This window comes from Mesorhizobium sp. B2-4-17, assembly GCF_006441275.1.
Classification (GTDB): Bacteria; Pseudomonadota; Alphaproteobacteria; order Rhizobiales; family Rhizobiaceae; genus Mesorhizobium.
Window position 1 is genome coordinate 1 of sequence record NZ_VFUX01000019.1, and the last position, 114,667, is coordinate 114,667.

At 60.8% G+C, this 114,667-nt stretch carries 106 protein-coding genes, 1 tRNA gene, 4 pseudogenes and 1 riboswitch (1 of these 112 cut by a window edge); of the genes and pseudogenes, 59 read left to right on the forward strand and 52 right to left on the reverse strand.

Annotated elements, in window-relative coordinates:
* Window positions 1-1,268: pseudogene (locus FJ548_RS16230) on the reverse strand (hypothetical protein); the annotation flags it as partial.
* Window positions 1,269-1,591: 323 nt separating this feature from the next.
* Here FJ548_RS16230 and FJ548_RS16235 point away from each other — a divergent pair.
* Window positions 1,592-2,572, forward strand: coding sequence for a transglutaminase-like cysteine peptidase (locus FJ548_RS16235; RefSeq protein WP_140778394.1), 981 nt, complete (start codon window positions 1,592-1,594; stop codon window positions 2,570-2,572).
* Between the two features lie 36 nt (window positions 2,573-2,608).
* Here the strand turns inward: FJ548_RS16235 and FJ548_RS16240 are convergent, their stop codons facing one another.
* The 4 genes from FJ548_RS16240 to FJ548_RS16255 are packed head-to-tail and all read right to left on the reverse strand — an operon-like array spanning window position 2,609 to window position 8,191.
* Entirely contained in the window at window positions 2,609-3,253 is a 645-nt protein-coding gene (locus FJ548_RS16240; RefSeq protein WP_140613016.1) for a ribbon-helix-helix domain-containing protein, read from the reverse strand.
* A complete protein-coding gene (locus tag FJ548_RS16245; protein ID WP_140613017.1) occupies window positions 3,243-4,532 on the reverse strand; it encodes an HlyD family type I secretion periplasmic adaptor subunit in 1,290 nt (429 codons plus the stop codon). The genes FJ548_RS16240 and FJ548_RS16245 overlap by 11 nt, the downstream gene beginning before the upstream one ends.
* Window positions 4,533-4,580: 48 nt before the next feature.
* Window positions 4,581-6,713 carry a type I secretion system permease/ATPase gene (locus FJ548_RS16250; RefSeq protein ID WP_140778395.1) on the reverse strand — a complete coding sequence of 711 codons (2,133 nt, stop codon included), beginning with the start codon at window positions 6,711-6,713 and terminating at the stop codon, window positions 4,581-4,583.
* Window positions 6,714-6,742: 29 nt separating this feature from the next.
* Window positions 6,743-8,191, reverse strand: a complete 1,449-nt coding sequence (locus FJ548_RS16255) for a TolC family protein (protein WP_140778396.1) — start codon at window positions 8,189-8,191, stop codon at window positions 6,743-6,745.
* Window positions 8,192-8,577: 386 nt separating this feature from the next.
* On the opposite strand from FJ548_RS16255, the gene FJ548_RS16260 reads away from it, so the two are divergent.
* Complete coding sequence (locus FJ548_RS16260) at window positions 8,578-9,114, forward strand: hypothetical protein (RefSeq protein WP_140778397.1); 537 nt, start codon at window positions 8,578-8,580, stop codon at window positions 9,112-9,114.
* 147 nt (window positions 9,115-9,261) lie between these two features.
* Here FJ548_RS16260 and FJ548_RS16265 read toward each other — a convergent pair whose 3' ends face one another.
* The 13 genes from FJ548_RS16265 to FJ548_RS16325 all read right to left on the reverse strand — a co-directional run bounded on the left by FJ548_RS16265 (window position 9,262) and on the right by FJ548_RS16325 (window position 18,280).
* Window positions 9,262-9,831, reverse strand: a complete 570-nt coding sequence (locus FJ548_RS16265) for a hypothetical protein (protein ID WP_140761109.1) — start codon at window positions 9,829-9,831, stop codon at window positions 9,262-9,264.
* Window positions 9,828-10,400, reverse strand: a complete 573-nt coding sequence (locus tag FJ548_RS16270) for a L,D-transpeptidase (RefSeq protein WP_140778398.1) — start codon at window positions 10,398-10,400, stop codon at window positions 9,828-9,830. Before FJ548_RS16270 ends, FJ548_RS16265 begins: the two co-directional genes overlap by 4 nt.
* Window positions 10,387-11,550, reverse strand: a complete 1,164-nt coding sequence (locus FJ548_RS16275; protein WP_140778399.1) for an AAA family ATPase — start codon at window positions 11,548-11,550, stop codon at window positions 10,387-10,389. The genes FJ548_RS16270 and FJ548_RS16275 overlap by 14 nt, the downstream gene beginning before the upstream one ends.
* A complete protein-coding gene (locus FJ548_RS16280; protein ID WP_246671627.1) occupies window positions 11,547-12,182 on the reverse strand; it encodes a TadE/TadG family type IV pilus assembly protein in 636 nt (211 codons plus the stop codon). The genes FJ548_RS16275 and FJ548_RS16280 overlap by 4 nt, the downstream gene beginning before the upstream one ends.
* Entirely contained in the window at window positions 12,176-12,670 is a 495-nt protein-coding gene (locus tag FJ548_RS16285; RefSeq protein WP_140613024.1) for a TadE/TadG family type IV pilus assembly protein, read from the reverse strand. Before FJ548_RS16285 ends, FJ548_RS16280 begins: the two co-directional genes overlap by 7 nt.
* Window positions 12,671-12,674: 4 nt before the next feature.
* Window positions 12,675-12,932, reverse strand: a complete 258-nt coding sequence (locus FJ548_RS16290; protein WP_140613025.1) for a hypothetical protein — start codon at window positions 12,930-12,932, stop codon at window positions 12,675-12,677.
* Window positions 12,933-13,091: 159 nt separating this feature from the next.
* The gene (locus tag FJ548_RS16295) at window positions 13,092-14,546 is read right to left on the reverse strand and encodes a TadE/TadG family type IV pilus assembly protein (RefSeq protein WP_140613026.1); all 1,455 of its coding nucleotides are present in this window, start codon (window positions 14,544-14,546) and stop codon (window positions 13,092-13,094) included.
* A 70-nt stretch (window positions 14,547-14,616) separates the two neighbouring features.
* Window positions 14,617-14,892, reverse strand: coding sequence for a hypothetical protein (locus FJ548_RS16300; protein WP_226890433.1), 276 nt, complete (start codon window positions 14,890-14,892; stop codon window positions 14,617-14,619).
* Window positions 14,893-14,896: 4 nt separating this feature from the next.
* Entirely contained in the window at window positions 14,897-16,339 is a 1,443-nt protein-coding gene (locus tag FJ548_RS16305; RefSeq protein WP_140613028.1) for a type II and III secretion system protein family protein, read from the reverse strand.
* A gap of 55 nt (window positions 16,340-16,394) precedes the next feature.
* On the reverse strand, window positions 16,395-17,435 hold the full coding sequence (cpaB, locus tag FJ548_RS16310; RefSeq protein WP_140613029.1) for a Flp pilus assembly protein CpaB: 1,041 nt from the start codon (window positions 17,433-17,435) through the stop codon (window positions 16,395-16,397).
* Window positions 17,436-17,529: 94 nt separating this feature from the next.
* Entirely contained in the window at window positions 17,530-17,745 is a 216-nt protein-coding gene (locus FJ548_RS16315; protein ID WP_140613030.1) for a Flp family type IVb pilin, read from the reverse strand.
* Window positions 17,746-17,793: 48 nt separating this feature from the next.
* Window positions 17,794-18,021 carry a Flp family type IVb pilin gene (locus FJ548_RS16320; RefSeq protein WP_140778400.1) on the reverse strand — a complete coding sequence of 76 codons (228 nt, stop codon included), beginning with the start codon at window positions 18,019-18,021 and terminating at the stop codon, window positions 17,794-17,796.
* A gap of 46 nt (window positions 18,022-18,067) precedes the next feature.
* Entirely contained in the window at window positions 18,068-18,280 is a 213-nt protein-coding gene (locus FJ548_RS16325) for a Flp family type IVb pilin (protein ID WP_140761091.1), read from the reverse strand.
* Window positions 18,281-18,834: 554 nt separating this feature from the next.
* On the opposite strand from FJ548_RS16325, the gene FJ548_RS16330 reads away from it, so the two are divergent.
* The 8 genes from FJ548_RS16330 (at window position 18,835) to FJ548_RS16365 (ending at window position 26,528) form a co-directional block, all read left to right on the forward strand.
* Complete coding sequence (locus FJ548_RS16330; protein ID WP_140778401.1) at window positions 18,835-19,962, forward strand: phosphatase PAP2 family protein; 1,128 nt, start codon at window positions 18,835-18,837, stop codon at window positions 19,960-19,962.
* Window positions 19,963-20,071: 109 nt separating this feature from the next.
* Window positions 20,072-21,463 (forward strand): CpaF family protein, encoded by a 1,392-nt coding sequence (locus FJ548_RS16335; RefSeq protein WP_140613033.1) that lies wholly within the window; start codon window positions 20,072-20,074, stop codon window positions 21,461-21,463.
* Window positions 21,463-22,434 (forward strand): type II secretion system F family protein, encoded by a 972-nt coding sequence (locus FJ548_RS16340; protein ID WP_140761084.1) that lies wholly within the window; start codon window positions 21,463-21,465, stop codon window positions 22,432-22,434. The genes FJ548_RS16335 and FJ548_RS16340 overlap by 1 nt, the downstream gene beginning before the upstream one ends.
* Window positions 22,435-22,452: 18 nt before the next feature.
* The gene (locus tag FJ548_RS16345; RefSeq protein WP_140613035.1) at window positions 22,453-23,403 is read left to right on the forward strand and encodes a type II secretion system F family protein; all 951 of its coding nucleotides are present in this window, start codon (window positions 22,453-22,455) and stop codon (window positions 23,401-23,403) included.
* Window positions 23,404-23,468: 65 nt separating this feature from the next.
* On the forward strand, window positions 23,469-24,008 hold the full coding sequence (locus FJ548_RS16350; RefSeq protein WP_140613036.1) for a tetratricopeptide repeat protein: 540 nt from the start codon (window positions 23,469-23,471) through the stop codon (window positions 24,006-24,008).
* A 1-nt stretch (window position 24,009) separates the two neighbouring features.
* On the forward strand, window positions 24,010-24,549 hold the full coding sequence (locus tag FJ548_RS16355; protein WP_140761082.1) for a prepilin peptidase: 540 nt from the start codon (window positions 24,010-24,012) through the stop codon (window positions 24,547-24,549).
* A 293-nt stretch (window positions 24,550-24,842) separates the two neighbouring features.
* Entirely contained in the window at window positions 24,843-25,511 is a 669-nt protein-coding gene (locus FJ548_RS16360) for an isoprenylcysteine carboxylmethyltransferase family protein (RefSeq protein WP_246678682.1), read from the forward strand.
* A gap of 15 nt (window positions 25,512-25,526) precedes the next feature.
* Window positions 25,527-26,528, forward strand: coding sequence for an acyltransferase (locus FJ548_RS16365; RefSeq protein ID WP_140699026.1), 1,002 nt, complete (start codon window positions 25,527-25,529; stop codon window positions 26,526-26,528).
* 390 nt (window positions 26,529-26,918) lie between these two features.
* On the opposite strand, the gene FJ548_RS16370 is transcribed toward FJ548_RS16365, so the two are convergent.
* A tRNA-Ser gene (locus tag FJ548_RS16370) sits at window positions 26,919-27,008 on the reverse strand.
* Window positions 27,009-27,445: 437 nt separating this feature from the next.
* On the opposite strand from FJ548_RS16370, the gene FJ548_RS16375 reads away from it, so the two are divergent.
* The 3 genes from FJ548_RS16375 to FJ548_RS16385 all read left to right on the forward strand — a co-directional run bounded on the left by FJ548_RS16375 (window position 27,446) and on the right by FJ548_RS16385 (window position 29,174).
* Window positions 27,446-28,099, forward strand: coding sequence for a 50S ribosomal protein L21 (locus tag FJ548_RS16375; RefSeq protein ID WP_140778402.1), 654 nt, complete (start codon window positions 27,446-27,448; stop codon window positions 28,097-28,099).
* Between the two features lie 97 nt (window positions 28,100-28,196).
* A complete protein-coding gene (gene rpmA / locus FJ548_RS16380; RefSeq protein ID WP_140613041.1) occupies window positions 28,197-28,466 on the forward strand; it encodes a 50S ribosomal protein L27 in 270 nt (89 codons plus the stop codon).
* Window positions 28,467-28,586: 120 nt separating this feature from the next.
* On the forward strand, window positions 28,587-29,174 hold the full coding sequence (locus FJ548_RS16385) for a GNAT family protein (protein WP_181168813.1): 588 nt from the start codon (window positions 28,587-28,589) through the stop codon (window positions 29,172-29,174).
* A 168-nt stretch (window positions 29,175-29,342) separates the two neighbouring features.
* Here FJ548_RS16385 and FJ548_RS16390 read toward each other — a convergent pair whose 3' ends face one another.
* The gene (locus FJ548_RS16390; RefSeq protein ID WP_140778404.1) at window positions 29,343-30,209 is read right to left on the reverse strand and encodes an endonuclease/exonuclease/phosphatase family protein; all 867 of its coding nucleotides are present in this window, start codon (window positions 30,207-30,209) and stop codon (window positions 29,343-29,345) included.
* Window positions 30,210-30,340: 131 nt separating this feature from the next.
* On the opposite strand from FJ548_RS16390, the gene obgE reads away from it, so the two are divergent.
* The 5 genes from obgE (at window position 30,341) to FJ548_RS16415 (ending at window position 35,953) form a co-directional block, all read left to right on the forward strand.
* Window positions 30,341-31,372 (forward strand): GTPase ObgE, encoded by a 1,032-nt coding sequence (obgE, locus tag FJ548_RS16395; RefSeq protein ID WP_140697418.1) that lies wholly within the window; start codon window positions 30,341-30,343, stop codon window positions 31,370-31,372.
* 4 nt (window positions 31,373-31,376) lie between these two features.
* The gene (proB, locus tag FJ548_RS16400) at window positions 31,377-32,513 is read left to right on the forward strand and encodes a glutamate 5-kinase (RefSeq protein ID WP_140778405.1); all 1,137 of its coding nucleotides are present in this window, start codon (window positions 31,377-31,379) and stop codon (window positions 32,511-32,513) included.
* Window positions 32,514-32,516: 3 nt separating this feature from the next.
* Entirely contained in the window at window positions 32,517-33,803 is a 1,287-nt protein-coding gene (locus tag FJ548_RS16405) for a glutamate-5-semialdehyde dehydrogenase (RefSeq protein ID WP_140778406.1), read from the forward strand.
* Window positions 33,804-33,966: 163 nt separating this feature from the next.
* On the forward strand, window positions 33,967-34,554 hold the full coding sequence (locus tag FJ548_RS16410; RefSeq protein WP_140778407.1) for a nicotinate-nucleotide adenylyltransferase: 588 nt from the start codon (window positions 33,967-33,969) through the stop codon (window positions 34,552-34,554).
* A gap of 106 nt (window positions 34,555-34,660) precedes the next feature.
* Complete coding sequence (locus tag FJ548_RS16415; protein ID WP_140778408.1) at window positions 34,661-35,953, forward strand: MFS transporter; 1,293 nt, start codon at window positions 34,661-34,663, stop codon at window positions 35,951-35,953.
* 4 nt (window positions 35,954-35,957) lie between these two features.
* On the opposite strand, the gene FJ548_RS16420 is transcribed toward FJ548_RS16415, so the two are convergent.
* Window positions 35,958-36,809: a mechanosensitive ion channel domain-containing protein gene (locus FJ548_RS16420; RefSeq protein ID WP_140613377.1), complete on the reverse strand. Its 852-nt coding sequence runs from the start codon at window positions 36,807-36,809 to the stop codon at window positions 35,958-35,960.
* A 242-nt stretch (window positions 36,810-37,051) separates the two neighbouring features.
* Between FJ548_RS16420 and rsfS the strand changes: the two genes are divergently transcribed.
* From rsfS to FJ548_RS16470, 10 genes are all read left to right on the forward strand, one after another.
* Window positions 37,052-37,429: a ribosome silencing factor gene (rsfS, locus tag FJ548_RS16425; RefSeq protein WP_135902362.1), complete on the forward strand. Its 378-nt coding sequence runs from the start codon at window positions 37,052-37,054 to the stop codon at window positions 37,427-37,429.
* Window positions 37,430-37,486: 57 nt separating this feature from the next.
* On the forward strand, window positions 37,487-37,969 hold the full coding sequence (gene rlmH, locus FJ548_RS16430) for a 23S rRNA (pseudouridine(1915)-N(3))-methyltransferase RlmH (RefSeq protein WP_140778409.1): 483 nt from the start codon (window positions 37,487-37,489) through the stop codon (window positions 37,967-37,969).
* A 169-nt stretch (window positions 37,970-38,138) separates the two neighbouring features.
* Window positions 38,139-39,497 (forward strand): murein hydrolase activator EnvC, encoded by a 1,359-nt coding sequence (locus FJ548_RS16435; RefSeq protein ID WP_140697432.1) that lies wholly within the window; start codon window positions 38,139-38,141, stop codon window positions 39,495-39,497.
* 1 nt (window position 39,498) lies between these two features.
* Window positions 39,499-40,830, forward strand: a complete 1,332-nt coding sequence (locus FJ548_RS16440) for a S41 family peptidase (protein ID WP_181165786.1) — start codon at window positions 39,499-39,501, stop codon at window positions 40,828-40,830.
* Between the two features lie 183 nt (window positions 40,831-41,013).
* Window positions 41,014-42,195 carry a divergent polysaccharide deacetylase family protein gene (locus tag FJ548_RS16445; protein WP_140778410.1) on the forward strand — a complete coding sequence of 394 codons (1,182 nt, stop codon included), beginning with the start codon at window positions 41,014-41,016 and terminating at the stop codon, window positions 42,193-42,195.
* Window positions 42,196-42,319: 124 nt separating this feature from the next.
* Window positions 42,320-42,835 (forward strand): RNA pyrophosphohydrolase, encoded by a 516-nt coding sequence (locus FJ548_RS16450; RefSeq protein WP_140613381.1) that lies wholly within the window; start codon window positions 42,320-42,322, stop codon window positions 42,833-42,835.
* Window positions 42,836-42,928: 93 nt separating this feature from the next.
* Complete coding sequence (gene alr / locus FJ548_RS16455) at window positions 42,929-44,068, forward strand: alanine racemase (RefSeq protein ID WP_140613382.1); 1,140 nt, start codon at window positions 42,929-42,931, stop codon at window positions 44,066-44,068.
* 274 nt (window positions 44,069-44,342) lie between these two features.
* Window positions 44,343-44,759 carry a nucleoside diphosphate kinase regulator gene (rnk, locus tag FJ548_RS16460; protein ID WP_140613383.1) on the forward strand — a complete coding sequence of 139 codons (417 nt, stop codon included), beginning with the start codon at window positions 44,343-44,345 and terminating at the stop codon, window positions 44,757-44,759.
* A 23-nt stretch (window positions 44,760-44,782) separates the two neighbouring features.
* Window positions 44,783-45,316: a nucleoside-diphosphate kinase gene (locus FJ548_RS16465; RefSeq protein ID WP_246678683.1), complete on the forward strand. Its 534-nt coding sequence runs from the start codon at window positions 44,783-44,785 to the stop codon at window positions 45,314-45,316.
* Between the two features lie 111 nt (window positions 45,317-45,427).
* Entirely contained in the window at window positions 45,428-46,684 is a 1,257-nt protein-coding gene (locus FJ548_RS16470; RefSeq protein ID WP_140778411.1) for a D-amino acid dehydrogenase, read from the forward strand.
* A 35-nt stretch (window positions 46,685-46,719) separates the two neighbouring features.
* Here FJ548_RS16470 and FJ548_RS16475 read toward each other — a convergent pair whose 3' ends face one another.
* Both FJ548_RS16475 and FJ548_RS16480 read right to left on the reverse strand, forming a co-directional pair.
* On the reverse strand, window positions 46,720-48,876 hold the full coding sequence (locus tag FJ548_RS16475) for a phosphatidylserine/phosphatidylglycerophosphate/cardiolipin synthase family protein (RefSeq protein WP_140778412.1): 2,157 nt from the start codon (window positions 48,874-48,876) through the stop codon (window positions 46,720-46,722).
* Window positions 48,873-49,316 (reverse strand): hypothetical protein, encoded by a 444-nt coding sequence (locus FJ548_RS16480; RefSeq protein WP_140778413.1) that lies wholly within the window; start codon window positions 49,314-49,316, stop codon window positions 48,873-48,875. Before FJ548_RS16480 ends, FJ548_RS16475 begins: the two co-directional genes overlap by 4 nt.
* Between FJ548_RS16480 and FJ548_RS16485 the strand changes: the two genes are divergently transcribed.
* Window positions 49,315-50,088, forward strand: a complete 774-nt coding sequence (locus FJ548_RS16485; protein WP_246678684.1) for a hypothetical protein — start codon at window positions 49,315-49,317, stop codon at window positions 50,086-50,088. The two genes, FJ548_RS16480 and FJ548_RS16485, sit on opposite strands and share 2 nt — an antisense overlap.
* 29 nt (window positions 50,089-50,117) lie before the next feature.
* On the opposite strand, the gene FJ548_RS16490 is transcribed toward FJ548_RS16485, so the two are convergent.
* Complete coding sequence (locus tag FJ548_RS16490) at window positions 50,118-50,999, reverse strand: LysR family transcriptional regulator (protein WP_140613388.1); 882 nt, start codon at window positions 50,997-50,999, stop codon at window positions 50,118-50,120.
* 378 nt (window positions 51,000-51,377) lie between these two features.
* On the opposite strand from FJ548_RS16490, the gene FJ548_RS16500 reads away from it, so the two are divergent.
* From FJ548_RS16500 to FJ548_RS30470, 3 genes are all read left to right on the forward strand, one after another.
* Window positions 51,378-52,874 carry a CoA-acylating methylmalonate-semialdehyde dehydrogenase gene (locus FJ548_RS16500; RefSeq protein WP_140778414.1) on the forward strand — a complete coding sequence of 499 codons (1,497 nt, stop codon included), beginning with the start codon at window positions 51,378-51,380 and terminating at the stop codon, window positions 52,872-52,874.
* A 275-nt stretch (window positions 52,875-53,149) separates the two neighbouring features.
* Window positions 53,150-53,452 (forward strand): hypothetical protein, encoded by a 303-nt coding sequence (locus FJ548_RS16505; RefSeq protein ID WP_140608398.1) that lies wholly within the window; start codon window positions 53,150-53,152, stop codon window positions 53,450-53,452.
* A gap of 41 nt (window positions 53,453-53,493) precedes the next feature.
* Complete coding sequence (locus FJ548_RS30470; RefSeq protein ID WP_246678685.1) at window positions 53,494-53,646, forward strand: hypothetical protein; 153 nt, start codon at window positions 53,494-53,496, stop codon at window positions 53,644-53,646.
* 130 nt (window positions 53,647-53,776) lie between these two features.
* Here FJ548_RS30470 and FJ548_RS16515 read toward each other — a convergent pair whose 3' ends face one another.
* The gene (locus tag FJ548_RS16515; RefSeq protein WP_181168814.1) at window positions 53,777-54,469 is read right to left on the reverse strand and encodes a GntR family transcriptional regulator; all 693 of its coding nucleotides are present in this window, start codon (window positions 54,467-54,469) and stop codon (window positions 53,777-53,779) included.
* A gap of 69 nt (window positions 54,470-54,538) precedes the next feature.
* Here FJ548_RS16515 and FJ548_RS16520 point away from each other — a divergent pair, with 69 nt between their 5' ends.
* The 9 genes from FJ548_RS16520 (at window position 54,539) to FJ548_RS16560 (ending at window position 64,531) form a co-directional block, all read left to right on the forward strand.
* A complete protein-coding gene (locus tag FJ548_RS16520) occupies window positions 54,539-55,432 on the forward strand; it encodes a dihydrodipicolinate synthase family protein (RefSeq protein ID WP_140608395.1) in 894 nt (297 codons plus the stop codon).
* A 65-nt stretch (window positions 55,433-55,497) separates the two neighbouring features.
* Window positions 55,498-56,817, forward strand: a complete 1,320-nt coding sequence (locus FJ548_RS16525; protein WP_140778415.1) for an FAD-binding oxidoreductase — start codon at window positions 55,498-55,500, stop codon at window positions 56,815-56,817.
* 15 nt (window positions 56,818-56,832) lie between these two features.
* Window positions 56,833-57,834, forward strand: coding sequence for a 4-hydroxyproline epimerase (locus FJ548_RS16530; protein WP_140778416.1), 1,002 nt, complete (start codon window positions 56,833-56,835; stop codon window positions 57,832-57,834).
* A gap of 331 nt (window positions 57,835-58,165) precedes the next feature.
* The gene (locus FJ548_RS16535; protein WP_140608388.1) at window positions 58,166-59,068 is read left to right on the forward strand and encodes a branched-chain amino acid ABC transporter permease LivH; all 903 of its coding nucleotides are present in this window, start codon (window positions 58,166-58,168) and stop codon (window positions 59,066-59,068) included.
* Between the two features lie 4 nt (window positions 59,069-59,072).
* Window positions 59,073-60,668, forward strand: coding sequence for a high-affinity branched-chain amino acid ABC transporter permease LivM (livM, locus tag FJ548_RS16540; protein ID WP_140608386.1), 1,596 nt, complete (start codon window positions 59,073-59,075; stop codon window positions 60,666-60,668).
* Window positions 60,668-62,185 carry an ATP-binding cassette domain-containing protein gene (locus FJ548_RS16545; RefSeq protein WP_140778417.1) on the forward strand — a complete coding sequence of 506 codons (1,518 nt, stop codon included), beginning with the start codon at window positions 60,668-60,670 and terminating at the stop codon, window positions 62,183-62,185. The genes livM and FJ548_RS16545 overlap by 1 nt, the downstream gene beginning before the upstream one ends.
* Complete coding sequence (locus tag FJ548_RS16550) at window positions 62,185-62,913, forward strand: ABC transporter ATP-binding protein (RefSeq protein WP_140608382.1); 729 nt, start codon at window positions 62,185-62,187, stop codon at window positions 62,911-62,913. The genes FJ548_RS16545 and FJ548_RS16550 overlap by 1 nt, the downstream gene beginning before the upstream one ends.
* A gap of 17 nt (window positions 62,914-62,930) precedes the next feature.
* Complete coding sequence (locus FJ548_RS16555; RefSeq protein WP_140778418.1) at window positions 62,931-63,278, forward strand: DUF6867 family protein; 348 nt, start codon at window positions 62,931-62,933, stop codon at window positions 63,276-63,278.
* Window positions 63,279-63,415: 137 nt separating this feature from the next.
* Window positions 63,416-64,531 (forward strand): branched-chain amino acid ABC transporter substrate-binding protein, encoded by a 1,116-nt coding sequence (locus tag FJ548_RS16560; protein ID WP_140697459.1) that lies wholly within the window; start codon window positions 63,416-63,418, stop codon window positions 64,529-64,531.
* Window positions 64,532-64,536: 5 nt separating this feature from the next.
* On the opposite strand, the gene FJ548_RS29860 is transcribed toward FJ548_RS16560, so the two are convergent.
* Window positions 64,537-64,674, reverse strand: a complete 138-nt coding sequence (locus tag FJ548_RS29860; protein WP_181168815.1) for a hypothetical protein — start codon at window positions 64,672-64,674, stop codon at window positions 64,537-64,539.
* 151 nt (window positions 64,675-64,825) lie between these two features.
* Between FJ548_RS29860 and pyc the strand changes: the two genes are divergently transcribed.
* The 4 genes and pseudogenes from pyc to FJ548_RS30475 all read left to right on the forward strand — a co-directional run.
* Window positions 64,826-68,284 (forward strand): pyruvate carboxylase, encoded by a 3,459-nt coding sequence (pyc, locus tag FJ548_RS16565; RefSeq protein WP_140778419.1) that lies wholly within the window; start codon window positions 64,826-64,828, stop codon window positions 68,282-68,284.
* A 161-nt stretch (window positions 68,285-68,445) separates the two neighbouring features.
* Window positions 68,446-68,601: pseudogene (locus FJ548_RS16570) on the forward strand (GapR family DNA-binding domain-containing protein); the annotation flags it as partial.
* A 97-nt stretch (window positions 68,602-68,698) separates the two neighbouring features.
* Window positions 68,699-68,959, forward strand: coding sequence for a DUF2312 domain-containing protein (locus FJ548_RS16575; protein ID WP_140697465.1), 261 nt, complete (start codon window positions 68,699-68,701; stop codon window positions 68,957-68,959).
* Window positions 68,960-69,066: 107 nt separating this feature from the next.
* Window positions 69,067-69,261 (forward strand): annotated as a pseudogene (locus FJ548_RS30475) (IS630 family transposase); the annotation flags it as partial.
* Between the two features lie 237 nt (window positions 69,262-69,498).
* Here the strand turns inward: FJ548_RS30475 and FJ548_RS16580 are convergent.
* Window positions 69,499-69,810, reverse strand: coding sequence for a helix-turn-helix transcriptional regulator (locus tag FJ548_RS16580; protein ID WP_246678686.1), 312 nt, complete (start codon window positions 69,808-69,810; stop codon window positions 69,499-69,501).
* A gap of 174 nt (window positions 69,811-69,984) precedes the next feature.
* On the opposite strand from FJ548_RS16580, the gene FJ548_RS16585 reads away from it, so the two are divergent.
* From FJ548_RS16585 to FJ548_RS16610, 6 genes are all read left to right on the forward strand, one after another.
* Entirely contained in the window at window positions 69,985-70,314 is a 330-nt protein-coding gene (locus tag FJ548_RS16585; protein ID WP_140778420.1) for a DUF6634 family protein, read from the forward strand.
* Window positions 70,315-70,497: 183 nt separating this feature from the next.
* Window positions 70,498-71,334 carry a metallophosphoesterase gene (locus FJ548_RS16590; protein ID WP_140778421.1) on the forward strand — a complete coding sequence of 279 codons (837 nt, stop codon included), beginning with the start codon at window positions 70,498-70,500 and terminating at the stop codon, window positions 71,332-71,334.
* Entirely contained in the window at window positions 71,331-73,532 is a 2,202-nt protein-coding gene (locus FJ548_RS16595; RefSeq protein WP_140778422.1) for an AAA family ATPase, read from the forward strand. Before FJ548_RS16590 ends, FJ548_RS16595 begins: the two co-directional genes overlap by 4 nt.
* Window positions 73,533-73,670: 138 nt before the next feature.
* Entirely contained in the window at window positions 73,671-74,435 is a 765-nt protein-coding gene (locus FJ548_RS16600) for a metallophosphoesterase (RefSeq protein ID WP_140778423.1), read from the forward strand.
* A 256-nt stretch (window positions 74,436-74,691) separates the two neighbouring features.
* On the forward strand, window positions 74,692-75,360 hold the full coding sequence (locus tag FJ548_RS16605) for a hypothetical protein (protein WP_140778424.1): 669 nt from the start codon (window positions 74,692-74,694) through the stop codon (window positions 75,358-75,360).
* 188 nt (window positions 75,361-75,548) lie between these two features.
* Complete coding sequence (locus FJ548_RS16610; protein WP_140778425.1) at window positions 75,549-76,316, forward strand: hypothetical protein; 768 nt, start codon at window positions 75,549-75,551, stop codon at window positions 76,314-76,316.
* Window positions 76,317-76,680: 364 nt separating this feature from the next.
* On the opposite strand, the gene FJ548_RS16615 is transcribed toward FJ548_RS16610, so the two are convergent.
* From FJ548_RS16615 to dcm, 4 genes are all read right to left on the reverse strand, one after another.
* Window positions 76,681-77,061, reverse strand: a complete 381-nt coding sequence (locus tag FJ548_RS16615) for a type II toxin-antitoxin system RelE/ParE family toxin (protein WP_181168816.1) — start codon at window positions 77,059-77,061, stop codon at window positions 76,681-76,683.
* Window positions 77,054-77,362: a type II toxin-antitoxin system ParD family antitoxin gene (locus FJ548_RS16620; protein ID WP_140778427.1), complete on the reverse strand. Its 309-nt coding sequence runs from the start codon at window positions 77,360-77,362 to the stop codon at window positions 77,054-77,056. The genes FJ548_RS16615 and FJ548_RS16620 overlap by 8 nt, the downstream gene beginning before the upstream one ends.
* 137 nt (window positions 77,363-77,499) lie before the next feature.
* The gene (locus FJ548_RS16625; protein ID WP_140778428.1) at window positions 77,500-77,898 is read right to left on the reverse strand and encodes a transposase; all 399 of its coding nucleotides are present in this window, start codon (window positions 77,896-77,898) and stop codon (window positions 77,500-77,502) included.
* A gap of 561 nt (window positions 77,899-78,459) precedes the next feature.
* Complete coding sequence (dcm, locus tag FJ548_RS16630) at window positions 78,460-79,872, reverse strand: DNA (cytosine-5-)-methyltransferase (protein WP_181168817.1); 1,413 nt, start codon at window positions 79,870-79,872, stop codon at window positions 78,460-78,462.
* Between the two features lie 254 nt (window positions 79,873-80,126).
* Between dcm and FJ548_RS16635 the strand changes: the two genes are divergently transcribed.
* The 3 genes from FJ548_RS16635 to FJ548_RS16645 are packed head-to-tail and all read left to right on the forward strand — an operon-like array spanning window position 80,127 to window position 85,852.
* On the forward strand, window positions 80,127-81,590 hold the full coding sequence (locus tag FJ548_RS16635) for a phage integrase family protein (protein WP_140778430.1): 1,464 nt from the start codon (window positions 80,127-80,129) through the stop codon (window positions 81,588-81,590).
* 45 nt (window positions 81,591-81,635) lie between these two features.
* A complete protein-coding gene (locus FJ548_RS16640) occupies window positions 81,636-85,067 on the forward strand; it encodes a VPA1269 family protein (RefSeq protein ID WP_140778431.1) in 3,432 nt (1,143 codons plus the stop codon).
* Entirely contained in the window at window positions 85,064-85,852 is a 789-nt protein-coding gene (locus tag FJ548_RS16645; protein WP_140778432.1) for a hypothetical protein, read from the forward strand. Before FJ548_RS16640 ends, FJ548_RS16645 begins: the two co-directional genes overlap by 4 nt.
* Before the next feature lie 1,229 nt (window positions 85,853-87,081).
* Here FJ548_RS16645 and FJ548_RS16655 read toward each other — a convergent pair.
* The 6 genes from FJ548_RS16655 to FJ548_RS16680 form a co-directional block, all read right to left on the reverse strand.
* Entirely contained in the window at window positions 87,082-87,279 is a 198-nt protein-coding gene (locus FJ548_RS16655) for a tautomerase family protein (RefSeq protein WP_140778433.1), read from the reverse strand.
* Between the two features lie 47 nt (window positions 87,280-87,326).
* Window positions 87,327-88,682, reverse strand: a complete 1,356-nt coding sequence (locus tag FJ548_RS16660; protein WP_140698079.1) for a Glu/Leu/Phe/Val dehydrogenase — start codon at window positions 88,680-88,682, stop codon at window positions 87,327-87,329.
* 234 nt (window positions 88,683-88,916) lie between these two features.
* Window positions 88,917-89,099, reverse strand: coding sequence for a hypothetical protein (locus tag FJ548_RS16665; RefSeq protein WP_140697996.1), 183 nt, complete (start codon window positions 89,097-89,099; stop codon window positions 88,917-88,919).
* A 31-nt stretch (window positions 89,100-89,130) separates the two neighbouring features.
* Window positions 89,131-90,252: a tyramine oxidase subunit B gene (locus tag FJ548_RS16670; RefSeq protein WP_140778434.1), complete on the reverse strand. Its 1,122-nt coding sequence runs from the start codon at window positions 90,250-90,252 to the stop codon at window positions 89,131-89,133.
* 48 nt (window positions 90,253-90,300) lie between these two features.
* A complete protein-coding gene (locus tag FJ548_RS16675) occupies window positions 90,301-91,575 on the reverse strand; it encodes an enolase C-terminal domain-like protein (protein ID WP_140778435.1) in 1,275 nt (424 codons plus the stop codon).
* A gap of 1 nt (window position 91,576) precedes the next feature.
* A complete protein-coding gene (locus FJ548_RS16680) occupies window positions 91,577-92,995 on the reverse strand; it encodes a DUF4147 domain-containing protein (protein WP_140778436.1) in 1,419 nt (472 codons plus the stop codon).
* 196 nt (window positions 92,996-93,191) lie between these two features.
* Between FJ548_RS16680 and FJ548_RS16685 the strand changes: the two genes are divergently transcribed.
* Complete coding sequence (locus FJ548_RS16685; protein WP_140698008.1) at window positions 93,192-93,857, forward strand: GntR family transcriptional regulator; 666 nt, start codon at window positions 93,192-93,194, stop codon at window positions 93,855-93,857.
* A gap of 205 nt (window positions 93,858-94,062) precedes the next feature.
* On the opposite strand, the gene FJ548_RS16690 is transcribed toward FJ548_RS16685, so the two are convergent.
* The 9 genes from FJ548_RS16690 to FJ548_RS16730 form a co-directional block, all read right to left on the reverse strand.
* A complete protein-coding gene (locus FJ548_RS16690) occupies window positions 94,063-95,790 on the reverse strand; it encodes a dihydroxy-acid dehydratase (protein WP_246678687.1) in 1,728 nt (575 codons plus the stop codon).
* 118 nt (window positions 95,791-95,908) lie between these two features.
* Window positions 95,909-96,736 carry a transporter substrate-binding domain-containing protein gene (locus FJ548_RS16695; RefSeq protein WP_140698082.1) on the reverse strand — a complete coding sequence of 276 codons (828 nt, stop codon included), beginning with the start codon at window positions 96,734-96,736 and terminating at the stop codon, window positions 95,909-95,911.
* A gap of 280 nt (window positions 96,737-97,016) precedes the next feature.
* A complete protein-coding gene (locus FJ548_RS16700; protein ID WP_246673481.1) occupies window positions 97,017-97,847 on the reverse strand; it encodes an SDR family oxidoreductase in 831 nt (276 codons plus the stop codon).
* A gap of 77 nt (window positions 97,848-97,924) precedes the next feature.
* Window positions 97,925-98,593 (reverse strand): amino acid ABC transporter permease, encoded by a 669-nt coding sequence (locus FJ548_RS16705; RefSeq protein ID WP_140698014.1) that lies wholly within the window; start codon window positions 98,591-98,593, stop codon window positions 97,925-97,927.
* A gap of 4 nt (window positions 98,594-98,597) precedes the next feature.
* On the reverse strand, window positions 98,598-99,266 hold the full coding sequence (locus tag FJ548_RS16710) for an amino acid ABC transporter permease (protein ID WP_140778438.1): 669 nt from the start codon (window positions 99,264-99,266) through the stop codon (window positions 98,598-98,600).
* Between the two features lie 15 nt (window positions 99,267-99,281).
* Window positions 99,282-100,049 (reverse strand): amino acid ABC transporter ATP-binding protein, encoded by a 768-nt coding sequence (locus FJ548_RS16715; RefSeq protein ID WP_140778439.1) that lies wholly within the window; start codon window positions 100,047-100,049, stop codon window positions 99,282-99,284.
* A 169-nt stretch (window positions 100,050-100,218) separates the two neighbouring features.
* A complete protein-coding gene (locus FJ548_RS16720) occupies window positions 100,219-101,058 on the reverse strand; it encodes a sugar phosphate isomerase/epimerase family protein (protein ID WP_140698025.1) in 840 nt (279 codons plus the stop codon).
* Entirely contained in the window at window positions 101,055-102,845 is a 1,791-nt protein-coding gene (locus FJ548_RS16725) for a hydantoinase B/oxoprolinase family protein (protein WP_348640941.1), read from the reverse strand. Before FJ548_RS16725 ends, FJ548_RS16720 begins: the two co-directional genes overlap by 4 nt.
* A complete protein-coding gene (locus tag FJ548_RS16730; protein ID WP_140698031.1) occupies window positions 102,811-104,883 on the reverse strand; it encodes a hydantoinase/oxoprolinase family protein in 2,073 nt (690 codons plus the stop codon). Before FJ548_RS16730 ends, FJ548_RS16725 begins: the two co-directional genes overlap by 35 nt.
* Before the next feature lie 417 nt (window positions 104,884-105,300).
* Here FJ548_RS16730 and FJ548_RS16735 point away from each other — a divergent pair, with 417 nt between their 5' ends.
* A complete protein-coding gene (locus FJ548_RS16735; protein WP_140698034.1) occupies window positions 105,301-105,951 on the forward strand; it encodes a TetR/AcrR family transcriptional regulator in 651 nt (216 codons plus the stop codon).
* Between the two features lie 257 nt (window positions 105,952-106,208).
* On the opposite strand, the gene FJ548_RS16740 is transcribed toward FJ548_RS16735, so the two are convergent.
* From FJ548_RS16740 to FJ548_RS16755, 4 genes are all read right to left on the reverse strand, one after another.
* Entirely contained in the window at window positions 106,209-106,997 is a 789-nt protein-coding gene (locus FJ548_RS16740) for a class I SAM-dependent methyltransferase (protein WP_140778441.1), read from the reverse strand.
* A 538-nt stretch (window positions 106,998-107,535) separates the two neighbouring features.
* Window positions 107,536-108,276, reverse strand: a complete 741-nt coding sequence (locus FJ548_RS16745; protein ID WP_140778442.1) for an SDR family oxidoreductase — start codon at window positions 108,274-108,276, stop codon at window positions 107,536-107,538.
* Window positions 108,277-108,350: 74 nt separating this feature from the next.
* Window positions 108,351-108,551, reverse strand: a complete 201-nt coding sequence (locus tag FJ548_RS30480) for a Rid family hydrolase (RefSeq protein ID WP_246678688.1) — start codon at window positions 108,549-108,551, stop codon at window positions 108,351-108,353.
* A gap of 356 nt (window positions 108,552-108,907) precedes the next feature.
* A complete protein-coding gene (locus FJ548_RS16755; RefSeq protein ID WP_140698047.1) occupies window positions 108,908-109,813 on the reverse strand; it encodes a LysR family transcriptional regulator in 906 nt (301 codons plus the stop codon).
* Between the two features lie 129 nt (window positions 109,814-109,942).
* On the opposite strand from FJ548_RS16755, the gene FJ548_RS16760 reads away from it, so the two are divergent.
* From FJ548_RS16760 to FJ548_RS16770, 3 genes and pseudogenes are all read left to right on the forward strand, one after another.
* Entirely contained in the window at window positions 109,943-111,106 is a 1,164-nt protein-coding gene (locus FJ548_RS16760) for a mandelate racemase/muconate lactonizing enzyme family protein (protein ID WP_140778443.1), read from the forward strand.
* Window positions 111,107-111,260: 154 nt separating this feature from the next.
* Window positions 111,261-111,366, forward strand: a riboswitch (glycine riboswitch).
* Window positions 111,367-111,411: 45 nt separating this feature from the next.
* Entirely contained in the window at window positions 111,412-112,662 is a 1,251-nt protein-coding gene (locus tag FJ548_RS16765) for a D-amino acid dehydrogenase (protein ID WP_140778444.1), read from the forward strand.
* A 119-nt stretch (window positions 112,663-112,781) separates the two neighbouring features.
* A pseudogene (locus FJ548_RS16770) lies at window positions 112,782-113,191 on the forward strand (heme-binding protein); the annotation flags it as partial.
* A gap of 71 nt (window positions 113,192-113,262) precedes the next feature.
* Here the strand turns inward: FJ548_RS16770 and FJ548_RS16775 are convergent.
* A complete protein-coding gene (locus tag FJ548_RS16775; protein ID WP_140778445.1) occupies window positions 113,263-114,465 on the reverse strand; it encodes a bifunctional 3,4-dihydroxy-2-butanone-4-phosphate synthase/GTP cyclohydrolase II in 1,203 nt (400 codons plus the stop codon).
* 144 nt (window positions 114,466-114,609) lie between these two features.
* Window positions 114,610-114,667: the end of a D-2-hydroxyacid dehydrogenase gene (locus tag FJ548_RS16780; protein ID WP_140778446.1), read on the reverse strand. The gene runs 929 nt beyond the window's last position; only the last 58 of its 987 coding nucleotides appear in the window; its start codon lies beyond the right edge, outside the window; the stop codon is at window positions 114,610-114,612.

Below are 114,667 nucleotides of genomic sequence, written 5' to 3' on the forward strand. Positions count from 1 at the left end.
CCGTCCGCGTGCAGCAGCAGCGTGCCGTACTGGCCCGCGACCGACACGCCGCCGGCCGTCACGGCCTGCGCCGAGCCTGCGCCGTCCTTGCCATAGGCCGAGGTGACGCTGGCGCCGTCGGCGCCCTGCACGTCGGCCCCAGCGGCCGGGCTGTCCTCGCCGGCGCCGGTGATGACGTTGCCGCCATGGCCGGCAAAGTCCGCCGCCGCGATCGTCAGCGCGTCGGCATGCGCGACCGGCGCGTCGTCGACGATGGTGATGGTCAGGTTGCCGGGAGGCGCCGCATCGCCGTCGGCGTCCGTCACGCCAACCACGAAAGTGACGCTCGTGTTGTCGCCAGAGGTGTTGTTGGCAAGTGTATAGGAGTAATTGATCGTGCCGATACCGGTGGCGGCATCGAAGGCATAGCTCGCCGTCAGCGAACCCGTGGCGTCGGTGAAGGTCTGCGGCACCGTAGTCAGGGCATGGCCGCCGAGCGTGACCTGCGATACGCCGTCGGGCGACGTGAAGCCGATAGTCCCGGAGGTCATCTCCGAATTGGAACCAAAGGCCGAACCGGCGGGTTCGCCATTGTGTGCAGGCAGGCCAGCTTCGGAGACGGTCGCCTCCCCGACGAGCCCGATCGACGGTATGGAATTTGGCCTGACAAGGCCCGTGAAGAGCTCGCGGTTATCCGGCTGCCCGAACTGGAGGTCGGTTGGCGGCAGCAATGCCGACAGTCCAAATCCGTCGCCGATGCCGCCGGCAGGCTGTTCGAAATTTCCACCAGCGCTGCTTTGCGAGCCATTTCCGCCAGCCGAGATCGACCCGTCCGCGCCGAAGGCGACATCGATGTGGCTTGCCTCAAGCGCCGCGATCAAGGCAACGCGCGGCACCTCGACGTCACCGATGACGAAGGTCGGCACATTCAAGGCGCCGTCCTTGATGACGATGACGGAGCCGTCCGCCTGTTCAAGCAAGAGGTTGTGACCGTCGACCTTGATGTTGTCGATCGAAACATTGGCCGGGAGTTTGACGATGTTGCTCGCGTCGGCGGCGTATTCATGCGGGATATTTGCCGCCGGTGGAGCATTCACGGGCGCGCCGCCACCGACATCGACCGGCACGGGTTCGGCCGCGGCCGGTGCGGTTTGAGCCGGCGCCGCTGCCTGGTCCGCCGGGGCGGCTTGAGCAATCTGCACCTGCGCTGTCAGATCATGATGATCGCCGGAGACGTGATGCTCGTCCCACGAACCCGAAACGTTGTCCAACTCAATACTGGTCGCCATAGCTAAAACCCCTCCGGCATTTCCCGGAAAGAGACAGGCGATGCGTCGTTTTTGCAACGGTCCGTCAATCTATTCTATATATTTGGATATGCCTTCGATAAGCTTTTTTACGCTTGGTAAATGGCCTACATATAATGAGTTATATCTCACCTGAGAGGATGAGTTCGGTAGTCGGTACCGGTGGGGTGTTTTGGTAAACAGAAGTATAAATGTGAATAAAATTTTACACAAAATAGCTGATGCATATTTTTGGAAAGTTACCCACCTTCCTTTCCAGTAATTTGAGACAGGGTTGGTAGCGTCCACAGTCAAAGGTGGGCGTTATGAAAAAACAAAAAAATGTTCCGGGAACAACCCGAATCAAACTGCTCCTGCTGGCGGCTGGCCTCGCGGGCCTGGTGCAGCCGGCCCTTGCCGGCCAGGTTTTCAAGGGTTCCCTTCCCTGGAAGCCGGCCCTGGAGACGGTTCAGGCGCCGCCTTGTCTCGGCGGCATCTCCCTGCAGCGGTATCAATCCTGGCAGCCCGCCGCGTCTTATCAGATCAGCATTGGCCAGCTCAGCATTGGCCAGATCGGCATTGCTTTGAACGGCTACGGTCGCGTTCCCGCGGATAGTGGAATCGGCACGTCGACGGCGCAGGACAACCCCGGTATCGACCCCATGCAGACGGCGACGATCATCCCGGGTGTGTTCGGGTCGGTTGCCCTGTCCATGCATAATTTTCCCGTTTCGGCGCGCTGGGCACCCGTCTACCAGGCCATATCCAGTTGCACGCCGGACAGCGATTGCGGACGCAAGAGCCAGATTTTCGCCAACATCGTCTCGATCGCCCGGGGCAAGCCCTTCAGCGAAAAACTGTCGTTCGTCAACAGCAGCATCAATCACTTCATCGCCTACAAAAGCGACATCGACGTATACGGCAAGCTTGATTATTGGGCGAAACCTTCGGAGGTTCTTGCAAATCGCGCTGGCGACTGCGAGGATTTTGCCATTCTCAAGATGACGGCGTTGCTGCAGGCGGGTATTCCGGCGCAAAGCATGTCGCTGGTGGTGCTCCAGGATCGCAAGCGCAGGTTCTTTCATGCCGTGCTTGCGGTGAGCACCGCAAGCGGCGCGTTCATTCTGGACAGCCTTGGCAACAAGGTCCTCAGGGATAGCGACCTCCCGGACTATCAGCCGCTGTATTCGTTCAGCACCGACCGGGCCTGGATTCACGGGACGAAAGCCGGTGCCGCGCAAGTGGCCGACCTCAAGGGTAACTTCCAGTCGGTCGCACCCGGCGAGGGTTTGACGGATGGTCAGTGACAGCCAGGGCGGACGCCTCCAATCCGCATTGAGCAGTCAGCCGTTGAAGACAAACGCCATCAACAATTCGGGCTCCAGCACAGGCGCGCGCACCGCGTTCAACTGGCCTCGATAGCGACGTTCGCCGGCGCCAATGACGAAGCCGCTTGTCACCGGGGTTTCGCCGTTGGCGTCGAGGCGCGCGAATATGTCGGCGACACCGATGTCCAATGCCAGCTTGAGGTCTTGGCGCGCGTCATCGTTCGGCGTCATGGGCAGCTGACGCTTGACCAATTGCTGGAAAGCCGCATTGAACGTCAGGATCTTCTTCGACGATGCAAGAGCGAAGGCGGGCGAGGGACAAGCGACCAGAATGGCGTTGACTGTTTTGATCGATGCCAGCTTGCGCAAAGTCAGGTTTTCGTTCGCAAGTGCGCGTATGCAAGCCACCCGGATTGCCGACGTCAGGTTTCCCGTCTCGGAGTGATTGCCAGCGATTTCGTCAATCAGCATACCGATCGTGCATCGCCTGTTCTCCGCCATCTGCTTGAGCGAAATCCAGAAAGCCCGCTCCAGCCGTATGCCGCGCCGTACGCCACCGCGCGTTACAACCCGGAATTCCAGCCCAAAATCCTCTGTTGCGAGGGGCAGGAGCGGCCGGGCACCTTGGGGTGGAGGGGAGGAGGCGACGCTATCGTTCACTCATTGCCTCCTCTCGCGCCTTGTTGATCGGTTTCAAAAGGTAGGTCAGGATTGTCTTGCGTCCGGTCTTGATGTCGACCGAACAGATCATGCCGGGGATGATCGAATAGGCCTTTCCATCTCTCTCAAGCGTCGACTTTTCGGTGGCAACACGAACCTGGTAGTACGGCTCTCCGGTTTTCTGGTCGACAAGGCTGTCCGCGGTGATGTTGGAGACTTTGCCTTCGATGCCGCCGAAGATCGAGAAATCGTAGGCGGTGACCTTTATCAGGGCATCCTGATCCGGGCGGATAAAGGCGACGTCGCGTGGTGAAACACGCGCTTCGACCAGCAATGTCTCGGAAGTGGGCACGATTCCGGCAACGATGGCCCCTGGCTGCACGAAGGCGCCAACCGTGTTCAGCTCCAGCGTGTTGACGATGCCGTCCACGGGAGAGCGGATGTCGGTGCGTGCGACCTTGTCGGTTGCACCGCGGATGGTCTCATCCACCACCGAAAGATCAGCGAGCGCCTGTGTCAGATCACCCAGCGCTTCCTGCTTCAACTGCAGGCCCAGCTCATCGACCTGGAGCTGGGCTTCGGTGATCGCCGACTTGGCTTTCCTTATCGTCTCGCCGGCCAAATTCAACTGGCCGTTGAGTTCGGTTTGCTGCTGCTCGGCCTTCAGCTGCTCGGTTCTGGCCATCAAGCCTTTCTTTGCCATCGACTCGACCAGCTTCGTCTGCTGGTCGCTTACCGCCAGGTTCTTGATCAGGCGCTCGGAATTGGCGTTCGCCTCGTCCAGTTCCCTTTGGCGCTGGTCGAGGCGCGACTTGAGTACTGACAGCTTGTTGTCAAAGTTCTCGCGCCGGGCGACGAGCAGGTTTTGCTCATTGTCGCAAATCTGCGGAGCAACCGACTGTATGTCCTGGGGGCAAGGGAACGAGCCCGCGAGATTGCCGGTCTGTTCGTATTTGAGCCTGGCGATGCGCGCTTCAAGCGCACGCGCCTTCGCCTGCTGTTCACCGAGACTGGAGGTATTCAACGTGTTGTCGAGGCGTATGATAAGATCGTTCTTTTTGACGATTTGGCCGATCTGCACCGCTATTTCCTGAACGACACCCGGCTCGCTGGCTTGAATGATCTGGGTCTTCGAGGCCGGTATGACCTTGCCGTCACCGCGCGCGATTTCGTCCACCTCGGCAAAGGACGCCCAAGCAATAAATGCGACAAAGAGCGCCGCTATGATGAATATGGACGCCGTCGCAAAAAGCGGCGGGCGGTCTTCCCTTGCAAGCATTTCCCATGCCCCATTACGTCGAGACCGGGCTCGACATGGTTCTCTTCTTCAGGCGCTGTTTTTCTGCAGCGCTTGAATGACTTGTTCTTTCGGTCCATCGGCAACGATCCGGCCTTGATCGATGACAATTAGCCGTTCGGCCAACTCGAGCATGCTGAAGCGGTGGGTTGAGACGATCAGCGTCGTATCCCGGTCAAAAGCCGATTTGAGCTGCTTTATCAGCTGCCGCTCCGAGGCCAGATCCATCGAGCCCGACGGCTCGTCCAAGAAGACAATTTTCGGTTTGGTCAGCAGCAGTCGTGCAATCGCCACGGTCTGTCTCTGACCTCCGGAGAGATTGGTGCCTCGCTCGCCGACATTCATGTCGTAGCCGCGCGGGTGGCGAGAGACAAATTCATCGACGCCGGCGGCCTTGGCGGCTTCGATGATCTGCTCGTCGGTTGCTTCCGGATGTGCCATCAGGAGGTTTTCCTTGATGGTGCCCGAAAACAGATCGCCCGCCTGCGCGACAATGCCTACGGCGCGGCGCACCTCCGAAGGGTGATACTGGCGGATATCGATGCCATCCAGCAAAAGCTCTCCAGAGGTCGGCAGGAAAAGCCTGCCGATCAGCCGCCCCATCGTCGTCTTGCCCGATCCTATACGGCCGATGATGCCGATCCGCTCTCCCGGTTTCACCGGGAAATTCAGGCCGGACAACACCTCGTTTTCCGAACCGGGATAGACGAACCCGACATTCTTGAACACCATCGCGCCGTTGCGGATGGGGCGGTTGACGAAGCCAACCGTGTCCGGCCGGTCCTCCGGCTGAGCCATGATCGAGTTCACCATCCTCAACGAGAGCATGGCCTGGCGAAACCTGGACAGGGTGATTGCGATCTGGCCGAGCGGAGCCACGGCACGGCTCGCCAGCATCACCGTTCCTATGATCGCTCCTGTCGAGACGTGCCCTTCGGAAAAGGCATAGGCGCCAGCCACGACCAGAGCGACGGTCACCAGCTGCTGAATGGCTTGGGTGATGTTTCCCGCGGCCGCCGAAAGCTGCTTGATCTTCTCGGATGTGTTGGCGGCGTTCTTCGAGTGCTCGCCCCATTTCCTCAAGAGATACGCTTCGGCGCGCAGCGACTTGATTGTTTCCAGTGTGGAAATGGACTCGACCAGCAGGGCCTGGCGTTGCGAAGCCTCGTTCATCGAGGCGGCCACCCGCTTGCCGATGCGCCGCTGCGTGACAAGGCCGACTATGACGGATGCGACGAAGGCCAGCGCCGGTATGATTACCAGCCATCCGCCGATCGCGTAGATGACGAGCAGAAAGACGAAGACGAAGGCCGTATCGATGAAGACGCTGATGGTGTTCGAGGTAAAGAACTCTCGCACGAACTCATATTGAGTGACCCGATTTGCGTATTCGCCGGTCGAGCCGGGGCGCGCCGACAGCGACGAGTTGAGCACCTTTTCGAACAAAAGATACGATATCCGGAGATCCGCCTTTCGTCCGGCATAGTCGATCAGCGAAGCCCGCGCCGTCTTCAGAAGCAGGTCAAACAGGATGACGGCGCCGATCCCGATCGCCAGCACCCAGAGCGTGGATATCGCCTTGTTGGGCAATATCCTGTCATAGACGTTCATGGTGAAGATCGGGGAGGCAATGGCCAGAAGATTGATGAATATCGCCGACAGGACGACCTTCGAATAGGTGCGCCAGAAAGCGCCCATCGTACCCGTCAGCCAATGGCGCCGTTCGATTTTCTGCGCCGAACCGACGTTCATTGCCTCGGTGGCGTTGGCGTAGGTGATCGAGAAGGACGCGCCGCCGCTGATGTAACTCGCGGCCAGTTCAGACCTGCCGATGGTCGTGCGCCCGTCTTCCTGCGGGGCGGTGAGATAGTCTCCACCGTCGATTTCCGACAGCAGGGCGATGGGCAATTGACTGGCACGGAAGAGAATCGCCGGAAGATCGACACGACCGCTCAGGAAGTCGCGGTGATTGAACTCCTTGACCTCGAGGCCGATGCGCTCGGCAAGATGCCTGATCTCGGCGATCTCGATACGCGTCTCTGAAACAGGCACCCCGGCAAAAAGCACGGTTTCCGCGCTCGGCCGGCCGAGATACGCGGCAACCGCCGAAAAGCAGGCCTTGAAGGCCTCTTTAGGGGTCAGGATATTTGGCTGCTTGTTCACGACCCGTCCGCCAGGACTTCAGTCAAACCTCATTTCTTCCTTACCGGGGCAAGAATGTCGAAAGGCAGATCGTTCTTCTGCTCCGACGGCGTCCGTGCATAGGTTTCGGTGTCCGCTGTCGGCGGAACGGCAAACTCTGTCTGCGCATAGGCCGTGGCCTGTTTGGCCGGCTGAATATCCATCGTCTTCAGAAGCTGTCCCGTCGCTGCCAGCAGGCGATATTGGGCGAACAGCGAGGCATAGGAGGCGGTATCGGCCAGCGTCGCCGTGTTGAAACGCGTATTCTGCGCGTCAAGCACGTCGAGCAGCGAGCGCTGCCCAACCTTGAACTGTTCGCGATACGACGCGACCAGCCTCTCATTGGTGGCGGCCTGCAGCTTCAGGGTCTTTGCCAGATCGGCTTGCCGGAAGCGGCGATCCCACGAAGTGCGGACAGCCTCCTCGATTTCGCGCAGGACCTGATGCAGGGCAAGCCGCTGTTCGCTGGTGCGACGGATCTGCTCCTGCTCATTGGCCTTGTCTATCCCGCCCCGGTAGAGGTTCCAGCGCAACACCAGGCGCGCCTGAAGGTCGGATGTGTCGCCATTGTCGCCGTCGATATCGTATCCGGCCCGTGCAGTGCCTTCGGCGACAATCGAGGGGCCGTACTTGGCCCGGGCCGCGTCGACCAGCGAGGCCGCAGCGTCGATATCGCTGTTGGCCATGTGGACGCGCGGGTTGTTCTGCCGCGCCAGGCCCAGCGCATCATCCAGCGACTTCGGCAGCGCAACGGAAACATCGCCTGGCCTCGACGCATTGGTCAGCGGCTTCCCGACAGTCTTGAAGAACCGTATCCTCGAAGCCTCCAGCTCTTCCGAGGCTTCCTGCATGCGGGCCTTGGCCGCAAACAGCCGCTCCTCGGCCTGTTGCCGATCGGCTTCGTTCAATCCGCCGCCCGCAATGCCTTCCTTGATGTCGTGGAGAATTGCTTGATGGAACCCCAGGTTCTTCTTCGCTTCGGTGACGATTGAAGCCTGCAGCATATATTCAAGATAGTCCTGGACAACCGAGAGCCCGATGAATTCGGACCGCTCCAGCACGCGGAACGAAGCGCCATCGACCCGCGAGGCTTGACGGTTCATCTCGGCCCGCCTTGCGCCGCTGTCATAGACCGTCTGCGAAACCACGAGATCGGCCTCGGATGGATACAGGCTGTCCTTGTCAATGGAAAGCGCGCGGCGGGACGAGTTGTCCAGGCGGCGAGCCCCGGCGGATGCCTCCACGTCCACACTGGGAAGATAGAGCCCTTTCGCCTGACGCAATTCGAATTCGATCGCCTCGCGGTTTTCGATGGCCTGGCCGATCTCGGGATTGGACTCCACGGCGACCGCCATGGCCTCCTTCAGCGTCAGGGCATCGGCACTGCCGCAAGCCAGAAGCGATACCGTTACCAAAAGACCAAGGCGCTTGCCAATGGTCGAAGAACCTGTCGTCTTCATTTTCCCACCCACGTTTTCCCGCGCCTTTTTTGAAGAGCGCTGCAACCCAAACTACCCCAGCTGGCTTTGCTCAATATCCGGCAAAATCGCATATTGCGTTAGTATTTACTGATTTAGTTATACTAGGAGGGGCGATTCCGAGCATAAGTTTGGGGAATGTAGCAAAAATGGCACATACCCCGGACCCGCTGAGGTTGTGAGTGAAGGCCGCCGGCGTGAACAAGGGCGCTGCAAGAAAGCGCGAAGTTCTTGGCAGCAGATTCCCGGTGGTACGCGGAGGGGATCTTCGCCCGCACTTGCCGACGGTTGCCGATACAAATGCAAAACGTCCCGTTAAGTCTCGCGCAACCCATGTGGCGTAATCTGCCGCCAGATTGGGAGGCATCATGAAGCGCAAACCACTCTTACTTTTCGCCTTTCCGGCTTTTGTCCTGCTGATCCTGGCGACAGAGCGAACAGCCACGGTCCTGCTCGGAACCTATCCAGCAAGCGCCAATATGTGGAGGATCTGGCTTGCCTTGCACCCGTCGTCCGGCATGTTCTGGCAACAGGTCGATTTCTATCTGGCGGGGTCGATGGGCCTGGACTTTGCCTTGCTGGGCGCCGTCCTGGGAGTCTGCTGGGTGGCATGTCGGGCCAGAAGCTCGGCGGCTTTCTTTCTTGCCAACCATGGCACCTTGATCGTCGCGGCATCGATGATTTTCATCGGCGGCCACTCGCAGACCGCAAGCACCATTGCCGCGTTTACGGCGCCGAGCGGTTTTCAATTCTCACTGGTGATGGACTTCACTTGGCTGAACGGCCTGCTGTCGGTCATGGGAGTGGCGACGTGCGCCTATTGTCACTTTGCCTATCTGGGTGAGCTCAGGATGCGCGTTGAATCGCGGCGTGTCCGGGTTCTGGCACTGCAGAGAGATTTCTAGTCGGGCGCCGGCCGTTCGCCGCGCTGTACCGCCTGTGCAGACCCTAAACCGCGTCGCGCCGAAACGGCTTCAGACGACGCGCTCCAGTTTTTTGTTTCCATGCATGCCGTTGTCCCAAAACCGAGATCACTTTTGGGCGGCAATGCATCAGTTTATCTTGTGATAGGTGACCTTGCCCTCGGGGGATACGATCCGCTGGTAGTTGGAGCTTGGCGCCGGAGGCACCGCCGGAGCCGGCCTCCTTCGAGGCGCCCGCGGCAGGTCCTCGACGGCAGGCTGGGCGTCCGGTTCGGAGGCACTGGCAACTGCCGCCGGCGCTTCGACGGGCGGGGAAAGCTCCACGACGCGCGGCTCGTCGCCACCGTGATTTCCCGACATTTCCGGTGCCTGCCGGGCGATGTTGGCGTTGACCTCGCCGAAGCTCGCCCGCAGCCGATCATCCAACGCCTCGAACCGGCTTTGAAATCCGTTGTTGACCGTATCCAGCCGCGCGCTCATTCGCTGCTCGAACTGGCCGAGGTCCTCCAGCCGCGCCTCAAGCGCGCGCAGGTCGTTGATGCCACGATAGAGATAGACGGCCGCGGTGGCGTTCAGAAGAGCAAACAGCGTCAGGCCGACACAAACGGCAACGGCAAGTCTGGACCGGCTCTTCTCCTTGTCGAGCAATAACGGTTCTACCGCTGCCACCAGTTCGTCCGGATCGCTGATCGTCGTCATTGGACCACCACCTTGGTGCCGACCGGCACGCGCCTGAAAAGATCGATGACATCGGTATTGGTCAGGCGAAAACAGCCCGACGTCCCGTCGAAACCCACGCCGGAAGGGTCGTTGGTGCCATGGATGCGATACAGCGTGTCGCGACCATCCCGTAGCAGGTAGAGCGCCCTGGCGCCGAGCGGATTGTACGGCCCCGCGGGAACCATCTCCGGCAACTCCGGCTGCCGCGCACGCATTTCCCGGGGCGGCCGCCATTCGGGCCATTCCGTCTTTGCACCCACCTGGACCGTACCCGTCCAGCCAAATCCATCCCGTCCGACACTGATCTGGTAGCGCAGCGCCTTGCCCTGGCCGGTCACCAGGTAGAGCGCTTTTTCCTGCTTGCGGATGATGATGGTTCCAACGTTCTCGGCGGTGGGAAACGCCACCATCTTGCGCAGGCTGGGACCCATGGCCGGCAATGGCGGGCGGCTGCCCGCCGACGCGATCTGTGCGGCGGCAAGCACCAGCGCCAGGCCGACAAGCCAGCAGGCCGTCAGCCGAAAGCGGGGATGGCTAGCGGGCCGCATCGCCGAGCCGCTCCCGGAACATCTTCTTCAGATCCTTGTTGAAGCGCGCCCGCCCATCCACTTCCGACGGCAGCATCGCGCGGTTCAAGGCGTCGGCCAGCAGCGCATTGTCGAGGGCGACCGACTTGATGTGCGGCGCCTTGAAGATCTTCTCCAGCTCACTGCGCGAGAAGTGGTTGCCGAACCATTTGCGCTTGTGCTTGTTGGCCACCAGGGTGATGTTGACGGCATTGCCGCGCAGCTCACGGATCTTCTTGTAGAGCCGTTTGCCTTGCCGCAGCGAAGCGACATTGAGTTCGAAGACGATGAAGATCTCGTCGCTCGTCGACAGAACGGAATCGTGCCAGGGCGTTTCGAGGTTGGGCAGGTCGATGACGATGTCGTCGAACCGGTAGGCGACGAGGTCCAGCAGCCGGAAGACGAAATCGCTGCCCTGCGCCTCGAAAGGCAGTTGCGGCCGCTCGAAGGCATAGAGGGTAAGGCCGGACGGTCGCGACAGCTTGATGACGTCCATGAGTTCGACATCGAGCCGATCCGGCTGGCCGATTATGCCAGCAAGATCGAACTGGTTGAACAGGTTGAGATAGGCGCCGCAATTGGCGCTCTGGAAATCGAGATCGACCAGGCAGGTCGAAGCCGCGCGTTCGGCCGATTTCGAGGCCAGGAACTCCGCCGCCGAGAGCGCAAGCGTCGTGGCACCCGCGCCGCCGCTGGCGCTGATGAAGGTGATGATGCGGCTCTTCGCTCCCTGGCTGCCAGTGTCGTGGAAGGTGACGGCGTTGAGCAGTTCCTTGCCGTCGAGCGGCTTGTGCAGCCAGTCGGAGGCGTTCATGCGCACCAGCACGCGCGTCTGCTCCGACGTCAGCTCATTGGAAACCGCAATCAGCGGCACGGTCGCCCACAGCGCGCGCGCCTCGACGATGCCAGGGCTGGCGAGCAATTCGCCATCGCCGAGATCGAGGATGACGATGCCCGGGCGCGTATCGGCGGGCGGCCCCTTGAGGAAATCACCGGTCTCCGAGATCCGCACGTCATAGATCGCCAGCGCATCGAGCCGCGTTGTGACATCCCGCTTGAAATTCGGATCCGACGAAAACAGCGCGACCTGCTTTCGCTTGGTCGGCAGGACCTTGGTGTTGATGGCATTCATGGATACGTGCTCTTCATGTCTTCGCCCGTGACCGTGCTCAGCATCGAGGGCATGGTGATGGTTCCGAATCCGCGAAACCCGGCCAGAAAGAAGAACTGGAAGGGATGATTGACAACGCTGACGGTGATCGTCGGTACCGCTCCGTTGGGGCGCGTCCAGTAACCGAGGCCCGAAGCCTGGTACTGAATCTGGACCTCGGATTTCAGAAGAGTTGGCAGGAATGTCAGCATTCCCGGCCGTGTGCTGCTGCCACTAAAAATAAAATCGAAAGCGGCTTGGCTCACATTGAGGTTCTGGCATGTAGCGCCTGTTCCACAGGTGCAGGATACAACTCCGGCGGCATTGGCCGTACAGATGTAGCTGTAGGTGTTGGCTGGAACCGCTTTTCCCACATCCAGTGAGTCGCTGGGTGTTTTTGCCTCGAGCAGAAGTCCGCTGGCGATCGGAGCGGAAATCTGCGCCAGCCTGGCGCCGGCCTGCACCGCTTTGTTGCCGGCGTTCCACTGGTAGAAGGCGTAGCCGAAGTCGACGAAGCCGAGGAGAAGCGTCAGCAGCAGCGGCATTGCAATGGCCATCTCGACCATTGTCGCGCCGGATTGGTTTCTCCAGAACGTGTCGTGCGACATCACCATCCGAAGACACGCTCCTGATGGAGTACCGAAAGCGTGAGGGCGCCGAAGCCAAGATAGGACCAGAGGCCCAGAGTAGGGTACGGATATGCGGTGCTGACCTGCACGACATCGACGGTGCCGGTGCTGCTGAGATAAAGCTGGGTACCGGTCGCGGCATCGATCGCCGCGGTCGATGTCTTGCTGATGGTGACTTGACTCGTGGTCCACCCGGTAACCCTCGCGCTACCATTCGTGATGGCCCCATTCACTGCCAGATTTTTTGCCAATCCCGAACAAGTGTTCCAGTCACTGCTGCAGCGCGCCATATAGCGAGAGGCATCCTCTACGCCGGCTTCGAGAAGCAGGCGCGTGTTGAAGATGTTCGAGAACTCGAAGACACCGGCCGACAGCAGCAATACGAATGGCGTAACGATCGCCACCTCGACCAGGGCAGCGCCTTGTTCGTCGTGGTGGAACAGCCGGAGGAATTGTCTGAGTGCGATGAACATGGCGCTACCGGTACAATTGCGCTTCGTTACGCTGCAGCTTCTTCAGCGTGTTTTGGCCGGCGACAGTGCTGATATCCTCGATCTCGCCATAGATGTCGGCGTTGGGTGGCCCCCCGGCCGGCTCCGTCAAGAACACACTCGCAAATGCCTGCACGGGCAAGGTCTGTCCGCCGCCGTGAACATTGTTGGCCGTGCAGTCGACGATCGCGACATACGGTAGCCGCCTGTCGGCGGCATTTGCCTTGGGGCTTTCAGTCGTCACCTGCATGACCTCGTGAAATTGCAGTTCCGGCAATGACCGCGATCGGCTGCTTAAGCTGCGATGCAGCGGCGGCGGCTGAAACACCTAGAGCGTTACAGCCGGCATCCGACGTCTGGGCCATCGCCGGCGAGGATAGCAGGACGAATAGGACAGTGAGCTTCATCGGTAAAGCTGCGCCTCGTCTCTTTGGAACTTGGTCAGGGTGCCTGTGCCCCACTGAGACGAGATGTCGACGATCTCGCCGTAGACGTTGGCATTAGGCGGACTGTCCGCCGGTTGTGTCAGGAAGAAACTGGCAAAGGCATCGACAGGGTACGGGCCACCATTGCCCTGCACGCTGACCCCACCATTGGTCGTGTCGCAATTCAGTATCGCCACATAGACAAGCCGGCGAGCCGGGTCCGTCGAAGAGGTATTACAAGCCGGGGTAACGGGTTCTGCGCCGTGGTTGGCAAGGTTCTGCAGTTCCCATTGATAGACCTCATAGCGGCTCGCATTAGCGTCTAGTCCAGTGCCGGCAGGCGGCCATGAAGTGATTGCCGGGGTATGGTTGACGTTCCAGTACCCCTTGCGGTCCCAGTCGCCGTCACCCAACCGGTCCGGCTGCGGTGACGTGCAGTTCGGAAGGCAAGTATCCTGCGGAAGGGCTTTGTAGCTCGACAGCTGGGTGCCGCTCGGGGCGACGTAACCGCAATTCTTGCCCTTCACGTCGGTCACCATGCCCTTGATTGTGTTTGGTGCGGGCGGATCGGTAACAGGATCGACGCCGCTGCCGTTCCCATTGGGGTAGATGTCAAATCGTGTGTTGAAGCCGTCATTGATCGGCGGTCTGTTGCCTGGGCCGGTACGGACGCCGTTCTGGCTATAACATGCCTTCGGGCTTACGGCCGCGACCATTTGTGTGATTTCCGTGGTGCCAGTGCCGCCGTCAGGTGTCTGTAGAAACCCGTAGTTACCGGGTCCAAACTGCGCGCCGGGGCCTTGCTGCTTGAGGACCATCATCGACCGCTTGTGCCCTTGAATTGCCGAGGCAAGATTGGCCAGGTTCGTATAGGGGTTGCAGATGAACATCGGCGTGAAGTCGCAAACCGCACGATTGAAGCCAGCTACAGCAACGGCGCCGATATTGAACGAACCGCTTCCGCCGCCAACGATCGACACCGGGAATATCGCGGAGAACCCGACCGGAGTAGCGGTGACCTCGACGAACCGGGCCGAACTGGCACCGGCAACCTCATCCGTGATGACGTCCGCAGCTCCTATTGCCGTCTCGTCACTGGCGGGGATGGAACGAAGATAGCGTCTCGTCACGCCGGCTCGTAGTAGAGCTTGGGGGCCGCCGGCGGCATCGGAGGAAAAGTAGGTGTTGCCGAGCACCAGAGTGGCTAGGGCGCGGTCGGCGCGCACGATGGCGTCCGTCTTGCCGTCGAGCTCTCCAGCGCCAGCGAGCGCCATCGCATCGGCACCCTTCTGCAGGTCATTATGAAGCCCGTTGAGCCGGCTCACATCAATCGCCAGCACCGCAAAGCCGATAAGCACCGGGATCATGATGGCGACGAGGATCATCGCGATGCCGCGTTGATCGTTCCAGAAGGCACGAATGGTCCTCAACATGACCGTTCTCTCTGCTCTCTTGCGCAAGGGCCCTCGCATGCCCGGCGCCCTCCGCATCCTTTCGTTCAGTTCACTGCTTTGTCACGCCCGACCCGCCGACATTGACCGTGATGGCTGGTGGCGGCGGCGGTGGCGGCGGGAATTTGTAATTTTGGGCAACGGCGGCAGCGCGCGTGCCGTCGCCTTCGATATGCGTGTTCCTGGAGGCCGGATTGAGCGGATCGACCGTCTGCAGCATCGAGTTGAACTTCTGCGTGTCGCCGGCGGCCAAGGTCACGGTGTCGTAATGGTTCAGATAGTCCGCGGCGCAGCCCGAAAGCGACCCGGCACACAGAATGAGGATCAAGGCGCTATTTCTTGACATAAAGCATCTTGTCCTTCGATTTGAAGTCGAGCATATGGCCATAGGGGCCGGTGACGCCGTCGCCCGTCTCGTATTTCCGTATCATGTCCTTGTTGACTTCGAGCTGGCCGAGCACGAAGAATTCGGGATCGTTGGCGGGCCGGGTCTTGTCGAGCGGCGTCGCCAGTTGCTCGCCGGGCTTCACCGGCCGCACGAGATGCGGCGTGACGATGACAACCAGTTCGGTTTCTTCCTTCTGGTTGCTGGAATTGCGGAACAGCGTCCCGATGACGGGTACCTGGCCGAGCCATGGCACCTGGTTCTGCAGCTTGGTGGTCTTGCTGGACAGAAGCCCGCCGACCGCGAAGCTCTGGCCATCGCGCAGTTCGACGACGGTTTCCAGCTTGCGGTTGGTGAAGATCGGATCGCCGGCGGTGGTGAAGCCGGTCAGGTCGCTGACCTCCGGTGCCAGCTTGATGTGGATCTTGTCGTCAGCGAGCACGATCGGCGTGAAATTCAGATTGACGCCGAACTGCTTGTACTCGATCTGGACCTGGCCATTGGCGTCGACGCTGCGGATGGGGACCTGGCCGCCGGCGTTGAAGCTGGCCGCCTCGCCGGAGAGCGTGGTCAGGTTCGGCTCTGCCAGCGTGCGCACCACGCCCTTGGCCTCAAGGGCTTCAATGATCAGATCGACCTTGATGTTGCTGTCGATGACGCGCGTGATCAAGGCTGCGAAGGGATTGCTGTTCGAAAGCAGACCGCTGACAAGGTCGCCTGCCCCGAGCTCCGCCCCGTCCTTGTCCACGGTGGCAATACCAGTTCCGACCCGGGTCGTGCCCCGACTGTTGGTGCTCTTGATCGACACACCGAGGTCGCGTCCGGCATTGCGCTTCGCCTCGAGCACGCGCACTTCGAGGTTGACCTGCTGGCTGTCGTCCACCGTGACGGCGTTGATGATGGCGTCTGGACCGTATTGCTGGGCTACCTCCATGATTGCCGCAAGCGTGGCGCCGTCCTTGACATGACCGCCAAGCCGCACCCGGCCGTTGACCGAGCCGATCTCGATACGCGACCTTGGCGAAACCTGGCGGATCGCCGCCGCCATATCGCTGACATCGACGCCGACCTCGATCTGGATGACGCCGAGCGAACGTTTGTCCGTGGAGAAGAGATTGACCGTGGTGGTGCCGGCGCCCTTGCCGATGACATAGAGCGTGCGGTCGGTCATCGGCTGCGCATCGGCGATCTTCTCGTCGCCGACGACTATGTCGCCGAGGTTGGCATTCACCTGGATCGTCACCGATTGCGACATCGGCAGGAAAACACGATGGACGCTGGGGTTCGACACGTCGATGAAGCGGTCGGCCGCATCGGCCGTGAGGCTCGATAGCAACAGCGTCGCCACACAAGACAACGCGGCCGCCGCTATCCTCCAGAAATCTTGCATCCCCGTCTCCCCGATCGCTGCCGGCGGCAGCCCCATTTCGTTCGCCGCGCCTTTGTTATGGTTGTCGCGGCACGTCATATGTCTCGAGCTTCACGCCCCGGAAAACGCCCACTGTCACCTGTGCCGGCGGAGCGGGCTGAACATATTTGACCACTTCCTTGACGACCTCGTGCACCTCGGGCGCCGACGCCACAACAGGCACCGGCTTTACCTTGCTCAACTGGTCGAGCTTGTTTCCGACCCGGTCCACGGCCTGGGCCAACCCCGCGATCTTGTCGTCGGCGCGTTTGCGCTCCTCGGCGGCCACGGCTTCGGCCGCTGCCTTCTTGTCGAGTTCGGCCTGCCGCTTCGCAACATCGTCCGGCGTTTCGCCAGTCAGGTCCGCGAGCGTGACACGTTCGGTCGTCTCGCCCTTGCTGGCGGCGGCCTGGCGAAGCGCCAGCGACAATTGGCCGGCGCCGGCGGCGAGGGTCAGCTTCTGGGCATCCTTGGTGCTGGCCTCGAGCGTCACCGATTTGACGACTGTCGGGCTGTCCTTGCTCACATCGGCAACCTGGTCGACCGCGAGTACCTTCATGCTCTGCAGCAGCACATCGACAAAACTCTTGTCGGCGCCGTCGTCGCCACGCACCGTGCGGGTCAGCAGCACGTCGACGCGATCGCCAGGGAAGACGAATCCAGCCACGCCAAGCACATCATTGACCCGGATGGAAACGGCTTTCATCCCTTCGCCGAGCACCGCCGAAAGCGTGGCGCGCTGGCCCGGGCCAGTGATCTTGGTGGCGAGGATAGGTTCGTTGGCGCTGATCGTCTGAAGCGCCTGCCGCGTGCCGTCGCCTGCCAGGGCCTCCTTGGTCGTCTTGAAAGCGCCGGTCGGAACCGCGCCCGCAGGCCACGCGATTTCGCGCAACTTGTCGTCGGTCAGCGTGTCACCGAATTTCAAAGCTACGGCCGCCACCACGACCGTGTCGCGCGGGACCTCATCCGTCCGCGCCATGGCATTGCGCTGGCTGGCCAGCCAGATATTGGCGAGCACCACCGCCAGCACGCCGAACACGCCGGCGAGGACAATCATGATAAGCGTATTAGCGCGCATCTTCCCACCCCACCATCGCCCGCCGGGCGAATGTCCGCCCCTTCAAAGCGCAGAATCCTGGGCCGAAATCAAGCGATTCCGGCCCAGAAAGTTTTTAGCAAGTGCCGGTGCCAGTGCCAGCAGAGCCGATACCCGTGCCGCTCAGCTTCGTGCAAAGGCCGGTGAACTGACTGCCGACCCATCCGCCGATGGCGATGATCGCAACGATCGACGCCGCGGCAATGATGCCGATCAGGATTGAGTATTCCACCATGGCAGCGCCGTTCTCATCGTCGTGGAACTGCCTGGCTACGCGGATAAGCGACTTCATGTCTTAATCTCTCCTTCCCTGGCCGATTCCGGCCCAGGGCGTTTCCGATCAACCAGCCGTGCTGCAAGCGCCGGTGCCAGTGCCAGCAGAGCCGATACCCGTGCCGCTCAGCTTCGCGCAAAGGCCGGTGAACTGGCTGCCCACCCATCCGCCGATGGCGATGATCGCAACGATGGATGCCGCAGCAATGATGCCGATCAGGATGGAGTATTCGACCATGGCAGCGCCGTTTTCGTCGTCGCGGAACTGCCTGGCTACGTGGATAAGCGACTTCATGTCTATCCCTCCTTTTTTGGCCGATTCCGGCCCAGGGCGTTTCTAATCAACCAGCTGGATTGCAACTGCTCCCGGCAGCACCATTAGTGCCAAGCTTCGTGCAAAGGCCGGTGAACTGGCTGCCGACCCATCCGCCGATGGCGATGATCGCAACGATGGATGCCGCTGCAATGATGCCGATCAGGATGGAGTATTCGACCATGGCAGCGCCGTTTTCGTCGTCGCGGAACTGCCGGGTCATCGTCATGAGCTTGTTCATGTCAATGTCTCCCTTTGGAGGTTTGAACCCGACGAGACAGAGCCAGGATGAACTCCATACCCAAGCATCCCCCGTCACCGCGATCCTAGGTCCCGAGAAATTGTGGAGTCAAACGGGATTAACGGTTCCTTAACTTTCCAATACATGAACTTTCGAGTTGAGCGCGGCTTTAAATTTCAGCAAGATCTTGATTCGCCTAGTTTTTCAAGCGTCCTTAACCATTCGTTCACAATTATGCCTGGCAGCTAATAAAGCGGCAGTTACTTTAGGCCTATTGCATACTCCTTTATATCTGGGGGGTTATAACCAGATATTGAGTGGTCGCCGATGTCGGAGCACCCAAGGGGCACAGGGGCCTCCAAAGCCTGGTGTGCCACTCATATTTGGCGGCGTGGGGACCAGAAATAAAAACGATATTTTCTCCACCCGCATCTTAACTATCTTGCAAGTATTGGTTCTTCCCGAACCCGAGGGCGCTTGTCCCGCATGTGGTTAACCGTTAGTTTATGGATTGCAAATTTAGGGAAGCCTAACGCGGCGGGACGGGATGGCCGATGCTTAGACGGATGGAACGCGAAAGGCGGGCATTCCTGCACCCGTCGCTTTCGGCGGCCGATTCGGCCTTCGATCCGATGGCGGCCATATCAATTGGCCGCCGGGCGTATGGATGGACCGGAATGGCGAAATCCGAGAAAAATGGGCTTGTTGCCTTTATTTCAGCCTTGCTTGCCGGAGCTGTGGTGACAAATCTGATCTGGTTGCCGTTCTCGACCGTGAACCTCAATAAATCTATCTGGTTCGATGTGGCGATGACGATGCCCATGGCCTTGCTGTGGGTGCTCCTTGGAGCGATGCGCCTTCAACTTCGCAAAACGCCTTTTCGCCATCGCGACATGGTAAGTGAGTTCGCTGGCAGGATACAGGCGCTGGCCATGGCGTTGACCGCTATGACCCTGTTTTCCCTAGTGCTTCTGCTCGTTACCTATTTGGCTACCGCGACAAGCCGTCCACTGCTGGACAGCTATCTGGCCGCGGGCGACGCAGGCTTGGGCTTCGACTGGGTCTCCTATGTGAGATTGCTCAACGACTATCCATCAATCGATCATGTGCTTTCGATCGCCTACAACAGTTTGAGCGTACAGTTGTTGCTGCTGCCGGCCATCCTCGCGTTGACCGCTCGGTCGGACCGGCTGGAGGAATTTGTCGCGCATTACGGGGTGGCCGGTTGCTTGATGTGCCTGGTCACGATGGCAGTGCCGGCGGCAGGGGCCTTTGAGTTTTACCATCCGTCGCCGGAGATTTTGAGTTCCTTTGGTCCCGGCGCCTCGACGCGGCACCTTGAGCAGCTTCATGCCTTGCGGACACTGAAACCATTCCTGCTGGAGCATCCCGAAGGTCTTGTCTCGTTCCCTTCCTTCCACTCCACCCTGGCCGGGATCTTCGCCTATTCAATGCGTGGCATCCGCTATATCTCGCTTCCCGTCTATGCCCTGAACGCGATGCTGATCCTCGCCACATTTCCCGAGGGCGGGCACTATCTGGTCGACGTGCTGGCGGGATTGGCAGTCGCGGCCGTTGCAATTCAATTTGTCCGCTGGATTGCCCAAGTCCGGCCGCCCCTGCAATCAGATTCGGAAGTCGTTCAACGCTTGTCCAGCCGACAACAGGTGCCTCTGTCATGACCGTCGCCAACCAAGCAGTCATGTTTCGACACGATCCGCCGGACCTCGGTTCGCGCACTTCTGGGTCGAGCAGTGATTTCCTATCAAATGAATTTCGGACCTGCGCGAGATGTTAGGCCGCTTCATCAAAGGGCCGGCTGAACAGCCAAAGCCGCTCGATCAGCCGATCACGGGCGTGCTGCTCCCCGCTGTAACGCCAATTCCGGCAACTGTGGATCTGGCGCCGCAAGGCGAGGACTTCCTGACGCTGAAAGTCGAACTGCATCGCCATTTGATTGACCGGTTCAATTTAACCGCGCTCGAAACGGCATCCAAGGACGAGATACTGAACGAGATCCGCCCGATCGTGCGCGAGTTCGTGCGCACCCACAGCGTGCCGCTGAACGCACGCGAACTTGACCAAATTACCAGTGAAACCGCCGACGAGATGCTGGGACTCGGCCCGATCGAACCGTTGCTCAAGGATGACACGATCACCGATATCCTGATCAACACCCACAAACGTGTTTTCATCGAACGGCGTGGCCTGGTTGAAGAGACGGCCATCCGATTTCGTGACGAGGCGCATCTGCTGCGGGTCATCAACAAGATCGTGTCGGCCATTGGCCGGCGCGTCGATGAATCCGCGCCGATGGTCGATGCCCGCCTGGAGGACGGTTCCCGCGTCAACATCGCGGTGCGGCCGATCTCGGTCGACGGCCCGCTGGTGTCGATCCGGAAATTCTCCAAAAATCCATATTCACTCGAACGCCTGGTGGCGCTCAATTCGATCCGCCCGCCAATGGTCGATCTGCTGCGGATCGCCGTACAGGCGCGCAAATCGATCCTCGTTTCGGGAGGGACGGGCAGCGGCAAGACGACCTTGCTCAATGCGCTGTCGAGCTACATCCCGTCCAGGGAGCGCCTGATCACCATCGAAGATGCGGCGGAACTTCAGCTGCAGCAACCTCACGTCGGCCGGCTGGAGACACGTCCGCCCAGTGTCGAAGGAAAGGGAGAGGTTCGCCAGCGCGAACTGGTCAAGAACGCGTTGCGCATGCGTCCCGACCGTATCATCGTCGGCGAGGTGCGCGGCGAGGAAGCCTTCGACATGCTGCAGGCCATGAACACCGGCCATGAAGGCTCGATGACCACCATCCATGCCAACACGCCGCGTGATGCGATATCTCGCTTGGAGCAGATGGTGGGCATGGCAGGAATGCCGATGACGCATGAATCCATCAGAGCGCAGATTGCTTCCGCCATCGACGTCATCGTGCAGACACAGCGCCTCTCCGACGGCCGCCGGCGCGTGACATCGATATCGGAGATTACCGGTATGGAAGGAAACGTCGTCCAGATGCAGGAAATCTACACCTTCGTACGTCGCGAGGTGACGGCTGACGGTCAGATCGTCGGGGAGTTTCGCGCCACCGGTGTTCGTCCACGTTTTGCGCCAGAAGCGGCGACGCTTGGACACCATTTCGCCAAGGACGCCTTCAATCCTCAGGTTGCGCTCTGATGCCCACCGGCCAGACCTTGCTGTATTTTATTTACACGCTCGCGGCCGCGGCCGTCATTCTCGCCGGCGAGGCGCTGTATCTTTCCTTCGCCGATCGCCGGACCCGTGCCGGCACGATCAATCGGCGGCTGAAGCGATTGTCCGATGAGGTTCCGGCCGAGAAGACCCTGCAAGGATTGCTGCGCGAGCGCGGCCTGACGGACACGGGTGACTTTCTTTTCGGCATGGTCGGTCTGAACAGGCTTTATACCCAATCCGGCGTTACCGGAAACCCGCTGACTTTCGCCGCGATGTTCCTGCTCTCCGCTATCGCACTCGCGCTTGTGTTCTCGTTCCTCCTCAATTTTTCCTTATTGCCTTCCATCCTGATTTTTCTGGTGACCGGATTTGCCTTGCCGCTTCTCGTTCTGCGTCGTGCGCGCAATAAACGGATCCAGAAATTCGCGAAACAGCTCCCGAACGCACTCGACATGATCGTGCGTTCACTGCGGGCAGGGCACCCGGCATCGGTGGCGGTAGGTCTGGTCGCGCGCGAAATGCCCGATCCGCTCGGCACCGAATTCGGCATCGTCTCCGACGAAATCACCTTCGGACTGAGCATCGAACAGGCGGTGCGGAAGCTTTCGCAGCGCGTAGGTTTCGAAGGCCTCCACCTGCTGTCGGTGTCGCTGTCGATCCAATCGAAAACGGGCGGCAACCTGACCGAGATCCTGGCCAATCTTTCGTCGGTTCTGCGCGAACGTCAGAAACTCAGAATGAAAATCAGGGCGCTTTCATCAGAGGGCCGGGTGTCCGCGTGGATCATCTCGCTCTTTCCGCTGGTAATGTTCCTGATTCTCCAGCTCGCCGCTCCGGCATATTACGGCCAAATATGGCACGACCCTCTGGTCATGCCGGTGTTCTTGATCTTCGGAACGTGGGCGCTGCTAGGTGACTTCATCATGTATCGCATGGTCAATTTCGATTTCTGACAGGAGCGAGCCATAAACCTGTTATCGAACATTCAGGGACTGAGTTTCCTGGTTTCCACCGCGGTGTTCGTGGCGGCTGTGTCGCTGTTCCTGTTCGGCGCGCTAGTCTTCTTGCCGGCGTTGCAGACACGCAAGCTGGTTGCCCAGAGCCTGACGTCGGAAGGCATCGCCGACCGCCGCTCGCTCGCGGGTCAGGAACAATTGCTCAAAATCTCGGCGCAACGTCCGGTTGATGCCTACTTTCGATCGATGGAGAAGGAACGCAACGAGCCGAATGCGCTCGAGGCGAAGCTTTTTCGCGCCGGGTTTTATCAACCCAGCGCTCCGCTCATCTACACCTTGTCGCGACTGGGCGCGGTCTGTATCGGCTTTTTGGTTGCCTATGCGCTCCTTGTACGAGTGCTCCCGCCCCACCTGCCTGCTTTCATGGCCTTTGCCGGTTCCGCGTTGTTCGGACTCGCATGCATCGTGATTCCAGCTATCCTGCTCGATCGCTTCGAAAATACGCAAAAACAGATCTATCGTCGCGGGTTTCCCGATTTTATGGACATGATGATCACCTGTGCCGACGCCGGCATGAGCCTGGAGGCGGCGGTAGAGCGTGTCGGCGCCGAACTGGCCGGCACCCACAAATGGCTGGGCATCCAGCTTGCGATCATGAACCTGCAATTGCGCGCCGGCAAACCGTTGCGGGAGGCGCTGCGTGAACTCGCGGACCGCATCGGGCTGGAAGAGGCGCGCTCCCTGGCCGTGCTGTTCCGGCAGTCGGAAGAGCTCGGCACCAGCCTGACGGAAGCGCTGCGCGTCTATAGCGACGAGATGCGCGGACAAAGAATTCTTCATGCTGAAGAACGTGCCAATGCCCTGCCTGTCAAAATGATGATTCCATTGGGGCTGTGCATCTTTCCCGTTGTGCTCATGGTCATCATGTTGCCAGTGATCATTCGCATGAAGGGCATTTTCTTCTAAATGGTTATATGCTTTGATTCTAAAAAAGGGTCGGTCGACTCTTGGGGGACAAAATGACAGGGCCAATGCGCCTCGCAGCCGTAGCCAGTCTGTTGTTGGCGCTTGCCGGCTGCCAGACAAATGGTGCGGACACCACAGGCGGTGTCGTGCGCACCAATGAACCCTCGAAAGGCGATGTCACGTCCTTTGGCGATGCGTTCGACGGATTGAAGACGGTCAGTAACGTCGAATACTACGCCTCGGATCAGGCCGTGGCCGAAGCCAAGAACCAGTTCCGCGCGGAAAACTACGGCAATGCCGGCGCGCTGTTCTTCAAGGCGACGCAACTGGCGCCCAATGATGGCGGCGCCTGGATGGGATTGGCCGCATCGTGCGACCGGATCCACCGTTTCGACCTTGCCGACCGGGCCTACAGCAGGGCCTTCCGGCTGGTTGGCGCCTCGCCCGAATACTACAACAATGTCGGCTATTCCTATCTGCTGCGTGGCAAACTGCAGGACGCCCGTTCGAATTTTCTCAAGGCTTATGAGCTGGCACCCAACGATCCGACCGTGGCCAACAATCTGAAGCTGCTGTCGTCGAGCGTGCAGAACATCGAGCGCTAGTATGCTGCTTGTCGAGGCACTGCTGCTGAAGGCCCTCGCCATCCCTCTGCTCGCCAGGATTGCGTGGCTCGACTTCACGACGCAGAGGATTGCCAATCGCGATGTGCTGCTACTGCTCTGCCTGGGGGTGGGATCGCTGTTGTTGTTGATGCTCCGATCCGGGTCGTGGTGGGACATGGGCTTGAGCGCGTCTGCCGGCCTCGTGCTGTTTCTTGCCTTGTTCCCGTTCTGGGTCTTCCGCAAGATCGGAGCCGGCGACGTCAAGCTGATAGCGGTCGTCCCTTTTCTGACCGGCGGCGAAGACCTCGCCGTTTTTTCCGCGCTGCTACTGGTTTTCGCCCTCGTCACTGCAGGGATCATGAAAAATCCGCTCCTGCTGCCCGCAGGCGCCTTCCGCCTCTACGTTCAGCATCTCGACCGCAAAGGCGTTGTGCCGTTCGGCGTGCCAATCTCGGTCGCGGCGATCTGCACGACAGCCCTCCTGATCTACGAAAGTGTGGTGTTGGCGAGCAGTTCTGGAATCCTGAATCAGCTTAACTGAACGGCGGCAGCCCGCTCTGCTGTGCGAAGCGCGGGCCATCCAGCCGCATTCACAGGCAACGTCAACCAAAACGCAAACGTTGCGCTGTGCGGGCTGAGTGCGATCGCCATTACGGCTGAAATTGCAATCGAGATCGGCGCCAGGACACGAAGCACGGGAAGAAGGTTTGGCATTTGGCCACGATAAGTCGGACAGATTAACCAAAAGTTGAGACGGCATGACCGTTAACTCTTTGGAAACCATTTTCTTGTCGGGGCGCGGAAGTGATGTTTCAATGACTGCTTAAGGAGGGGATGAAAATGTTGAACGAGGATTTTTTCGGCCGCATTGCCATCATCTTTGCGATGACGGTTTTGGCGACTTCCAGCGCGATGCCTCTGCTCCTCTATTTCCGTCAGGATACCTCAGCAAGTTCGCTGGCAATCGTTACTCAACTGGCGTCAACCGTGTTTCTGTCGTTGCAGCTTGTGATGACAATCGTCCGCCTTCCGCCAAAGGGAACTGCGCAGGGAATTGAGCCGAGAGTAACCTCGGTAGCTGGAACATTTTTGATCCTGCTCGCATTGAACCTGACGCCGGCATTGCAAAATGAGGCGGCTCAAGTGACGGCTCTCTGCTTGGTCTTCATCGGTACGGCCAGTTCGATTTTCTGTCTCTATTGGCTGGGCCGTTCCTTCTCTCTCATGGCGACGGCTCGACGCTTGGTTACCACTGGCCCGTATTCGATTGTCCGGCATCCGCTTTACATCTGCGAGGGGGTATTCGTCCTCGGGATGATCCTCTCGCATTTTTCAATGCTGATGGTGGCCTTGGGTGCGGTTCAGTTCTTTTTGCAGTATAGACGCGCGAGAAATGAAGAATCCATTCTTCAGCAAACCTTCCCAGAGTACGACGATTACACGCGGCGCGTCCCCATGCTCTTGCCGCGGTTCCTTGGTGGCGCCATACCAAGCGGCCAATAATCAGGACTCGCCCTGTTGATCTGGTCTTTGCAAGTGCTTCGCTTCGTTGCCGCGCTGATGGTCGTATATGTCCACGCAGCGCAGACTGCCGTTAAGGCCACCGGATCCAATGGCCTGTTACCTCACGATTTGCAGGTGGTCGGCTTCGCGGGCGTAGACATCTTCTTCGTCATATCAGGGGTGATTATTGCTAAGACGGCACCTGGTCTGACTTGGCGATCTTTCGCTTGGAGACGATTCCGGCGCATTGTTCCGCTCTACCTGCTGATCAGCATCCCCTATGCGATCGTCGCCTATAAAACCGGCTTCGGCTGGCGGGACGCGGCGGCGACGCTCTTGCTATGGCCGGCTACCGATCAAATGACCGCGCCAGCACTGCCTGCGGCCTGGACACTGTGCTTCGAAATGCTGTTTTACGCTGCCGCGACAATCGTTCTGGTCGACCGGCGACTGCTGTCGGGACTCCTCGGTATCTTCGGCCTCGCAATGATGTTTCGTTCGGTGGGTCCGGTGCTGCAGTTTCTTGGCAACCCGCTGATCATCGAGTTCGGTTTCGGCGTCGTTCTCGCCTATGCGCCTAGGTGGAAACCGGCGGTGTGGTGCCTGCCGATCGGCGCCGCGGCTATGATAGCCGTCGGATTCATTGGGATAGCGCCGCAAGGGGGAACGATGGAGTTCCTCGCCGGCGATAACGGCTTCCAGCGCGTGCTGGTCTACGGCCTCCCTGCGGCGATGATCGTCTTCGGCACGATGCAGATCGACGCGAAGCCGAGCGTCTGGACGGTTTTCGGTGATGCCTCCTATATGCTCTATCTGATCCACACTCTGCCGATAACGCTGCTTCTGATGGTGTGGACCGCTTTTCCGATTCCTCCGGACCTTATCATCGTGATCGGCACTGCCACATCAGTTCTTTTCGCTTGGCGGATGTACATTCGGTTCGAGTTGCCGCTGCGCAAATTCCTTCGTCGGTATGATCCCCATCTGAAGACTGGCCGCCATCCTCAATCGGCTTAACTTGAAGGCGGCCCGGCTGCTGGAGCTTGGGGTGGGGGGCAGCAGCCGGGCCTTGCCGGCTTTGAAGTCCGGCATATTAGCGTGATCTAATGTTGCGAAATACGCAATAGCGGCCCCTCGATTATCCCGCTCAATTATCAGAGGTCGGACGCATCGACATCGAGCGCTTCATGCCGGGTCGCCCGCGGCAAAACGGGCCGAACACGGTTTTGAGAAAATCCACCAAACCTCTCACGTCTTGAGTGAAAATCCTTGGTGTGACCGTGTGCCAACCATCAGGCTGAAATTCGACCATTTGCATCCCACGAATGTACGAGGGCCAAGAAGCCATAATGGAGTGACAGGCCGCTCTCGGAAAGCTCGGCGCACCCTGGCGCTGAATCGGTGGGATGGCGGAGAGGGAGGGATTCGAACCCCCGATGGGCTTGCACCCATGCCGCATTTCGAGTGCGGTGCATTCGACCACTCTGCCACCTCTCCGCGGTCATGGTCGGCCGTTGCCGGCGCGGCGCACTAGATAACGGCTGATCGGGCAGGTTACAAGGCCAAATCCACCAGTTATTTGGCTTGCCGGACAGGCATGGGCTCAAGGTGGTGTCGGCCGCTCATCGGCTGATGCGGCACAGGCGGTCCTGGCCGCCATCGCCGTCGTCACCGGTTTCTCCGGAGGCGCGTCGTGGCCTCGCCGGTGTTTTCGCCGGGGAAGCTTGCCACGGCGGCATGGCGGCGACGGCCAATAGCGGTCCGGCAGCGGCTGTTTGCCTTGACTCCCACGCAACCTTCGGTTAGGGACGGCGCGCAATCGGCGTGGAGGGTTCTTCCGCGCCGCTTGTTTTTTGAACCCGCAGACTGACAAAAAGACGGCCGAACCGCCAGACGCGGTTCATCGAGGCCGACCGAACAGCGAAAGGCAAAAAATGTTCGCAGTCATCAAAACGGGCGGCAAGCAGTATCGCGTCGCCGCCAACGATCTCCTGAAGATCGAAAAAGTCGAAGCCAATGTCGGCGATATCGTCGAGATCGGTCACGTGCTCGCGCATGGCGAGGGCGAGAATGTCACGTTCGGCGCGCCGTTCGTCGATGGCGCCCTGGTTACCGCCGAAGTCGTCGAGCAGGGCAAGAACCGCACCGTCATCGCTTTCAAGAAGCGCCGCCGCCAGAATTCGCGCCGCAAGATCGGCCACCGCCAGCTTTTGACCACCGTGCGGATCTCCGAGATCCTGCTGGGCGGCGCCAAGCCGGCCAAGAAGGCCACCGCCAAGGCGGAAGCCAAGGCTGAGGTCGCCGCCGAAGCGAAGGCCGAGGCCGCGCCGAAGAAGGAAGCCAAGGCCGCCGAGACCGCGGCAGCGCCGCTGTTCAAGGCGCCGAAGGGCGAGCCGGACGACCTGACCGTGATCAAGGGCATCGGCCCGGTCGCCGCCAAGGATCTCGCCGAGCAGGGCATCATCACTTTCGCGCAGCTGGCCAAGCTGTCCGACAAGGATGTCGCCAAGATCGACGAGCACATGCCGTTCAGCGCCGACCAGATCAAGGACTGGCGCGAGCAGGCCAAGGAACTGGCGAAGAAGTAATTTTCCGGCCAAACATCAGCCGGATCGGACTTGAAACGGAACGCGAACGCGTTCATAAGGCCTTTTAGGCGCCTTGCGGCGCAACGGAGTTAGTTAGATGGCACACAAGAAAGCTGGCGGCTCGTCGCGCAACGGTCGCGACTCGCATTCCAAGCGTCTGGGCGTGAAGAAGTTCGGCGGCGAAGCCGTCATCCCGGGCAACATCATCATTCGTCAACGCGGCACCACCTGGCATGCGGGCGTCAATGTCGGCATGGGCACGGACCACACCCTTTTCGCGCTCGAAGCCGGCGCCGTGATGTTCAACAAAAAAGCCAACGGCCGAACCTACGTATCGGTCAACCCGATTACCAAAGCCGCGGAGTAGCCGGTTCCGCACTAGAACACCGGCGCCCATCTCGGGAACCGGTGTCTGGCAAGGCCAGGAAAAGGATCAGGGGAGATGGGTTTCCATCTCCCCTTTTCTTGTGCCTGGAGGAACGTTCAAATGGTTGCCGAAGCGGAAGACTCAGAAGACGAAAGTTACGCGATAGACTGCCCCGTTCTGGCCACCGAGCGGCTGGTGATGCGGGCGCCGCGTGAAGAAGATGTCGCGCAACTGGCCGAACTTGCCGACAACCGTCACGTCGCCGAAATGCTGGCGCGCATGCCGCATCCCTATGGCGAGGCCGAGGCGCGCGCCTTCCTGGCCATGACGAGATCACGCTGCGCCGGCATCGCTTATGCGCTGACGCTCGCCGGCACCGACACCTTTGTCGGCTGCGCGGGCTTGAACACCACCGATCGCGGGCTGGAGCTCGGCTATTGGATCGGCGAGCCCTATTGGAAGCGTGGCTATGCAACCGAAGCAGCCCACGCGCTGGTCGACCTCGCCTTCCAGAAGACCTCGATCCAGGTGCTGCATGCCTCGACGCGGGTCATCAATCCGGCCTCGCGCCGGGTGATTCACAAATGCGGCTTCCAGTATGCCGGCCAGGGCATGCTGAATTCGATCGTTGCCGGCCAGGTGCCGGTGGAGCGCTACCGGCTCGACAGGAAGACGTGGGTCAGCCTGCGCAACTGGGTCCACTTTTGATGCGTGCTGATATTCAGGTGAGGCCGGCCTGCGAACGGCGGCTTTCTGCGCTTCCGGTGCTCACGTACTTTAAGTACGCTCCGCTCCGGTTCTCACAAGCCACCATCCTCGGCTCGGCTGACCTGAATCTCGACAGGCCTCGGCGCCTTATGCCGAACCAATTGGGGCTCAGCCCAGTTCGGCCCATACCGGCCGGTGGTCCGAACCGTTGGCTTGCCGGTCGACCCACAGGCGCTTCAGTGATCGGGCAAGCGACGCGCTGGTGAAGACATAGTCGATGCGCTTGTGGCGGCTGGTGTTGGTCGGGTCCTTGGGATCGACCCAGCTGACGAGGTCGTCGCCGGTGTCGAGGCGCACGGCGGCATCGACGGCGAAATCGGCGGTCAGCGGCATGCCGAATTCGTGGTCCGGCCGGCCGGCGAGTTCGACATATTCGGGCGAGCCGGCCAGCATGTTGAAATCACCCATGCCGACAAAGGCTTCGGGATGCGGCAATTCCGGCAGGCCGATCTCGGCGACGCCGGACAGTGCTCCGCCTTCAAGCGCATAGTTCAACAGGCGCTGGCGCAGGAACTGGATCTGGCTGGCGCGCTCGACCGGGCTGCGGTGATCGAGATGGATGGAATAGAAGCGGATAAAACCGAGCGGCGTCTCGATCAGCGCTTCCAGCGCGCCGCGCTGGAAGTTCATCATCTCGAAGCTGCGGCTGCGCGGCAAAAGCAGGTTGCGCGACAGATGAATGGGCGTTTTCGACAGCACCATGTTGCCGAGCTGGAAGGTCGTGGTGATGGCGCGGCCGTTCTCGATACGCGAGCCGATATTGGCCTCGAAATTGCTGCCGTAGACGGCGAAATAGTCGGGCAGCGCCTCGCCGATCTCGGCGACCATATCGCGGCCGCCGTTCCGGGGATTGTTGCGGGTGACCTCCTGCAGCGCGATCACATCGGCGCCGCGCACGGCATCGGCGATACGCGCGATATCGTATCGTCCATCAAGGCCGATGCCGTATTGGATGTTGTAGGTTACAAGCTTCATCCCGCCATCTCTCCGGCCAACCCCATGCGGCCATTGTCATAAAACGGCCTCGCCCTTCGCCGCGCCTTGGTTTAGAGCAAGGCCCAAGGTTTAGAGCAATGCCGCAAGGCCAATAAAGAAACTGCGATCCGATGAAATTTCTCGATCAAGCCAAGGTCTATGTCCGCTCCGGTGACGGGGGCGCCGGTTCGGTTTCGTTCCGGCGTGAAAAATTCATCGAGTTCGGCGGACCGGATGGCGGCGACGGCGGCCGCGGCGGTGATGTCTGGCTGGAAGCGGTCGACGGGCTGAACACGCTGATCGACTACCGCTACCAGCAGCATTTCAAGGCCAAGACCGGCGTCCACGGCATGGGCCGCAATATGACCGGCGCCAAGGGCGCCGACGTCACGCTGAAAGTACCGGCCGGGACCCAGGTGTTCGAGGAGGACAATGAGACGCTGATCTGCGACCTGACCGTGGTCGGCCAGCGCTTCCTGCTCGCCAAGGGCGGCAATGGCGGCTTCGGCAACCAGCATTTCAAGACCTCGACCAATCAGGCGCCGCGCCGCGCCAATCCGGGCCTGCCGGGCGAGGAGCTCAACATCTGGCTGAGGCTGAAGCTGATCGCCGATGCCGGGCTGGTCGGACTGCCCAATGCCGGCAAGTCGACATTCCTGGCGGCGGTCACCGCGGCCAAGCCGAAGATCGCCGACTACCCGTTCACGACGCTGCATCCCGGCCTCGGAGTCGCCCGTGTCGATGCGCGCGAATTCGTCATCGCCGACATCCCCGGGCTGATCGAGGGGGCGCATGAGGGCGTCGGCATCGGCGACCGCTTTCTCGGCCATGTCGAGCGCACGCGCGTGCTGCTGCACCTGGTTTCGGCGCAGGAGGAAAATCCGGGCAAGGCCTACAAGACGGTGCGGGCCGAGCTCGAAGCCTACGGCCACGGCCTGACCGACAAGGTCGAGATCCTGGCGCTGAGCCAGGTCGACATATTGGATGCTGACGAGCGCAAGAAAAAGGTGGCCTCGTTGAAGCGGGCCGCCGGGCGGGCGCCGATGCTGTTGTCCGCTGTCACCGGCGAAGGTGTCGAGGCGGTGCTGCGTGCGCTGATGGCGGTGATCGAGGAAGCGCGGGCGCAGATCGCCGCCCCGGTCGAGACGCGCTGGGAAAAGTAGGGCCATGCAGTCGCTCAGGAAATACCGGCGCATCACCGTCAAGATCGGCTCGGCGCTGCTCGTCGACCGCGCGAGCGGTCTGAAGCGCGACTGGCTGGATTCGCTTGCCGACGATATCGCCGTACTCGCCCAGGGTGGGGCTGAAATCCTCGTCGTATCCTCCGGCGCCATCGCGCTTGGCCGCACCATCCTCGGCCTCGGCAAGCGCGCGCTGAAGCTCGAGGAGAGCCAGGCGGCGGCCGCCGTCGGCCAGATCGCGCTCGCCGGTGCCTGGTCGGACGCGCTCGGCAAGGGCGGCCTGAAATCGGGCCAGATCCTGCTGACGCTCGGCGACACGGAGGAGCGCCGGCGCTATCTCAATGCGCGGGCGACGATCTCGACGCTGCTCAAGATGAAGGCGGTGCCGGTCATCAACGAGAACGACACCGTGGCTACCTCCGAAATCCGCTACGGCGACAACGACCGGCTGGCCGCACGGGTCGCGACGATGATGGGCGCCGACCTGCTGGTCCTTTTGTCCGACATCGACGGGCTCTATACCGCGCCGCCGGCGCGCGAACCCGATGCCAAATTCATTGCGGTGGTCGAACGCATCACGCCTGATATCGAGGCGATGGCGGGAGCCGCCGCGTCCGAGCTGTCGCGCGGCGGGATGCGCACAAAGCTCGATGCCGGCAAGATCGCCAACGCCGCCGGCACGGCGATGATCATCACTTCGGGCACGCGGCTGTCGCCGCTGATGGCGATCGAGCGCGGGGAGCGCGCGACCTTCTTCCGGCCGAGCGCCAATCCGGTCAAGGGCTACAAGACCTGGATCGCCGGCCAGCTCGAACCGGCAGGGCGGCTCACCGTCGATGACGGCGCCGTCGGTGCGCTCAAGTCGGGCAAGTCGCTGCTGCCGGCTGGCGTCAAGCTGGTCAGCGGCAATTTCTCGCGTGGCGACACGGTGGCGATCCTGTCACCCGAGGGCCGCGAGATCGCGCGCGGCCTGGTTGCCTACGATGCCGCCGATGCCGTAAGGATCGCTGGCCTGAAGACGACCGAGATCGAAACCGTGCTCGGTTACGAGGCGCGTTCGGCGATGATCCACCGCGACGACCTTGTGGTGAGTCAGGCCGGAGGCGACACAAGCGGAGGATGAGCCATGCTGAAGCTGCATGAAAAATCCGGGGATGACATGGTGGCAACGGTGGCCGATCTCGGCCGCCGCGCCCGCGCTGCCGCCCGACCGCTGGCCATCGCCACCACCGCAGCCAAGAACGCCGCCCTCGTTGCCATGGCAGAGGCGATCATCGCCCGTGAACGGGAGATTCTCGACGCCAACGCCATCGATGTCTCGAATGGCCACGAATCGGGCTTATCCGCATCCTTCATGGACCGGCTGAAACTCGACCCGGCGCGTATCCGCGCCATGGCCGACGGCATCCGCGAGATCGCTGGACTCAGCGATCCGGTCGGCGACGTGATCGCTGCGTGGGAGCGGCCGAACGGCTTGCATATCGAGCGCGTGCGCACGCCGCTCGGCGTCGTCGGCGTCATCTATGAAAGCCGGCCGAATGTGACGGCGGACGCAGGCGCGCTCTGCCTCAAGGCCGGCAATCCGGTGATCCTGCGCGGCGGCTCGGATTCGCTCAACTCGTCAGCCGCCATCCATGCCTGCCTGGTGGAGGGGCTGAAGGCCGCTGGCCTGCCGCAGGATGCGATCCAGCTGGTGCCAACAACCGACCGCGCCGCCGTCGGCGAGATGCTGAAGGGCCTGGGCGGCACGCTCGACGTGATCATACCGCGCGGCGGGAAAAGCCTTGTCGGACGCGTGCAGAACGAGGCGCGGGTGCCGGTCTTCGCCCATCTCGAAGGCATCTGCCACCTCTACATCGACCGCTCCGCCGATCTCGACATGGCGGTGAAGATCGCCGTCAACGCCAAGATGCGGCGCACCGGCGTCTGCGGCGCGGCTGAGACGCTGCTGGTCGACCGCGCGGTGGTGTCCACCCATCTGGTGCCGATTCTCGACGCGCTGCGCGCGGCCGGGTGCGAGATCCATGCCGATGCCGATGTGCTGAAGGTGTTCTTCGATGCCAAGCCGGCGACCGATGTCGACTGGGTGACCGAATATCTCGACGCCATCATCGCGGTGAAGCTGGTCGACGGCGTCAGTGGCGCGATCGACCATATCGAGACCTTCTCCTCGCACCACACCGAGGCGATCATAGCCGAGGATGCGAAGGCGGTTGAGCGCTTCTTCAACGAGATCGATTCGGCGATCCTGCTGCACAATGCCTCGACGCAGTTCGCCGATGGTGGCGAGTTCGGCATGGGCGCCGAGATCGGCATCGCCACCGGCAAGATGCACGCGCGCGGGCCGGTCGGCGTCGAGCAACTGACATCGTTCAAATACCGCGTGCGCGGGTCGGGACAGGTGCGGCCTTGAGCGCTGGTTTTATCCTCCCCCTGGTGGGGAGGGTGGCTGGTGTAGCGAGCCGGATGGGGGCATAGCGCTGAATTCTGCACTCCCCCCACCCCGCTCCGCTTCGCGGATCGACCCTCCCCACAAGGGGGAGGTTAAGGACGCCGTCCCCGCGCGCTACCTCAACATGCCCCATGCCGCAAAGGGCCTGGCCGTCGGTCTGTTCGGCGGCTCGTTCAACCCGCCGCATGCCGGGCATGCCTTGGTCGCAGAGATCGCGCTGCGGCGGCTCGCGCTTGATCAGCTGTGGTGGATGGTGACGCCCGGCAATCCGCTGAAAAACGCGCGCGAACTCACCCCGCTCGCCGAACGCATCGAACTTTCCGAGAAGATCGCCAGGAACCCTAAGATCAAGGTCACCGCCTTCGAGGCGGCGCACCATGTGCGCTATACCGCCGACACGCTGGCGCTGGTCAAGGCGCGCAACCCTGGCGTCGAGTTCGTCTGGATCATGGGCGCCGACAGTTTGCGCGATTTCCATCACTGGCAGCGCTGGCGCGAGATTGTGCTCACCTTCCCGATCGCGGTCATCGATCGGCCGGGCGCCACGCTGTCGTTCCTGTCGTCGGTCGTTGCGAAAACCTTCGACTATGCGCGCATCGACGAGGGCGACGCACCACTGCTCGCCCGCATGAAGGCGCCGGCCTGGACCTTCATCCACGGTCCGCGCTCGTCGCTGTCGTCAAGCGCGATTCGCAAGCTGGCGAAGGAATAGGTTTCTTCCTTCTCCCCCGGGGAAGGAGAAATCCTGCGCCTCGCCCGCCTGGCCATGTCGCTTTTGCCGCTGCCTTTCGCGGCTCGGTGAGCAATGCTGATCAGGCATGTTGGAAAAGAACCACCCCACAGCCGAGCCGGAGCAAGGCAGCGCGCCCACGCCATTGATCGCGATCGCCAGCGTCATCGTGTCGATGGCGCTGATCGCCATCGGCAATGGGCTGATGTTCGCCTATATCCCCGTTCGGCTCGGCGTCGAGGGTTTCGATCCGACCTGGGCCGGGCTCATCGTCACCGGGCTTTCGGCCGGCGGTCTTGCCGGCTGCATCCTGACCGGACCGCTGGTGCGCAGGGTCGGCCATGCCCGCGCCTTCATGGTGCTGTCGGCACTGATCGCGCTGTCCAATGCCGCCATCGGCGCGGGTCCGCACCCGCTGTTGTGGATCGCGGCGCGCGCGCTTTACGGCTTTGCCATATGCGGCCTGTTCATCGTCGCGCAGAGCTGGCTGAACAATGCGGTCGCCAACGCCATACGTGGCCGGGTGATGGCCTTCTTCTACGTCGCCTACGTCGCCGGGCTCGGCGTCGGCTATGCGACGCTCGCGCTGGTCGACATCAAGACGGCGGGTGCGCCCTTGATCGGCATTGCCTTCACCGCTCTGTCGATCCTGCCTGTCGGGATGACGCGGCTGGCGCAGCCGCCGGCGCCGCAGGCGGCCTCGGTGGCGCTGCGCCGGGCCTGGCGAATTTCACCGGTCGGCGTTGCCGGCATGCTGGCGGTCGGCGGTCTGTCGATGTCGATTTCCGGCTTCGCTCCGATCCACGCCACGGCCAAGGGCTACAGCCAGGCCGATGTGGCGCTGCTGCTTTCGGTAATGCCGCTCGGCACGCTGATCCTGCAGCTTCCGTTCGGCTGGATTTCCGACCGCACCGATCGCCGATATGTGCTGATCGGGGCATCGGCGCTTGCCGCGGCGTCGGGCATGTTCGCGCTCGGTTTCGACGGCGGCGCGCTGGCGGCGCTGCTGGTGATCTATGTCTTGTGGGACGGCGCCTCGGAATCGATCTATTCGCTGTCCAGCGCGCATGCCGCCGACCGTGCCAGCAAGGACGACATGGTGGCACTGTCCAGTTCGCTCTTGTTTGCCTGGTCCCTCGCGGGCTTCATCGTACCGGGCGTTGTCACGGCGCTTTCGGCCGTTTTCGGCACGCAGGCCTTCATCTATGTGACGATCGTCATTGCCTGCGCCTTCTGCCTGTTCGTGGTTCTGCGCGTGTTCACCACCCGTCCTGTGCCGGCCACCGAAACCGGCAGCTTTGCACCGATGACGGCGCAGGCGCCGCTGCCGGTGGAGCTTGCCTTCGCGCCGGACGAACAGGACCGGCACTGGGGCAACTGATTGCTTACTGCTTGCGGACCTCCGGCGGCGGCGCTTCCGGCGGCGGCAGCGGAATAGAGATGCCCTGGCTATCGAAAGTCTGCTTGGCGCGTTTGGTCATGTCGATATTCGTGGAGAAGTAGTCGGCCGCCGAGGTCCAGTAGCGCAAGGTGAGCGAAACGGTGGTGTCACCGAGGCTGGCCACGAAGGCGATCGGCGCCGGTTCGCGACGGATGCGCTTCTCGGCACCGGCAATGGCAAGCAAGGTCTTCTGCGCGCCGTCGATGTCGTTCCACGAACCGATGCTGAGCGTGATGTCGGTGCGGCGCACGCCGTTGCGCGAAAAATTGCGCACCGGCTGGTTCCACAGTGTCGAGTTGGGCGCCAGGATGTAGACGCCGTCGGCGGTCCTGAGCTTCGTGGCGAACAGGCCGATTTCCTCGATCGAACCGGCGATGGAACCGACCTCGACGGATTCGCCGATGCGGAACGGCCGCAGCGCCAGAAGCATGATGCCGGCGGCGATGTTCTGCAACGTGCCTTGCAGCGCCAGCCCAATGGCGAGGCCGATGGCGCCGATCGCGGCGATGATCGAGGCGGTCTGCACGCCGAACTGGCCGAGCACCATGATGACGACGAGAATCAGGATGGCGTAGCGGACAATCTTCGAAAAGAAATGCCGCAATGTCTGGTCGAATCCGTGGATATGGCCGAGGCCGGCAAAGATCGAACGCTCCGCGAGACCAGCGACGATATAGCCGACCACCAGAAGGATGATGGCGCCGATGGCCGAGAAGGAATAGGAGACGATCAGCGTGCTGAGCTGCGCGAGGCCCGCCTGGACGGTGAGGAGCGTGTTTTGCGGGTCGATCGGCATGGCGGGATTCCGGTTGGTCGGTCAGCCGATAACCGCCGCGGGACGCGTGGGTTCCGATCTTTTTGCCTGCCGCATGGAACAACCCGGCAATCGACGAGTTCGCGTGAGTCGGAGCTCCGTCTTGAAACTGCAACGGAACTCTGCCTATCTAAGTGGTGTCACCTGCTTTCAGGGGTGATTTGGTTGTTCTTGCTGCGAAAGGAAATACACTGAGAACAGCACTGCGGAAGAAGGCCGATATCGTGCCTTCGCCGGCCGGGATCAGCGTAAACGACGCCGTGTCCCGCGCCATCAAGACAGTCCTTGCCAGTCTGGAAGACTCCAAGGCCGAAAACATCGTCTCAATCGACATCCAGGGAAAATCGAGCCTCGGCGACTACATGGTCGTCGCATCGGGCCGATCGCACCGTCATGTCTCGGCTGTCGCCGACCATCTCCTCAAGGCGCTCAAGGATGCCGGCCTCGGCACCGCGCGCGTCGAGGGGCTGTCAGGCGCCGACTGGGTCCTGATCGATTCGGGCGACATCATCGTCCATGTCTTCCGCCCCGAAGTCCGCGAATTCTACAATCTCGAAAAGATGTGGCAGGCGCCGGATCTCGAGGAAGAGACACTCCACTAAGCCGATTATTTAATGCATGTCATTGGGTGACATGCATTAGCGGCTTGTAGAGGCGAGATGAAGATATCAGTCCATGCCGTGGGCCGAATGAAAGCCGGCCCCGAGCGGGAATTGGCCGAGCGCTATTTCGAGCGCTTCGCCAAGAGCGGCCCGGCGGTGGGGCTCGAATTCGCCGGCATCACCGAGATCGCGGAGGGCCGCGCGCAGAGCGCCGGTGAGCGTCAGCGTGACGAGGGATCGAGACTGCAGGCGCAACTGCAGCCGGGCACGGCGCTGATCCTGCTCGATGAGCGCGGCAAGAACCTGTCCTCGCAAGATTTCGCCAATCGCATCGGACAGCTGCGCGATGGCGGCCGCAAGGCGCTGGTACTCGCCATAGGCGGCGCCGACGGCCATGATGCGTCGCTGCGTGACCAGGCCGAGCTGGTGCTGTCGTTCGGTGCGCTCACCTGGCCGCATCAGCTGGTGCGCGTGATGCTGGGTGAGCAACTCTACAGGGTGGCGACGATCCTGTCGGGCCATCCCTATCACAGATCCTGAAAGCGTCGGGGTCGCACCGAATTCCGCCCCAATGCCACGCAAGAAACGTGGTGGGGGACGGATTTCCTGGTACATGCCGTTGGTCCGGAAACCACCGCCTGTTTTGGGGCGTCACGAATCAACATGGTTGATGGTTCGTTAACGAAGCCGCAGATAGAGTCGATCGCGAATGTCTGAAGGCTGGAAATCGACAATGGGCTCATTGAGAAGGGCCTCCTGGCGCGCACGCTGCGGCATCGCGGCGGCGGCGGTTCTTTTGTCGTTCCATGCGGTGCGGGCCGAGAACACGCTCGACATGGCGCCTGATCCGGACCAGAGCCGCGCCGAATACGAACGGGTTTCCAAGGAAATCACGCTGTCATCGGAACGGCTGGCGAAGCTCGCCGCCGATATCGCCGCGGTCAAGAAGGATCACGCCTCGATCACCGCGGCGCTGATCCAGTCGGCGATGACCGAGCAGAAGCTTGGCCAGGACATCGAGGATATCGGTGCCAAGCTGGAAGGGCTCAAGGGCCAGCAGCAGAAGATCCGCGCCTCGCTGGCGGCGCGGCGTGACGTGCTGGCCGAAGTGCTGGGCGCGCTGCAGCGCATGGGCCTCAACCCGCCGCCGGCGATCCTGGTCAAGCCGGAGGACGCGCTGTCCTCGGTGCGCAGCGCCATCCTGCTCGGCGCCGTGGTGCCGGAATTGCGCCAGCAAACCGATAGTCTGCTGGCCGACCTCAAGGAGCAGACCCGGGTGACGGCCTCGATCGAGGCCGAGCGGGCACGGCTGACGGCGGCGGTCGGCGACCAGGCGGCGGAAAAGAAGCGACTGAGTATGCTGCTGGAAGCCAAGCAGAAGCTCGAGGCCGACACGCAGGCGCAGATGACGGCCGAACAGCAGCGTTCCGAGCAGCTGGCGGCCAAGGCAAACAGCCTGAAGGATCTGATCGCATCGCTCGAGGCGCAGGCTGACAAGACCCGCAAGGCCGCGGATACAGCGAAGGCCGCCGCCGCGAACCAGGCGGGTGACGATCAGACGGGCGGCGACAAAACAGCATCGCTGGCTGCATTGCCGGTTCCCGAAGGCAACCGGCTCGCTGCGGCAGCTCCCTTTTCGGCGCTGCAAGGACAGATCGCGCTGCCGGTCACCGGGCGCATCAAGCGCCGCTTCGGTTCCGATGACGGTAACGGCGCAATGATGCTTGGCGACATGCTTGCGACACAATCGGGAGCCATCGTCACCGCACCGGCGGATGGGAACGTGCTTTATGCGGGGCCGTTTCGCTCCTATGGTCAGCTCTTGATCCTGAATGCCGGCGACGGTTATCATGTCGTTCTGGCGGGGATGAGCAGAATCAGCGTCGTGACTGGCCAGTCAGTGCTCGCAGGAGAGCCGGTCGGTGCGATGGGAGAGGCCCGGGTGGCAAGCACCTCGGTTTCGAAGAATGGAAATGCCACGCCGGAACTCTATGTCGAGTTCCGCAAGGATGGAAAACCCGTCGATCCGGCCCCATGGTGGGCGGACCGTTTTTCTGGAAGGACGTGAAATGATGCGGAAACTGTCGCTTCTGTTTGCCGGTGCGCTGATGGGCGCATCCGCCATGAGCCTTGTCTATGGCGCGCCCGGCTCGGCGGCAAACGCTGCGGGGTCGGAGACCTACAAGCAACTGGCGATCTTCGGCGACATCTTCGAGCGGGTGCGGGCACAATATGTCACGCCGCCCGACGACAAGTCGCTGGTCGAGAACGCCATCAACGGCATGCTTTCCTCGCTGGACCCGCACTCCTCCTACATGAACGCCGAACAGGCGCAGGACATGCGCGTCCAGACCAAGGGTGAGTTCGGCGGCCTCGGCATCGAGGTCACGATGGAGAACGACCTGGTCAAGGTGATCACGCCGATCGACGATACCCCGGCCGCCAAGGCTGGCGTGCTGGCCGGCGACTACATCGCCAAGATCGACGGCGAAGAGGTTCGCGGCCTGACGCTCAACGATGCGGTCGAAAAGATGCGTGGCCTGGTCAACACGCCGATCAAGCTCACCATTCTGCGCCAAGGCGCCGACAAGCCGATCGAACTGACGGTCGTGCGCGACATCATCAAGGTCAAGGCGGTCAAGTTCCGGGTCGAAAACGACATCGGCTACATGAAGATCACTTCCTTCACCGAAAAGACCTATGACGACCTCGAGAACGCCATCGACACCATCAAGAAGCAGGTGCCGGACGACAAGCTCAAGGGTTATGTGCTTGACCTGCGCCTCAATCCTGGCGGCCTGCTCGACCAGGCGGTAAGCGTGTCCGACGCCTTCCTGAAGCGGGGCGAGATCGTCTCGACGCGCGGCCGCGATCCCAAGGACGTCACCCGCTTCGACGCCAAGCCGAAGCAGACCGACGACATCAACGGCAAGCCGATGATCGTGCTCGTCAATGGTGGCTCGGCCAGCGCCTCTGAAATCGTCGCCGGCGCACTGCAGGATCTGCGCCGCGTCACGGTTGTCGGCACGCAGTCCTTCGGCAAGGGCTCGGTGCAGACCATCATTCCGCTCGGCGAGAACGGTGCGCTCAGGCTGACGACGGCGCTCTATTATACGCCGTCCGGCAAGTCGATCCAGGGCAAGGGCATCACGCCCGACATCAAGGTCGACCAGCCATTGCCGCCGGAACTGCAGGGCAGGGATCTGACGCGCGGCGAGTCCGATCTCAAGGGCCATATCAAGGGCGCCGACGAGAGCAAGACCGGCTCCGGCTCCGCAGCCTATGTGCCGCCGGATCCGAAGGACGACCTGCAGCTCATCTATGCCGAGCAGCTGCTGCGCGGCCAGAAGACCGATCCGGCCTTCCCGCCCAATCCGGAAAAGGCCGTGCTCAACCAGTAAGCCGGTCTGGCCGCCTGAACGAAGCAATGCAATGCTGCCGGGATCGAAAGGTTCCGGCAGTTTGATTCGGGAGGCGGGACGAGGCCTCCAGATGCGGCGCCACGGGTGCGCCAGGGTTGAAGAATTCGCGCGCGTGGTCTCGAAGGGAGCCGCCTTCGGAACCATGCGCACCGGGGACAGGGCTTGGCTGATATCGGCAAGGACATCGAACGCCCGCTTGGACAGACTGTCCGGGCGCCGCGTGCCGCCCGCAGGGTCAGCGCGGGCGTGATCGCGGCGAGCGCGATCGTGCTGGTGGTGGTCGGCGTCTCGGCCGCGATCGCGCTCAGGGAAAAGCCGTTCCGCAAGCCGCAGGAAGTCGCCATCTCGACACCGAAGGTGACTGCGGCGGGCGAGCCCGCCGCGTCGCCTCCCGGATTGGCCCCTGCAGCGACGCCAAAGGTGGAGACGCCGGCGAAGACCGGTGGGCCGCAGATCATCCATGTGCAGACGGAAGAAGGCGATGGCCCACCCAGGGCGCCAATCGTCATTCGCGACCCATCGACCGTCGGCCAGAACCTGAAGATCGCGCATATTCCCGACAAGGCGCTGATCGAAGCCAGCGAAACCGGACCCTTGCCGATGCGCTCCGCCGATGGCCGGCGGCCGTTCGACGTCTATGCGCGGCCCTGGTCCGGTGCCCGCGGTGCCCGCGTGGCGATCGTCATTGGCGGACTTGCCGTGTCGCAGACCGGCACCCAGGCGGCCATTGCCAAATTGCCGCCGGAAGTGACGCTGGCGTTCGCGCCGCAGGGCAACAGCATTGGCCGCTGGATGCAGGCGGCCAGGCAGAGCGGACATGAGATCGTCATGCAGGTGCCGCTCGAACCGTTCGATTATCCCAACGTCAATCCCGGCCGTAACACGCTGACGGTGGCGGCCAGTGCCGAAGAGAACCTGAAAAGCCTGCACTGGGCGCTGTCGCGGACGACGAACTATACCGGTGTGATGAACTATATGGGCGCGCGGTTTTCCGCCGATACGGCGGCGATGGAGCCGTTCATGGCCGAACTCGGCAAAAGGGGCCTCGCCTATATCGACGACGGCTCATCGGCGCGCAGCCTGGCACCTGACCTGGCGCTGAAGGACGGCGTGCCCTTCGTCGCCGGCGACATGGCGATCGACGCGGTGCAGGATCGCGGCGCCATCCTGAAGAAACTGGACAGTCTGGAGGCGACCGCGCGCGCCAAGGGCACTGCCGTCGGCATCGGCTCGGCTTTCGACCTGACCGTCGACACGGTGTCGTCATGGGTGGCCGAGGCCAAGAAACGCGGCATCGAGATCGTGCCGATTTCAGCGGTGGCCATAGACCCGCAAAAAGGCTAACAGCCATCCTGGTACCTCTGCTCCGGCGGGCATCTGGCGGTGTTTTCCGTGCTTCCGCTCCTCGAAACCACTCGCCGCCCGCCTTGCCGGAGCGAATTCTCAAGACGGCTGGAACGCATTGCTCATGGCCAAAACGATCGATCGCGAAACGTTGCCCTACCGCCCCTGCGTCGGGCTGATGATCCTCAATGGCGAGGGCCTGGTCTGGGTCGGACATCGCATCGCCGAACCCGACAGCGAATTCGCCGGCACCACGCAGCTTTGGCAGATGCCGCAGGGCGGCATCGACAAGGGTGAGGAGCCGCTGCAGGCGGCGGAGCGAGAGCTCTATGAAGAGACCGGCATGCGCAGCGTCTCGCTGCTTGCCGAAGCGCCGGACTGGATCAACTATGATCTGCCGGACCACCTCGTCGGCATCGCCTTCAAGGGGCGCTATCGCGGCCAGACGCAGAAATGGTTCGCCTTCCGCTTCCACGGCGATACCAGCGAGATCCAGATCAATCCGCCGCCGGGCGGCCACACCGCCGAGTTCGACAAATGGTCGTGGCGGCCGATGCAGGACCTGCCCGATCTGATCGTGCCGTTCAAGCGCAAGGTCTATGAAGACGTGGTAGCGGCGTTCCGGCACCTCGTACCGTAGCAGGATGGGTGCGGGCCGTGGTTCGAACGGCCGCAGTTGCCGCGCCCGCCCCGCGGTCCTATTGATGTTCTATCCGCTAAAAGGAGGGTCGCCATGAACGACGCCCCCACAAGGTTGCTGCCCGATGACGTCACCGCCGTAAGCGAAGCGGCGGCCGGGGCCATCCTGACCATCGATCTTGGCGCGATTCGTGAAAACTACCGGCGGCTGAAGGCAAGGCTGGCAGGCGTGCGCTGTGCCGGCGTGCTCAAGGCCGACGGCTATGGCCTTGGCGCAGCGCAGGTGGCATCGGCATTGACCAGAGAGGGATGCGACATCTTCTTCGTCGCGCTACTGGCCGAAGGCATCGATCTGCGCAAGATGGTCGGGACTGGACCGGACATCTACGTGCTGAACGGGCTGCCGCCGGGCTCCGAGCCGGAAGCGGTGGCGGCCGGCCTGTGCGCGGTCATCAATAGTGGCGCGCAGTTGAAAGCCTGGCGCGCGGCGGCGCATCGCGCCGGCCGCAGGCTGCCGGCCGCCATCCAGGTCGACAGCGGCATGTCGCGGCTTGGCATGGCGCCGGCCGAAGTCGGGACGCTGGCCGGGGATGCCGGCGCTTTCGATGGCATCGACGTCAGATATGTGATGAGCCACCTGGCCTGCGCCGACGAGCCGCGCCATCCAGCCAACGAACAACAGCGGCTGGCCTTCGAACGGCTGCGCGCCATGTTGCCCGCGGCGCCCGGCTCGCTTGCCAATTCGTCCGGCATTTTTCTCGGGCAGGGCTACCATTACGATCTCGCCAGGCCGGGGGCGGCGCTCTACGGCATCAATCCGACGCCCGACGAACCCAATCCGATGCTGCCTGTCGTGCGGCTGCAGGCCAAGGTGGCGCAGACGCGCCGCGTCGAAAAAGGCACCGGCATCGGCTATGGCCATACTTATCACGCGCAAGGTCCGCTGAGCCTTGCGACGATTTCGTTCGGCTATGCGGACGGTTGGCTGCGACGCTCCGCTTCGGCGGCCTGGTTCGAAGGCGCGCGTCTGCCTTTCCTCGGGCGTGTGTCGATGGATTCGATCATTCTCGACATCTCCGCCCTTCAACCCGGCAAACTGCGCGAAGGCGATCTGGTCGAGCTTCTAGGCCCCTCGCAGAGCGTCGACGATGCCGCCGGCCATGCTGGCACCATCGGCTATGAAATCCTGGCCAGTCTCGGCCCGCGCTTTCACCGGCACTATATCGGCGGTTGAGCGGTTTGGCCGCGCTTGACAAGCGGGCGCCTGTCGGCAAGGGTCGGGGCATGAGCTACCTCGCTTATATCAGAACCTTGTTCAGGGTCTGCCCGATCGCGGGATCGTAGCCCCGGCGCGGCCGCCTTTCGGCGTCCGTCCGTACCGGGGCATCCATACATCCACAATCGTCATCAAGCCGTACGGCCCTTCGCGGCTGCCGGCTTTCATCAAGCCGCAATCAGCGCGGCGGCAGGCGCGCATCCGTTCGATGCGCCGATCCATGAGGTTTGCCATGCAACATGCAACGGGACTGCGTCCATCGAGCCGGATTCTGATCAGCAACACCGACCATGACAGGTTGACCGGGCTGGCAAGGGCCCTGCTCGACCGCGCGCCCGAGACGGCCGAAGAGCTGCTCTCGGAAATGGACCGGGCGGTAGTGAAAGACGCGGCGGCGATGCCGGATGGCGTGGTGCGGATGGGTTCGACGGTGACGGTCCGCGGCGAAGGCGGAGACACACAGCGCATCGTGCTGGTCTATCCCGGCGAAGCCGACATTGCCGAAAACCGGATCTCGGTGCTGACGCCGATGGGAACGGCGCTTATCGGTGTCAGCGTCGGGCAGGCGGTGTGCTGGAACGGTCGTGGCGGCCGCAAACTGTCGGTGACCGTGGAGGCCGTCGATATCCCTGCCGGCAGCGGGCGCTGATCGTGGAGGCGGTGATTAGGAACATGAGCTGCCGCCTGACGACGAAGGATTTCGCCGTGCTCGAAGTCATGCTGGAGCGGCGGCGGGCATTCGCGGATCCGATCGTCTGGATGATCGAAGAGAAGCTTGCCAATGCCGGCGTCGTGCCGGTCGATTCGGTCGAACCCGATATCGTGACGCTGAACAGCAGGGTGGTGTTTTGCGTCGATGCCGGCGCGGCCGAGACGCGCACCCTGGTGCAGAACGAGGTGCGCGGGCCGGTCGGCTCCAGCCTGTCGGTGGCGACAAGGCGTGGGCTCTGCATGCTCGGCATGGCGCAGGGCCAGACGGCATCGATCGAGCACCCCGATGGCAGGCGGGAGGCGATCCGGATCAAGACGGTGCTCTACCAGCCGGAAGCCGCGCGGCGGGAAGCCGGGGAGAAAGCCTCGGCTGGCGGATATCGGCCGCATGGATTGACTCTCGTCTACAGCGCCGCAGCCCCGATCCAGCCTCTTGGCGCGGCGGCCGGAATGCGGCAGACAGAGGATGACGACCCCGGTCCCTCGGCGGCGTGAATGGCAACGGCGCGTGGTCTCGAAGATCGGGGACGATTTTCGCCAGCGATCATGTGCAAATCGCAAGTGGGCCGTGTCTATGGACGTCAGACGCGGCATAAGGAGTGAACGATGAAGATCATGGTGCTGGGCGGTGGTGTCATTGGGGTGACCACGGCCTATTATCTCGCCGAGGCCGGCCACGAGGTGACGGTGGTCGACCGGCAGAAAGGCCCGGCACTGGAAACCAGCTTCGCCAACGCCGGCGAGATTTCGCCCGGCTATGCCTCGCCCTGGGCCGGGCCCGGCATTCCGCTCAAGGCGATCAAATGGCTCTTGATGAAGCATGGTCCGCTGGTGGTGCGGCCGGCCTTCGACCCGTACATGTGGACATGGCTGGTCAAGATGCTGCGCAACTGCACCGCCGAGCGTTACGCGATCAACAAATCGCGCATGGTGCCGCTGGCCGAGTACAGCCGCGACACGTTGAAGGCGCTGCGCGAAGCGACCGGCATCAGCTATGACGAGCGGACGCAGGGCACGCTGCAGCTGTTCCGCACGCAAAAACAGCTCGACGGCACATCAGGCGATGTCGAGGTGCTGAAGAAATATGGCGTGCCCTATGAAATCCTCGACCAGGACGGCTGCATCGCGGCGGAGCCGGGGCTCGCCGGCGTGCGCGAGAAGTTCGTGGGCGGGCTGAGGCTGCCGCATGACGAGACCGGCGACTGCAAGATGTTCACCGACAAATTGGCCGAGCTCTGCGTGGCGCGCGGCGTGAAGTTCGAATACGACATGACGATCTGGCGCGTCATCCGCAGCCGCAACCGCATTGCCAACCTCAGCACCAGCAAGGGTTTCAAGACCGCCGATGCCTATGTCATGGCACTGGGCAGTTATTCGGCGGGCTTCATGCGCCGTATGAAGCGGTCGATCCCGGTCTATCCGGTAAAGGGTTATTCGATCACCGTGCCGATCAAGGACGCCGCCGTGGCGCCGGTGTCGACGGTGATGGACGAGACCTACAAGGTGGCGATCACCCGGTTGGGGGACCGTATCCGCGTCGGCGGCACGGCAGAGATTTCCGGCTTTGACCTCAGGCTGCACGAATCGCGGCGGCGCACGCTCGAACATTCGGTCGGCGATCTCTTTCCCGGCGCCGGCGCGATGCGCGAGGCGACGTTCTGGTGCGGGCTGCGGCCGATGACGCCGGACGGGCCGCCACTGATCGGCCGCACCGAGCTTTCCAACCTCTATCTCAACACGGGCCATGGAACGCTCGGCTGGACCATGGCCTGCGGTTCGGCCAAGGTTCTGGCCGACATCATCTCCAGCCGTGTGCCGGATATCGACGTGCGCGCACTGGCGCAGGAGCGTTATCTGAAATAGCCGAGGCGCCGTTCATCGGCATGACCGATCGGGTGTCAAAACGCTTCCTTCACCCACTCCTCGTCGAACAGCAGCCGGTAGGCCCACGGGATGGTCACATTGATGGGGACCGGGTTCGAGTGGGCGAGGTAGTCGTCGTAGATCGGCTTCATCCTGACGTAGAAAGCGGGATCGAGCACCGTCATGCCGTTTTCCGAGTCGTGGAAGAAGCTGCGGTTGTTGAGGTTGACCGAGGAGATGGCGACCAGCCTTTCGTCGATCATCATGATCTTGGAATGCAGCACCACGTCCGACGCCTTGAACTCGCGGATGTTGATGCGGTCGCCATATTGCTCGACGAACAGCTTGTTGAGCGCGGTGAGGAACCTGCCGCCGATATCGCCCTTGAGGTCGATGCGGCCGACAATGTCGATCTTGACGCCGCGGGCGAGCGCCCGGTCGAAGGCGTGGGCGAGGCTCGGCGTCAGATTGAGGTAGGGGTTGACGATCTGGACATGGTGCTGGGCGGCATCGATCAGATCGACGAAATAGTCCTCCAGCGCATGGTCGTCCTCATAGGGCACTGAAATGAAGTGCCGGGCATTGCCGGACGGGCGGCGGCCATCGGCGCGGACCGGGATGGAGAAGGGGCGCGACAGGTTGGTGTCGGCGTCGCGCAACCATATTGTTGACAGATGCGCGGCAAGCGTGTCGACCGTCGCATTTTCGGCGAACTCGATATCGAAGTCGCTCCAGTTCGAATAGTAGTTCAGCGACAGGCCATCGGTCTTGCCGTATTGCTGCAGGTCCGGATAGCGCGACAGGTCGATCGGCTGATGGAACAGGAAGCCGTCGTGGATGTTGCGGCCGCCGATGATGACGCGGGAGCGCGCGGGATCCCGCGCCAGCGTTGCCAGCATCTTGATGTGATGGGTCTTGTGCAGTTGTGAAATCTGCTCGTCGATCGGCGCGCCATGGTCGGCGCGCCAGCGGTATTCCTGCAGCTCGACATTGGGGAATTCGGCCGCCAACCGGTGCAGCATGGCGTCGTCCTTTTCGCGCTCGAGCACGTCGGTGACCATGATGCGCACCTTGGTGCCGAGGGCGGCATGATGGCGGATCAGCCGCTCGATGATGCGGCCGGAAAAGTCGGCCTTGAACTCCAGCGAGGACAAATAGATCAGCTTCAGCCTTGGCGCCTTCGAGAAATCGAGCGGCAGTTCCGGATCGCCCTTGTCGATGGCGGCGTCGGACAGCGGCGCGCCCATCAGCGCCTCGACCTTGGCGTTGAAGCCGTCACGCGACTTGCGCAGCAGGCTGGGCTCGCCGATCGGCAAGGCGCAGGTCTGCGACAGCCAACGGCTGGCATAGAAGGCGCGTTCAAGCGCGTCGAGGCCGGCGCCGTCGGGAACCGGGCAACGCTGGTAACGGCTGTCGAAGGCAGCAAGCCCGGGATCGGCGGTCTCCTCGCGCAGGATGGTGAGCGGAGCGCCGGCCGGGACGAGGCTGGAGCGGATCCTTGCCGTGCATCGGTTCAGGCTGTCGCCCGGAAACAGGCTGGCCGTGTCGTCCTCGCCCGATAGGCGAAAGCGGAATTCCGTACCGGCGGCGATCGTGCGCGAGGCTCCGGCGGCGCGGATCGCCAATGTGCCGTCGCAGGTGCCCTCGATGTCGACCGGTTGCTTGCCGGCTTGGCGCAGCACGATCTCGGTGCTGCGTGCCTGCAGGCCGGAGAATTCGAACGTCTTGGATGCCGAGGGCCGTGCGGCCGCATCGATGTAGAGCGTCTGCCGCGACACCCGCCAGCGTCCGTCGAACTGGCCCCCGCCACTGCCGCCACTGGAGGGCTGGACATGCGCATTGGCGACCGGTCCGGCCAGTTGCTGCAGCGTTGAATAGGTCGCCTGGAAGTCGCGATTGTGGGCATCGCGGCGGTTGCGCCCGAACGGGCCGGTGCCGTTGGCGCGATCGAGGGCATCGAGCTGGTTGTGGGCGAGCAGCGCCAGGAACCGTCTTTGGTAGTCGCTGGCGCCGGCATCTCCGAAGAACTGCGCGGCCGCGATCCGCGGCCCGGACGTGCTGGCCGACAGCGAGGGCCGCGCGCAGGCCTCCTGTCCCGGCAAGAGGTCGCAGGCATTGCGGCCCGCACCAGCGCAGCCGGCAAGGATTGCCAGTGCGAACAGGGCAGGAATGACGGATGCGCGGACGTTCACCCCGTGGCCCCGGGCTTCATGGCGCTCAACTGCGCGGGATCACGGGGCGGCATGAAGCCTTGTGGGAAGATCTTGCAGATAGGAACGGCGAAGGTGGCGATCAGCAGTTCGGCTTCGCCACGCATCTTGCGGGATGCTGTCCTGTCATCGCGTATCGCCCTCGCCGAGGCAACGAGGGCGCCGTCGCAGTCGCAATGATTGTGACGCGCGATGTAGCAGGCGTCATGGATTTGACAGGCGGCATCGAGGCGATCGACCGGCCGCGCGGAAAGATCGCCAGTGCGGGTGCCGGGACCGCAATAGTTGCCGATGACGAAAGGCGAGGGGCGCGCCATGGCGGAGCGGATCGGTTTGGGCAATTCGGCTTCGGGCACCTTGGTCCACGGATTGGCGCATGCGGAGACAAAAAGCAGCGGCAGGATGGCAAGAACGGCTCGCATGTCTATCCGCGCCAGCTTTCTGAAAGATTTCCCCACCCGGCGGCCCGCGCCGTGGCCGGTGGCCGCATGCCTGATGCCACACTGGCCGGTTTTGTGGCAAGGAAAAGGCGGCATTGCTTGCGGCCTGTTGTGTTATTGTGATTTTGGGAGGATCTGCCTGAAGGGCAGAACCCGTAAGGATTTGGGGACCAGCATCTGCATGCGTATCTGCCTTCTCGTCATGACTGTTGGATTTTTGCCCTGGGCTGCGGGGGCCGATGCTGCGGACAAGATGGTCCATGACCGGGCTAACGGATTTTCGCTGACCTTTCCCCAGGAATGGATCAATGAGCCGCCTGCCGACGAGGCGATATTGCTGAGTATAGAATCCAACGATCAGAGTCTTACCTGCATGGTGTCGGCCTCGCTTTACAATCGATCCGGACCCGGCTCGCCGGCCGATCCACGCAAGCTCATCGAGGACTGGTCGATGAACGACTGGAAGTGGATGATAGGTAGATCATACAGCACAGCCGAGTTCAGCAATGATAAGCTTGCAAGGTTTCCGGACGGCTATCCTGTGCGTCTTGCCGATCTGGACTTTACGGTTATCGACAAGGATACCCGCCTCCATGGCCATTCCAGGTTTGCTTTTTCGGTTCGAGGAGCGCGCTACGGTTATGTCAATTGCAGCGTGATGGGCGAGAGCGCCGACCAGGTTGCGCAGATGTGGGCGCCGCTGGCGGACAAGGCTGAGCGTGTGGTGAATTCGTTCGTTCTCGACTCGCCTTGAACGGCACATTGTGTGCTGGTTTTGCGAAATCAGGTAAACAAACCCCGTTCGCGCTCCACCGCCTTGGTGATGAAGCTGGCGACGATCTGGATGCGGCGCAGCGGCCTGACCGATTCGTGATAGACCAGCCAGTAGGCGCGACGGATGGGCGCCACCACATCGACGGCCACCAGTTCCGGCATCGAGCGGGCGACGAAAGTGTGCAGGATGCCGATGCCGGCGCCAGAGCGCACCGCTTCGGCCTGGCCGAGCGCCGAGGAGATGGCGAAGCTGGTGCGCCAGTCGGCGCTGAATTCGGCCGCGTAGTCGAGCGACGGGCTGACGATGAGGTCGGGCACATAGCCGATGAGCGTGTGCCGGCCGAGTTCGGCCGCGGTTTTGGGCAGGCCATTGGCATCGGCGTAGGCACGCGACGCGAACAGGCCGAGCGAATAGTCGACCAGCTTTCCCGCCACCAGCCGGCCTTCGGTCGGCCGCTCGACGGTGATGGCGATGTCGGCTTCGCGGCGTGAAAGCGAAAAGGAGCGCGGCACCGGCACGAGCTGGATCGTCAATTCGCGATGCAGGGCGGTCAGCGCGCCGAGACGCCTGGCCAGGAAGGCGACGCCAAAGCCGTCCGGCGCGCCGATGCGCACCGTGCCCGAGATATCGTCACCCTCGCCCGATATGGCCGAGCGCGCGGCGATCATGTCGCCCTCCATGCGTTCGGCAATGTCGAGGAAGCGCTCGCCGGCCGGCGTCAACTCGCTGCCGGTGGTCAGGCGGCGGAAGAGTTTCGTGCGCAGCGCATCCTCGAGCGCAGCGATGCGGCGCGAGACGGTGGCGTGGTTGAGTTCGAGCCGCTTGGCGGCGCCCAGAATCTGGCCGGCGCGGGCCACGGCAAGGAAGATGCGGACGTCATCCCAGTTCATGGGGGTGGTCCGGATGATAATTGTCAGCGTTGCGTTCTGTGGCGCCCCCCTCTGTCCTGCCGGACATCTCCCCCACTTGGGGGGAGATCAGTCGGCCGCGCCGCTGAGACCTGGCCTGCAATGTCCAAAGTAGGCGAAAGCGGTGATGACAGCCGATCTCCCCCCAAGTGGGGGAGATGTCCGGCAGGACAGAGGGGGGCGCGAAGGGACTCAACCTGACAATTCCAGCGTGACGAACACACCCTCTCATTTGCGAGAATTGATGCTCATCCGTCAATCGTTATCTATTCCGCGCACAACGGTTGCGATCTCCCTCACGTTGCCTTCCGCCGGCCAAAGGCGGACAATGCGGCATTCACAACCTCAGGGAGAGAAATCATGATCGAATACGGTCATTTCATCGGCGGCAAGCGCGTCGCCGGCACCAGCGGTCGCAAGCAGGACGTCATGCAGCCGATGGACGGCTCCGTGCGCGGCACGGTTGCGCTGGCCTCGGCGCAGGAACTGCGCGCCGCGGTCGAGAACGCCAAGGCGGCGCAGCCGAAGTGGGCCGCCACCAACCCGCAGCGCCGCGTGCGCGTGCTGATGAAGTTTCTCGAACTGGTCCAGCGCGACTATGAGGAACTGGCCGACATCCTGGCGCGCGAGCACGGCAAGACCATTGCCGACGCCAAGGGCGACATCCAGCGCGGCCTCGAAGTGGTCGAGGTCTGCATAGGCGCGCCGCATATGATGAAGGGCGAGTTCACCGATGGCGCCGGCCCCGGCATCGACGTCTATTCGATGCGCCAGCCGCTCGGCGTCGTGGCCGGCATCACACCGTTCAACTTCCCGGCGATGATCCCGCTGTGGAAGATCGCGCCGGCCATCGCCTGCGGCAACGCCTTCATCCTGAAGCCCTCCGAGCGCGATCCGGGCGTGCCGATGCGCATTGCCGAACTGTTCATCGAGGCCGGCCTGCCGGCGGGCATCCTCAATGTCGTCAATGGCGACAAGGATGTGGTCGACGCCATCCTTGACGATCCCGACATCAAGGCCATCGGCTTTGTCGGTTCGACGCCGATCGCGCATTACATCTATTCGCGTGGCACCGCGGCCGGCAAGCGCGTGCAGTGCTTCGGCGGCGCCAAGAACCACATGATCATCATGCCCGACGCCGACATGGACCAGACCGTCGATGCGCTGATCGGCGCCGGCTACGGTTCGGCGGGCGAGCGCTGTATGGCGATCTCGGTTGCCGTCCCGGTCGGCAACGACACGGCCAACCGGCTGATGGAAAAGCTGGTGCCGCGCGTCGAAAGCCTGAAGGTCGGCCCATCGACGGATTCTTCCGCCGATTTCGGCCCGCTGGTGACTGCCCAGGCACTGGAGCGCGTCAAGGGCTATGTTGATATTGGCGTCAAGGAAGGCGCCAAGCTTGTCGTCGATGGCCGCGGCTTCAAGATGCAGGGCTACGAGGACGGCTATTACATGGGTGGCTGCCTGTTCGACAATGTCACATCAGACATGCGCATCTACAAGGAAGAAATCTTCGGGCCGGTGCTGTCGGTGGTGCGCGCGCCGCGTTACGAGGATGCGATCAACCTCGCCAACGACCACGAGATGGGCAATGGCGTTGCCATCTTCACCCGCGACGGCGACGCCGCGCGCGACTTTGCAAGCCGTGTCCAGGTCGGCATGGTCGGCGTCAACGTGCCGATCCCGGTGCCGATCGCCTATTACACGTTCGGTGGCTGGAAGGCATCGTCCTTCGGAGATCTCAACCAGCACGGCCCGGATGCGTTCCGCTTCTACACCAAGACAAAGACGGTGACCTCACGTTGGCCGTCCGGCATCAAGGACGGCGCCGAGTTCGTCATCCCGACGATGAACTGACCGGACGATTTCTTGCTTGCGCGTCCTCGCCTTCGGCTGCGGACGCGCGGGCCGGCCTAAGGGACGGTGCCGAGTCGTCATCCCGACGATGATTGATCAAAAGGCCCGGGCGCACCCCGGGCCTTTTGATTCTCACGCCACGCTATATGTCTAAACGCTAATGTGATGGAACAAAGCGGCCGGGCTACGGCTTTTGCTGTATTCCTGCGATGGGCAGGCAATCCGACAGCGCCGGTGTCAACCCGGGGTTCTCGTCTGGCGCAAGGAGGTGTCAGATGAAACGACGTTTTATTGCAACGATATTTTGCACGGCCATGGCAATGTCCGGTGTCGTGCAGGCTGAAGCGGGCGGGCAATGCGCCGCGCGCGCCGACATCGTCAAGGCGCTCGGCGACAATTTCCATGAGAGCCAAGCCGGGCGTGGCCTGATCAACCCAAGCGTGATCCTGGAGGTCTTTGTTTCCGAACAGGGCAGTTGGACCGTACTGGCCTCCGATACCAAGGGCCAGAGTTGCATTCTGTCCGTCGGCGAAGGCTGGGACAGTTCGACAATGAAAGCAGCCCTGCCGGGCGCTTGAGCGAAGTTCTGTGTGTCACTGCCACTATCGCGGCAGGACTCATGCTTGACTGGCGAGCCCTTTCCAGCGCACCGCAAGGCCCACAACTCGTTTGCGGCGGCCACAGCGACGTCGTCGCGGGACTGGCGCGGGCCTTTCAAGAAAAGCAGATTGGCTACGGCGTGGTCGGACAGGCCACCAATGTCGAGGTTTAGGTTTCGGCAAGCGGGTCCTGGACGATGCCGATATCCGACGTGAGGCCGAAGCTGCATCCCCGCGGCTGGCGAGGGCGGGGAGAACAACCTCACCGTGGCCGCGATGGCGCACGGGATCTGAGCCGCCCGATCAACGCGTGGCGGCGACCTCGGCATGGCCGCGCAGCAGCGCCATCAGCCTCTTGGCGTCCTTGGCCGCGGCTTCCTCGTCGCCGTCGAGGATCGAGCGGATCAAGGCAACATGGTGCTCGGCGGATTCCGCCAGCCCGGTATCGGCCTTGTAGCGGAACCAGAAGCGGCGGCTGTGGGTCTGCAAGGGTGCGGCCAGCCGTGCGGCGAACGGATTGTCGGCGGCCAGCGCCAGCGCCTCGTCGAGCGCCTTGTCGGCCTGGATGAAGGCAAGCACATTGCCGGAGATGACCGCCTTCTGCATGGCGAGGGCCGCCTCGTGAAACAGGTCGGCGGCCTCGCGGGTGACGAAGCGGGCAGCCGAGCGGGCAAGCACCACCTCGACGCCGCGCCGGGCGTCGAGCACGCGCAGCCAGTCGCCCGGATGCAGCGGCGCAATGGCGATGCCGGCGCGTGGCCTGACGTCCAGCAGCCCTTCCCAGGCCAGCCGCTGGATCGCCTCGCGCACCGGCGTGCGGCCGAGCGCCAGCTTTTCGATGAGGGCGCCCTCGGTGACAAAGCTCGCCGGCGCCAGTTCCAACGTGACGATCATATGCTCGAGCACGCGGTAGGCCTTGGTCGCCGCCGGCTCGGACGGCATGCCTGCTTCCATGGATATCAATGGCGGCCTCCTGATATATCTAAAATATATCATAACGAATTCCGCATTGACAGCGGCTTTCTCAACAGATATACCTCTGATATATCAGATGGAGAAATGATCATGTGGACCGGAGTTTTCCCTGCCGTCACGACCAAATTCACCGCCGACGATCGCCTTGACCATGCCGAAATGGAACGCTGCTTCAACCTGCAGATCGAGGCCGGCTGCGACGGCATCATCGTCTGCGGTTCGCTCGGCGAAGGGCCGATGCTGTCGCATGACGAAAAGATCGAGGTGCTGAAGACCGCACAGAAAGTCGCGGGCAAAAAGCCGGTGCTGCTGACGGTCAACGAGGCTGGCACCCGCGAGGCGGCCAGCATCGCCAAGCGTGCCGCCAGGGAAGGCGCCAATGGCCTGATGGTGGTGCCGAGCCCGATCTACCACACGAATGCGGAAGAGACGGTCGCGGCCCTGCGTGCCGTCGCCGAGGCCGGCGACCTGCCGGTGATGATCTACTCCAACCGGCTCGCCTACCGTGTCGACGTCACCGTCGACCAGATGGAGGAGCTGGCGTCGGACACGCGCTTCGTGGCCATCAAGGAATCCTCCGACGACATCCGCCGGTCGACCGAGATCATCAACCGCCTGGGCAGGCGTTACGACCTGTTCACCGGCGTCGACAATCTCGCCTTCGAGGCGTTGTCGGTCGGCGCCATCGGCTGGGTGGCCGGCCTGGTCACCGCCTTCCCGCGCGAAACCGTCGCCATCTACCAACTGATGAAGCAGGGCCGCCGCGAGGAGGCGCTCTCCATCTACCGCTGGTTCCGGCCGCTGCTCGACCTCGATGTCTCGACCTATCTGGTGCAGAACATCAAGCTCGCCGAAGTCTTCACCATCCAGACCAACGACCGTGTCCGGATGCCGCGCCAGCCGCTGTCTGGCGAGCGCCGCAAGGCGGTCGAGAAGATCGTCAAGGATGCACTGGCGGTACGGCCGACACTGCCGAAATTTTGAGGGTAAGTTCTTCTTCCTTCTCATGGGGGAAGATGGCGGCAGCCAGATAAGGAGCAGCGCCCCACGTGGCCGGAAATTCCAAGTCGACAGAAGCAGGGCGCCGCCCCTCATCCGCCCTTCGGGCCCCTTCTCCCCGTGAACGGGGAGAAGGGGAGGACATCGCCATCGTCGGCGGCGGCATCATCGGCATCTGCGCGGCCGCCTTCCTTGCCGAGGCGGGGCTGGATGTCACGGTCTTCGACCGCACCGGCATCTGCGAAGAGACCAGTTCCGGCAATGCCGCCGCCTTCGCCTTCTCCGACGTGTTGCCGCTGGCCCACAAGGGCATGATCCGCCAGTTGCCGAAATGGCTGGCCGATCCGCTCGGCCCGCTCAGCATCCCGCCCGCCTACCTGCCGAAACTCCTGCCCTGGCTGTTCCGGTTCTGGCGCGCCGGCGCACCGGCGAAATACGAGGCCAGTCTCGCCACCCAGGCCGGCATGATGAGGCTTGCAGAAGCGGAGTGGATGGGTCTGCTCGATCGTTCCGGCACGCGGCCGATGCTGCGCGAGGATGGTTCGCTGGAACTCTACGAAAGCGAAGCCGAGTTCCGCGCCGCGCTGCCGGGCTGGGCGGCGCGCGAACGCTTCGGCATCGGCTTCCGCCATGTCGACGGCGAGGGGCTGGCGGCTCTGCAGCCGGGACTGTCGCCGCGCTTCGTCAAGGGCACGTTCGTGCCGGGCTGGAAGACGGTCGCCGATCCGAAACTGCTCGGCAAGGCAGTATGGGCCTATGCCGAGGCCAAGGGCGCCCGCTTTGAAACGGCCCGCATCGACCGGATCGCGGCGGATCAGGACGGCGCGGCACTGACGCTGGCCGACGGAACCATCAGGCGCGCCAGGCGGCTCGTTGTCGCCGCCGGCGCCTGGTCACATCTTCTGGCGCGGCAGCTCGGCGATCGCATTCCGCTGGAGACCGAGCGCGGCTACAACACGACATTGCCGAATGGCGCCTTCGACGTGAAGCGGCAGCTGATCTTCTCCGGCCATGGTTTCGTCATCACGCCGCTCGACACGGGCCTGCGCGTGGGCGGTGCCGTCGAACTCGGCGGCATCGAGCGGCCGCCCAACTTCAGTAGGTCGAAAGCGCTTTTGCAGAAGGCGCAGCAATTCCTGCCGGGGCTCGATCCGTCGGGCGGGCGCGAATGGATGGGCTTCCGCCCCTCGCTGCCGGATTCGGTGCCAGTCATCGGCAATGCGCCGGGCGCCCGGTCGGTGGTGTATGCTTTCGGTCACGGTCATCTCGGCCTGACCCAGGCTGCGGCGACCGGACGGTTGATCCGCGAGTTCGTCCTGGGGCAGACTCCGTCCGTTGATCTGGCCCCCTTCAGCCCGCAACGGTTTTGATTTTCGAGGAGCGACATGGCCAAGAAATCCTTCTTCTGTATCGACGGCCACACTTGCGGCAATCCGGTGCGGCTGGTCGCCGGCGGCGGCCCTCTGCTGCAGGGTTCGACAATGATGGAACGGCGCGCGCATTTCCTTGCCGAGTATGACTGGATCCGCACCGGCCTGATGTTCGAGCCGCGCGGCCACGACGTGATGTCCGGGTCGATTCTCTACCCACCGACGCGCGAGGATTGCGACATCGCCATCCTGTTCATCGAAACCTCGGGCTGCCTGCCGATGTGCGGCCACGGCACCATCGGCACGGTCACGATGGCGATCGAGCACGGGCTGATCAAGCCAAGGACGCCAGGTGTGCTAAGGCTCGACACGCCGGCCGGCCTGGTCATCGCCGAATACAAGCAGGTCGGCGAATATGTCGAGGAGGTGCGCATCACCAACGTGCCCTCGTTCCTTTATGCCGAAGGGCTGACGGTCGAATGTCCCGGGCTCGGCGAGATCACCGTCGATGTCGCCTATGGCGGCAATTTCTATGCCATCGTCGAGCCGCAGGCGAATTATCGCGACGTGGCCGACCATTCCGCCGGCGACCTCATTGCCTGGAGCCCGGTGGTGCGGCAGCGGCTGAACGAGAAATATGCCTTCGTGCATCCGGAGAATCCCGGCATCAACAGGCTGTCGCACATGCTGTGGACCGGCAAGCCGACGGTGGAAGGGGCCGACGCCCGCAACGCCGTCTTCTATGGCGACAAGGCGATCGACCGCTCACCTTGCGGCACCGGTACCTCGGCGCGGATGGCGCAGCGCCATGCCAAGGGCAAGCTCAAGGCGGGCGACGCCTTCGTGCATGAATCGATCATCGGTTCGCTGTTCAAGGGCAAGGTCGAAAAGGAGGTCACCGTGGCGGGCAAGCCGGCGATCATCCCCTCGATCGGCGGCTGGGCGCGCATGACCGGACTGAACACGATCTTCATCGACGACCGCGATCCGTTCGCGCATGGGTTCGTGGTCAAATAGGCGATCACGCAACGGAATGCATGAAGGCGCAAGAAGGAATGCCGTCAGCAGCGCAAGGAATCCCTTCATTAACTTATTTTGACGGCGATTTCTTCGAAACGGCGCGCATGATAGGGCTGAATCGTCAAAGACATTGCGTTATGCCAATGATAGGGTCCGCGATAGTCCAGAGGCCGGGTGCAAAAAAACGGGCAGTCGAAATGGCGTGCATTGGAAACGCGCATGGCGATCGAAAAATCACGTTGCAATCCGGGCTCGAAACTTTACGACTAGGGGAAATACGAAAAGGAATGCGTCTGCATGGGCGACATTCCAGGGGAGCCATGTACACATGCAGTACTTTGTCCAGCAGCTTATCAACGGGCTGACGCTGGGATCGATCTATGGGCTGATCGCGATCGGCTACACGATGGTCTACGGCATCATCGGCATGATCAATTTCGCCCATGGCGACATTTTCATGGTGGGCGCCTTCACCGCGCTGATCGTCTTCCTCATCCTCGGCGCGCTGTTCTATTCGGTGCCCGTGGTCATCGCGCTGCTGGTCATGATGATCGTGGCGATGCTGCTCACCAGCCTCTACAATTGGACGATCGAGAAGGTGGCCTACCGGCCGCTGCGCGGGTCGTTCCGGCTGGCCCCGCTGATCACCGCCATCGGCATGTCGATCGCGCTGTCCAATTTCGTCCAGGTCACGCAGGGTCCCCGCAACAAGCCGATCCCGCCGATGGTGTCGAAGGTCTACAACATCGACGGCGTCAGCGTGTCGCTGAAGCAGATCATCATCGTCATCGTCACCGCCCTTTTGCTGGTGTTGTTCTGGTACCTGGTCAACAAGACCTCGCTTGGCCGGGCGCAGCGCGCCTGCGAGCAGGACCGCAAGATGGCGGCATTGCTCGGCATCGATGTCGACCGCACCATCTCCATCACCTTCATCATGGGTGCTGCACTTGCCGCCGTCGCCGGCACGCTGTTCCTGATGTACTATGGCGTGGTGGCCTTCTCCGACGGTTTTGTGCCGGGGGTAAAGGCATTCACGGCGGCGGTGCTTGGCGGCATCGGCTCGCTTCCCGGCGCCGTGCTCGGTGGGCTCCTGATCGGCTTCATCGAGAGCATGTGGTCGGCCTATTTCTCGATCGACTACAAGGACGTCGCGGCGTTCTCGATCCTGGCTATCGTGCTGATCTTCCTGCCTTCCGGCATATTGGGCCGGCCTGAAGTCGAAAAGGTTTGAGACCATGGCCGTGACCGTATCTCGTGAGCGCGACACCGTCGCCAGCCCCATGCAGCGCGCCCTTCGGGAAGCGTTCTATGCCGGCGCCATCGCGCTTGGCCTGTTCGTGCTGTTCATCGGGCTGAAAACCGGTCAGAACATGTCCAATGAACTGGTCCTGACTCAGCGCTGGGGCTTGCTCACCGCCGTGGTGATCGCCACGGCCGTCGGGCGTTTCCTCTATGTCGCCTACGGCCAGCCCTTCATGGCCAACCAGAAGATCGCCGACGTCGCCACCGGTCTGTTACCGGCCAGCGTGGGGTCACGGTTCTTTCAGTTGCCGGCGTTCATCCTGGCTGTCGTCGCGGCCGTGCTGCTGTTCGTGTTGGGCAGCTCTCTCGCCGGATGGGTGGGAGCAGAACCGGCCGGCTATCTCCAATTCCTGCGCGCCCTGGCGGTCATCTATGTGCTGGGTTGCGTGATCTACTACTTCCGCGCCTTCATTCATGCCAACTTCACCAAATTGGGCATCACAGCGTTGGTGCTGTACCCGATCCTCGTGGTCGCGGTGCTGTCGCTGAACGCCTGGTCGATTGCTGGAGGGCTGCAGGGCTCGCTGAAATGGGTCGACAATTTCGGCATCCAGATCCTGATCTATGTGATGCTGGCCTGGGGATTGAACATCGTCGTTGGGCTGGCCGGCCTGCTCGACCTCGGCTACGTCGCTTTTTATGCACTTGGCGCCTATGCCTATGCGCTTCTTGCCACGCATTACGGCCTGTCGTTCTGGATCCTGCTGCCGGCCGCGGGCTGCATGGCCGCCCTTTGGGGGGTGCTGCTCGGCTTCCCCGTGCTGCGCCTGCGCGGCGATTATCTGGCGATCGTGACGCTCGCCTTCGGCGAGATCATCCGGCTGGTGCTGATCAACTGGCGCGAGGTGACCAACGGCTCGGCCGGTATCTCCGGCATTCCCAAGGTTTCCTTCTTCGGCCTGATGACCTTCAATGTGTCGGACCCCAATTACATTGCCAAGGTTCTGCATCTCGCGACCTCGAGCGCCTATTACAAGATTTTCCTCTACTATCTGATCCTGGGCCTGTGCCTGCTTACCGCCTTCGTCACCATCAGGCTGCGCCGTCTGCCGGTCGGTCGTGCTTGGGAAGCCTTGCGTGAGGACGAGATCGCCTGCCGCTCGCTCGGCATCAACACCACCACAACCAAGCTGACCGCCTTCGCCACCGGTGCCATGTTCGGCGGTTTCGCCGGCTCGTTCTTCGCCGCGCGGCAAGGCTTCGTCAGTCCGGAATCCTTCGTCTTCCTGGAATCGGCGATCATCCTGGCCATCGTCGTTCTGGGCGGCATGGGCTCGCTGGTCGGCATCGCGGTTGCCGCGATGGTGATGATCGGCGGCACCGAGGCGTTGCGCGAACTCGACTTCCTCAAGCAGGTCTTCGGGCCTGATTTCACACCGGAACTCTACCGCATGCTTCTGTTCGGCATGGCCATGGTGATCGTCATGCTGTGGAAGCCACGCGGCTTTGTCGGCAGCAGGGAACCGACGGCCTTCCTGAAGGAGCGAAAAGCGGTCTCAGGCTCCTTCACCAAGGAGGGCCACGGCTGATGGATGCGAACACACAAATGAACGCCGCCATCCTGCAGGTCGATCACCTGTCGATGAAGTTCGGCGGCCTGGTCGCCATCGGCGACCTGTCCTTCACCGCCAAGCGCGGCGAGATCACGGCGCTGATCGGCCCCAACGGCGCCGGCAAGACCACCGTGTTCAACTGCATCACCGGCTTCTACAAGCCATCGGAAGGCATGATCACGCTCAACCGTGCCGATGGCTCGAGCTATCTCCTGGAACGATTGCCCAACCACGAGATCCCGGCGCGCGCCAAGGTGGCGCGCACCTTCCAGAACATCCGCCTGTTCTCGGGCATGACGCTGCTGGAAAACCTCCTCGTCGCTCAGCACAACAAGCTGATGAAGGCTTCGGGCTATACGGTGCTTGGCCTGTTCGGTTTCCCGAGCTACCGCCAGGCTTCGGCCGAGTCGATCGAGCTCGCAAGGCATTGGCTGGAGAAAGCAGACCTCGTCGATCGGGCCGACGATCCGGCCGGCGACCTGCCCTATGGTGCGCAGCGGCGCCTCGAGATCGCGCGCGCCATGTGCACCGGTCCGGAGCTTCTGTGCCTCGACGAGCCGGCGGCCGGCCTCAACCCGAAGGAATCGGCCGCCCTCAACGAGCTGCTGATGGACATCAAGAACACCTCAGGGGCCTCGATCCTTTTGATCGAGCATGACATGTCGGTGGTCATGCAGATTTCCGACCATGTCGTGGTTCTGGAATATGGCCGCAAGATCTCCGACGGCAATCCGCAGTCGGTGCGCACCGATCCGCGCGTCATCGCCGCCTATCTCGGCGTCGATGACGAGGAGGTCGAGACCGTGCTGACCGAAGTCGGCGACGAGGACGTCATCGAACAGCTCGATGCCGGTCCCGATGCCGCGCATGGCCCGGGCACCTCGGCGTCGTATCTGGCCGGACCGGTGAGTGACACGGTCAGCCACAGCGAGGGCGAGCGCGTCACCGTGTCGAAAGGCGCCTCGAAGGCTGCGCAGATCGACGCGCGTACCGTGACCGTGGCGAGCAAAGCCGTTGTGGCTAAAGCTGAACGGGCGACAAAGCCGGCTCCGGCCGCCAAGCCGCTCGCGAAAGCGGCAGCAAAGAAGCCGGCCGCCAAGGCACCCACGGCAAAGGCCGAGGGCGTTTCGAACCGTCTCGCTGCTCCGCGTGGCGGCAAGGCCGACAACCTGACCCGCATCAAGGGCATCGGTAAGGTCAACGAGAAGAAGCTCAACGATCACGGCATCTTCCACTTCGACCAGATCGGCGCCTGGAAGAAGGCCGACGTCGAGGCCGCCGAAGCCTATCTCGCCTTTGACGGGCGCATAGAGCGCGAGGAGTGGGTCAAGCAGGCCAGGCTGCTCGGGCAGGGCAAGGACACGGAATTCTCGCGCCGCGTCGATGCGGGCAAGGTGGCGACCAGCCATGCGTCGGCTAAGAGCGCCGGCGCGGCTTCCGGAAAAACAGCCGCCGCCAAGCCTGCGACCGGCAAGCGCGGAGGAGGCAAGTAATGGCCGGTACGACACTGCTCGATATCAAAGGTGTGCAGACCTATTACGGCAACATCCGGGCGCTGAACGGCGTCGACGTCACCGTCAAGCAGGGCGAGATCGTGGCGCTGATCGGCGCCAATGGCGCCGGCAAGTCGACGCTGATGATGACCATCTTCGGGGCTCCACGCGCCCGCACGGGAAGCATCACCTTCGCCGGCACCGACATCACCCAGTTGCCGACGCACGAGATCGCGCGCCTGCGCATCGCCCAGTCGCCGGAAGGACGGCGCATCTTCCCGCGCATGACGGTGATGGAAAACCTGCAGATGGGCGCCAGCCTCGACAACCTCAAGCACTATGCCGAGGACGTCGAGAAGGTGTTCACGTTGTTTCCGCGGCTCAAGGAGCGCATCGCCCAGCGCGGCGGCACGCTGTCGGGCGGCGAGCAGCAGATGCTGTCGATCGGGCGCGCGCTGATGGCGCGGCCGAAGCTGCTTTTGCTCGACGAGCCGTCGCTCGGGCTGGCGCCGCTGATCGTCAAGCAGATCTTCGATGCCATCCGCGAATTGAACCGCACCCAGGGGCTGACGGTGTTCCTGGTCGAGCAGAACGCGTTCGGCGCGCTCAAGCTCGCCAACCGCGGCTATGTCATGGTCAACGGCAATGTGACGATGAGCGGCACCGGCAAGGAACTGCTCGCCAATCCCGAAGTGCGCGCCGCCTATCTCGAAGGCGGCCACCACTGAGTTCAGGAGTCTCCACCATGCAAGGCATTCTCTACGAGGAACCGTCGATCTGGCAGTTCTTCTTCGTCACCTGCCTGCTCGGCGGCTGGGCGGCCTGGATGACGGGCAAGGCCAGCGCCCAGACATGGCGCAGCTTCATCCAGCTGTGCGCCTACCTGCTGGGCCTCGGCATCGGCATCCGCTTCATCCATCACGCGCTGTTCGACGGCACCATGTTCTCGCTGCATTACTATATCGTCGACACCATCGTGCTGATGATACTGGGCTTCATCGGCTATCAATACACACGAACCAACCAGATGGTGACACAATATAATTGGCTCTACGAAAGAGCTTCTATCTTGAGCTGGAAACCGAAAGGTTGAGGTTCATCATTAACGCCGCTTCAGGGATGAATCGGCGTGACAAGTGCCTGAAAATCGGCAAACTATGCTTTCTGCGATAAGGGTGGGCATCGCATGAAAGCTTCATTCACGCCCACTCCGTTAATGGGAGCGTTTCAATGAAAAAGTCACTATTGTCCGCCGTCGCCCTGACCGCGCTGGTCGCGTTCGGCGGCAACGCGTGGGCTGATGTAATGTTCGGCGTCGCCGGTCCGATCACCGGTCCGAACGCGGCCTTCGGCGCGCAGTTGCAGAAGGGCGCAGAGGCCGCTGTCGCCGCGATCAACGCCAAGGGCGGCATCAACGGCGAGCAGATCAAGCTCGAAGTCGGCGACGACGTCTCGGATCCGAAGCAGGGAATCTCGGTCGCCAACAAGTTCGTCGGCGACGGCGTCAAGTTCGTGATCGGTCACTTCAACTCGGGCGTGTCGATCCCGGCCTCGGAAGTCTACGCCGAAAACAATATCGTTGAAATCACGCCGGCCGCGACCAACCCGAAGTTCACCGAGCGCGGTCTGTGGAACGTGTTCCGCACCTGCGGACGCGACGACCAGCAAGGCAGCATCGCCGGCGCCTACATCGCCGCGAATTTCAAGGATGCCAAAGTCGCTATCGTGCACGACAAGACCCCTTACGGCCAGGGCCTCGCCGATGAAACCAAGAAGGCGATGAACGCCGCTGGCGTCAAGGAAGTGATGTATGAAGGCGTCAATGTCGGCGACAAGGACTTCTCGGCGCTCATCGCCAAGATGAAGGAAGCCGGCGTCACCCTGATCTATTGGGGCGGCCTGCACACCGAAGCCGGCCTGATCATCCGCCAGTCCGCGGACCAGGGCCTCAAGGCACCGATGATGTCGGGTGACGGCATCGTGACGGACGAACTCGCCGCGATCGCGGGCGACGCCGTCGCCGGCACGCTCAACACGTTCGGGCCCGACCCACGGCTGATCCCGGCCAACAAGGAACTCGTCGAGAAGTTCCGCGCGCAGGGCTTCGAGCCGGAAGCCTACACGCTCTACGCCTATGCCGCCGTGCAGGTTGTCGCCGAGGCGGCCGCCGCCGCCAAGACCAACGACCCGCAGGCCGTTGCCAAGGCGATGCATGAGAACGGCCCGTTCCCCACGGTTCTGGGCGATCTCGCCTATGATGCCAAGGGCGACCCCAAGCTGCCGGGCTACATCATGTACGAGTGGAAGAAGAAGGACGACGGGAAGTATTCCTGGTTCCCGAAATAAGCCGCTCAGGCAGGTTTGACATCAGTGATGCCCGGCGCTTCGCGCCGGGCATTTTTCTTTGGCGCGTTCCGGCGGCGGATGGCCTTCTTTGCCAGCTCCTCCCAGCCGGGAAAGATCGCATCCAGGATCGAAATTGTCGCCATTGTTCCGTCCGTTCGAACGAATGCGTGCGAGTGTTGGCCGGATAATCCATTTAAATCGGTTTAAATGAGCGTCGATTTTGTTTGCACTGCAGCATTTTCACGCTAATCATTGCGCCGATTTCTCTTCCCTTCCGCTACTGGAGCCCAGTCCTTGGCAATCACGAAGATCCTCGTCGCCAACCGGTCAGAAATCGCCATCCGCGTCTTTCGCGCGGCCAACGAACTGGGCCTCAAAACCGTGGCGATCTGGGCCGAGGAAGACAAATATTCGTTGCACCGCTTCAAGGCCGACGAAAGCTATCAGGTCGGACGCGGCCCACATCTGAACAAGGACATGGGGCCGATCGAAAGTTACCTGTCGATCGAGGAAGTGATCCGCGTCGCCAGGCTTTCGGGCGCCGATGCCATCCATCCGGGCTACGGGCTTCTGTCCGAAAGCCCCGAATTCGCCGAAGCCTGCGCGCAAGCGGGCATCACCTTCATCGGCCCGAAGCCGGACACGATGCGCCGCCTCGGCAACAAGGTCGCGGCGCGTAACCTCGCCATCGAGGTCGGCGTACCGGTGATCCCTGCCACCGATCCGTTGCCGGACGACATGGAGGCGGTCAAGAAACTGGCCAAGGAGATTGGCTATCCCGTGATGCTGAAGGCCTCGTGGGGCGGCGGCGGACGCGGCATGCGCGCTATCCGCTCCGAGGCCGATCTTGCCCGCGAGGTCACGGAGGGCAAGCGCGAGGCGAAGGCCGCCTTCGGCAAGGACGAGGTCTATCTTGAAAAGCTGATCGAGCGCGCGCGCCACGTCGAGGTGCAGGTGCTTGGCGACACCCATGGCAACGTCGTGCACCTGTTCGAGCGCGACTGCTCGATCCAGCGCCGCAACCAGAAAGTGGTCGAGCGGGCGCCGGCGCCATACCTTGAAATGTCGCAGCGGGAGGAGCTCTGCGGACATGCGCTGAAGATCGCGCGCGAGACCAGCTATATCGGCGCCGGCACGGTCGAGTTCCTGCAGGACGCCGATACCGGAAGGTTCTATTTCATCGAGGTCAATCCGCGTATCCAGGTCGAGCATACCGTCACCGAGCAGGTGACCGGCATCGACATCGTCAAAGCCCAAATCCACATTCTTGACGGTTTCGCCATCGGCACGCCTGAATCGGGTGTCCCGGCACAGAGGGATATAAGGCTGAACGGCCATGCCTTGCAGTGCCGCATCACCACCGAGGATCCCGAGCACAATTTCATTCCGGACTACGGCCGCATTACCGCCTATCGCGGCGCCACCGGCTTCGGCATCCGGCTGGATGGCGGCACCGCCTATTCCGGCGCGGTCATCACCCGGTTCTACGATCCGCTGCTGGAGAAGGTGACGGCATGGGCGCCGACGCCGGCCGAGACCATCGCGCGAATGAACCGCGCGCTGCGCGAGTTCCGTATCCGCGGCGTCGCCACCAATCTCACCTTCCTCGAAGCCATCATCAACCACCCGAGCTTCGCCGATAATTCCTATACGACGAAGTTCATCGACACGACGCCGGAGCTGTTCCAGCAGGTCAAGCGCCAGGACCGCGCAACCAAGCTGCTCAATTATCTGGCCGACGTCAGCGTCAATGGCCATCCCGAGACACGCGGCCGGCCGATGCCGAAGGCCGATGCGGCCGCACCCGTCGTGCCCTATCTCAACGGCAACGTGCCCGGCGGCAGCAAGCAGAAGCTCGATGTGCTCGGCCCGGAGAAATTCGCAGTCTGGATGCGCGAGCAGAAGGAAGTGCTGGTCACCGACACGACGATGCGCGACGGCCACCAGTCGCTGCTCGCGACCCGCGTGCGCACGCATGACATTGCCGGCATCGCCGGCACCTATGCGCGCGCCCTGCCGCGGCTTCTGTCGCTCGAATGCTGGGGCGGCGCGACCTTCGATGTCGCCATGCGCTTCCTTACCGAGGACCCGTGGGAGCGGTTGTCGCGAGTGCGCGAGGCAGCCCCCAATCTGTTGCTGCAGATGTTGCTGCGCGGCGCCAACGGCGTCGGCTACACCAATTATCCCGACAATGTCGTGCAGCATTTCGTCAAGCAGGCAGCTGCCGGCGGCATCGACCTGTTCCGCGTCTTCGACTGCCTGAACTGGGTCGAAAACATGCGGGTCGCCATGGACGCTGTCGGCGCCGAGGGCAAGCTGATCGAAGCAGCGATGTGCTACACCGGTGACATTCTCGATCCCGCGCGCGCCAAATACGACCTGAAATATTATGTCGGTCTGGCCAGCGAATTGCAGGCCGCCGGCGCTCATATCATTGCGGTCAAAGACATGGCCGGCCTATTGAAGCCGGCGGCCGCCCGCGTGCTGTTCAAGGCGCTGCGCGAGGCGACCGACCTGCCGATCCATTTCCATACCCACGACACGTCAGGCCTGTCGGCGGCAACCGTGCTGGCAGCGGTGGAGAGCGGCGTCGACGCAATAGATGCGGCGATGGATGCCTTCTCCGGCAATACGTCGCAGCCTTGCCTGGGGTCGATCGTCGAGGCGTTGAAGGGCACCGAGCGCGACCCGGGCCTCGACCCGCAATGGATCCGCAAAATCTCGTTCTACTGGGAAGCGGTGCGCAACCAGTATGCCGCCTTCGAAAGCGACCTGAAAGGGCCGGCTTCGGAAGTCTATTTGCATGAAATGCCGGGCGGGCAATTCACCAATCTCAAGGAGCAGGCGCGCTCGCTCGGGCTGGAGACACGCTGGCACGAGGTGGCGCAGGCCTATCACGACGTCAATCTGATGTTCGGTGACATCGTCAAGGTGACGCCGTCGTCCAAGGTGGTCGGCGACATGGCGCTGATGATGGTCAGCCAGGACCTGACCGTCGCCGATGTCGAGAACCCGGCCAGGGACATCGCCTTCCCGGACTCGGTTGTCTCGATGCTGCGTGGCGATCTTGGCCAGTCCCCGGGAGGCTGGCCGCCAGCCTTGCAGAAGAAGGCGCTGAAGGGCGACAAGCCGATCACCGTGCGTCCCGGTTCGCTGTTGAAGCCGGCCAATCTCAAGGCCAGCCGCAAGGAGATCGAGGACAAGCTGGAGCGCAAGCTCTCGGAACACGAATTCGCTTCGTGGCTGATATATCCGAAGGTGTTTTCCGACTTCGTCGCCGCGCAGGAAACCTATGGTCCGGTCAGCGTTCTGCCGACGCCGACCTACTTTTACGGCATGAAGCCGGAAGACGAGATCTTCGTCGACATCGAGAAGGGCAAGACGCTGGTGGTGCGCTGCCTGGCCATCGGCGATGTCGACGAGAAGGGGATGGTCACCGTGTTCTTCGAACTCAACGGCCAACCGCGGCGTGTGAAGGTGCCCGACCGTGCGCATGGCGCTTCCGCGGCCAAGGCGCGCCGCAAGGCAGAGCCCGGCAACGAGGCGCATGTCGGTGCGCCGATGCCGGGGGTGGTCTCCGCACTTTCGGTTGCCGCCGGTCAGGCGGTGAAGGCCGGCGATGTGCTGCTCTCCATCGAGGCGATGAAGATGGAGACGGCGCTGCATGCCGAACGCGACGGCACGGTCGCCGAGGTTCTGGTGAAGGCCGGTGATCAGATCGATGCGAAGGATCTGCTCATAGCTTTCAATTAGCCAGGCATTCTTGGTGTGGATGGCTGTCGGCTTCTGGCGGCAGCCTCACGGCTCGCTCGATAACAGCTTGACCCGCCGGCCCCGGTCGGGCATCGAACCGCTGAAATTCGCCGCGGCACGTTTCCCGAGTCGCGGCGCGGAATCGATTTTTGGAGAAAAACATGGCCGACGATATTACCGAGACCAGCCAGACTGTTGCCGCCGGCCAGCTGCGTGCCTTCATCGAGCGCATCGAGCGGCTCGAGGAAGAAAAGAAGACGATCTCCGATGATATCAAGGAAGTGTTCGCCGAGGCCAAGGGCACCGGCTTCCAGTCCCCCCTAAAGCTTGTCGCCTAGAAACGAATTCAATCACTTAAGTGGACGACATCTTGTCGATCTAGACGACACGCCGACGATCCAGGAAGGATATCCAATGGCAGACGAAGTTACCGAGACCAGCCAGACCGTAGCCGCCGGGCAGCTGCGCGCCATCATTGAACGCATCGAGCGTCTCGAGGAAGAAAAGAAGACCATCGCAGACGACATCAAGGACGTGTACGCGGAAGCGAAGGGGACTGGTTTTGACGTGGCGGCCGTTAGGCAGCTCGTCCGGCTCCGCAAGAAGGATCAGGCCGAGCGCCAGGAAGAGGAAGCGATCCTCGATCTGTATAAGGCCGCGCTCGGAATGGTGTAAGTTCCACTGATCTGTGGAGCGATCTTGTCGCGCACATTCTGTGCGGCGTAGGGTTCTCACAGCTGCTGGTTTGCAGTTCAAGACGCTGGTTGGGCGGAGGCCAGCGTCTGAAGGCGCGAGCCCTATAGAATGATCTTCGGGAACTTGACGTTGAGGGCGCCGGCGAGGGCTGCCGTGTGGCAGCATCTCGCTTTTTCGCAACGGTTTCCTCGGCGGTGAACTGGTCGCGGCGTTACCGTTCCACAGGGTCGGTGGTGCCTGGCAAGATGGGTGGCCACCGCAACCAAGTTCTGGAACCGCCTTGAGCGTCCATCGTGGAGAGATCAATCGGACCTGCAACGGCTGAAAGAGGATTGGCCGTGCCTGGACATCGGGCATCCCTCGAGGGATCGGGGCGGGCGATCACAGCGAAGGTGATGGTGGCGGAGCCGAGGTGCTCGATAGCGTACAATGGACGATGAGCGTCAGCGATTTTGCCTGCCTTCAGTGTCGATCACAACCTCGGCGTCTTGGTGAACCGAGCGATGGGCTGTCCATAGCTACAACAGCTTTTCCCTGCGCAACGCGACGCCTGGGCCGCGCTCCGGAGTTGAAGGAAGAAACTCGACGCCTTCCTTCTCGAAGGCGAGCCGAAGTTTTTCAACTGCATCGAGTGCGATTCCTTTTCCGCCTGACTCAATACGAACGACCGTCCTGCGGCTCACGCCTGCGCGCTCGGCCACTTGCTCCTGGCTGAGGTTCACGAGCGCCCGCGCTGCACGCAGCGCCCGCAGAGTGTCAGAAATTGAATCCATGGACCAGAAAACGGGCCCGCGATTTATTTTGTCAACAATTGTCGCGTGGAGCGACATTGTTGTGGACCTATCATAACGAATCATGCACAAAAAGTGACATTGAGCGATGGAGCTGCGAATCGACTGGACGCGGATCGAATCCTTCGTTCCCTAGGACTTGCAGGTCTGACGGCGTTGGGAAGCAGGATAGGAGAGCCAACCGTGTACTATTTTGGAAACAAGAATGGCGATGTGGACTACGACGGCATCAGACGAGAAATCGAAAGGCTAGAGAAGCTTGTCGTCGACCTCTGGCTGGTGGCCTCGCCGTTCGACTGCCGCCGCCTGTTTAGCGAGAAGACGTTGTCAGACGCTCCGCTTCTGGAGGACTGGCGACAGGCTGTCCGCCCCGTGCCTTGCCTAGTCGGCTTCTCGACCGGGCACCCGCTTCTGCCCGGCTGCGAGCGACCGATCGTGACCTCTGATATCTGGCTTTTCTCCGAAGAGCTGCGCCTCGCCCGATCGACATCGCGTTGGTACCGCCTCGGGAATCCTTTCCGCGACATGTCGAAGGACAACTGAGATGACATGCCCGTCCCAGGAGGGGAGCTCGGTCTCCCATCTCTCCGTTGCCTTTGCTCGCCCCGCAGCGAGCGGCACGCGTGGCGAGCGGGAATCCGGCAGACAAGGATTCAAGCCTTTGCACTGCCCGGCGCAGCTCGAGAGGGAGGGGCGTTCGGGCGGCAGAGATGACTGGGGACGGACATGAAACTCTGGATTTGGTCTGACCTCCATCTCGAGATGCAGAATCCTACCTTTGTGGATAGGGCACCTGAGGCCGATGTCATCGTCTGTGCGGGCGACCTCTGTGTTGCCGACGAACTAGGCGATTACACTCGTTGCCTTATCGAGCGGTACGGACTGCCGATGATCTTCGTGCCTGGCAATCACGAGTTCTACAGCAATCGTGCAGTATGGCCGCCGCGAACGAAACCTTCCGACCATCTTCTGATGAAGGAGGCGGCCGAGGCATCGCAATCCTGGCGGAACCGGCTTTACGTCCTGGACGACGACATCTTGGAACTCGGCGGCGTGCGATTTGTCGGAGGTACTTTGTGGACCGACTTCATGATGGACCTGAAGGACGACGAGCATTTTGTCTGGCGGATGCAGTCTGCGCCTTCGCAGCTCGCCGACTTCTCCAGAATAAGGCTCGGCGAAGGCAGGCGGCTGATGCCCAGCGATATGATTGACTTCCATCGGCTGACGCGCGGATTCATCGAACGCCAGCTGGCGATCCCGTTTGACGGCAAGACGGTGGTCGTCACGCACCACCTTCCGCATCCGGACTGCACGCCCGTCGTCTATCGGGATAGGGAAACCAACTATCTCTTCGCCTGCGGCAGGGGAGCGTTCGATCACATCCTCAGTTCCGATGCGGCGCCTTCCCTCTGGATATGCGGGCACACGCATCATCCCAGCGATATCCAGATCGGCCGGACCCGCATCGTATGCAATCCGATGGGCTACCGGAGCATTCCCTCCGAGCTTCGCAATGGCTTCGTCTGGGATCTCGTGTTCGACACGGAGGCACTCCCATGAAGACGCAACCGCCCGGCAGGCACGCGAACGCCATCAAGAACGACCTCCTCGCGCGAGCGTACCTCGACATCCTGGCCCGCGAGGACGGCGTGCATTCCAAGTCGATGTTGCGTGCGGGTTCCGGCGACCCGTCCGATCCCGTCGAGATGCTTCTCGATGACCTGATGGACACCCCCGCCGAAGGACGAGTCTCCATCAGGCCCGACTTGGCGGCCGTGGCGGTGCTGACCGCGCGCGCAATCGAAACGGAGTCCGGCCTGACACGAATCCTGCGGCGTGGCACGCCGGTCATCAGCATCGCCACCCATACGCCGGACCGGGTCGACGCGGTCCAGAGGGTCATCACTGCTTGCGCTCTTCCCTCGGATCGCATCGTCTCGACCAGCGACCGCCAATTCCGGGTCGGAAGGGACGAGGCGCTTATCATTGCCCGCGACGGGACGGAAAAGGGCCACAAGCCGGACACCGGCAACGAAGCGATCGCGAGTGCCCTTCACGCGCGCTCGACCATCATCGGCATTGCGCCTGAGCCGCGCCGTCAGCTGCCGCGCGACCTGATCCGCTCGGCCGAATACCATCTGATCCTGCCGGAAATCGATGAGAGCGCCTTGTCACTTGTTGTTGAGGCAGTCACAGGCAAGCGTCCGACGCGCTCTGTCGACCTGACCACCGTCCGCCTGCTCGATATCGCCGATCTGGTTCTGGCGCTGAGACCTGACCGCAGCCCAGAAGAGTGCATCTCCAGACTCGAGGAGCTCATTGCACGCAAGGGCGAATTCCATTCCGATGGTCCGGCATTGGAAGAACTAGACGGCTACGGCGAAGCCAAGGATTGGGGGCTCGAACTGGCCGCCGACTTCGCCGACTACAAGGCAGGCCGCATCAGCTGGGACGAGGTCGACAACCGGGGGCTTCTGCTGTCAGGCCCTCCCGGTGTCGGCAAGACCAGCTATGCCCGGGCGCTCGCCAAGTCGGCCCGGGTGCCGCTGGTCGCAACCAGCGTCGCCGATTGGAATTCGGCGAGCTATCTGTCGGGCACGCTGCAGGCCATCAAGGATGTCTTTGCCCGCGCGCGAAAGCTGTCGCCATCGATCCTCTTTATCGATGAGCTCGATGGCATATCCGACCGGGCGCAACTGCGTGGCGACTACGTCGAGTATTGGAGCCAGATCGTCAATCTTTTCCTCGAGCTGTTGCAAGGGATCGACGAGCGGCCAGGTGTGGTCGTCATCGGTGCAACGAACCATCCCGACTCGATCGATCCGGCGGTCAGGCGAGCAGGACGGCTTGATCGTGAGATCGCCATCGAAAAGCCCGACGCAAGGATCCTTGCCAGGATATTCCGTTTTCACCTTGGCGATCAGTTGCCCGATGCCGATCTGATGCCTGCGGCGCTTGCCGCTCGCGGTGCGACCGGAGCCGATGTCGAGGCCTATGTCAGGCGGGCACGCGGCGCTGCGCGGCGCGCTCGCCGCCCGCTAAGGCTTGACGACCTCCTCGCCGAGGTCCGCTCGAAGAGAGAGCCGCCGTCCGAGGAAGACCGCCGCCGCCTTGCCGTCCACGAAGCGGGCCACGCCGTCATCGCCACGGTGCTCGGCGGAATGAAAGTTGCCGGAGTAACGATCGGCGACCGTGACGGAGTCACCGAGATCGTCAGGGTTGACGGCAGCATTTCCCCCGAACGCTGCCATGAGGTGATGATAATGCTGTTGGCCGGCCGCGCCGCGGAGGAACTGGTGATCGGAAGCCCTTCGGGTGGCGCGGGCGGAGTTCCAGGATCCGATTTATCGCGGGCGACAGACCTCGGGAAGGACATGGAACTCCGACTGGGGTTCGGGGAACTTGGCCCCGTCTTCCTGCCGGAAGGAGCACACGACACGCTGACAGTCATACCGGGCCTGCTGGGCAGCGTTCGCAAGCGTCTCGATCGCGCCATGTCGGATGCGACAGAATTGCTGGGAAAGAACCGGGCGGCGCTCGACGAGGTCGCCGACAGGCTGACAGCGTCAGGCTACCTTTCCGCCGCCGAAATCGCCGAACTCGTCGGTGCCGCGAACCGACCGGGCGACGGCGACGATCCCGCGAGGGAACCCGAAGACAAGCTGAGTGCCTCGCGCGGGACCGTGCGGGAACAAATCGAAACCAGTTTGGCCGACCGAACGCCAGCGAAGACGGGAACGGGAGAGCGTAGAACGTGAGGTCCGTTCCGGCGATGCCGGGCAGGAAGCCGGAGAGCGCTTCGCCTAGGCGTGGCGGAGCGAAAGCTTGAAACCGCCTACTCCGTCAGGATTACCTCAAATCCGCAAGCGTGCGTCATCAACCAAGGATTCGATCTCATGAGGATCTGGCTGCTGTCCGACTTGCACCTCGAATACACCGACCTTCGCCAGCCGCTCAAGATTCCCGAGGCCGACGTCTTCGTGGTGGCCGGCGATCTTTGCCGAGCTCCAGCGAACGGTGTCCATTGGCTCGCCAAGCACATCCCGCAAGATATGCCCTGCGTATACGTCGCTGGAAACCATGAGCACTATCGGGGCTCAATCAAGGAGGGACTTGAGGACGGGCGAGCCGCGGCGGCCCAGTTCGCAAATATTCATTTTCTCGAGAACGACTCGGTCATCATCCAAGGTGTCCGCTTCATCGGGTCCACTCTTTGGACAGACTACCGTATCGAAGGCTCTCCGGAATTAGCTATGCATTACGCGCGCGAACGCATGAATGACCATCGCCAGATTGCGGAGCAGCGAAATCCGTGGAAACGTTTCCTTCCTCAGACCGCTTACCGGACGCACCAGGATTCAAGGCGCTTTGTCGAAAGCGCCCTGAAATCCGATCCCATTACCACCGTAGTTGTCACACACCACTTGCCACATCGGGGTTCCATTCCGGCTCGGTTCGCAGGCGACCTGCTCAACGCGGCCTACGCATCGGATCTGTCCTCCATCATCGAGCAGCGCCAGCCAACCCTGTGGGTTCATGGGCATACCCATGACAGTTGTGATTATCGCGTCGGAAGCACCCGGATCGTGTGCAATCCGCGGGGATATGACGATGAGAACGGAACGTTCAATCCTCAGCTTGTGGTTCGGATTAGTACTTAGCCTATCAGCATTTGTCTTTCAGTCGGCGGCTCTACCCATCAAACGGCAGCAGGAGCTTTCAACTAGAAGAACCGCTTGGTCCATACTTCAGCTTGACAAGAATCAAATCGTTCGCGCCCGATGCGCCGAATTGATCCCCGACGAGGGTCCAGTGCATGCGTCGGCAGCTCAGGCCGCTGACCCGTGTCGAATATAACCCGGTTGTCCTTGGTCAATTCGTCTTGTTTTCCCTTGTCACTGTCCTTATCAAAAGCCCATGTCTGACGAACTTCTTCATAATATGGTTGAATTGGTGGAGCGCCACTACAGTTCCACCGAGGAGCCGCTGCCCCTTGCCAAGCTGGGCCAGCTTCTTGGTTCGTTGCGCCAGCCGCTGCTTAACGCTTATGGAAGGCTGTCCGACGCTGTCGATGCCGCCGGCGGGGACCGAGTGCAACTGGTCGGCCGTGGCCAGCCGGGCCGAGTGACCGTAGTCACGCCATTGGTCAGAGAGGCAGTGGAGAAGCAGCTGGCAGAAGCGGGATCTGCGGGCAGTTCGTCGTTTGACCGACTTCCTGCTCCTATTAAGATCGCTTTCTGCGTACGCACCAAGCCTGGAGAGCGCGTAGCAGTCCGGACTGCAGCCCCCATGCACTACACTCTGCTCCAGCCAGACGAGGCGGTTCCGTCGGTTTACACCTTGATAGATGCCAAGTATCGCAAGCCAGGGCTGAAACTGGAGACTGCCTCGGTTGCGGAAAAAGCGGATCTATGGCGGGCTTATCTGGACTGGGCAGATGCGGCCGAATTCGATGCCGGATTGCTCGCCTCTAAAAAGCGGTCGGCCAACGCTTTAGAACGGCTCCTTGCCGCTCAGCCCGCTGACATCGTCGACAGGATGAACTTGCCGGCCGACATCGTAGCACTGCTTCTTCGCCACAGTTGACTATGTCGAGAGGAAGGCGGCCGATTGGTGCGGCCACACCCCAGCCATTGGCGATAATCGCCGGACTTCCCGCCCCGAACAACGGAGCGGTTGCCGCAGCGATTTCCCGAGCCTTTCCGAGATGGAAGGTCATCTGTGAGCCTTTCCCGCGCGAGCCAAAGCCGACCTATTCGGACAGAGGAGCGATATTGAATCTCGTGCGGAAAGTGTCTTCATTTGCGGAGGAGAACGGCGGGCTAGTTCCGCCGCGTCCTGGCCAGCTTGTCCTTTTGTTTGTCAGGGATGGTGGCTTTGAGGTCCTCTTGGATACCTTTGGATTGTCCACGTTTGCGGTGCCGCTTGATGTCGCCGACTGGCACTGGCCCAAAGGCAAACATTGGCGCAGCGATCCAGATGCCGTTGGAGAATTGGTGCGAGCAACGCTCAACGACTTCGAGCGCGGTAGGCTGTTGGATTTCCGCCTGAGGATGGAGCGGCAATCCAGCGACGATCCATTGCTGCTGCCGGCGAGGAACTTCCGGATGCCGGACTCAACGAGCCTTTTCCCCCGGCTGCGCGGTGCCCATGCTGAAGGGGCGCTGCTCGACTTGGACGTTGCCGATATCACCATCGACACGTTCACCGGGACAGATCTGCCGACGTTCTTTCGAAAGACAGGCGAAGTGCGCAAGGAGTTCTGTGTCGACAGGCGCGGGCTGGTGTTCGCCACGTCACGTCGTGGACAACACGGACCCGCGCGGGTCATCAATTCAGGAGAGCTCACGGGGCTCGCGGATTTTCGGCAGCTCCTCGAAGGCTGCTATCGCTTCGGCACACCGCTGCGCGAGGGTTTTCAGCACGACGTGCAATGGCGCAAAGACCGGAATCTGGAGAACGAGGTTTTCATGAATATTGACAATGAGGTGGCCGTCACAGGCTCTCATGCCAATATTTTCGCCAATGATAGAGTCAGATGAAAAAGGGCGGACATAGCCGTCCGCCCTTCATAGGATGGGATATCTTCTTCTGCCAGCCGGTCGGTTGTGCAAGACAAACGTGCCACTCCAAATTGGCTTTCACCAACCGGAAAGACAGGCCTAGAATGGCCGTCGGCTCAGGCTTCCAACGAAGCCCTGCGGCGCAAGCCGCGGATTAGGATACTCCCAGAATCATTTCAGCCGCCCACAGCGGTTCTCACACAATATGGGATATCGAACTCTCGCAAGCAACCAAATTCTCGGCATTCGGTAGCAAACGCCACCAATAGGCATCCACGCATTTGAATTAACTGGAAAAATGCAGCAACCAAACGATGTGGCTCGTCGGCTAGAATCTCCAGCCTTATTCGTTCTCGCGATCGGCGTTTAATAGACGACGGAGGGCTCGTTTGAGCAGCATGTTGTCATGAATGAACCCCAGGATGTCGATGATGCCATCTTTCGCGATGCGAAAGATGAGGATGTGTCTGGGATCACCAACCTGACCAGGCGGATCTGGAACGTGTTTGCGACTGTGACGGATGTGATAGATGCCCACTTCTCCAGAAGCGAGACGCTTTCGAAAGATTGTTTTTTGACGGGGATGACCTGCAACGTCATCCATCGCCGCGACGAGGAGAGCGGCATACCGCTCTCTTGCCAGTTCGCCGAAGTTCTGCTCACTCCAGTCCAAGATTTCGTCAATTTGTGCTTCTGCAGGGGTCGAAAGGCGGTATTTAGCCATACTTCGGACCGCTAGCATGGGTCTTGCGGGCAACCGCGCGCGCGTTCAACCGCTCTAGCAATGCCTGAGATGCATCTTTACCATCGACCAGGGTGAAGTCCCCGTTCTCGATAGCGGAAATGCCCTCCGCCGCTATCCTCTCGATTACAGCAAGACTGGCCTTTTCGGCCGCAAGCTCATCCTCGTAACGCCTGAGTGCCTCCCGCACCACTTCGCTCGCATTCTGGTGACGGCCGGAAACGACCTCCCTATCGACAAAGTCACTCAAATGGTTCGTGAGACTGAAATTCCTGCCGCTCATGGCTATCTTCTTTGTGGCTAGAGTATCAAACTTTGATATCTAGCTGCAAATATCAAGACGGTAGCTCTATCTCCCCCTTCCCGATCGACCCCCGCAGGCTTAGGGAAAAGGCCGCCGCGCACCGGCGGCCCGCCTCGTTACGCTTCTTTGATCTTCAGCGACAGGACCCAGGCGGTCTTGTACTGCACGCCGAGCTCGCGGGAGAGGTGCAGCGCGGCCATGCCCTTCACCGCGTTCACGGACATCCAGATCGCCGCCAGCATCTTCCAGAAGCTGAGCTTGTGGAAGGCGAACACGGTGCCGGAGGTGACGGAGAACTCGCGGCGGCAGCCGGAGCACTTGAACGCGCGCCTGCGGAGCGCGTAGCAGTCGAGAATGCCGCAATGCGGGCAGACGGGCTCGCCCCGGGTTTTAGGCCGGCGGAACTGACGAAAGATCGCGTAGGCTTCCTCCTCGTCAATCTGGACGAGCTGCTTGATCGGCATGTCCCGGCATTCCGGGGACATCAGGAAGTGCTGGCCGTCCTGGTATTTCACACCTCCGCGCCTCAGCGTCGTGATCGACGTGGACGAAATCCCAAGGCTCCGGACGTTCCAGAATCTTCGGGGTCAGGCGAGGCGTGGGGGAATTAGAGGCGCGAGTGTTCACTCTCGTTAACCCACGAATAAGAAACCGATCGACTCCGGCGGGCAGATCCGCTAGGGCGCGCCTCATGTTCAGGCGGATACGCATACGGCGCTGATTTCGACGGCCTCCCAAGGCTGCCGCATCGCCACGCGTATCGACGACTGCCAGCCCTGGAGCCTGAACATTCTCTTGGCCTTCAATTCCTCTGGTACCCCCATCTCGCCCCCTGAAATCCTGCTTTCAGAGGTACCAGATCAAGGATTAAACTTCTGGTGGCGGTTGCTACCGAATAGCGCAAATTCTCCCATTCGATCGAAATGTTGGTTAACCGCAAAGTAGGGATCTGATTTCCGCGGAAGCTTCCTTTCGTGGATTCTGCCGCTGCCAGACGCTTAATTTTACCTAGTTTGATAACGAATTTTGATGGATAGCCTTGGTGAATTGAGGCCGCCGATATGGCGAATGCTTTGTCAGCTGCCTGCTTGCTCCTGCCACTCTCGGAACTGTCTGAGCGCCCGCCTGATTTCTGACCGCTTCCCTCCCGGGAGACCTTCTTGCTCGAATGCCGCCTCCAGGGCGTGAGCCTCCGCACCCCGGCACTGAAGGTCCCGGCCGCCGAGAAGCTCGCGGGCTCGCTTGACCCGCCATTTCACGTTAGCCATCATTTGAGGGGACATACCTCTCTTTTTTGCGAGCCACTGACCGAAGTTTCCGGGTACGTCCGGGTAGCTCTCTCCCCGTTCCCTTCGCAGGATTTCCTTTCCGAGCGCCGCGGCCATCGGTGCCGGTACGGCATTCGCGATCATCTGGTCGATGTCCCTGCTCAAGCATCCGCTCCAATCCCAGTCGACAGGAAATCCCTGGATGAGCGACGTGTCCCTCTGCGTGAGGATGTAGGCCGACATCGCGGGAGTGGGGTCGTCCGGATGCGGACACGCGATATAGCTGGAACGCGGCCGCTCGCGGGAAGTCCGGACGATCGAGGGAGCCGGCTCGTCCAGCGAGTAGACACCACGCGCGTCATGGTACGGTCGGAAGTAGAGGCCGGTCACCTCGTTGCTTGGGGAGGAAGTCGCGGAGGCCGCGACCATCTCATAGTTGGAGTCGTTGGGATGAGGTTCATAGGTCGCGGGTTGCGGCCGCCTGGCATTCCGGATCGTAGGGCTCGGACTATCGACCGACCACACACCCCGGCGGCCGGGGGTGCGGGGATGATTATAGACGTGATCGCCGAGGCGATCGTCGAATACAGCTCTCAAGGACATCGGCTCCGGCGCGGCTGCGTGCTGGATCGAACCGAGCAAAAAACCGTCTCGCTCCCCGCGACATCCTACCACGATCAAGCGCTGCCTTTTCTGAGGCACGCCGTATCGAGCTGCGTTCACAACCAGCTGGGTCAGGCCATATCCTGCGTTCTTAAGCATCTCGCGGGCATCGGCCCATGCGCTTGAATTCCGCGCGCGCTGAACGTTCTCCATCATGAACCATGCAGGGGCCGCCGCGCAGACATAGAGCGCGAAGGTTCGGGTGTGGTTCGCGCGTTCGCCTTCGACCCTCGCACCCGCCGGAGAGAAATCTTGGCAAGGCGGCCCGCCGACGATCATGTCTGGCCGGAGCTTGCAAATCTCGGGCGCGATCGAGGCCACGTTTCCGAGGTCCGCGACGACCGCGTGATAACCCAGATTCCGGTTATAGACATCGACCGCACATTGCATGTGGTCGTAAGCCCGTACCAGTTCGAACCCGGCTCGCCGGAGCCCGAGGCCCATGCCTCCAGCTCCGGCATATAGTTCCACTACCCTCAGTCGGCGCTGTCCGATTTCCGGCTCGGCCGACTCCGTTGCCGAGCTCGCGCCGTCGAGCACGGCGGCATCTAAAAACATCACAATTCCAAACCCCATATTCCTGCGGCGGGGTTTGGCGTCGGATGGTTAAGAATTCCTGACTCCGAATCCCGATCGTCGGTGATGTCGGAAATTCGCCCCCGGTCCCTTGCTAGCCGCGGTGCCAGGATTCCCGTCGCGGGTCATCGAACCGGGTAGGGTCGGAGCGGCATAAGGATTTTTTTACGTCGTTCGCCGGTGCTTCCTTAAGTCCTGGCGTCCTACCGCTCCCGATACGGAAACGGACGCAGGCCATGAACGAATTCGACATCGACGACGAAGGACCGGGATACGTCGTCTTCGATATGCCCGTCTCCGTTTACCGGGACGTTTATGCAGGCAAGGCGCGTACCAAGCCCGAAAGGGCGCTGCATCCAATCCTGGCGATCAGGTTCGCAAACGGGGAGGTCGTCGTGCCTGGCGAGACCCTCGCGTGGGTCAGGAACATGATCAAAGCCTACGTTCCGGCCGCCGACATCCGGCGCAAGCTGAATGCCGTGGGAAGGCTCCACGAATTCGCCCAGCTGACGGTCGGCGAGCGATTGGAACTGGACGGCATGGTCGACGACGTGGTCTGGGCGTATCTCCGCGCGAGGGCCGAAAACCCCCTGGACCCGTCGCAGCGGCTGTTCACGCATTGGCAGCCTGTCCGATTGGCATGGGTTCAAACCGAATTCCGCGACCTTCTGGAATTCGCCAAGTCCTGCGAAGGCTACCTCGGCCAGGCTTCCGTCATGGGCTCGGCCTTCAAGACGTCGTCCGACGTTTGGGTGACGATGAAGCGCTCGCCCAAGCCCGACGATTTCCTGGCACATCTCCAAGTGGACCGGGAGCGCTGGAGCCTGATCCTGGGAGACGACATCGTGCCGGCGCCGCCTTCGGCCCTGAGGCGCATAGCCGTTCACGCGAACGTTCCCAAGAACGGCAACGACACCACCCTCTCCCAGGAGGCGATAGACACCCTCATCGACCACGAACGAAATTTTATGTTCAAGGCGCTTTGGATCCTTCTGGCGTATGTCGGCCCCCGGATATCGGAACCCCTGAACATGTGGTTCTGCGACTTCCTGAGTCCGACTGACGCAAGCAGGTTCTTTCGTACGAACCTCGTCGGCCCCGTTCCCATCTTCGCCGACCCTTGGGACTCCAAGTACGTCGGATATTTCGACTCAAGGCGCGCGATCCAAACGCGCACCGATTACCTCGGCAAATACGGACTCAAGCCGCGCCCGGGCAGCCCGGACAGAAGACACAGCCCGGGCTGGAAGGGCATGATGACCTTCAACCCCAAGTGGCTAATCGCTCACGGCGTGTGGACCTGCCGGAAACGCGCGGCGGAGTTCGCGGACCTCCTAGACCAAATCCGGGAATTCCATGCCGAAATAGCCGTCACGAAGGGCTCGCACCCGTACCTGTTCGTTAACGCGAAAAACCGCGAGTTCCTAGGAGAGCCGCTGCAGCTTCCGAACGTCGAGAAGGCGTTTGGGCGCGCGTGCGACCGGGTGGGCATCGACCCGGATACGCCTGGAGCGTCGCTGCACGGAACGCGTCATTACTACAAATGGTACGCCCGACACGAACTCGGGCTCGACGAAGAAATCGTGCAACTCATGCTCAGGCACGTCAGCCTGGCTAGCCAGCGGCAATACGGAAAGAACGCGACGGACATTTACGACGCGATGAACAAAGTCAATGCCCGCACCGCGGATCGCGCCTGAGTCAGAATCATCTCTAGCCGACAATGATAAAGAGGGGACCGAACGATGAATCTCGAATTTCGCAACGATGACAATCTCGCCTGCTCCGACAAGGAGCCAGGCAGCTATTTCAACAGCTCCGACCGAATCGTGCTTCTTCGAATGCCCAATGCCGAAGAGCTGAAACGGCTCTGGGACGAGTTCGATAGGGAACTAAGGTCCGGACTGAAGGACCTTCTAATCAGGCCGTACGGGCACGTGGTCCAGCAGTTTGGCAAGCTGGGTTTCAGCACAGGCAATGCCGCCGACCGTAAGGACCAGCTTTTCGGCATGCTGACGCATAACGGCGAGAAGACCGTCCATTTCAGAAAGCCCGCTCTCTTCAGGGCCGCAGCGGCGCTCGACCTCATTCCCGACCAGAAGCCCAATGGCCAGCCCCGACAGCGCATGAAGCGCGGGGATGGCCATATCCTGGACGAGGTTCTCGCGATGCCGCGCACTGCCCAGAAGGCGATCATCGAAGCGATCGTCGACGACCATCAGAATATCGACGAATGGATGCTCGTTACTCAAGGCAGCGAGATCGGCTGGGAGAATCTTCGAAGCCGCGTTCACGGAGCCACCGACACGGCGGCTTTCCTTGAGGAACTGGCTGCCGATACGGATCGCGCCATGGGAGAGCGGGATAACCGCGTGGTCAGGCATGCCGATCCGAACGAGAAGGTCCGGTTTGCCCCAAGGTGGTTCTCCCAGTTCCTTGCGCAACGCAAGATATGGGTTTGGCCGGCCAGGTACGTGTCGACGATAGTCCACCTGTATCCCGCGAGGTTCATCCCGCTGGTCGCAAGAATGTCGGTCGCGGCCGAGCACCGGGATCTGGCAGATGCCGTTTTCCGCTACCATCAGGGAAAGCGGAACACCGGGTCGGCCGTGTCGCTGCAGGCGTTTGCGACCGCAGCCCTGTGTGGAAACACGTTCGAGACGAGCCGCGGGTCCTTCAACTGGTATCCGATGGCCGCGTTCAAGGAGAAGATTCCGAGCCTGAGCTCGGCCGACTCTCTGTCGTCATCGCTTAACGCAGTCTACAAGATCGCGGTCGAATACTCGGGAGAAAGCGTCAAGAACCGCTCCGAGGCCCATTTCTTCATCAACGGGGCGCGTCTCGCGAAGGTCGGCGTGGACGCTTTCAACTGGACCCTGAACCCGACCCGGTTCAATACGCAGCTGGCGTCCAAGATGCTGGAGCGGCCCGTGACCGTCGTTCCCACGCATGTGAAATTGTGGGCTGCGCAATTGCGGGAGCTGCTGCCCGAGTTCGGCAACAAGGCCGTCACCGTCGTCGAAAACGCCCTCGATCTCTGGCTGATCTTCTTGATGACGCTCGAGCCCGAGGAGGCGCCCAAGGACTTCCAGTCCATCTCCCGCATGGACCACGTTCACGACTTGAGCGGCGAGAACACCTCGACTTTCTGGGACTTTCTGAGCGCGTATTACAAAGGCAAACCCGCCGACCTCCCCAATCGCGCGATCACCAAGATGCGCCATGCCTTCGAGCTCGCCGCGCGGCGGGGCCGCTTCAAGGCGGGGAACCCCTTCGACACGAAGCAGGACCGCATCGGCGGCGGCTACGGGAAGCGGGCTGATGTCACGTCCCGGAAACCGTTGGAACCCGAAGCCTGGGAACTGATCGTCCGGAAAAACCGGGAAGGCGACTATGCCTTTGCGCGCAGCCTCGGACCCACGCGGTGCCACCACACCCTCAGGAACCCGGATACGGGCGAGTACGAGAACGTTTTCTGGCCGGCCGAAGCGATCGTGGTCGATATTTTGCTGAATTCCGGGATGCGCCACAAAAGCGGCAGATGGGTCGACAGCGGAGAAGGCGACGAGAAGGTCCCTGACCGCGAGAACATGACGATGGTCGACAACCCGCATCCGGCGGCGAAGTTGGGCCGCAAGGATTGCTTCCTTCAGCTCGTCGACCTGTCTGGCAAGAAATCCCGTAGAATCATCGGCCAGAGAGTCATCAGCAACAAGACCGGGAAGCCTTACACCATTCCGTGGACCGACGCCGGGATCGTCAACGCATACTACCGGATGCTCGCCCTGCAGACGAAATACAACCCGATCCATGCGCCCGTTAAGGAGATCAAGGACAAGACCCGGGAACTCACCCGCCTCAATCCAGAGCTCTTTCCAGACATCTTTCCGCTGTTTCGCGATCCGGACAACGAACAGAACATGGCGATAAGCGAAAATAAGGTCATGCGGTATTGGAAGGACCTGCTTCACCATTGCCAGGATGATGTCAACCAGCTTCTCGGCTACGAATATCCTCTGATCAGCGGCAACGACCTGATTTTTGACTTGCATTCCTTGCGCGTCACCATGGTGTCGAATTTGCTCGAAGCCGGGGTCAGCCTTGAGGTCGTCCGCGACCTGGTCGGGCACGCTACGGCCATGATGACGTGGTACTACAACGGGTTGCGTAGCGCGAAGCTGAACGTCACCGTGCAGGCCGCCATGGAATCGCGCAGCGCGGCGCACGACAGGCTGGCGGCCAAGGACAAGGATGCCATCGAGGAGTATGCGAACGAAGCCGTCGTTCCGGAATTCGTCGACCATCACGTAGGCATTCGAATGCTTCGGGAATACGGAAAACGCCAGAATCTTTCGCCGTTCGAGATCTTCCTGCACGGCATCTGTCCCGGCGGCTCCTGCTCGACAGGCGGCGAGAAGGGATCGGGCGAGCGGTTCCTCCCGGTCTGGCGCGAACGCGCGTGTTCGGGGTGCCGCTACCGCGTCACCGGGCCGAAGTTCCTGCCGGGTATCCAGAACCGTATCAACAATCTTTTCGCCGAGCTGCGGCTAGCCGAGCTGCGGGCCCGTGAAATCAGCCGGGCGATCGAGGAGAAGGAATTGGAGACGGGCAAGGAAGACCACGCCTTGCGCAGCATTCAGCGTTCGGAAAGCGGCTTCAAGAACAGGCTGAGCGACGAGCTGGGAAAAGAGCTGAGGGTACAGAAGGCAGTGCAGCAAGTCCGTGAGGCGGCATTGGCGGAGGGCGGCTCGGCGGACAACCTGCTGCTTCCTGTCACGCCCGAGTTCGACCCCGCCGCCCTCGGCTACGGTTTGGACCAGGTACATGAGTTCGAGCTGTTCTGGACGCTGGTAAAAGAAACCAGGCTGCTGCCGGCATCGATAGTCGAGACGGCGCAGGGGGTGGAGGCTCATATGAAGAAGCTCATGAAAACGGTGTTGCGCGCAAACAATCTCGCCGAACTTACGGCATCGTTCTCCGATCGCCAAGAGACAGACAGTTATCTTCAGATCGGCGGTGTTTTGCTAGAGCGCTATCCAGACCCGAATGATTTTCAGCGCCTCGTCGATGGAGCGGTGAAGCTCGACGAGGACGCGTTGGAAGACATCCGGAAGGAAGTCCGCGCGGTCATCGCCAGCATGCCGAAGGCCGTCCCGCAGATCGAGTTTGCGGCATGACCCAGTCAGCGGAAACCGAGAGCGTAACCGCCGACTCGTTGATGGCGCGGCTGCAGCGGGAAGCGAGGCAGACGGGCGATCCCCGTCCGGTAGCGACGCTGGCCCGCGTTGTCGAGGCATGCGACGACATCCTGTCCGGAGGGGCCGCCCGCCGCGCGAGGGCCGCGAAGGAGGATCCGAAGATGTTCGATCCTGACTTCGTGAAGCTGAACCCACGCGTTATCGGGCTATATATCCGATTCCGCGCCAGGCTGGAGAAAGGTCCGACCGACTGGTCTGGGCCGCACCCCTCGACAATCCGTGGCTGGAAGGAACTGGCTCAGTATGTCCAACTGCGAGCTGCTGAAGCCACTCGGCCGGGCAGGCCGAAAAGGCCTTCACCAAGTTCCCGGAAAACCGACGAGATCATCGACGGCATCGAAAACATGCATGATCGCGCTCAGCTTCGGGAAGCGGTCGCTAGGGGTCGCGAGACGAAGCGGCAGCTGGACATCATGGTCGCCGCGCTGCGGAGGTACCCGGAAATCGATATCGATTCTCTTCAGGAAGGTCGACCATTCGCCACGAAGGTCCAAGGACCACAGGCCCAATCAGCCGTCGGGCCCGATGACGTGAAGCTGATACGGAGGCTGGTGGCTCGGCTGTGCGACAACGACCAGCTCGATGAATTCGACCTGATTTTTCGGAGCGGCCGTGTGAAGAGGGAAGGCGGGCTGGATTTGGTCCTCCCGGAGGAGATAAGCCTTCTGGAGCGGCTGGCCGGCCTGGAAGAGTCGACTGCATAACCTCACAGGCCGAAGCGAAAAGGAGCCCATCCGATCTCCGGCACGTTGTCACGTTGTCCCGATTCGTCGAGGCTAGCGATGGGACTCTCTTCGGAGAAGCGTACAAGCTCGGCGGGGTCGGCACGGCAGGATTCCGACACCGAACTTGGTCAAGGTGAGCCGCGCATCATTGGAATGTACGTGCGGTCCCGCGCCGCTTGGAAAAAGGGCGAGTAAGTAATGGCTAGGTCAGTCGCCGCGACCATTCGTGGCGAGAGGGACTTGATGACATGTCTCAAGCTTCGCGATGCCGAGGCAACCGTCCGGGCAAGCCCAAAAGGCCGACGAAGATTTGAGCCCCGATTGGACGGCGAGCCGCGAAGCCTCGCCTTCGAGTTGCAAGCGGAGGGGTAGGAGGGAGTCCAGTCGCTCCGTCATCGCCGACCAGAGCGTGCTTCGGAAGAGGTATAAAGGCATCGGCATAAAGTTGGCGCGCATGCCCGCGGAAGGGCAGGGCCAAGACCAATTAATCATAACCTGTGCGATAACCGGAGTTCCGGTTATCGCACAGGTCAGCAAACCACTTACGTTGGATGCCTCCGGCGGAACCCTCTCGATCAATCGCTCGCGGCCGTCGCTGCCCTTCCATGAGAATGACACCCGGCCATCCTGTCGTCTTGCCGGAATTGCTTGAATAACCGCCTCTTTTCATCCTCCAGAATTTAGCGTCCAGAGCTTTGCCGAAAAGGCCAGCGCTCTTGAGCCATCGAGCCGATTTCGTCTCGCCGCGACAGGCCGTGAACTTCAAGCAAACGATTGCCTGCAGCCAAGGCCTGAATTGCGTTCATTAATCTCAATACCAGATTGCTCTCGATAATCGTCGTCCGCGTTTTGACGCAGTGGTGTCAAAGCGTGCGCGATCTCGAGCACTCTGGAGCGCCGACTGGCCCAAAGGAATTGCATTAGCCACGGTATCTGCCCAAGAAGGTCGCGAGAGCGGACGAACAAGGGTGCCCATACGGGTCGAGCAGCCGGTTCGGAATCTTGGGTAGAATTCCGGGCTTCGATAGCGGAACGACCTCGCCTAACGCCAAGAGACGGCAGTTGCCGTAAGTGGCGCCTTCTTCGGGCAATCCTCGGTCAATAATTTCTGCGGAGCATCCCTCCGCTTGCAACGCGATGGCGGAACAAGCACCTATGATGCCGCCACCGACGACCGTAACGTTCGCCACGTCGATACCCCATTGGATCTACCTGTCGGACTTCTGGCCTTCTGAGAAGATGCCGCCGACGGCCCAGTTCTTGCGCTCGACATTCATAAACACGACTTGGATGTCATCTCGGGTGCATCTGGCGATTCGCGCGAGTTCGCGCGTGAACACCTCGGCAACTTCCTTTTTTTGGTTCTGGCTGCGACCGGCGAGCCAATCCACACGGATGACGGGCATTTGCTTCTCCTGAAACGCTGGCAGTCTGCGGAGGACCGCGCTCGTGCTTAGATACCGATCGCCTGATAAGCATCGGCGATTTTTCTGATTGCTATGACATAGGCTGCGGTGCGGAAGGTTTTGATTTCCGGTGATGAACGCCTCAGCTCGGCAATGTTCTGGTAGGCATTTCGCATCACATCCTCCAGCCCTGACCTGACCAGATCGATTTCCGCACCCCCCTCAAGAAATTCATCACGGATGTCGCTCGGGAATGCGCGCTCCGTCATTGCCTCGAGAGCGTGTGTGATATGAAGGTTTCTCCGCTCGCGGCGCCGGCGCTCCATCAGTCCGAAGGGGATGTGCGTGATGTTCTTGACCCATTCAAAGTAGCTGACGACGACACCACCGGCATTGACGAAGAGGTCAGGTAATACGACCACACCGCGGTCCACCAGTTGCTGTTCGGCCTCGAAGCTGACGGGACCGTTTGCGCCTTCGGCGATCAACTTCGCTCGAATTCGGTCGGCGTTGTGAAGGGTGATCGCGTTCTCCATGGCCGCCGGGATGAGGATATCGCAGGGCAGTTCCAAACCTCCCGCGCTATTTGCAAGGCTGTTAGCGCCGGGAAACCCAAGGATGCTCCCGTGTTCGCGGTGATAGCGCTTGAGTTCTTCGACGGGCAATCCATCGGAATTCGTAACATACCCGTCGCGCTCGACGACCGCGATGATCTTGGCACAGTCGTCTTCACTCAAGAACTTGGCAGCGTGGTAACCAACATTGCCAAATCCCTGGATGACGACAGACATTGTCCGCAAATCCCTGCGCCCACCGATGCCATTTTCTGCCGTGTCGCGCAGGTAACTTTGAATTGCGTACTGAACACCCCGGCCTGTAGCTTCGGTTCTTCCAGCAATGCCTCCGCGAGCAAGCGGTTTGCCGGTTACGCAGGCGTTCGCGTTCATAACATCGGATGGGCCGGTTCGCTTGTACTCATCCGCCATCCAAGCCATCTCCCGTTCACCCGTGCCCATGTCGGGCGCTGGGACATTCCGCCCCGGGCAGATGAGATTTCGTTTGGCCAGTTCCTGGGTAAAGCGGCGCGTGATGCGCTCAAGCTCGTTGGCATCCCACTCGGTGGGATCAATTTTGAGAGCGCCTTTCGATCCCCCGAACGGTACATCAACAACCGCGCACTTCAGACTCATGAGCGCAGCAAGCGCCTCGACCTCCTCTTGGTCGGAAAGAATCGAGTATCGAATTCCTCCCTTCGCTGGCTCGATATGTTCACTATGCACCGAACGCCAACCCGTGAAGCTGAACATTCTCCCTCGCAGCCTGACGCCGAAGCGAACCGTGTAAGTGGAGTTGCAAGCTTTAATCCGCTCAGCGAGCCCTTCGGTGAGGGACAAATGCGTCATTGCATAATCGATGTAGGCCTCAACGCTCTGAAGAAATGGGGCATCACTGGGATTGTCTTGAGGGGCACTTACGGTATCCAAATTGCAGTCCTCCACGTTGAGGTCGCGGCATTAAAGTCGGAAGCGACAAGCAGGCTTCCGCTTTGGGTGGTATAGAGCGAGCGGAATCAGTCAGGTTGCCAGCCTCTGGCACCACAGGGAAAGAAGGGGTTGCGGAACGCTTCGCCAAAGTGTTCAGCGCAGTCCCAAACTCGCCGCGAAGTGGCAGTTCGGAATGGAAATTCCGGCTACGCTGCGAACGTCGGTGGTCTGAAGGAGATTGAGCATCTTGCAGGCTGGCAGCGTGCCAGGTACGTTCAGGTTCTGCCTGAGAAGGCTGTCCTTCATCGCTCCCGGTTCATCGCAATAGACGACCACGGCATCGTCTCCCGACGTGGCCGTCGTTTGATCAAGCGAGTGCCGGCTTGTCCCAAAGATTGAGGGACTGCCCAATGCCATTCTTCTTGGCGTTCTCGTACACCTCGAAGCCCCAGCTGATATCGAAGACGGCCATACCGCAAGCGATGAAGATGATCCGGTCCGTGGCGCTTTCGCGGCCAGGCTTCTTTCCGTTGATCACGTCGCCGAGGCCGGTCGAATCCTTGAGGGCAGGCAGCTTGCCGGCATCGATCAGGCGGAAGAACGGGCCGCCGATCACACCGCCGTAATAGGCTTCCTTATTGCCCGAGGCGATGGCATCCTCGACATAGGCCTCCTGAAGCGCCGTATGATCGTAGACGATCTTCGCGGCAGTGAGGAAGGATTCGTCCGTGTTGAACGGGCCGGAGATCAGGATGGTCGCGCCTTCCTTGATCCACTCGTCCTTGAAGTAGAGCGGCTTGAGGCGCGAGGCAGCGACGGTGATGATGTCGACATCGCGGAAGCCCGCCTCGGGCTCGTCGACACCGACGGCCTCGACCTTGTAGGTTTCCGCGACCCAGCGGGCGAGTTGGTTGGCCTTGTCCAGAAACACGTCGAAGCAGACGACCTTCTCGACGGCGCTAAGCTGCGTCATGATGGCGGTGAAGCAGGCCTTGTTGATCGGGCCGCAACCGACGACGGAGACGACCTTCGCGTCCTTGTTGGCGAGATGCTTTGCTGCGACACCCGGCACGGCGCCGGTGCGGGCGGCGCTGAGTAGGTTCGCCGACATCAGCGCAAGCGGCGCGCCGGTGTCCTTGTCGTTCAGCATCATTGTCAGGATCGAGCGCGGCAGGCCATTCTGAGTATTGGCATGGTTCGAGCCGTACCACTTGTTGCCGCAGACATCGAAGCGGCCGCCGAGATAGGCGGGCATGGCGGCGAAACGGCGGTCCGGGCCGGCGACGGGCATGTTCGGGAACTTCGTCTCCTTCGGGAAGACGATGTTGAGGCCGTGGCTGTTGTGGTTGGCGCCGCCCATGAGGTAGTCGCCCTCGCCGAGTAGGCTGAAGGTCTCCTCGCAGATCTCCACGCAGCGCTTCGCGTCGTTGACACCGGCGGCGATCATGTCGGGTTCAGAGAGATAGAGGAAGTCGATTTTCGTGGACATTGATGGGCTCCGTCTGGTGGGGTATGGATCGGGCTGGGGTCTTGTTCGTCAGAATTTCAGGAGAGGCTTGATGTCGTAAAGGCGGCTTCCGACGCTGCGGGCATTGGCGCGCATCAGGAAATTCAGCTTCTCGATGCGCTCGCCCGAGCGAGGCGCCCCGTTCTTCTGGAACGGAACTTGCAGCCCGACGGAGAAGTCCATCACTACGTCGTCCACTACACCGCCGGACCGGCCGGACGGCACCGCGATCATCCCGTGATCGACTGCGTAGCGATAGGCATCCATCGCCTCGGTGATCGTGCCGACCTGATTGGGCTTCAGGATAAAGCCGGCGACAGCTTTGGTCTCGAAGGCTCGCTTCAGGTATTCGAGCCGGGTCACTGTTAGGTCGTCACCAAGAATATTGGTGCGGCCGAGTTCGCGGTTCGCCTTGGCGTAACCTTCCCAATCGTTCTCGTCGAGCAGGTCCTCTATGAAGACGAAATCATATTTTTCCGTCAGGCGCTTCGCGTAGGCGATCAGTTCGTCGCTTTTGACACGCGCGCCCTTAAGGAGATAAGTGCGGCTTTTGGCATCGTAGAACTCGCTCGATGCGCAATCGAGCGCGAAGGCGATGCGTCCGGTGTAGCCGCAGGCATCGATTGCCTTCTGCATGAGGTCGAGAAGGACTTCCGGATCGTCGGAGGGCGCTGCGTAACCGTAGGAGCTGGCGACCTGCGGCTTTTGGCCGAGATGCTTGGTAAGGACATCGGCCAGCTTCTGGAACACCGTGACCGCCATCTCGACAGAGACATCTATGCTGTCGGTTCCGTAAGGAACGATCAGGAACTCGTTGAAGGACTGGACCAAACCGTCGTATTTCCCGCCATTAATGACGTTGAAGCAGGGGACCGGGACGGTTTTGATCTCGCCACCCGCGATGTGTTTGTAGAGCGGAATGCGGCGCGCATCGGCCGCGGCACGGAACGCGGCGATAGAGGCCGAGTAGATTGTATTGCCTCCGAGATTGCGCTTGTCCGGGGTGCCGTCGATTGCGATCATCTTCTCGTCTATGGCGCGCTGGTCGAAGACGTTCATCCCGATGAGCGCCGGGCCAATGACCGTCTCGGCCCTTTCTACCGCTTTGTGGACGCTGAGGCCGGCGTAGGTGGACGAGTCGCCGTCCCGAAGGACGAAAGCCTCATGCATTCCAACCGACGTGCCGGTCGGTGCCGCGCCACGGCCGACAGCACCGCTTTCCGTGCGAATTTCCACCTCCACCGCTGGGCGGCATTTGCAGTCGATGATCTGCTGGGCGAAGACCGAGACGATCCTGTCTTCCATGTTACTGGCCCTCCTTCACGGCTGGTACGTAGAGAATGTTGAGGTCGCACAGGTTGGTGCCGGTGTTGCCGGTGAAGACGGCGGAGCCGATGGCGTCGAGCGCCTCAAAGCAACTGTGCTCGCGCAGCGTCTGGTAAAGATTGATGCCCTTGGCCGCGGCGGACTTCATGCTGGCCGAATCGGTGATGCCACCGGCAACCTTGGCCGTCCCGTCGGTTCCTTCGCTGTCGATCGACAGGAGGCAAGCGCCCTTGGTTTTCGCCGCATTGATCGCGAAGCTGACCGTCATCTCCTGGCCCGGTCCGCCATGCCCGCGGATGACGCTGTTGTCGAGAATCTGCGTCGTGACTTCGCCGGAACTGAGCAGCACACAGGGTGCCTTAACCGGGTTGCCGTAGGTCTGAATTTCGCGCGCCATCGAGGCGAAGAAGGTTCCTGCGTCCTTGCTCTCTCCCTCCAGGAAGGAGGAGACGATGATGGCCGGGATGCCCATCTCCTCGCAGATTTCCTTGGCGTAGATGCAGGAATCTGGCAGGGTGTTGAGCAGGAAATAGGTGTTGTCTGGAAAGGCCTTGGGCGTTTCCTTATCCGGCCCGGCACTCATCAGGTAGCCGACCACGCTCTTCGGCAGGCGATCGGCGATGTCATAATTGATGATGGTGGCGCGCGCGTCGTCCAGCGTCGTCGCGTCGGGGCCGATGGGCGTGCTCTTATAGGCGGAATAGGGGACGGCGATGTCGTCGGTCGCCGGCGAGCCGATGCCGTCGCTGATGCCGAAGCCGATCAGTTCCGCGCCTACGTCCTGAATGCGCTTGGCGAGCATGCCGCCGTTGAGCGCAGAAATATGTCGGCGCACGGCATTGATTTCGTAGATTCCCGCTCCAGATTTCAGCAGTACGTCGGTCGTGTCGATCTCGTCCTGCAGCGAAATGCCGTCGATTGGGTGGGACATCAAAGCGGAACTGCCGCCGCTGATGACTCCGATGAACAAGTCGTCTGGCCTCGCCTGGTCGATGATCTCGATCATCTTCTTCGAGGCGCGGAAACCCTCCTCGTTCGGCAACGGATGGCCCCCGACATAGACCTCAGTCTTGTTGAAACGGTCGGTTTCCTCGTGGATCTTGACGATGGCTATACCGCGCGTCAGACGGTCGCCAAGTACGTGATCCACCGCCATGGCCATGTGGTTGCAGGCCTTGCCCGCGCCGAAGAGGTAGATGTTCCGCTTCTTCGACAGGTCCCAGGATTTCGTGCCGATGCGCATGATATCGCCGTCAAGGCGCATGATGCCGCGGATGCGCTTGTAGCTATCGAGCCGATCAAGGGTTCGGTCTGCGATTTCGAGGACGATCTGACGCGAGTCCGTATCCCCGCAAGAGACGATCTCGTCAGCGTTTCGAATTTTGTTCGCCTTGAGCATTCAGAGGGCTCCTTAGACTTGGAATGAACCTTGAGGGTGACCAAGCGTCCCTCGTTGGGACCTCAGTAGCATCGTGGTGCGACTTATAAGGCGAAAGGCTATTGTCGACAATAGCCAGAAACGAAAAATCTGATATGGTTCTCTTGTTTGCCTCTTTTCTGAACGGTAAATCTCAAAGCCACAGTGTGGACCGACGATGACCCAAATGAAGCTACCGAAAATCGAAAAGATGCCTGCGGACGTTCGAGCACTCGGTGCCTTGAGGTCGCAGATTGTGGATGGGTCTATCCCGCCGGGATCGCGCTTGACCGAGGTCCAGCTTTCCGAGGGCATGGGCCTGTCGCGTGCCACTGTCCGGACGGCACTGCATCAACTCGGCAAGGAAGGCCTGGTCAGCCTCGTTCCCTACACGGGTTGGACTGTGGTGGAACTTACCCATCAGGATGTCTGGGAGCTCTACACCCTTCGAGGCGCTATCGAGCGTCTAGCAGCACAGTTTGCTGCGACCAGTGCAGACATGGAATCGATGTTGCGTATCGAGGGCGCGTTTGAACGCCTGAAGGATACGGTTGGCGAGGATTCAGAAAAAATAGCTGAAGCCGATTTCGGCTTTCACAAGTCAATTGTCGATGCCTCCAGCCATAGCCGGCTGAAACAACAGTATAAGCTGATTGAGCAGCAAATCCGCGTGTTCATTCGTTCAAGCAATCTCCTGATTGAAGACCCTGCGGAGATCATCGCCCAGCACGAACCTATCTGGAACGCAATTCGCCAGCGAAACGCGGATTTTGCCGGTACGTTGGCGGAGCAGCACAATATTACCGAAGGCCAGAAACTAACTGGCTCATTACCAAGCGCTTGATCTTCTAGCGGTTGAATACTCTACTTAGACGCGCAAGCTGGATTCACGCGCTTTGCAATAGCAAGGTGCAATTCGGTAGTGTGTAGCGCTCCCGCCGCGTCCGCTGTCCAAATATCGAGGGCTTCTACTCCCAGAGGGTCTAGGAATAGCACTATCTTCCTCGATAAAGATGGCAGTTCGGTCGAAATCCGGAAAGTAACTGAAACTAGAACGGTCTTCGCGTTGGAGCTTCGTTCCCGCTTCGCCCAACCAAGAAGTCAAAATCAAGACCCTGGTCAGCCTGCAGTACATGCTCAACGAAGAGCCGCTCGTAGCCGCGCTTGTGGTTGATGGGTGCGAAGGATGTTTCCGATCGCCGTTGTTCGAGTTCCTCATCGGTAAGATTGACCGACAACGTTCCCTCTTCGACATCAAGCGAGATAAGATCACCGTCTCTGATCAAAGCCAGGGGGCCGCCGATCGAGGACTCCGGAGCAACGTGAAGAACGACTGTTCCGTATGCAGTTCCACTCATACGACCGTCCGAGATTCTCACCATATCGGTAACGCCCTTTTCGAGGATATGCTTGGGCAACCGAATGTTTCCGAGTTCAGGCATGCCTGGATAACCTCTGGGGCCGATGCCCTTCAGAACAAGCACGCACGTCTCGTCGATATTGAGAGCAGGATCGTCGATCCGCTTGTCGAGATCTTCTACGGATTCGAAAACAACGGCACGCCCCGTATGCTTCATCAGATGCGGACTGGCAGCGGACGGCTTCATCACGGCGCCGTTAGGGGCAATGTTGCCCCGGATGATGCGTAGTGCGTTTTGCGGCTTGATCGGTTTGTCGAAGGGCGCGATGACGTTCTCGTCCAAGCTCTCGAAGCCGATGAGCTCCTCCCTAAGCGTCTTTCCGCTTGCGGTCCTTGCATCCAGATGAAGCCTCTCACCAAGCGATGCCATCATGGCGGGCAATCCACCTGCTGAAAAGAACTCCTCAACCAGGAACTTGCCATTAGGAAGGATGTTGGCAAGTAGCGGGATTGATCGGCTGTTCTCTTCAAAGTCGGCAAGGGTTAAATCAATTTCCAGGCGCCCTGCCAGGGCAAGCAAGTGGATAATGGCGTTCGTGCTGCCGCCGAGCGCAGCGTTTACACGGATTGCATTCTCAAGCGCCGATCGATCAACGATGTTGGAGAACGCAAGATTCTCCCTGACCATCTCGACTATTCGGCGGCCGGACAGTTGTGCGGAGCCCTTTCTACGCCCATCCACGGCGGGAATGGCAGCAGAACCTGTGAGACTGAGGCCGAGCGCTTCTGCGATACAGCCCATCGTCGTTGCCGTCCCCATCGTGTTACAGGCACCGTTGCTGCGCGACATTCCGTACTCCGACGCAAGGAAAGCATCCTTTGTCATGCGGCCTGCCTTGTATTCGCCGTGCATACGGAAAATGTCGGAGCCTGAGCCGACTTGTCGCATCCCAACCCGACCGCTCAGCATGGTTCCCCCATGCACGACGAGGGTGGGAAGATCGACGCTGGCCGCGCCCATCATGTAGGCAGGTGCGGTATTGTCGCAACCCGTAAGCAACACCACTCCGTCGAGCGGGTTTGCACGCAATGTCGCCTCGAGCTCCATGCTCATCATATTGCGGAAAAGCATCCCACTGGGACGCATGATTGAGTCGCCGATCGACATCGTAGAAAAGACGAGCGGAAACCCGCCAGCTTCAAGCACTCCGCGAGAAACCCATTCGGCCAATTCCGTGAGATGCGCGTTGCAAGGGACCAGGTCGGATGCCGAATTCGCAATGCCGATGACGGGCTTGCCTTCGAACATATCTGGCAGCGCTCCGCGCGCCTTGAGGTGGGTACGGTGCTCATATCCAGTGTTATCAATGCGCTTGAACCATGCCTCGCTTCGGAGAGGCCTCTTTTCGGCGGTCATCACATTCTCCATTCGAAGCAGCCCTCCCGCGATTTTCGAGAGCCAGGGTTTGCTTTCGCCGTTAATCCGATCAGTATAGACGAGGCGCTGCCCGATCGCAGCGCCTCGCTAGCATGTGCTACTGCTTGATTTCGCTCGCAAGCTTGTCGATGTATCCGCGTGCAATACGGTCGACTTCGCCGATCGCAGTCTGCTCCTGGATGAAGAAGTTGAGCGATTGGATATCCGAGTAAGACGCATCACGCCGCAGGCCGAACGCGATGCCCTGCTTGGAGATCGCCGGCTCGGGATTGAGCGTTACCCACCGATCCTTTGCCGTCGCGGAAAACAGCGCATTGCTGTCGCTGTCATCGACGAGGATGTCGCCTCGCCGGGACGAGAGCGCCAGACGCGTTGCATCTATATCGGGTAGGCGGAGGAGCGTTGCATTCTTGATCCGGCGCGTAAGCGTTCCGTCGATTGCCGTGCCCGACATGATGATGATCGTTACTCCGGCAACGTCCAAGTCCGCTATAGATTTCGGTGCCGTGGCGAACTTCGGATTTGCCTTGTCGTAGATGCCGGAAACCTCATACTGAACGACGGGTTGACTGAAGGCAATTGCCATAGCCCGCTTGGGGTTCTGGTTCAGAGCGAGCGACAGGTCCCAGCGGTTGGCCTGCAAACCGGCAACGATGTTGTCCCACGTCGTGTCGACTAGCTCGGCCTTCACGCCAAGTACGTCTTCGGCGAATTTCTTGCACAGGTCGACGAATGTACCGCTGTATTCCCCGCTCTGAGGGTCGCGGATGACGTGCGGGGGGGCAACCGCGGCGCCGCATCTGAGTACGCCCCGCTTCTGAATTTCCTGCCAATACCCTTCGGCAGTTTGAGCATGAGCCTGACTTGCTCCGGCCAAAATCGCCGCGCCGAGCATGAGCCCCGTGATCATTTTTGCAAGTTTCATTTCGAATTCTCCCATTGATGTGCAGCTGTTACTTCCATGGATATTCTTGCGCATGCGTCTTTCTCAGTTCTCGTTCCTCTGACGGCTCCCTTCATCTTTTGTTTCCACCGGTTACCTTTCGGAGCTCCGCCTACGGGCAACAATAACCTTTGCATTAACCGCTATTGTCGACAATAGCCATCCGGCTTGTCGTGCAAGTATTTTCGACATGGCGATCACGCCAAGGCTAGGTCACATGCAGAACTTCCTTTGCCGCCGAGCCTTTCCGCCCACACTTCCGTTAGTCTGGCTGGGCAGCGGCGCTGCTATAAGCCGTATAAACAAGCCAACCGGCATCGATCGGCAGAGTAATGCCAGTGATGGCGGATGCGGATGGCGAGCACAGGAAAAGGATAGCATCGGCAACCTCCTTTGGCTCGACGAACCGCCGCAATGCAGACTTAGCAATGACAGCAGAGGGATCGCGTTCGCCTCGTTCAATGCGCTGCTTCATTGCGGGGGTCATTGTATATCCAGGCGCTACCGCGTTTACACGCACCCCTTGCGGACCAAGTTCGGCGGCCATGATCTCGGTGAGCATCTTCAGCGCCGACTTGCTCATGCCGTATGCCGGCTGTGGCGTAGCCTGGAAAGTTGTCAGAGAGCACAGGTTGACGATGGCTCCACCGCCGGTTTGAGCCATTTGTTCACCAAAGGCGCGTGCTGTTAGGAGCGTCCCGCGAAGGTTTACGTCGATGATCCGGTCAAAATCTTCGATTGGCATCTTCGTCACGCGAATAGCGTTCTGCAGGATGCCGCCGGAGTTCACGAGCGCGGAAACAAGTCCATGCTCCGCATATACCTTCTGCTTAAATTGAGATACGGCCTGCTCGTCGGATACATCAAGATGAAGGTAGCTGACGGTCTTAGCGGCTGCGCCTAGTTCCGCGGCGATCGCGTTTCCCCGCTCATCGTTGATGTCGGCGATAACAACCCGCCAACCGGCTGCCGCGAAGCTCCGCACGGTAGCCTCACCGATCCCACTTGCGCCGCCCGTTACGACCGCAAGCGGGGACGTGCTTTGTGCAGTTGCACTTTCCATTGACTTACCTCCATAGAAATCTTCATTCATTTTGCTTCATGTGGACCCAGGTTATTTGCACCCCAGCGGCGCAGCATGATGTCCGCTCACGAAAATCGCGCACATCCTCAAACGGCCATTTTGACCAGCAGGCGACTTTCAGCAGCATTGACAAGACGAGTGAGCGACCAACCGATAACAAAGTAGACGAGAGCAGCGGTTGTCAGAACTTCAACGGGCCTGGCCGTTACGTTCGAAATGTTTTGAGCGGTGTACATAAGTTCGGCAACGCCCACTGCCGAGACCAGCGCGCTTTCCTTGAAGAGGCTCACCAGATTCGACATCAGGTTTGGTATTGCCCGAACTATTGTCTGTGGCGCGACCACATACACCATCTTTGCAAACGGGCTCAAACCAAGTGCCTGACATGCATCGTGCTGATCTTGCCCAATCGACCCGAGAGCAGACCGAAAAGACTCGCTCGTAATCGCCGAAGTATAGAGTGTCAGGGCGATGATGGATGACGTGACCGGGCCGAACTCGACATCGAAGATTATCGGGAAACAAAAGAAAACCCAGAACAAGGTGATCAGTACCGGAGTACCACGAAGCACCTCGACATAGAGGGAGCAAATCCACCGGATTGGCCGAGATTTAGATTTTCGCCCAATACCTATAAGAAATCCGAACAAGACGCTCGCTAAGCCACACACGATCGTAAGTTCGAGCGTGAGGATAAGACCCTTCAGCAAAGCGCCGCTGTACTTTAGCACAATCGAGAAATCTAGACCCTGCATGATCTTACACCTTCTTTATACGTTCCAGCCGATGCTCAAAAAAGGCAGCCAGACGACCGAAGGGGATAGCGACAGCCAGATAGAAGGCCGCGAGGAAGGTGAACGTCTCAATCGGACGGTAAGTCTGGGTAGAAAGTAGCTTCCCCTGGTACATGAGGTCGGCAACGCCAACGAGTGCGACAAGAGAGCTTTGTTGAAAGATGCCGATGGCGTTGGTGATCAAGACCGGCGTCGCGGTTCTTATCGCCTGTGGCAACACTACGTATCGGACGTAGTTCCATCGGCCGAGACCAAGCGCGACACCAGCATCCCTCTGAGCAGCGGGAATAGATTGGATCGCGGCACGGAATGCTTCACCGTTGAACGCCGTTTGGTTCATGCCGAGAATCAAGATGCCCATGAAAATAGGCGACCAGAACACGTCGAAGATCATCGGAATGCAGAAGAAGAACCACACGACCTGGACGAGCACCGGTGTGCATCGAAATAGATCAATGTAGAACCGCGCAATCCACCTTATCGGGGCAATGCGGGAGTTGGATAGCAGAGCCAGAGGAAATCCAGCCGCAAGCCCGATAATGTTTGCCCAAACCGTGAGCTGGAGGGTGATTTTTAATCCCTCTAGAAGCGCAGGCCAGGCATTGAGGACGAAAAAGAAATCGATGTTTTGCATGGCAATGCGTCCGTCTCAGCGATCTGCATGCAGCACGTTGTGAATGAAATCACGCGCCCTAGCGGTTTTCGGGGCATGGAAGAACTCATCCGGTGTCGCGTCATCGGCCACAACACCGCCGTCGCAGAAGACAACGCGAGTTGCGATCTTCTTTGCGAACCACATATCGTGTGTGACGATCATCATCGGCATGCCGCCGTCTGCAAGCTCGGTCACCATACTGATGACTTCATTCACCAATTCCGGATCGAGTGCCGATGTCACTTCATCGAATAGCATCAATTTCGGATCGAGCATCATAGCTCTCGCGATCGCGACGCGCTGTTTCTGTCCGCCGGAAAGTGCGGCTGGATAAGCCTTGGCCTTCGCCTTGAGCCCAAAACGATTCAGCAATTCGAGCGCTCGGCCCTCTGCCTCGTCACGTTTCACGCCGCGTGATCGTATCGGCGACAGAGTGAGATTGCCAAGCACGGTAAGGTGAGGAAAGAGCGTATAGCTCTGAAATACCATTCCGATCTGCTTTTGCATTTCGGCGTTGATGGTCGTCTTTTTTTCGCCGCCGACGATGTAGCTTTTGCCGTCGATTCTGATCTCGCCGCCTTGGACATCTTCAAGCCCCATGACACAGCGGAGGAGCGTACTTTTCCCTCCGCCGCTAGGCCCAATAACCAACAGCCGGTCGGTCTTCTTCATGTCAAGATTGAGGCCAGTGAGTACCTTGATCTGCCCAAATGCATAGCTTTTCTTGAGGTTGCGTACTGAAATGAAGCTCTGTTCTGTCATCAGGATCTCCTGAAGCGAAGCCTGATATTTCAGGCGGTTAAGGATCGACTAGCCCGAGAAGCGCCGTGGGCCGATGCAAGCATTAGACATTCTGATACTCAGAGCGTAAATTTGTCTAAACACCAGCCTGCCAATGATACTTCTGCAACCACTGATCACGAGTGCCGTATTATTTGCGCGGTCCCACCAATGGACCGCAACGCTCGATGGCGATACGCACAGTCTCTTCGGGATCCCGTTCCCACCAGTCCAATTCGGAAAAAAGTTCCAGTTCAAACGGGCCGTCGTAACCGAAGTCGTCTAGCCAGCCACGAATGGTGGCAAAGTCGATCACCCCATCTCCCACCATGCCGCGATCCCGCAGGTTTCGCGTCGGGACGAGCCAGTCGCAATAGTGGAACGTGTGGATGCGGTCCTTTCCAGCGCGCCGAAGCTCTCGCTCAAAAGCCGGATCCCACCAGCAATGATACACGTCGGCAACCAGGCTGGTCGCCTCATCGCCTAATTCGTCGATGAGATCATTGGCGTCCGTGATGAGGTTGAGCGCGCTGCGATCGCCACAATACATAGGATGCAGCGGCTCCAGTCCAAGTTTTACCCCTGATGCCACCGCGTAGGGTGCAAGTTCGGCCAAAGCGTCATGAATGCGCCTGCGTTGGCCGGGCAAGTCCTTGTCGCCCTTGGGAACGCCGCCCACAACCATGACGACACAGGGCGCGCCAATGGCCGCTGCCTGATCAATGATCCGGCGGTTCTCATCAATTTTGGCTCGGTACTCGGTCGGATCCGATTCGCTGACCCATGCACTAGTGCAGAGTGAGGCTACCCACATCTGTGCATCGCGCAGGTGCTTCGCAGTTTGCTCAACGCCGTAGTCGTCGAGGAAATTCCGCCACACCGCGATGCCCTTAATTCCTTGACGGGAATAGCCTTCTATCGCCTGGGGCATAGACCATTTGGGGGTTGTGATCTGATTGATCGCAAAGCGGGTAAGATCGTAATGGGTCACGCGAAAGCCTCCTGTGCGCGTTGTGCGCCAGTCGCAGCTACATCGATGGTGACACCATCTGCCTCAAAGACGACGCGGTGGTGGTCACGGGCATAGCCGGCAGTGATCTTGCCGTTGGAGAGGTCGTCGGCAATCAGATCAAGCGAGCGCTTGAGCGGATCACCGTATCCACCTCCGCCGGCCTGTTCGTGGCGGACCACGACGTTGCGGCCGATGGTGCGGGTGATCTTCGCGGGTAGGCGAACGTTTTCACCTTCCGGATCAAGGATATTGACGCAGGGTGCCGCCGGCTTACCACCGAACAGACCGTAGGGTGCATGATCGTGCCGGTCCGCACGAATCTGCAGGACAGCTTCCTCGGCGAGCAGGCGGTAGGTGCGGATGAGGCCGAGGCCCCCGCGATACTCGCCGGCCCCGCAGGAATCGGGCCGCAGGCTGTATTCGTCCATCATAAGCGGGTAGCGGACTTCCAGCGTTTCAACCGGCAGGTTCGACATGTTCTGCGAAGGGTTAGTGACGCCCTCAATGCCGTCCTTGTTCCAGCGGCCGCCCCAGGCACCATTGATCATATCGACCAGAACGAACGGTTCGCGCGTCTGCTTGTCCCAGCCGCCGAAGGCCAGAACCGTGTTGCCGCCCTCGCCCGCCGCCATGACCTTGCGCGGGGCGATCTGGGCCAGTGCACCCAGAACCGTATCGACGACGCGGTACCCGGTTAGAGCACGCGCAGCGACCGGCGCCGGCATCTGCGGATTGAGGATGGAGCCTTCCGGAGCGGAGATGGTGATGGCGCGATATACGCCTGCATTATTCGGCACCTCCGCGTCGAGCGCGCAGCGAACGGAAAGGTACGTGGCCGACTTGACAAAGGAGAGCGTTGAGTTGATGGCGCCCTTCACCTGCGGCGAGGAGCCGGCGAAGTCGACATTGAGGTGGTCGCCCTCGACGGTCAGCTTTACTTTGATCGGAATAGCATCCGTGGAAAAGCCGTCGCCGTCGATGAAATCTTCGAAGTAATAGTCTCCATCTGGCCAAGAGCGGATTGCCGCGCGAGTGAGTTGCTCACCGTAATTAATAAGATCGTCAAAATAGCTGTCGAGCTCTTCGGCACCATAGCGTTCGATCAGGCGAAGCAATTCACGTTCACCGAGATTGCACGTGGCGAACTGTGCGTCGAGGTCGCCGAGGACTAGTTCGGGCAGGCGCACGTTCTTGGTAATGATGCGCATCAGCGTTTCGTTGACGATGCCCTTGTCGTAGAGCTTCATCGGCGCGATGCGCAGGCCCTCCTGATAGATCTCGGTCGAGTCCGCGGCATTGGAGCCGGGGACGCGGCCGCCGACGTCGCAATGGTGGGCGATGACGACCGAAAAGCCCTGCAGCGAGCCGGCATGGAAGATCGGTCGGATCATGAAGATGTCCGGAAGATGCATACCCCCTTCATAGGGGTCGTTGAATATGATGATGTCGCCGGGCGCGAGATCGTTGGCGTAGCGCGCCATGATCACTTCCATCGCGTCGGGAACCGCGCCGAGGTGAAGAGCGACAGTCTTTGCCTGCGACAGGATGCGGCCGTGCTTGTCGCACAGCGTGACGGAGTAATCGAGCACGTCGCGCACGATTGGCGAGCGGGCGGTGCGCATCACGGCGAACGCCATGTCATCCACGATGGTGTCGAGCGCGTTCTTGATGACGGCGAAGGTGATGGGATCGTTGTGTCTCTGAGCCATGAAACTGTTCCTTCCGAAAGACTCAAGCAAGGGCCGCGACGACGTTACCGAAGGCATCGAGATCAGCGGTCGCGCGCGGCGGAATGACGATGGTCGTGTCCGGACTCTGGATGATCAGCGGTCCCTGCACGCCACCCTGGAAGGTGCTACGCTGGTAGATCGGCGTGTCCACCCAGCCGTCGGTGCGCGAGAAATAGATCTTCCGGGTTTCAGGACCGACATCGGTCCTTTCCGGCGCATGGGGCACAAAGCTGAGCCGGTTGCCGGTATTGCCGCTGGCATTGAGGCGGATGTTGACGATTTCGACGCTGTCGTCCGAGGCATAGCCGTAAATGCCCTTGTAGGCCTCGCGGAAGGCGGCGCGAAGCGACACGCGGTCGCCCTCGGCGACCGTTTCCGGCAGGGCGATCGGTAGTTCGAAGTCCTGCCCCTTGAAGCGCAGGTCCGCTTCGAAGCCGCATTCGACCTGGTCGGCCGAATAGCCTTCTTCCGCCAGCGAGGCGATGGCCTCCGCACGCATGTCCTTCAGCAGGCTTTTAACCTGGTCGATCGGAAGCTGGTCCAGCATGCCGTTCAGGCTGCGCAGGAAGTAGCGTTCCACCTTGGCGGCCAGCATACCCGTCGCTGTGAAGACACCAGGCGATTTCGGAAAGATGACGCGGGAGATGTTGAGCGTGCGGGCGAGGTCGCAGGCGTGTACCGGGCCAGATCCGCCGAAGGCCAGGATCGCGAAGTCGCGGGGATCAACGCCGCGCTCTACTGTGACGGCCTTGATCGTGCGGGCCATGTTGATATTGACCACTTCACGGATACCGAAGGCCGCGTCTTCGATCGACAGACCCAGCCTGTCGGCGAGGTCGCGCTTTATGGCCGCGCGGGCACCTTCAACGTCGAGCTTCATGCTGCCGCCGGCAAGCGCCGAGGGCAGAAAGCCGAGGACGACGTTGGCATCCGTGACCGTCGGCGAGTGGCCGCCAATACCGTAGCAGACCGGGCCCGGGTCGGCACCGGCCGACAGCGGGCCGACATGCATGAGGCCGCCTTCGTCGATGCTTGCGATGGAGCCCGCGCCGCTGCCGACTTCGGCGACGTCGACGGTCGGCACGCGCATCAGGTAGCCGCCGGCCTTGATGAAGCGGCTCGGCGTCGAAATGCCGGCACGGAATTCGTATTCGTTGGCACGCGACAGTTCGCCCTTGTGGATCAGCGAGGCGGAGGCGGTTGTGCCGCCCATGTCGAAGACCACGAGATCCTTCTCACGCATGGCCTCGCCGAGACGGCCAGCGCCGACCACACCGGCGGAGCGGCCGGAGGATATGAAGAAGACCGGCTTTTCCTGCGCCATCTTGGCGCTCGAAAGGCCACCGTTGGAGTTGCTGATCAGAAGGGGCGCCGAGACGCCGATTTCCCGGAGGCCGTTTTCGAGGCGTTCGAAGTAGGCGCGCAGCGACGGTAGGACATAGGCGTTCACGGCCGTTGTGGAGGTTCGCTCGTATTCGCGGATTTCCGGCAAAACCGAAACGGAAGCGGTGACCCACATGTTGGGGAAGTGATTGCGCATCACTTCTAGCGCGCGCGTCTCGTTTTCCGGATTGCGGTAGGAGTTCAGGAAGCAGATAGCGACGGATTCAATGCCCTCGCTTTCGAAGAAGCGGCCGATCTCGATTACTTCCTGCTCGTTGAGCGGCTTGAGGATGCGACCGTCGGCGGTCGAACGCTCGTCGACTTCCAGGCGGTAACGGCGCGCAATGAGCGGCACGGGTTTTTCCCAGCTAAGGTCGAACATGGTTGGCGTGCGGACGCGGCCGATTTCCAAGACGTCGCGGAAACCCTTGGTCGTGATGAGACCCGTCTTGGCGCCGACCTTCTGCAGGAGCGTGTTGGAGCCGACGGTCGTGCCGTGAACGACTTCAGCCACCTTGCTGATTTCAAGTCCGGCAGTCTCCGTGATCTGGCGAATACCAGTCAGGACGGCCTGTTCAGGTTTGGCGGGTGTCGAGGGAATCTTAGTAAAGAAGGTTTCGCCAGCGTCACCGAAAAGCACCAGGTCGGTGAAAGTCCCGCCAATATCAACGCCAATACGTGCGTTGTCCATCGTAATGTCTCCTGCGCATCAGCGCCTTTTATCGGGTCGAGTTCTCCCGCCAGCCGGGTGAGCCGTCTGTGGGCAGTTTGTGAGTGCTGAGTATTTTGGTTAGTGCGAGCAGGCCGACGTGTGTCAGCGGATCTCGAAAGTGTTTCCACCCACGTTCATTGACTCACCCTTTTTTGTTCGTTATAGAACTATTTAGTTTATTAACGAGAGCTAGTCGCTTTCTCGGAAGGAGTCAACCGAATTTTTGTGGAGGACAGGAGTTAGTTCGTTTACGTTGCGATATCAGCAACTTAACTGTCGCACCGATCCCAGTTCCGCGCAGGATCTATCGATTTGCGTGGCGCCTTGGTTTCGGATTAGTTGTTTGATTTGAGGCCCCTGCTCATGGGGCATTCACAAAGTTGATTGGATCGGGGAATGCGTGTCGAGCCCGAAGTGGGAACCAAGAAGAAGAGAATTCGCGATCCGCGCCGGACGCAACAGCACATAATAGAATGCGCTATTGACGAGTTTACCGAGCGCGGATTTGACGGCGCGCGCATTGACGCAATTGCTGAGCAATCTCAAACGAACAAAAGTCTCATCTACAAATACTTCACTAGTAAGGACGAGCTATACATAGCGAGCCTTTCACATACGTATGAGCGGCTTCGCGCATCGCAACGCGAGATCGATCTTGATGAGAACGATCCCGTCAACTCCATGCGCAAACTTGTCGAATCCACATTCAATACGTTTGCCAACAACCCGCAAATCGTGAGAATGATGACTCACGAGAACGTCCAGAATGCACGGTTTTTGAAGCAATCCCTTAGCATTAAGCTTCTGTATACACCGCTTCTTGAGAAGCTAAGCAGCGTCATTATAATTGGTCAACAAAAGGGATTGTTTAGAGAAAATGTTAACTTAAAGCATCTGTACGTATCAATTTCGGCTTTGGGGTACTTCTATTTTTCGAACACGCATACCCTGTCGATTGTCCTAGACGAGAATTTTCAGAGTTCGAAACATATCGCCGACCAACGCGAGCAAGCGGTAGATATGGTGCTCGCGTATCTGCGCCGGTAACGCTATCTCCAGGATGCACCGCGTGTCGGCGAAAATGCGCATTTGCCCTGACGGCAACCGAAGGCGGAGGTGACGCTACGCTATGCATAGAAGCCACACGCCGATCTTTGCGAGTGCCAATCGCCTGTGCCGCTTGCCTGGTGGAGATCAAAATGGATAGTCAAAATGGATAGTGTTGATGGGGATCCTCGATGGTGATCCAGCACTCAATGCCGACATTCACCACCGAAGTTTGCGAGGCACACAACGCCGCTCAATTATTCTGGCACCGCACCCCGTACCGCGTTCGCTCGCGCACTATACGATATGCGGTCGGCTGCATCCGCCGGCAAACGTGCACGCAGCCGCGACTTCAGCCCCTCCACGTCGCTGGCTGACATTGCCGGAACGATTGGCCGTATACTCCCAGTAATTGTGCTTGAACGCCAGAAATCGTCGAAATCGGCGAAGGTCCGTTGCACTGTGATTTCGCGGGTCTCGATAGCCTGAAGGCCTGCGTTGCTCCATAGATCGCGCATGACGTCCATACGTGAGGCGTTGACGCTCGGTGGAAGCGACGGCGTGATGCCCAGAGCGTGAAACTCAACCTGGATCGGATCGAATGGGAAGCCGCCCCCCAACATGTCCCAAGCGTATGTCGCAACCATGCCGCCTGGTCGAACCACTCGTACCATCTCCGCAACGCCTTTGGCTGGATCGGGAACGAAGAAAATCACCAAGGCCATAACTGCGGCATCGAAACGTGCTTTATCGAACGGCAACGCCATGGCATCACCCTGCCGAAACTCTACGCCCGATGCTCCTTTCCGCGCGCGTGCAAACACCAGTTGCGCTTCGGATGGATCAATTCCCTGCACGTCACTTGGCGCTAACCGCTCGACAAGCAGTTCTGTGAATGCGCCGTTGCCGCAACCCACGTCGATCCACTTAAGTCCCGCCGAGGGCGCCAACCAGTCGAGGAACACTTGTCCAGCAAGTCGGCTCCAGACACCCATCCCGCGCTCGTAGGCTGAACCATCATCAAAACGTATGGGCGCTTGGCTCATCGACATTCTCCGCTATATAACGTAGGGGCAGCATCGTCCGGGTTTGATCGGGAAAGCAGCTTGTGCCGATGAGCGCCACCTTTGCACCAATAACCCGGCGCCCTCCCTCAGGCGGTCCTTCTGCCAGACTACTGGGCCGATGCCTATCGTTTCTGTGGCGTTGGCCGGCCCGACGGAGGTGCTCGAATATAGCCCCGTCACTTCCGTTAATGGCCCATAGCGACATTTGCTGCGGTTGCGCAAAGGAGGTTGGTATCGGAGCGAACCGGACTTCGTCGCCGGTTTATCAGTACACGGCCTAGCCATAACCGGAATCTCAGTTAGTCGCTTACCCGCATTTTTGAGCCTTGGGCAACTCTTTAGGATTAGGGCAGCCCCCGATCATCTCATGGCGGATCAACGCTAGGTCATCAACAGTGCACCCATGTCGCAACTTTGCGACTCGCTCTCGCGATTGAGATCCTCAAGGTCAGCGGTATTCGGAGCCAGATCGCATGGCGGCCACCTTCAGAAATGAAGGCGGATGGCGTGTCGACATTCAACGAGCTGTCGTGCCGCCATCGACGCTCAGCATGCTGCCGGTAGCGAAGGTTGCTTCTGCCGCTACGAAGATGATGAACCTTGCGATCTCAGCAGGTCTCGCGAATCTCTTGAGCGGCGTGCCAGAGATGAAGCCTTCGCGAGCCTGCTCGCCGAACCACGTTAGTTCGGAGTCCATCATGGGCGTGTCGACAGGGCCCGGGCAGACGCAATTCACCCGCACCGTGGGGGCAAGCTCAAGTGCAAGGGCCTTGGTGAGGCCACCCAGTCCTGCCTTGGATGCGCAGTAATGGGCATAGCATGCCAGACCTTTGAAAGACAGGTCGGAACCTACGGCAACCATGCTGCCACTGCCTTGCTGCCGCATCCTCAAGCCGCAATCTCTCATGACGTAGAATGCGCCGGACAGATTGATGTCTATGTGCTGCCGCCACAGCTGCGGGGTCAGATTCTCGATCCGCGCCGGCGTGATTATGCCTGCGGCATGGATCACTATATCCAGGCCGCCTAGCTTGGACCACGCGCGGGAAATCGCGATCGAGACGCTCGTTTCCTCAGCGACATCGCATTGTACGCTGAAGGCGCTCTTTCCGAGTCGCGTTGCTATTTCGTCGATGACATCGCCCCGACGAGCGAGGAGAGCCACAACGGCACCTCGCTCGATCAGGGTCTCGGCGGTAGCCTTGCCGATGCCCGAAGACGCGCCCGTGACAAGGGCTCTTTTTCCGGCCAGATTCATCCCTCTTCCCTTCGTGGTCGATCGCCCAAAACGTGTTCGGTTCGGTCAGAGCCGCCGCTGGCATCCCGTAAAGCTCAATTCTCGACTGCGGCCTGAAGCGCGATCTCGATGAGGATCTCGTTTGCAGCCATGTTCGCCTCAACAGTTGCCCGAGCCGGGAGATTGGTTTCAGGTATCCAGTCCTCCCAGGCCGCATTCATCGCGGCGAAATCGCGGGCGATGTTCTTAAGCCAAATCTGGGCGAACAGGATTTTCGCCTTGTCGCTGCCTGCCAAAGCAGCAGGTGGTCAATCCTGGCGAGAAGCTGTTTTGTCTGCCCAGTGATATCCTCGGTTCGATCGCTGGGCACTTGGCCCGTCATGTACACGATTCCATTGTGCCTGAGGACGTGACTGAGCCGCTTGCCGTTCGGCTCGTATCGATGGATTACCATTTGAATTACTCCGCTGGTCGGTTCAGCTGCTGAGGAGCAAGACCTATGCCAACGACGAGCTGAGCGTCTGTGTGACGCGGAATCGCCCGTTCGAGACGTGTATCCGTTGCCGTTCGGCAGAAGGGATTTTCAAAATGCACGGGAAGTGCGCGGGACATTCATTCGCAGCAGAGCTATCAACTGCCGCTGCCAGTGAGTTCAAAGACCTCCGAATGTCTGCTGTGCACGCAACGCGGCTCCTAGCGTCTCGTAGCAGTGGTCAGCCATCTGAGACCGCGCGCGGTATCGTGCGCGCATCAGGAAATAAGGCGATGAGTCGACATCCGCGACTATGCGGCACTCAGCGGCCAATGTTCCTCGGGTAAGGGCAAGAATTGCGTTCGCGGTGATGCAATCGGCGATCGCCACGCTGCTATGCAGGACCGCGTAACATGCCATCGGGAAAAAGCTTCCGAACTCGACTCTTGGCGATCCAATCCTTTCGACGAGCGCCTGCGCCGTTAAATTCTCATGGTAGAGCGAGCAAATCTGAAACCCCGCCAAATCATCAACCGAAAGCTTTGAGCCGACGGCGGGTATCAGCCCTCGAGGATAGACCGCGCAGACGGGTATGTTGAACACTTCCGTATCGAAGAGCGGCGAATTCAGGGGGACTTCTCCTACCCCTTGATCAGTAAGTCCGATGTCGTGTCGCTGGTTCTCCATTTCGGAAACTATTGTGGCAGCCGAGCCGTTCATCACCCTGAACTCTTGTCCCCTTGAGGCCAGCTCGGCAATTGCACTCGGCACGAGATGCGTGACCGCATTGCTCGCCGCGATGATCGAGATCCGCGGGATCGGCAGCGGTTCAAGGCGGTTAAACCGGATGCGAATATCCCTCAGTTGCTGCATTACCGGGCATATCTGTTCGAAAAGGACCTTCGCCTCCGCTCTCGGTGTGATGCGCCCAGCGTGTCTGTCGAACAGTTTCGCCGCCAGTTGGTCCTCAAGCCCGTTAATGGTCATGCTGACCGCAGGCTGTGTGCGCCCAAGATTCTTGGCGGCCTGAGAGATGCTGCCTGTGAGCATCACTTGATAAAAGGCCTCGAGTTGGTGGTACTTCATGGCTGTTGCGTCGGCCGATCTTTGGCATGGGTATAAGTCGCTCTTATAGAGATATCACAACTTTGATTTTGCACTGATAGGTTTTGATAGGCATCCTGCTAGCCAAACGATTGAGCAGGAATCCAAGCCATGCGAGTCACGAATGTCCGTGCCTATCATATCCCCACGGGCGGAGTGCGCCCGGTTCTGGTTGAGATCGAGACCGACGAGGGTATCACCGGATGGGGCGAGGCCGCCGTGGCTTATGGCTTGGGCGCTCGGGCAGCCGTTGGCATGGTGTCAGACTACGCTCCCCGGGTGATCGGCGCAGATCCGCGCTACCCGCGGCACGTCTATCACCATCTTTACGACAATTCGTTCTGGACCAAAGGGGGCGGCGCGATCTCGTTTGCCGCAATCAGCGCGATCGACCAAGCCCTATGGGATATCAAGGGCAAGGCTGCAGGCATGCCAGTGTACGAGTTCTTCGGTGGTTCTTTCGAGCCGAGGGCGCAGGTCTACGCAAACGGCTGGAACTACCACTGCAACGATGCCGTCACTTGGGCGAAGGCGGCGGAGCGGCCGTTGAAGGACGGCTACAGGATTTTGAAAAGCTATCCTTTGGCAACCCAACAGCCTGGCCGGACCTTGACGCATGTGCAGCGTCGGATGCTGTCGCCAGAAGAGTTTACGCGTGCTGTCGATCGCATTCGCAACCTGAAGGATGTTGTGGGCGACCAAGCGGAATTGATGATCGACCTGTCCGGGGGGCTCAACAACGATCAGCTGCTGCGCATCCTCGATCTCTGTGAGGAACTGAAGGTAATGTGGGTCGAGGAACCGCTCGATGCCTTCAATCTGAGTGGTCTCAAGAACCTTGCTGGGCGCTTCCGCTTTCCGATCGCTGCCGGCGAGCGGGTCTACACGCGCAACGGGTTCCGCAACCTGCTGGAGACAGGCGCGATCGACGTGGTGATGCCGGATGTCGGCAATTGCGGCGGCGTGTTCGAACTGGTTCAGATCGCAGCCATGGCCGAGGCCTACAACGCCCGCGTGTCTCCTCACAATTGCGCGTCAACGCTTTGTACGGCGGCTTCGCTCCAGGTATGGGCTGCGTGCGCGAATGCGATGCCGCTTGAGATCTACCCGTATCTTCCGCAGTCGGATGGATACGTGCAGGTCCTCGCCAATGCTCCTGAGGGTCGCATCAAGGACGGCTATCTCGAAGTTTTGGCGGAACCAGGCCTTGGGGCCACTGTCGAGACAAAACGGCTCGAAACCTACAGGCTATTTGACTATCGCTCGAGCAACTAGGCAATGTTGGGCAAAATGGACAGACGGAGAACCTAACGACCTATTAGCTTGCTGACATGCGTTCATGTGGCGGCATGGGAGAGTTCGACCAAGCGCTTTGGTCGGCACCGACGGAGCAACCCCCAGGAAACTCTCAGGTAAAAGTGACCATGCCGTTGAACGATCTGGAGAGAGGCGCGCAGGGTGCCCACCGAAGGGGAAAGCCGAATTGGCAAAGCCAACGCGGTTAAGCTCTCAGGTACAGCGACAGATTGGGGAAAGACCAGGGTTTCGGCCCGCCCCCCATTCTGTATACGGAGAGCGAAATGCCCCATATCGCCGTCATCGGCGCCGGAATAACCGGTGTCACGACCGCCTACGCTCTCCTTGAGCGGGGCTATCAAGTCACCGTCATCGACCGGCAACGCTATGCTGCGATGGAGACCTCGTTCGCCAACGGCGGGCAACTTTCCGCCAGTAACGCTGAGGTCTGGAATCACTGGTCGACAGTGCTGAAGGGCATCAAGTGGATGGCGCGGCGTGACGCGCCGCTGCTGATGAACCCGAAACCGACTTGGCACAAGTACGGGTGGTTGGCCGAGTTCGTCTCCAACATCGTGAACTATCGCGAGAACACGGTTGAGACGACGCGCTTGGCGATTGCGGCGCGGGAGCACCTGTTCGCGATTGCCAAGCGCGAGAATATCGACTTCGACCACGTCAGCCGCGGTATCCTTCACATCTGTTGGGACAAGCCAAGTTTCAAGCATGCCTTGAAGGTCAACTCGATGCTCGTCGAGGGTGGCCTCGACCGACGGCCTGTGACGGCTCAGGAAGTTAAGTCGATCGAGCCGACCTTGCACGGGGACTTCCACGGCGGTTTCTACACCCCGTCCGATTCCACAGGAGACATCCATAAGTTCACATCCGGCCTGGCCAGCGCCTGCCAGCGGCGCGGTGCGCGGTTTATCTTTGATGCCACCGTCGAAAGCATCACCCACGATAGGAGCTTTCGCATAGGTTACGTTGATAATAGGCCGGACATCCGTCCGCGCTACGATCTGATCGAAGCTGATGGCATTGTTGTCTGTGCCGGACTGGCCAGTCGTCACTTCGCGCGCATTCTCGGTGATCGTGTGAATGTTTATCCGGTGAAAGGCTACTCCATCACCGTCGGCCTCGATGACGAAAACAGCCAAAGTGCTGCTCCTTGGGTAAGCCTTCTGGATGAGCGCGCCAAGATCGTCACCAGTCGACTTGGCGCCAGCAGGTTTCGTGTCGCCGGCACCGCCGAGTTCAATGGCATGAACCGTGACATCCGCCACGATCGTGTCGCTCCCTTGGTGGAGTGGACGCGTGCGCTGTTTCCCGGAGTAGATACCCACCGGGTCGTGCCGTGGGCCGGCTTGAGGCCGATGATGCCCAACATGATGCCACGGATCGGGAAGGGGCGGCAGCCTGGGGTGTTCTACAACACTGGCCATGGTCATCTGGGCTGGACGCTTTCAGCAGTCACTGCCCAAATGGTTGCCGAAAGCGTCTCTGCGGAATTTGCCATCGGTGCCCTCGCGGCTTGAGCGAAAGACTCTCTCGCGGAAGTCAAAAGCACGCCCTCAAGGGAATCCGGAACCCTCATGATTCCGGACGAGAAGGTCTTGGCAGCACCTCGTAATCAACATGGAGTCGGAGGACTTTAGTGTCTGAACTAAGCTTGGAAGTTGCAAATACCATCATCTGTGCCTCGCTGGCTAAGGCGAAGGCCGCGCAGATGAAACCCCTCGCGATCGCCGTGCTCGATGTCGGCGGCCACTTGAAAGCGTTTCAAAGGCAAGACGGCGCCTCGATGCTGAGGCATGAGATTTCCGCGGATAAGGCCTATGGGGCTTGGGGGTTGGCAAGGGTTCGCGTTGGCTCCACGAAACGGCGCTCGAGCGCCCTCGTTTCATCGAGGGTTTGAATGCGGTATCGGGCGGGCGCATCGTCCCGGTACCCGGCGGCATCCTAATATTTGACAACGAGGGCAAGTTGCTCGGAGCCGTCGGTGTCAGCGGAGATACCTCCGACAACGATGAAATTGCGGCAGTTGCCGGGATCGAAGCTTCGGGCCTAAAGGCTCAGGTTGATTGGTCCGACTTAGGTCTCCATCGAGTCTTCGAGCTGGCCTCGCTTCCAGGCAGCTATGCCAGCTCGAGTTGGTGACCAAACCTATTCTGCTTGGTTCGAAGATAATTGATGTTGGCCGCATGTGCCGCTGTGATCAAGCTTCGACGAGCGTTCACTTGAATTCCGCATTCTCTGAGAGCGGCGACTTTGAAGGGGTTATTGGTGAGCAACGTGATGTTGTCCAGGTTCAAGTCCTTCAAAATGCCGACTGCCGCCAGATAGTCGCGACTGTCGCTCGGCAGGCCAAGCGCGGTGTTTGCCTCAAGCGTGTCAAGGCCTGTGTCCTGCAGGGCGTATGTGGCGATCTTGTTAGCAAGACCGATACCGCGACCTTCCTGTCCTCTGAGATAGATTATGCAACCGCGTTGCGCCTGTTGAACGATCGTCATCGCGAGGTCCAACTGGTCACCGCAATCGCATTTTGATGACGCGAGCACGTCACCAGTCAGACATTCCGAGTGGACGCGGACGGGAAGCCCATCGTCTTGGGTGTTGCCCGTCACAAGGGCGAGGTGCTCATGGCCAGTGAGGTTATCTCGATAGGCGTAGGCCGTGAACTGGCCGAACTTTGTCGGCAACTGTGCCTCGGAAACCCTGCTAACGAATGTCTCGGTTCGCCTGCGATACGCGATCAAGTCTGCGATCGAAATCAGGCGGAGCCCGTGCTTTTCGGCAAAGCGCTCGAGCTCTGGCAGTCGCGCCATCGTTCCATCGTCATTTGCTATTTCACACAGAACGCCCGCAGCACTGAGGCCAGCAAGCCTGGCGAGATCAGCCGATGCTTCGGTGTGGCCCGGTCGCGCCAGGACGCCATTCTTTTGGGCGCGCAACGGGAATACGTGTCCCGGACGAGCAAATCCCTCTGGCCGGATGCTGGGGTCAAGCAAAGCTCGGATGGTTCTCGCACGGTCGGCTGCGGAAATTCCTGTCGAAATCCCTTCACGAAGGTCGATCGAGACCGTAAAGGCGGTTCGCATAGTCTCCGTATTTTCCGAAACCATCAAGGGAATCGCGAGTTCCTCAAGGCGGCTGGCGGGTAATGAGGTGCAAATCAGGCCGCGAGCCTCGCGCATCATGAACGCGATTGCTTCCGGCGTAACCTTTTCGGCGGCGACAATGATGTCGCCCTCGTTCTCTCGATGCTCATCATCGACTACGACAAGCATCTTGCCTTCGGCGAACGCCGCTATCGCGTGTTCTATTGTTGAGAATGGCATGGCTGTTCTCCTTCAACTCTCGTCAACGAAGAAGCATAAGCATAAGCCATGCCAAAATCGTAAGCTGTTGTTATATAAAGGCTATGACCGAGCTCCTCGGTAGCTGTCGTCTTTCTGCAGCGACATTTCGGCGAAAGAGCAGGATCAGTACCCCTGCTCCGAGTCCACAACATTTCTCAGCGCTTCACCCCGGCAAAGTCGC

Coding starts and splice junctions, on each gene's coding strand:
- FJ548_RS16235 (WP_140778394.1), top strand. CDS start 1,592: ATGAAAAAACAAAAAAATGTTCCGGGAACAACCCGAATCAAACTGCTC.
- FJ548_RS16245 (WP_140613017.1), bottom strand. CDS start 4,532: ATGCTTGCAAGGGAAGACCGCCCGCCGCTTTTTGCGACGGCGTCCATA.
- FJ548_RS16255 (WP_140778396.1), bottom strand. CDS start 8,191: ATGAAGACGACAGGTTCTTCGACCATTGGCAAGCGCCTTGGTCTTTTG.
- FJ548_RS16260 (WP_140778397.1), top strand. CDS start 8,578: ATGAAGCGCAAACCACTCTTACTTTTCGCCTTTCCGGCTTTTGTCCTG.
- FJ548_RS16265 (WP_140761109.1), bottom strand. CDS start 9,831: ATGACGACGATCAGCGATCCGGACGAACTGGTGGCAGCGGTAGAACCG.
- FJ548_RS16270 (WP_140778398.1), bottom strand. CDS start 10,400: ATGCGGCCCGCTAGCCATCCCCGCTTTCGGCTGACGGCCTGCTGGCTT.
- FJ548_RS16275 (WP_140778399.1), bottom strand. CDS start 11,550: ATGAATGCCATCAACACCAAGGTCCTGCCGACCAAGCGAAAGCAGGTC.
- FJ548_RS16280 (WP_246671627.1), bottom strand. CDS start 12,182: ATGGTGATGTCGCACGACACGTTCTGGAGAAACCAATCCGGCGCGACA.
- FJ548_RS16285 (WP_140613024.1), bottom strand. CDS start 12,670: ATGTTCATCGCACTCAGACAATTCCTCCGGCTGTTCCACCACGACGAA.
- FJ548_RS16295 (WP_140613026.1), bottom strand. CDS start 14,546: ATGTTGAGGACCATTCGTGCCTTCTGGAACGATCAACGCGGCATCGCG.
- FJ548_RS16305 (WP_140613028.1), bottom strand. CDS start 16,339: ATGCAAGATTTCTGGAGGATAGCGGCGGCCGCGTTGTCTTGTGTGGCG.
- cpaB (WP_140613029.1), bottom strand. CDS start 17,435: ATGCGCGCTAATACGCTTATCATGATTGTCCTCGCCGGCGTGTTCGGC.
- FJ548_RS16315 (WP_140613030.1), bottom strand. CDS start 17,745: ATGAAGTCGCTTATCCGCGTAGCCAGGCAGTTCCACGACGATGAGAAC.
- FJ548_RS16320 (WP_140778400.1), bottom strand. CDS start 18,021: ATGAAGTCGCTTATCCACGTAGCCAGGCAGTTCCGCGACGACGAAAAC.
- FJ548_RS16325 (WP_140761091.1), bottom strand. CDS start 18,280: ATGAACAAGCTCATGACGATGACCCGGCAGTTCCGCGACGACGAAAAC.
- FJ548_RS16330 (WP_140778401.1), top strand. CDS start 18,835: ATGCTTAGACGGATGGAACGCGAAAGGCGGGCATTCCTGCACCCGTCG.
- FJ548_RS16335 (WP_140613033.1), top strand. CDS start 20,072: ATGTTAGGCCGCTTCATCAAAGGGCCGGCTGAACAGCCAAAGCCGCTC.
- FJ548_RS16340 (WP_140761084.1), top strand. CDS start 21,463: ATGCCCACCGGCCAGACCTTGCTGTATTTTATTTACACGCTCGCGGCC.
- FJ548_RS16350 (WP_140613036.1), top strand. CDS start 23,469: ATGCGCCTCGCAGCCGTAGCCAGTCTGTTGTTGGCGCTTGCCGGCTGC.
- FJ548_RS16355 (WP_140761082.1), top strand. CDS start 24,010: ATGCTGCTTGTCGAGGCACTGCTGCTGAAGGCCCTCGCCATCCCTCTG.
- FJ548_RS16360 (WP_246678682.1), top strand. CDS start 24,843: ATGAAAATGTTGAACGAGGATTTTTTCGGCCGCATTGCCATCATCTTT.
- FJ548_RS16375 (WP_140778402.1), top strand. CDS start 27,446: ATGTTCGCAGTCATCAAAACGGGCGGCAAGCAGTATCGCGTCGCCGCC.
- rpmA (WP_140613041.1), top strand. CDS start 28,197: ATGGCACACAAGAAAGCTGGCGGCTCGTCGCGCAACGGTCGCGACTCG.
- FJ548_RS16385 (WP_181168813.1), top strand. CDS start 28,587: ATGGTTGCCGAAGCGGAAGACTCAGAAGACGAAAGTTACGCGATAGAC.
- FJ548_RS16390 (WP_140778404.1), bottom strand. CDS start 30,209: ATGAAGCTTGTAACCTACAACATCCAATACGGCATCGGCCTTGATGGA.
- obgE (WP_140697418.1), top strand. CDS start 30,341: ATGAAATTTCTCGATCAAGCCAAGGTCTATGTCCGCTCCGGTGACGGG.
- proB (WP_140778405.1), top strand. CDS start 31,377: ATGCAGTCGCTCAGGAAATACCGGCGCATCACCGTCAAGATCGGCTCG.
- FJ548_RS16405 (WP_140778406.1), top strand. CDS start 32,517: ATGCTGAAGCTGCATGAAAAATCCGGGGATGACATGGTGGCAACGGTG.
- FJ548_RS16410 (WP_140778407.1), top strand. CDS start 33,967: ATGCCCCATGCCGCAAAGGGCCTGGCCGTCGGTCTGTTCGGCGGCTCG.
- FJ548_RS16415 (WP_140778408.1), top strand. CDS start 34,661: ATGTTGGAAAAGAACCACCCCACAGCCGAGCCGGAGCAAGGCAGCGCG.
- FJ548_RS16420 (WP_140613377.1), bottom strand. CDS start 36,809: ATGCCGATCGACCCGCAAAACACGCTCCTCACCGTCCAGGCGGGCCTC.
- rlmH (WP_140778409.1), top strand. CDS start 37,487: ATGAAGATATCAGTCCATGCCGTGGGCCGAATGAAAGCCGGCCCCGAG.
- FJ548_RS16435 (WP_140697432.1), top strand. CDS start 38,139: ATGTCTGAAGGCTGGAAATCGACAATGGGCTCATTGAGAAGGGCCTCC.
- FJ548_RS16440 (WP_181165786.1), top strand. CDS start 39,499: ATGATGCGGAAACTGTCGCTTCTGTTTGCCGGTGCGCTGATGGGCGCA.
- FJ548_RS16450 (WP_140613381.1), top strand. CDS start 42,320: ATGGCCAAAACGATCGATCGCGAAACGTTGCCCTACCGCCCCTGCGTC.
- alr (WP_140613382.1), top strand. CDS start 42,929: ATGAACGACGCCCCCACAAGGTTGCTGCCCGATGACGTCACCGCCGTA.
- rnk (WP_140613383.1), top strand. CDS start 44,343: ATGCAACATGCAACGGGACTGCGTCCATCGAGCCGGATTCTGATCAGC.
- FJ548_RS16465 (WP_246678683.1), top strand. CDS start 44,783: ATGAGCTGCCGCCTGACGACGAAGGATTTCGCCGTGCTCGAAGTCATG.
- FJ548_RS16470 (WP_140778411.1), top strand. CDS start 45,428: ATGAAGATCATGGTGCTGGGCGGTGGTGTCATTGGGGTGACCACGGCC.
- FJ548_RS16485 (WP_246678684.1), top strand. CDS start 49,315: ATGTCTATCCGCGCCAGCTTTCTGAAAGATTTCCCCACCCGGCGGCCC.
- FJ548_RS16480 (WP_140778413.1), bottom strand. CDS start 49,316: ATGCGAGCCGTTCTTGCCATCCTGCCGCTGCTTTTTGTCTCCGCATGC.
- FJ548_RS16490 (WP_140613388.1), bottom strand. CDS start 50,999: ATGAACTGGGATGACGTCCGCATCTTCCTTGCCGTGGCCCGCGCCGGC.
- FJ548_RS16500 (WP_140778414.1), top strand. CDS start 51,378: ATGATCGAATACGGTCATTTCATCGGCGGCAAGCGCGTCGCCGGCACC.
- FJ548_RS16505 (WP_140608398.1), top strand. CDS start 53,150: ATGAAACGACGTTTTATTGCAACGATATTTTGCACGGCCATGGCAATG.
- FJ548_RS30470 (WP_246678685.1), top strand. CDS start 53,494: ATGCTTGACTGGCGAGCCCTTTCCAGCGCACCGCAAGGCCCACAACTC.
- FJ548_RS16515 (WP_181168814.1), bottom strand. CDS start 54,469: ATGATATATTTTAGATATATCAGGAGGCCGCCATTGATATCCATGGAA.
- FJ548_RS16520 (WP_140608395.1), top strand. CDS start 54,539: ATGTGGACCGGAGTTTTCCCTGCCGTCACGACCAAATTCACCGCCGAC.
- FJ548_RS16530 (WP_140778416.1), top strand. CDS start 56,833: ATGGCCAAGAAATCCTTCTTCTGTATCGACGGCCACACTTGCGGCAAT.
- FJ548_RS16535 (WP_140608388.1), top strand. CDS start 58,166: ATGCAGTACTTTGTCCAGCAGCTTATCAACGGGCTGACGCTGGGATCG.
- livM (WP_140608386.1), top strand. CDS start 59,073: ATGGCCGTGACCGTATCTCGTGAGCGCGACACCGTCGCCAGCCCCATG.
- FJ548_RS16545 (WP_140778417.1), top strand. CDS start 60,668: ATGGATGCGAACACACAAATGAACGCCGCCATCCTGCAGGTCGATCAC.
- FJ548_RS16550 (WP_140608382.1), top strand. CDS start 62,185: ATGGCCGGTACGACACTGCTCGATATCAAAGGTGTGCAGACCTATTAC.
- FJ548_RS16555 (WP_140778418.1), top strand. CDS start 62,931: ATGCAAGGCATTCTCTACGAGGAACCGTCGATCTGGCAGTTCTTCTTC.
- FJ548_RS16560 (WP_140697459.1), top strand. CDS start 63,416: ATGAAAAAGTCACTATTGTCCGCCGTCGCCCTGACCGCGCTGGTCGCG.
- FJ548_RS29860 (WP_181168815.1), bottom strand. CDS start 64,674: ATGGCGACAATTTCGATCCTGGATGCGATCTTTCCCGGCTGGGAGGAG.
- FJ548_RS16575 (WP_140697465.1), top strand. CDS start 68,699: ATGGCAGACGAAGTTACCGAGACCAGCCAGACCGTAGCCGCCGGGCAG.
- FJ548_RS16580 (WP_246678686.1), bottom strand. CDS start 69,810: ATGTCGCTCCACGCGACAATTGTTGACAAAATAAATCGCGGGCCCGTT.
- FJ548_RS16590 (WP_140778421.1), top strand. CDS start 70,498: ATGAAACTCTGGATTTGGTCTGACCTCCATCTCGAGATGCAGAATCCT.
- FJ548_RS16595 (WP_140778422.1), top strand. CDS start 71,331: ATGAAGACGCAACCGCCCGGCAGGCACGCGAACGCCATCAAGAACGAC.
- FJ548_RS16600 (WP_140778423.1), top strand. CDS start 73,671: ATGAGGATCTGGCTGCTGTCCGACTTGCACCTCGAATACACCGACCTT.
- FJ548_RS16605 (WP_140778424.1), top strand. CDS start 74,692: ATGTCTGACGAACTTCTTCATAATATGGTTGAATTGGTGGAGCGCCAC.
- FJ548_RS16615 (WP_181168816.1), bottom strand. CDS start 77,061: ATGGCTAAATACCGCCTTTCGACCCCTGCAGAAGCACAAATTGACGAA.
- FJ548_RS16620 (WP_140778427.1), bottom strand. CDS start 77,362: ATGAGCGGCAGGAATTTCAGTCTCACGAACCATTTGAGTGACTTTGTC.
- dcm (WP_181168817.1), bottom strand. CDS start 79,872: ATGTTTTTAGATGCCGCCGTGCTCGACGGCGCGAGCTCGGCAACGGAG.
- FJ548_RS16635 (WP_140778430.1), top strand. CDS start 80,127: ATGAACGAATTCGACATCGACGACGAAGGACCGGGATACGTCGTCTTC.
- FJ548_RS16640 (WP_140778431.1), top strand. CDS start 81,636: ATGAATCTCGAATTTCGCAACGATGACAATCTCGCCTGCTCCGACAAG.
- FJ548_RS16645 (WP_140778432.1), top strand. CDS start 85,064: ATGACCCAGTCAGCGGAAACCGAGAGCGTAACCGCCGACTCGTTGATG.
- FJ548_RS16655 (WP_140778433.1), bottom strand. CDS start 87,279: ATGCCCGTCATCCGTGTGGATTGGCTCGCCGGTCGCAGCCAGAACCAA.
- FJ548_RS16660 (WP_140698079.1), bottom strand. CDS start 88,682: ATGACGCATTTGTCCCTCACCGAAGGGCTCGCTGAGCGGATTAAAGCT.
- FJ548_RS16670 (WP_140778434.1), bottom strand. CDS start 90,252: ATGTCCACGAAAATCGACTTCCTCTATCTCTCTGAACCCGACATGATC.
- FJ548_RS16675 (WP_140778435.1), bottom strand. CDS start 91,575: ATGGAAGACAGGATCGTCTCGGTCTTCGCCCAGCAGATCATCGACTGC.
- FJ548_RS16680 (WP_140778436.1), bottom strand. CDS start 92,995: ATGCTCAAGGCGAACAAAATTCGAAACGCTGACGAGATCGTCTCTTGC.
- FJ548_RS16685 (WP_140698008.1), top strand. CDS start 93,192: ATGACCCAAATGAAGCTACCGAAAATCGAAAAGATGCCTGCGGACGTT.
- FJ548_RS16690 (WP_246678687.1), bottom strand. CDS start 95,790: ATGACCGCCGAAAAGAGGCCTCTCCGAAGCGAGGCATGGTTCAAGCGC.
- FJ548_RS16695 (WP_140698082.1), bottom strand. CDS start 96,736: ATGAAACTTGCAAAAATGATCACGGGGCTCATGCTCGGCGCGGCGATT.
- FJ548_RS16700 (WP_246673481.1), bottom strand. CDS start 97,847: ATGAATGAAGATTTCTATGGAGGTAAGTCAATGGAAAGTGCAACTGCA.
- FJ548_RS16705 (WP_140698014.1), bottom strand. CDS start 98,593: ATGCAGGGTCTAGATTTCTCGATTGTGCTAAAGTACAGCGGCGCTTTG.
- FJ548_RS16710 (WP_140778438.1), bottom strand. CDS start 99,266: ATGCAAAACATCGATTTCTTTTTCGTCCTCAATGCCTGGCCTGCGCTT.
- FJ548_RS16715 (WP_140778439.1), bottom strand. CDS start 100,049: ATGACAGAACAGAGCTTCATTTCAGTACGCAACCTCAAGAAAAGCTAT.
- FJ548_RS16725 (WP_348640941.1), bottom strand. CDS start 102,845: ATGCCTTCGGTAACGTCGTCGCGGCCCTTGCTTGAGTCTTTCGGAAGG.
- FJ548_RS16730 (WP_140698031.1), bottom strand. CDS start 104,883: ATGGACAACGCACGTATTGGCGTTGATATTGGCGGGACTTTCACCGAC.
- FJ548_RS16735 (WP_140698034.1), top strand. CDS start 105,301: ATGCGTGTCGAGCCCGAAGTGGGAACCAAGAAGAAGAGAATTCGCGAT.
- FJ548_RS16740 (WP_140778441.1), bottom strand. CDS start 106,997: ATGAGCCAAGCGCCCATACGTTTTGATGATGGTTCAGCCTACGAGCGC.
- FJ548_RS16745 (WP_140778442.1), bottom strand. CDS start 108,276: ATGAATCTGGCCGGAAAAAGAGCCCTTGTCACGGGCGCGTCTTCGGGC.
- FJ548_RS16755 (WP_140698047.1), bottom strand. CDS start 109,813: ATGAAGTACCACCAACTCGAGGCCTTTTATCAAGTGATGCTCACAGGC.
- FJ548_RS16760 (WP_140778443.1), top strand. CDS start 109,943: ATGCGAGTCACGAATGTCCGTGCCTATCATATCCCCACGGGCGGAGTG.
- FJ548_RS16765 (WP_140778444.1), top strand. CDS start 111,412: ATGCCCCATATCGCCGTCATCGGCGCCGGAATAACCGGTGTCACGACC.
- FJ548_RS16775 (WP_140778445.1), bottom strand. CDS start 114,465: ATGCCATTCTCAACAATAGAACACGCGATAGCGGCGTTCGCCGAAGGC.